A 111,059-nucleotide genomic window follows, 5' to 3' on the forward strand; every position below is an offset into this window, starting at 1 on the left:
CTTTCGTCAGAGTCGGCGGTTCTCCCGGACCAGGCCGCCCTCGCACCAGTCCCGGTAGGCGAAGAGGTCCGGCCGGGCGAGCAGCACCCGGCTGTTGTGCGCCCAGTTGCGCATCAGCTCGTCGCCGGCCCGTTCGGCGTGCTCGACGAGCTTGCGGAAGCGGCGCTTCGGGTGGGCGCGGAATTTCGTCTGGATGCCGTCGGCGGCGTAGATGTAGAGGCAGTGCAGGGCGAACCGGCGGGCCGGGCAGGCCGGATCCATGGCCAGCTCGAAGAGCGTCCCCACCAGGTGGCCACCGGAGACCAACAGGTCCCAGTCCGGGGGCATCGAGGCCAGCGGTACGGAATTCGGCTGGTACGCCCACGTTCGCAGCTCGGCCGGTGAGGGATCGACCGGGTTGGCGAAGCCGCGGAACGTCTCTTCCTGCACGCTCACCGGCCAACCTTCCGTTTCCGCTGGCGAAGCCACCGGCCACCCGCGGGCCTGGCGCTGGGGCGAAACGGTAACGCGGTTCGGCGTACCGGCGGTAGACCTTCCCAGAACCAATTCGCCAACCGTTGGCCGGGCCGGGGCGGCCGTTAGGCCGACCCGGCCCGACGTACTCATTCTGGGGCCGGCACCGGTGCGGGCGGCCGGGCGGCGACCCGCTGGCGCAACCAGCGCTTGAACCAGGGCATGTCGGGCAGCCGGGCCAGCAGCGGTCCGGTCACCACGGTGATCAGCACGTACGCCGTGGCGAGCCCCGCCAGCTTGGACTCCACCGGTTGCGCGGCGGCGACGGCGAGCCCCGCGATGACGATGGAGAACTCGCCGCGCGGGGTGAGCGCGAAACCGGCCCGCCATCGACCGGGCTCGGCGATCCCGGCTCGCCGGGCCGCCAGGTAACCGGTGAGCAGCTTCGTGCCCATGGTCACCACGGCCAGCGCCAGTGCCGGCAGCAGCACCGGAGGCATGTCCCTCGGGTCGGTGACCAGCCCGAAGAACACGAAGAAGACCGCGGCGAAGAGGTCCCGCAGCGGCGACAGCAACTCGGTGGCGTGGTGTGCCACCGGCCCGGAGAGGGCGATGCCGACCAGGAACGCCCCGACCGCCGCGGAGACCTGGAGCTTGGCCGCGGCGCCGGCGACCAGCAGGGTCAGCCCGAGCACCCCGAGCAGCAGTGCCTCCGGATCCTTCGCGGAGAGCGCCGAGGAGATCAGGTGGCCGTACCGGATGGCGACGAACAGCACGGCGATCACGGTGAACACCGCGACGGCGAGCGCCATGCCGCCCTTGATCAAGCCGATCCCGGCGAGCAGCGCGGTGAGCAGCGGCAGGTAGAGGGCCATCGCAAGGTCCTCGATCACCAGGACGGAGAGGATCACCGGGGTCTCCCGGTTACCGACCCGGCCGAGGTCGCCGAGGACCTTGGCGATCACCCCGGACGAGGAGACCCAGGTGACGCCGGCGAGCACCACGGCCGCGAGCCAGCCCCAGCCGAGCAGCAGCGCGAAGGCGAAGCCGGGCAGCGCGTTGAGCAGCGCGTCGATCAGGCCGGCCGGGGCCGCCGAACGGAGGTTGCCCACCAGTTCGCTGGCGCTGTATTCCAGGCCGAGCATGACCAGCAGCAGGATCACACCGATCTCCGCGCCGATGGCGAAGAATTCCTCGCTGGCGTTGAGCGGCAGTATGCCGCCCGTACCGAAGGCGAGGCCGGCGAGCAGATAGAGGGGGATGGGTGAGACGCCGAAGCGCCGGCTGAGCCGGCCGAGCAGGCCGAGCAGGAGCAGCAGCGCGCCGACCTCGACGAGCAGTGTTGTGGTTTCGTGCATCCGCGCCTCAGCCGTCCGGGTCTGCTTCGGCAAGGATCGCGCTCACCCCGTCGAGGCCCTGCCGGGTACCGACCACGACCACCACGTCACCGGCGGCGAAGCGGAAGGTGGGATCCGGTGAGACGATCACCTCGCCGTGGCGCAGCACCGCGACGATGGACGCGCCGGTGCGGGTCCGCGTCTGGGTGTCGCCCAGTTGCCGGTTGACGTACTTGGTGCCGGCGGGGATGGCGATCTGCTCGGTGAGCAGCCCGGCGGCCTGGTCGCGCAGCCCGGAGAGCTGGCTGAGCATCAGGGACGCGCCGAGGATGTCGGCGAGCGCCTCCGCCTCGTCGTCGGTGAGGGGTATGTCCGCCTGACAGGAGTCCGGATCGTCTGGATCGTAGAGAACCAGGTCACGACGGCCGTTGCGGTGGGAGACCACGCCGAGCCGGCGGCCGGATTCCGTCACCAGATCGTGACGTACTCCGATCCCCGGTAGGGCAGTCTGTTCAACACGTACTCGCACGCGGGCGAGGCTACCTTGCGTTGGAGGTGTCGTGAACCGGCGATCGGGCCGCATGGCGACACTCTTCCTGATGTTGCCGCTGCTGGTGGCCTGTTCGATCGGAGATGTCCGGCGTCCGCCGCCGAACCGGGCGTCCGTGTCGCCCGAGCCGGTCGCCACCACGCCGCCGGCCGCCGACGTTCACGAGGTACGCGTCGTCCGGGTCGCCGTACCCGACCGGTACGACCCGCCGGTCATCGAGTTCGTCGACGCCGATCGGGCGTACGCCCTCTTCGCCACCTGCGACGGCGGGCCGCCCGGCCGGGACTGTCCCGCGCTGCTCTTCGCCACCCGGGACGGCGGCCGGTCCTGGCAGGCGCTGTTGCATCCCCGGCCGGTCGCGGAGAACCAGCAGCTCTACGCCCCGCAGGGCCTGCTCGCGCTCAATGCCGAGCCGTTCGGCTGGTACGCCTCGACCGACGGCGGCGTGACCTTCATCCACTATCCGGAGGCCGCGGAGCCGCCCGCGCTGGTCGGGGCCAGCGGCCAGTTCCAGATGGCCGGGGACAGCGGCCGGGTGGCCCGCTGGGACGGTCGCCGGCTGCGCCCGTTGGCCGTCCAGCCCGGACTGCCGATGGTGAGTGCGGTGCGCGAGGCGGGGGACCTGCTGGTGGCGGCCGGTGCGGCCGACGGGCGGCCGTACGCCGCGGTCTCGACGGACCAGGGGCGGAGCTGGCAGCGGAGCCCGGTGCCGGCGCCCGACGGCGAGGTGGAGGTGGTGCGGGTGATGTCCGCGCCCGACGGCGAGGTCTGGCTGATCGGGGAGCGGCCGGACCGGATGGGCTTCCCGGCGCTCTGGATTTATCGGGGTAACTGGCAGCTGGTGCGGGCCGCCGGCCACCCCGACGACATGCGCTCGGTGGCGCCGGTCGGTGCCGGGCGGGTGGCGGTGACCGGGCCGGACGGCGTGGGCGTGGTGGTGGACGGCCGGTACGAGCGGGTCAGCTGGCCGGTCGGCCCCGAGCACTACCTCTACCTGCTCGATGACGGCACGCTGGTGGCCAAGGCCCCGGACGAGGTCATCCTCGCCGTCGGCCCGCCCGGCGCCCGCCAGTGGATCAGGGTGGCCCTGGTCGGCGACTGACGACCGGCCGTGCTGTGGTCCGGTGTGCTGCCGTGTGCTGTCGCGCTCCGGCGGCCGGCACCTGTGGTGGTCGCCCTTTGGAGCTGAGTCGTTTGTGCCATCACTCCGAACGTCCGCCAACCATGATCGTTGGCAGTCCAGCGAGCCGACACGCCGAGGGAAACCCAGCGTGCCTGTCACGGATCATGACCCAGCCCGCTGCCCGATCCGCCTACCCGCATTCGCCTACTTGGGCTCGGCGACGAATACGCCGACCCCTTCGAGAGTCTCGGTCAGACCGGTCGCACGCAGGATCATCATGGCCTTGCCGAAAACGGTGTCCGACACGCCGTATTCCTTGCACAGTTGTGATCGGCTCGGCAGCTTGGTGCCGGGCGGCCACTCTGCTGGCCTTCCTGGCCGCTGTCGACCTCGGCGGGATCACCGTCTCGACCGAGGACAACCAGTGCGTACGCCACTGGGTTTTCTGTGACCGCAAGCTCGACGGCGGCGGGCGTTGCGTCCTGCGCGCCGATCATGAAACGCCCTGTACGGCTCGCCTGCCCCGCTGACCGGCCTTCGCGGTGAAGTGAGCCAGCTCACACCGTTGGAGTTGAGCGGAATAGACTCAACTCTGGTTGTGTCGGTCCTAGCGGACACGCCGATCCGGGGGAGCCCATGAACACGGAACGCCTCACCACCAAGAGCCGCGAGACCATCACCGGTGCCGTCGCGCTGGCGAACCAACGCGGTCACGCCACCGTGGAGCCCTGGCACCTGCTGCTGTCGCTGCTGGGCACCGAGGGCTCGACCGCCGCCGGCCTGCTGCGCGCCGTCGGGGCCGACCCCGCCGAGCTGCGCCGGGTCGCCCAGCGCTCGGTCGACGCGCTGCCCGCCGCACGCGGCTCCAGCATCGCCGAGCCCACCCTGGCCCGCGAGTTCGTCAACGCCATCGGAGCCGCCGAGCAGATCGCCCGGCCGCTCGGCGACGAGTACACCTCGACCGAGCACCTGCTCGCCGGGCTGGCCCGGGTGGGCGGCGCGGTCTCCGTCGCGCTCAAGAGCTCCGGCGCCACCGAGGAGAACCTGGTCGCCGCCTTCCCGACCGTACGCGGCGGGGACCGGCGGGTCACCACCGCCGACCCGGAGCAGACCTACCAGGCCCTCGCCAAGTACGGCGTGGACCTGACCGCCAGCGCCCGCGACGGGAAGATCGATCCGGTCATCGGCCGGGATTCCGAGATCCGCCGGGTGATCCAGGTGCTGTCCAGGCGTACCAAGAACAACCCGGTGCTGATCGGCGAGCCGGGCGTCGGCAAGACCGCCATCGTCGAGGGCCTGGCCCAGCGGATCGTCGCCGGTGACGTGCCCGAGTCGCTGCGGGACAAGAAGCTGGTCTCGCTCGACCTCGGCGCGATGGTGGCCGGCGCGCAGTACCGCGGCCAGTTCGAGGAGCGCCTGAAGTCGGTGCTGGAGGAGATCAAGAACTCCGACGGTCAGGTCATCACCTTCCTCGACGAGCTGCACACCGTCGTCGGCGCCGGCAAGAGCGAGGGCTCGATGGACGCCGGCAACATGCTCAAGCCGATGCTGGCCCGCGGTGAGCTGCGGATGGTCGGCGCGACCACGCTGGACGAGTACCGCGAGCACATCGAGAAGGACCCGGCACTGGAGCGCCGCTTCCAGCCGGTACTGGTCGGCGAGCCGACCATCGAGGACACCATCGGCATCCTGCGCGGCCTCAAGGAGCGCTACGAGGTGCACCACGGCGTGCGCATCACCGACGCCGCGCTGGTCGCCGCCGCCGCCCTGTCCGACCGCTACATCACCGACCGGTTCCTGCCCGACAAGGCGATCGACCTGGTCGACGAGTCCGCGTCGCGGCTCCGCATGGAGATCGACTCCCGGCCGGTCGAGGTGGACGAGATCGAGCGGTCGGTGCGCCGGCTGGAGATCGAGGAGATGGCGCTGGCCAAGGAGCCGGACGCCGCCTCCGCCGAGCGGCTGGCGCGGCTACGCAGGGAGCTGGCCGACAAGCGCGAGCAGCTCACCGCGCTCTCCGAGCGCTGGCAGCTGGAGAAGAGCCACATCACCAAGCTCTCCACGGCCAAGGAGGAGCTGGAGCGGCTCGGCGGCGAGGCCGAGCGGGCCGAGCGCGACGGCGAGCTCGAACGCGCCGCCGAGCTGCGGTACGGCCAGATTCCCGCGCTCAAGGCCGAGCTGAAGCAGGCCGAGGAGGAGCTGTCCCGGCTCCAGGCCGACGGCGCGATGCTCAAGGAGGAGGTCGGCGCGGACGACATCGCCGCCGTGGTCGCCTCCTGGACCGGCATCCCCGCCGGCCGGCTGCTGGAAGGCGAGACCGCCAAGCTGCTGCGTATGGAGGAATCGCTGGGCGCCCGCGTGGTCGGCCAGTCCGAGGCGGTAGCAGCCGTTTCCGACGCGGTCCGCCGTGCCCGGGCCGGCGTCGCCGACCCGGACCGTCCGACGGGCAGCTTCCTCTTCCTCGGTCCGACCGGTGTCGGCAAGACCGAGCTGGCCAAGGCGCTCGCCGAGTTCCTCTTCGACGACGAGCGGGCCATGGTCCGCATCGACATGAGCGAGTACGGCGAGAAGCACTCCGTCGCCCGCCTGGTCGGCGCCCCGCCCGGGTACGTCGGCTACGAGGAGGGCGGGCAGCTCACCGAGGCGGTGCGCCGCCGGCCGTACTCGGTGATCCTGCTGGACGAGGTGGAGAAGGCCCACCCCGACGTCTTCGACGTGCTGCTCCAGGTGCTCGACGACGGCCGGCTCACCGACGGCCAGGGCCGTACGGTGGACTTCCGCAACGCGATCCTGATCCTCACCTCGAACCTGGGATCGTCGGTGATCAGCGACCTGACGCTGACCGAGGAGGAGCGCCGGGAGGGCGTCCTCGCGGTGGTCCGGTCGCACTTCAAGCCGGAGTTCCTCAACCGCCTCGACGACATCGTGGTGTTCGCCGCCCTCCAGGGCGAGGACCTGCGGACCATCGTCGACATCCGGCTCGACCGGATGCGGAAGCGTCTCGCCGACCGGCGGTTGGCGCTGGTCATCACCGATGCCGCCCGGGTGTGGCTCGCCGAGCACGGGTACGACCCGATCTACGGTGCCCGCCCGCTGCGCCGGCTGGTGCAGTCGGCGATCGGCGACCAGCTCGCCAAGGCGCTGCTCGCCGGCCAGATCCGCGACGGCGACACGGTCCGGGTCGACCTGGCCGACACCAAGGATGCCCTCGCCGTGACCGCCGCCTGACCGACACCGCCCAACCCGGCCGGATCCGCGACCGCGGATCCGGCCGGACCCGTTGACCGAGAGGTACGGGTCGCCGAGCGCGCCACCTGTGCCGCCGCAAACTCTTGATCGACTGCTGTCGGGGCGGGCCCGGTGGGGGAAGGATGGGGGGATGGTGGGAGACGGGGACTGGGAACGGGAACTGGGTGCGGCCGTCCGGGAGTTGGTGGCGGCGGACACGCTTGCCTTCGGCGGGGTGGGGATCGCCGGCACGCTGCTGCCGGCGACCGAGGCGTACCGGCAGGTGGAGCGAGCGCTGGAGGCGCATCCGGCGGAGGCCCGGCAGCAGCTCGACCAGCTGCTGGAGCATGGCTCGCCGGCCGGGAAGGCGTACGCCGCCGCGCTGCTGGACACCGTCGACCGGGCGGCCGGCCGCGCGGCCTGGACCCGGCTGCGCGACGACCCGGGTGAGCTCACCACGTTCACCGGCTGCCTGATGGACCAGACCACGCTCGGCGCGTACGCGGCGGAGCGGCTCACCGCGGAGTGAACCACTCGGCATGGAGGCCGACGCCGAGCGCCACCGGACAACCGACCGACCCGGGTGCCGGTACGCCAGATAGCTGACCGCTGACTCAGCAGACGAGCTGTTCGGCGAGGTGAGCGGGTTGTTACCGTCTCTGCTGGGCGCGTGGGGAGGCGGTCGTGAACGGTTCGACGGCGTACGTGGTGACGGGGTGTCTGGTCGGAGTGGCCGGTGTGGCGATCGGCGTGGTGGTGCTACGCAAGGCCCGGTCCGGGTCGCGTACGCCGGCCCCCGGTGACCAGGTCCGGGACGGCGACGCCCTGCGCGGCGACCCGCGCCGGCTCAAGCCCGGCGACATCGTGGAGATCCGCCAGGTGCCGTACACCGTCCGCGGCTCGGTGCACCTGGTCGAGGGCGGATGGAGCTGGGCCGAGCACCTGCTCGACGACGCGGTCGGGATCAGGCGCTGGCTTTCCGTCGAGGAGGACCCGGACCTGGAGTTGGTGCTCTGGACCAGCGAGCCGTCCGCCACCGTCACCCCGGGCGCGCCCACTCTGGATGTCGCCGGTCGGCGCTACAGCTGGGACGAGTCCGGCCAGGCGCGCTACACCGCCACCGAGGGCACCGGCCTCGCCCCGCGCGGCACCATGCGCTACCACGACTACCAGGCGCCCGGCGGGGCCCGGCTCGCCTTCGAGTCGTACGGGGAGGCCGGCTGGGCGGTGAACCTCGGCGAGAAGCTGCACCGTGCCGAGGTGATGATCTACCCGCAGGGCGGCTCCGAGCAGGCGGCCCGGCACGGCTGATGACCAGGCGCGGGCCTGTGCTCACCTGGCCCGGGCTCGTTACGGTAGGCGTGTGATCCAGGGAGGGAGAATCATGGCCGATACCTCGGGGTCGGCGCCCCGCGCCCGTCCGGGCGTGGTGACGGCGTCCAGTTGGCTACTCATCCTCGTCGCCGCCATCCAGGTGGTGAACCTGATCCTGACGCTGTTCACCATCGGCACGCTCCGCGACGTGTTGCGGGACGCCTACCGCGGCACCCCTGGCGAGCCGGCGGCCGATCTCACCTATGTGATCGGCATCGGGGCGGCCGTGATCTCGCTGCTGCTCGCGATCGGGCTTGTCGTCCTCGCCCTGTTGAACAACCGGGGCAAGAACGGCGCCCGGATCACCACCTGGGTGCTGGGCGGCATCCTGCTCTGCTGCACCGGCGGCGGCCTGGTGAGCAACGCGGCCGGCGGCCTGACCAACGGCGGTTCGACCAGCGGCAACATGCCGAGCAGCCAGGAGATCCAGCGCCGGTTGGAGGAGGCCTTGCCGTCCTGGTACAGCCCGCTCTCCACCGCGCTTGGCCTGCTCGACCTGCTCGCCCTGCTGGCCGCCCTGATCCTGCTGGCGCTGCCCAAGGCGAACGAGTACTTCCGCAAGCCGCAGCCGATCTGGGAGCCTCCGGTGCCGGGTGCGGCCTACCCGGGCTACCCGTCGACCCCCGGTTACCCCCAGGCCCCGGGCTATCCGCAGGCGCCGGGCTATCCGCAAGCCCCCGGTTACCCGCAGACACCGGGCTATCCGCCGGCTCAGGGCCAGCCGGGCCAGCCGCCGGTCCCGGGCCAGCCGGGTCAACCGCCGGCTCCGGGGCAGCCCGGCCCATCACCGGAGCCCGGCGAGCGCCGCGAGTGGGAGCCGCCCTCGGGAAGTTGACGTTCCGATAACAGCGACGCCGACGATCCCTCCGAGTAGGTTGCAAGCCGACGCCTACCGGAGGGATCTGTCGTGTCGTATCCCGTTCAGGCCCCGCCCCGCCGCCCGGGGCCGGTCGCCTCGGCGGCGGCGGTGCTGCTGCTGATGGTGGTCGGCGCGGTGGCGTACGCGGTCGCCAGCCTGCTCGTCACGGGCGGCACGGTGGACCGGTTCCGCGCGGCGGCGGCCGGGACCGGAGCCAGCGGCGGCGAGATCGACACGGTGGCGTCATTGGTACGCGCCTCCACCGTGCTGTCGGCCGTGATCAGCGTGCTCATAGCGCTGGTGCTCGTCGGGCTCGCCGTTGGCCTGCTCTCCGGCCGCCCCGGCGCCCGGGTGTTCACCTGGGTCGTTTCCGGGCTGGGCCTGTTTTTCGGCTGCTGTGGCCTGGCGGTGCTGATCGGCCAGCGAGCCGTCCCACTGCGCCTCGGCTCCGGCGAGCAGGTCACCGCCGACCTGCTCGCCCTCGTCGGCGATGCGTACCCGGCCTGGTGGATCCCGCTGAACGCGGCCGTGTCGGTGGCGCAGCTCCTCGGGTACCTGCTGGTCGCCGTACTGCTGGTCCTCCCCGCGGCCGGTGCCTTCTTCCGCCGCCCCATGCCCTCGGGCCCGACCGCCGGCCCGACGCCCCCGGCGGGCCCCATGCCCTCGGGCCCGACCATCGGTCCCACGCCGCCGGTGGGTCCCACGCCCCCGGCCGCGCCGACCGTCGGCGCCGGCCCGGCCTACGGCCCGTCGTCCGCGTCAGCTCCGCCGGCCTACGGTCCGTCGGCCCCGCCCGCCTCGGCCCCGCCCGCCTCGGCCCCGCCCGCGTCGGCCCCGCCGGCCTACGGATCCCCGTCGCCCTGGGCCCCGCCGCCCGGCCAGCCGACTGCCCCTCCGCCCGGGCCGACTCCACCCTCGCCGACTCCACCCCCGCCCGCCTCGACTCCACCCCCGTCGGCCCCGCCCGGGCCGATCCCATCCCCCGAGGACCGCCCGTGACCGATGAGGCCAACCACTCCCCGCGTCTCGCGTTGATCACCGGTGCCAGCCTGGGCATCGGCGAGGCGTTCGCCCGCCGGCTCGCCGCCGACGGGTGGGACCTGGTCCTGGTGGCCCGGGACGCCGACCGGCTCGACGCCACCGCCGCCGAGTTGACCCGCCGCTACGACCGCCGCGTCGAGACCATTTCCGCCGATCTGTCCACCGACGACGGCTGTACGGCGGTGGAGCGCCGGCTCCTCGCCGAGTCGCCGGTCGGGCTGCTGGTGAACAACGCCGGGACCAGTCTCAACACCCCGTTCGTCCGGTCGGCCGTCGAGGACGAGGCCCGACTGCTCCGGCTGAACGTGCTGGCGGTGCTGCGGCTGACCCACGCGGCCCTAGGCCCGATGACCGAGCGGGGCAACGGGGCAGTGATAAATATCTCTTCCGTTGCCGGTTTCGGCGTGCCGATGCCGGGCTCGACGTACTCGGCCAGCAAGGCGTGGGTCACGAATTTCAGTGAGTCGATCGGCCGGTCGGTGGCGCCGTTCGGGGTACGGGTGATGGCACTCTGCCCTGGCTACACCCGTACCGGCTACCACGAGCGCGCCGGCATCGACATGTCGCGTATCCCGGCCTGGATGTGGCTGCGAGCCGACGACGTGGTCGACGAAGGGCTGCGTGACCTGCGGAAAGGCAAGCTGGTGAGTGTGCCGGGCTGGAAGTACAAGTTGGTCGTGGCGGGCCTGCGGCACGCGCCCCGACGGCTGCTGCACGGCGTCTCCCGGGACACCCGCGGGCGGGTCGCACGTGGTGCCGACTGACCTCAGGCCGGTCCGGTGGGCGTCCCGGCGACGGGATCGGCGCCCGTCGGCCCGGATGGACGGTCGCGTAGCGTAGCCGGACATCGCCATCCGTCGGTCGCCCGCAGGGTTGATCCCGGAGGACCCGACACACGTTCCTCAGAACTGCGCAGTACTCTCTATCGCCATGGGGGACCACGACGACCTGCGTAAATTCATCACCGACCTGGCTGTGGTCCATGGGCGCGTGGTGCTCTCGTCCGGCCGCGAGGCAGACTGGTACGTCGATCTGCGTCGCGTCACGCTGCATCACCGAGCGGCGCCGTTGGTCGGTCGGGTGATGCGTGACCTCACCGCCGACTGGGAGTACGACGCGGTGGGTGGACTGACCCTCGGGGCCGATCCGGTTGCCGCGGCGATGCTGCACGCGGCGGCCGAGACCGACCGGCCGCTGGACGCGTTCGTGGTCCGCAAGGCGGGCAAGGCGCACGGCCTCCAGCGGCGCATCGAGGGGCCGGACGTCGTGGGCCGCCGGGTCCTGGCGGTCGAGGACACGTCGACCACCGGCGGCAGTGTGTTGGCCGCGGTCGAGGCGTTGCGTGAGGCCGGGGCCGAGGTGGTTGGGGTAGCGGTTATTGTTGATCGAGGCGCCGGCGACGCGGTGCGAGCCGCCGGACTGCCGTATCGAGCGGCCTATACGTTGGCTGACCTCGGCCTTGTGGCGTAAAAGTTTGCCGATTCGGACCTGTTGATATGCAGGCGGATCGATGCTGCTGGTGGAAGGATGGAATACGTGGGAACTGCGTTGGCTGAAATGACCATGCCTCAGATCTCGCCGCTCGCCGGCGAGCCGATCGAACGTGCCGATGCCGAGCGTCTCGCGGGGGTGCTGAAGGCCCTCGCCGACCCTGCCCGGTTGCGGCTGCTCAGCCTGATCCAGTCGGCGCCTGAGGGCGAGGCGTGCGTGTGTGACCTCACCGCGCCGCTCGGCCTCTCGCAGCCGACGGTCAGCCACCATCTGCGTATCCTCACCGAGGCCGGCTTGCTGGAGCGGGAGAAGCGTGGAGTCTGGGCGTACTACCGACTGGTGCCGACCGCGATCGCCACGATCGCGGACCTGCTCACCCCGCCGCGGAAGCGGGCCACCAAGAAGGCCCGCTGAAACCGGACGTATCCGAGGTCCGGGTGGGCTGTCCGGGGTCGCGGCGCGGCCTCAGACTGGCCTTCGTCCGGCCTGGGGTGCCGTCTAGCGGCGCCGAGGTCGGATGGCCGCCCGGCCTTCATTCGGTCCGGAGTGCCGTCTAGCGGCGCGGAGGCCGAATTATGGCCGCCAGCCGGGCCCGGATGGGCATACGCCGCCTCACTCGAGGCGGCGTCGGGTGGCGTGCCAGGGGTGGCGCCACCGGACGGTGACGGCTGCCCGTCATCCGTACCACCCGCAGGTCGACAGGCCGTTGCCGATTGGCCGGCCCCCGCAGGGGGACCGGCCAATCGGCGTACCCAGTATCAGCGGCCGTGCCGGCCGTGCTGCGAGTCGTCGTCGTCCCCGGCCTCTGGACGGAGCGCGTCGATGGCACCGGCCGTGCCGGACGCGGCGACCACGCTGACCGCCTCGCCGCGCTTGCGTGCCCGTCGGTCGCGGAGGAACTCGAAGAAGATCGGCAGCACCGAGATCACGATGATCAGCGCGACCACCGGCAGGATGTACCGGTCGATCTTGTCGCCGATCGCGTTGTAGATCTGGGCGGCCAGCAGGTAGCCGATCAGCAGGATGCCGTCCACCCAGAGGACCGCGCCGACGATGTTCCAGAGCAGGAACTGCCGGGCCGGCATGCCGAGTACCCCGGCCACCGGGTTGAGGAAGGTCCGCACGATCGGGATGAAGCGGGCCAGCACCACGGCCTTCGCCGGGCCGAACTTCTGGAAGTAGTACTCGGCCTTCTCCACGTACTCCCGCTTGAAGAGGCGGGAGTTGGGGCGTTCGAACATCCGCCGGCCGTACCGGCCGCCGAGCCAGTGCCCGAACTGGGCACCGGCGATCGCACAGATCGGCCCGCCGATCAGCAGCGCGACCAGGTTCAGGCGGGTGCCGGCGCCGAAGATCGCGTCCGCCACCGACGAGGAGGCCACCCCAGCCAGGAAGAGCAGCGAGTCGCCGGGGAAGAAGAAGCCGACCAGCAGGCCGGTCTCGGCGAAGAGGATCGCCCAGACGCCGATCAGGCCGAAGGTGTGAATCAGCTCCTTCGGGTCGAGCGGGTTCAGCGCGACGCTCTCGGAGAGCATCCGGGTCTTCTCTGCTGTGTCCACGGCCACAAAGGGTACCGAAGCCCGGTCCGGCGTCATGCCGGACCGGGCGTACCAGGTCAAAGGCGGGGGTCGACGGGCTCGGACTCGCAGGCGAGGATGGCGAAGACGAGTTCGTGGCGGCGCCAGAGCGGGGCATCCTCGGCGAGGGCGTCCAGGGCGGCCAGCCCGAGGGCGTGCTCGCGCAAAGCCAGGCCGCGCTTGCGTCCCAGCGAGCGTTTGCGCAGTGCGGCCAGCTGCCCCGGCTCGGTGTACCCGGGGCCGTAGATGATCCGCAGGTACTCCCGGCCCCGGCACTTGATCCCCGGCTGGAGCAGTGCGCCCTTCGGCGACCGGGCGGCGAGACCGGCGTACGGCTTGACCACCATGCCCTCACCGCCGGCCGCGGTGAGCGCCAGCCACCAGTCGGTCGCCGCCGCCACCGCCGCCGCGTCGGTCAGGTCGACCATCTGCCGCCGAGTCGGGGTGAAGAACTCCGGATCCGCCGTGCAGAGCCGGTCCGCCAGTGCCAGCTGCCAGTCGTGATCCCGGTCGGCGTAGCTGGCTCCGGCCCCGGCCAGCACGGCGAACGGCGCCAACGTCACCCCACGCAGCCCGTCAGTTGGCCCGACGTACGCCCGGTACGCCGCCGAGTACGCCCGCACCTCGGACTCCCGGTCGGCCATCCGGCCGCGTAGCTCCCCGACCGGCAGCCCCCGGCCGGCGGCGGCGTCCAGCGCGGCGAGCACCGCCGGCAGCGCGGCCCGGCCAGCCGCGCCGACCCCGGCGTACTGCTCGCGGATCAGCCCGCCCGCCTTCGCCGACCAGGGCAGCAGCTCGCAGTCGAGCAGCAACCAGTCGGTGCCCAGCTCGGCCCAGAGGCCGGCCGCGGTGACCGCCGCGCGGGCCCGGGCCAGCAGCTCGTCGTCGAGCGGCGGCCCGAAGAACGGCCGGCCGGTACGGGTGTACACCGCCCCGCCGGCGAACCGCCCCGGCTCCCGCTCCACCAGCACCACGGCCCGCGAGCCCATGTGCTTCTCCTCGCAGACCACCCGCTCCACACCGGCGGCGCGGTAGTCCGCGAAGGCCTGCTCCGGATGCTCCAGGAACCCCTCGACGGTCGACGTCGAACAGGGCGCCATGGTCGGCGGCAGCCAGACCAGCCGGCCCGGGTCGACCGCGTACCGGCTCATCACCTCCAGCGCGGCGGCGGCGTTCTCCGCCGGCACGGTCAGCGTCCCGTACGCGTGGGCGAGGTGCCGCCGCCCGGTGACGTCGGCCAGGTCCAGCACGGTGTCCGGGCGGCTCGGCGGGGGCGCGACCAGCGGGCGGGCCGGGGCGTACCACTCCTTCGCCGCCGGGACGGCGACCAGCTCCTTCTCCGGGTAGCGCAGCGCGGTGAGCGTGCCACCGAAGACGCAGCCGGTGTCGATGCAGATGGTGTTGTTCACCCACTCCGGCTCGGGGGTGGGAGTGTGGCCGTACACGACCATGGCCGAGCCCCGGTAGTCGCGTGCCCACGGGTAGCGGACCGGCAGGCCGTACTCGTCGGTCTCGCCGGTGGTCTCCCCGAACAGGGCGAACGACCGCACCCGGCCCGACGCCCGGCCCTGGTACGCCTCCTTCAGGCCGGCGTGCGCGACCACCAGCCGGCCGCCGTCCAGCACGTAGTGGCTGACCAGGCCGTCGATGAAGGTCGCCGTCTCGGCGACGAAGCTTTCCGGCTCCGACTCCAACTGGGCCATCGTCTCGGCCAGGCCGTGGGTGAGCCGCACGTCCCGCCCGCGCAGCTTGCGCAGCAGCTTCTGCTCGTGGTTGCCCGGCACGCAGATCGCGTGGCCGGCCGCCACCATGCCCATCACCAGCCGCAGCACGCCGGGCGAGTCCGGGCCGCGGTCCACCAGGTCACCCACGAAGACCGCGGTACGCCCGGCCGGGTGCACCGCGTCCACCGGGCGGCCCGCGTCGTCGCGGCGCAGGTCCCAGCCCAGCCGGAGCAGCAGCGCCTCCAGCTCCTCCCGGCAGCCGTGCACGTCGCCGACGATGTCGAACGGCCCGGTCAGCTCGCGCCGGTCGTTGAACAGCTTCTCGTAGCGGATCTCGGCGGCGTCGATCTCGTCGACCCCGCGCAGCACGTGCATCTTGCGGAAGCCCTCACGGGCCAGCCGCCCGTACGACTGCCGCAGGTCCCGCTGCATCCGGGCGAGCACCTGCCGGCCGTGCGTCCGGTCGGCCCGGCCCTGCGTACGCTCCCAGGCCAGCGCCTCCGGTACGTCCAGCACGATCGCCACCGGCAGCACGTCGTGCTCGCGGGCCACCTTGACCAGTGCGGCCCGGGCGTGCGGCTGGAGGTTGGTCGCGTCGACCACGGTGAGCCGGCCCCGGCGCAGCCGCAGCCCGGCGACGTGGTGCAGCGCGTCGAACGCGTCGGCGGAAGCGGACTGGTCGTTCTCGTCGTCGGCCACCATCCCCCGGAACGCGTCGGAGGAGAGCACCTGGCTGGGGAGGAAGTGCCGCCGGGCGAAGGCGGACTTGCCCGACCCGGAGACGCCGACCAGCGCCACCAGGGCGAGCTCGGGAATGTCCAGGATGGTCATGCGGTGGTCTCCTCCTTCCGGGTCGTTTGTTCCGTGCTGGTCAGCACCGCGATCTGTGTCGGGCTGCCCACGTCCGGGTCGTCGTCGCCGATGCCGCCGATCGTGGCGGTGTAGCCGTGGGCCGTCGCCACCCGGTCGACCCAGGCGGCGAACTCTGCCCGGGTCCACTCGAAGCGGTGGTCGGCGTGCCGGAACCGCCCGGCGCCCAACCCCTCGTAGCGGACGTTGTACTCGACGTTCGGGGTGGTCACCACGACCGTGCCGGGCCGGGCGTGCCCGAACACCGCGTCCTCCAGCGCCGGCAGGCGCGGCGGGTCGACGTGCTCGACGACCTCCATCAGCACCGCCGCGTCGTACCCGCGCAGCCGGTCGTCCCGATAGGTCAGCGCCGACTGCCACAGCTTGATCCGGTCCCGCTGCCGCTCCGGCAGCCGGTCCAGCCGCAGCCGCCGGGCGGCCAGGGCGAGCGCACGACTGGACACGTCGGTGCCGACGATCTCGGTGAACCGCCGGTCGGCGACCAGCGCGGCGAGCAGCGCCCCACCCCCACAGCCCAGGTCCAGCACCCGGCTGGCGCCGCTGGCCCGCAGCGCGGCCAGCACCGTCTCGCGCCGGCGTACGGCCAGTGAGGCGCGGGGTGCCTCGCGCGGCTGGTCGCTCTCGACGCTGTCGTCCGCGGGTGTCTCGTCGGCGAGGCGCAGCTCGGCCAGGCGGGCCAGCGCCTCGCCCGCGAGGGCCCGGCGGTGGGCCAGGTAGCGGCGGGTGATCAGGGACCGCTCCGGGTGGTCGGCCAGCCAGCCCGCGCCGGCCCGGAGCAGCTTGTCCACCTCGTCCGGCGCCACCCAGTAGTGCTTGGCGTCGTCCAGCACGGGCAGCAGCACGTACAGGTGGTTGAGCGCGTCGGCGACCCGCAGCGTGCCGGTGAGCGTCAGGTCGACGTAGCGGCTGTCGCCCCACTCCGGGTACGCCTCGTCCAGCGGGATCGGGGTGGCCGTCACCGCCCAGCCGAGCGGGGCGAAGACCCGTACGGCCAGTTCGGCACCGCCCCGACAGCGCAGCACCGGCGCCCGTACCGCCAGCGGGATCGGGGCGACGGCCAGCTCCGGCCGGGCGCGGGACTCGCCGCGCAGCGCCGACCGGAACACCTTGGCCAGCGCCGAGGAGAGCAGGCTGGACGCGGCGTACGGGCGGTCGTTGACGTACTGGCCGAGGGTGAACGTGCCCGGGGTGGCCGCCTGCCTGCGGCCCCGACCGCCGCCCAGCTTGAGCGGGTCGATCTCGACCAGCAGCGCCGCCGTGCACCGCTGCTCGTCCGCCTCCGGATAGAGCACGTGCGCGGTGCCCGTCGGCAGGTCGAAGCTCTGCACTCGGTCCGGGTGCTTGACGAGGAGGTGGCCGAGGTCGGTCGCGGGACGATGGGTCGTGGTCAGGGTCAGCAGCACTCGTCGATGGTGTCAGCTACGTCGATCGTGCGTCGTCCGGTTTTCCGCACTGACGACGCGGCGGAACGGCGACGCCCCGCCGACCGGTGCCGGTCGACGGAGCGTCGGGTGGTGTCGTGCCGATCAGGCGACGAACCGGGTCTTGCGACGGCGGGCCACCACGTAGCCGCCCATGCCGGCGACCAGGAGCAGGGCGCCGACGCTGGCGATCAGGCCGGTGGCGGAACCGGTGATCGGCAGGGTGTCGCCGTCACCGCCGCCCTGGCCACCGTCGGCCGTGCCCGGGGTGCCCTGGCCGCCGTCGCCGCCGGTGCTGCCTCCGCCCGTGCCGTTCACCACGATCTTCGCGGTGTCGTTGGCCGGCTTCAGGTCCTTGTAGAAGCCGCCATCGCACTTGCACGGCACGTTGATCTTCACGAGCCCGGTCGCGTTCGCGATCACCTTGTCGATGCGGAGCGTGAAGTCCAGGGTGGCGGTGTCGCCGGCCTTGAGGAAGGGATCCAGGTAGCAGAAGTAGTGGCGCGCCCCCGGCTTGCCCGGCTCGCCCCACTTGTCGCCGTTCGCCGGCATGCAGTTCTGCGGCACCTCGACCGCGGTCGTGCCCTCGGGCACGTCGAGCGCCATGTAGGTGACGGAGCTGTCGCCCCGGCTGTAGTCGAGCGTCGCCGGGCCGTTGTTGCGGACCCCGACGGTGGCCTTCACCGTGTCACCGGCCTTGCCGGTCAGCTTGGCGCCGAGCGCCTCGAGGTCGGTGCTGTTCTTGCCGGTGACCGTCACCTGGAGGCTGGACCAGTTGTTGTCCGGCTGGGTGTCCGCCTGGACAGCATTGGCGGTCATCTTGGCGCCGGCCTTGGCCAGGGTCAGTTCCCCGTCGGTGCCCGGCTCGCCGATCGTGATGCCGTGGTGGTCGAGGTACACCTGGAAGTCCTCGAACTCGGCCGGGGTCATCCACTGGATCTCGCCAGCCTTGAAGCCGGGGGCGAAGGAGTCTGCCCCGAGGACGTACGGCAGGGTGGCGCTGAGGGTGGTGCCCGCCGGGATCTCGTCCTTGAACTGGCAGGTACGCAGCTCGTCGCCGACGTAGGTGCAGTTGCTGTTGTGCTTGCCGGCGTTCAGGCCGTAGTCGTTGGAGAAGATGGCGGTAGCACCCTTGACGGTGGTCTCACCCGCGTTGGTGACCTTCAGCGGCGTGGTGAAACTCTTCCCGGGGCGCAGCGAGAGCTCGGTCCGCGGGCCGGCGGCCAGGTCGACGCCCTCGCCGATCCGGACGGTGGACTCGTCGGTGACGGCGTCGAAACCGTCGGCGCTCACCGTCGTCTTGAGCTTGCCGCTGTCGCCGTCCTTGGCCGAGTCGGTCGGGGCGACGGCCACCCTGAACAGGCCGCCGTAGGCCCACTCCTCGAGGCCGACCTCAAACCGATCCTGGCAGACCAGGACGTTCTGCTCCGGGCTGGTGCACTCGGTGTCGATCTCCGGCGTGAGCTTCACCTTGCCGGCGAGGCCCGTGTAGTCGTAACGGACGGTGAGACCGCGCACGATCACCGGCTTGCTGGCGTTCAGCCGGGGAGACGCGACCTTGCCCGCGGTGCCGGCCGCGATCGTGATGTCGTTCATGAACACACCCAGCTGGGTGGCCGGTTCGACGGCGGCGGCGGGGGTGGCGGAGGCGGCGACGAACGCGCCTGCGACGCCGATCCCGGCCAGCCAGCGCCGGGTGGAGTTGGTGAGCATGTGGGGGTCCTCCAGTGGGATTCAGGGGGAGCCCATTGAGCTTAAAGAATCCTTAAACGTCCCCGCTGTCCCCGGCGGCCCCAGGTGGCGGATATTGACCGAACGGCTGATCAACTTGATGCAATGTTTCGCCGACCGGGACCCGTCAACAGGGCGGGACACCGGGAGGTGCAGTGACGTACGAGGAGTTCGCCGACACGCGGCTGGGCGCCCTGCTGCGGTACGCGGTGATGCTGACCGGGGATCCGCACCAGGCGCAGGACCTCGTGCAGGACACCATGGTCAGGGTCCAGCTGAACTGGCGGCGGGTGGCCCGCAGCGACGTCCCGGAGCGGTACGTCCGCCGGATGCTCACCAACCAGTACGTCGACTGGCGCCGCGGCTCGTGGGCACGCCGGGTGCTGCTTCGCGGCGAACCGGACGAGGTGTCCGCACCGACTGACCACGCGCAGTCCGCAGTGGACCGGGACGAGGTCTGGTCCTGGCTGTCCCGGCTGCCCCGCCGGCAGCGCGCCGCGTTGGTGCTCCGCTACTACGAGGACCTGCCCGACGCCGAGATCGCGGAGATTCTCGGCTGCGCCGTCGGCACGGTCCGCTCGTGCATCTCCCGAGCGCTGGCCACCCTGCGAGCCGAGTACGTGGAGGTCTGCTGATGATCGAGGACGACCTGCGCGCGGCCTTCGCGCGGCTGGAGGCGCTGACCCCGCCGGCCGGCCCGGTCCGTGCCGCCATCGAGCGGGCCACGGTCCGCCGCCGGCGCCGCCGCTTCCGGCTTCGCCTCGGCGGTACGGCGTTGGCGCTGGTCGCCGCCGCGTTGGCCGGCTTCACGGCGATCGCGCCGGAGCCCCCGGAGACGGCGAACCTGCTGGGCGACTCTTCGCCGCCACCGCCCGCGGGCGCCCTGAACGTGCTGCTGATCGGCGTGGACGGGGACTCCGCCCGATCGGCGCGGTTCGCCGACTCGGTCCTGCTGGTGCACGTGCCGGCCGACCGCAGCCGGCTCTACCTGGTCTCGCTTCCCCGATACCTGGAGGTCATCGTCCCTGGCCGGGGCAAGCAACGGCTCAACGCGGCCTTTTCGCTCGGCGCCTCAGGGTCGCGGCCGGACCTGGACCGGGGCTACCGGGCCACCCGCGACGCGGTGGCAGACGCCCTTGGCGTACGGGTCGACGCCGGCGGGGTGCTCACCTACCCGATGGTACGGAAGTTCACCGACGCGGTCGGCGGCGTGCAGGTCTGCCTGCCGCAGCGGGTCCGCTCGACGCACACCGACCGGGTCTTCCCGGCCGGCTGCCAACGGTTGGACGGCACCGCCTCGGTAGACCTGCTCCGCCAACGGACCGGGCTGCCGGACGGCGTCCTGGACCGGGACCGCAACGCCGAGCGGTTCGCGGCCGGCCTGCTCCGCCGGATCGACGACCGGGGTGGGCTGACGAACCCGGTCGTGCTCGACACGCTGCTCCGGCAGCTCGGCTCCGAGCTGGTTGCCGACACCGGGGACCTCACCCTCACGGAACTGGTTTCGGTGGCCGGGAAGGCCGCCGACGCCGAGCCGGTCGGGGTCCTCCCGCCGGGCCTGCACATTGAGAAGAAGCAGGGGGACGTCCACTTCCGGCTCGATCCCGACCTCGGCCCGGGGTTCCTCTCCGCGCTGCGGGACGACCGGCTGGGCGAGTGGACGTCGGCTCACCCCGACCAGGTCACCCAGCTGGGTTGACCCGGGAGGGGCCGAACCGCCCCTCCCGCCACGTCAGCGGTAGTCGTCCTCGTCGGCGACGAACACCCGGGACTGTTCCATCGCGTCCCAGTCGTCGACCTCCAGGCCGCGGCGCGGCTCGGTCTCGCCGTCCTCAGGGTTGATCACCGCCGCCTGCTCGACCGCGTCGGCCGGCTCCGCCTCCAGGTCCCGCTCCTCCGGAGCGAGGTGGTCGCTCGGGGCGAAGTCCTCGTCGGGCTGACCCATCATCCCTCCCTGGATCTCGGTTCGGACGGTCACCACCACACCGTACGGGCTGGCTCCGGTCCCCGCTCGGTGCCGGGCCGAACGGCGCCGCTCGCGGCAACCGGGCCCGCCGGAGTCGGCGGATTGTCCCTCCCGTCGAGGTGCCCGGTGCCAGGATGGGGACGTGGGCTTTCTGGTCCGACTGGCGACCACCGCGATCGCGCTGTGGATCACCACCCTGATCGTGCCCGGAGTGGAGGTGACCGGCCGTAACGCCGCGGACACAGCGCTCACCCTGGTCGTGGTGGCGCTCATCTTCGGCGTCGTCAACGCGGTGCTCAAACCGATCATCAAGGTGCTCGGCTGCGTGTTCTACCTGCTCACCTTCGGGCTGTTCGCGTTCGTGGTCAACGCCCTGCTGTTCCTGTTCACCAACTGGATCGCCCAGGGGCTGCAGCTGCCGTTCCACGTCGAGGGCTTCGGGGCCGCCTTCTGGGGGGCCATCGTGGTGGCGGTGGTGAGCTGGCTGATCAGCACGGTGGTGCCGGAACGCCGGGAGGGCCGGTGAGCCGTTCGCGGGTCGGTTGTGTCCGTCGCCGCCGCCTACGGGATACTGCCCGCGATGGACAGCGCGGTCCGGCGCACCCAAGGAAGACAGCGGCCTGCACGGCCGAGAGCGGTAAGTAAGGAGCGTTCGACATGCCCATCGCTTCCCCCGAGGCTTACGCGGAGATGCTGGACCGGGCCAAGGCCGGTCGGTTCGCGTACCCCGCGATCAACGTGACCTCCTCGCAGACGCTGAACGCGGCGCTCAAGGGCTTCGCTGACGCGGAGAGCGACGGCATCATCCAGGTCTCCACCGGTGGCGCCGACTACCTCTCCGGCCCGTCCGTCAAGGACATGGTCACCGGCTCGGTGGCGTTCGCCAAGTACGCCCACGAGGTGGCGAAGAACTACCCGGTGAACATCGCGCTGCACACCGACCACTGCCCGAAGGACAAGCTGGACAAGTTCGTCCGGCCGCTGATGGGCATCTCCCAGGAGCGGGTGCAGCGCGGCGAGGAGCCGCTGTTCCAGTCGCACATGTGGGACGGCTCCGCCGTGCCGGTGGCGGAGAACCTGGAGATCGCCGAGCAGCTCCTCACCGAGGCCGCCAAGGGCAAGATCGTCCTCGAGATCGAGGTCGGCGTCGTCGGCGGCGAGGAGGACGGCGTCGAGAACGCCATCAACGAGAAGCTCTACACCACCGTCGAGGACGGCCTGGCCATGGTCGAGGCGCTCGGCCTCGGCGAGAAGGGCCGCTACATGGCGGCGCTGACCTTCGGCAACGTGCACGGCGTCTACAAGCCGGGCAACGTCAAGCTCCGCCCCCAGGTGCTCCACGACATCCAGGTGGCGGTCGGCGCCAAGTACGGCAAGGAGAAGCCGCTCAGCCTGGTCTTCCACGGCGGTTCCGGCTCGCTGCTGTCGGAGATCCGCGAGGCGCTGGACTACGGCGTGGTGAAGATGAACATCGACACCGACACCCAGTACTGCTTCACCCGGCCGGTGGCGGACCACATGTTCCGCAACTACGACGGCGTGCTCAAGGTCGACGGCGAGGTCGGCAACAAGAAGATGTACGACCCGCGCGTCTGGGGCAAGGCCGCCGAGGCCGGCATGGCCGCCCGAGTCGTCGAGGCCTGCGAGGCCCTGCGCTCGACCGGCACCAAGATGAAGTGACCTGAATGAAAGGAGGGGCCCCTTGTTAACACCCGTCTGTTAATAAGGGGCCCCTCCTTTCACTCGGTCAGTAGCCGGACCGCCTCGTGTATGTCGTCGGTGAGGTGCACTGTGGCCGACAGGTCGCCGAACGGGGACGCGGCCAGCAGCGGGCGCAGCAGCGACTCGACCGGCAGCTCGGCGGTCCAGTAGGCCCGGTCCAGGAAGACGTACGCCCCGCTCGCGCCATCGGTGCCGTAGTAGGTCTTGGTGGCGGCCTGGAACACCTCCTGCACCGTCCCGGCCCGGCCGGGCGCGAAGACGATCCCGCCCCGGGCCAGCCGCAGGATCGTGTCCTCCCGGATCGCGTTCGAGAAGTACTTGGCGATCCGCCCGGCGAACAGGTTCGCCGGCTCGTGCCCGTACAGCCAGGTGGGAATGGCCAGCCCGCCCGACCGGGCCCACTGGGTGCCGGCCGCCGCCGGGCGCGGCGTCGGCAGCGCCGGCCCGGCCGCGTATCGCTCGCGGACCCGGAGCGCCACCTCCGTGTAGCGGTCGTGGTCGGTGAAGTCGGGCGCGGTGGCGAGCAGGTCGATCGCCGCGGTCAGCTCCTCCGCCGGCCAGGCCGCGAGGAACGCGCCCAGGTTGGCCGCCTCCATCACGCCGGGACCGCCGCCGGTCACCACCAGCCGGTCGGCCCGCGCCAGCTCCCAGCCCAGCACCGCCGCCATCCGGTACGCGGAGCTGCCGCGCGGCACCGCGTGCCCGCCCATCACGCCCACCACGGACTGCGGGCCGTGCACCGCCAGCCAGGTACGGGTGTCGTCGGCCAGCGCGTTGTCCACCCCGTGGTCGTGCAGCCGCTGGCCGAGCGCCTCCCGGACGTCCGGCAGCGCGCCGCCGTGCGCCCGGAAGTGCGCGTACACCCGGGTGTCGTACATCCCCGCGAACCCCGCCTCCGCGAAGCCCGCGGCCAGGTCGTCAGCGCTGTAGAGATGGGCCGGCTGGGTCGGGTAGGGCAGCCCGGAGAACGGCGGGACCACGTTCGCGCCGCGCCGGACCAGGTCGGCGCCGACCTCCCGGCCGGCGAACCGGCAGCCCACGAAGAGGGTTCCGTGCACGTCGACGCCCCGCAGGTCGGGGACCGGATCGAGGTCGAGGCGCAGCCCCTGCACGATCAGACCGGCGAGAGTCCCCTCGGCCAGCCGTCGGTCGAACTCGGTTCGGGTCTCGATCTCGTCGATGGTGGTGTCGTGCGGCTCGATGACGTCCGCGGGAGGTGGGGTCGGCACGAGATCATCCTGCCCGGACCGGGCAAGTCGGCAAACATCGCTGCGTGGCATGGGCCGCCGGTACGTGCACCGGCACCGCAAGCGTGACGAACCCCTCAGCCGTTCAGCCGACCAGCTCGTCGGACCCCCTCGCGCAGCCGGGTGCGAAGCGGGTTGAATGGGGCGATGCAGAACCTGTTGCCTGAGCCACCGGCCACGCTACTGCCCGCACACGAGGAGGCCGACGCCGCGCTGGCCGCCGCCGCAGAGCAGGACACCGACGAGGCTTACGCCGAGGTCGCGGCCCGCTTCCCGAGCTACAACGCGGCCTGGGCGGCGCTCGGCGCCCGGGCGCTCGCGGCGGGCCAGGTCATTCCGGCGTACGCGTACTCGCGTACCGGCTACCACCGCGGGCTGGACCAGCTGCGCCGCAGCGGCTGGAAGGGACACGGCCCGGTGCCCTGGTCGCACGAGCCCAACCGGGGCTTCCTCCGCTGCCTCTACGTGCTCTCCCGCGCCGCCGGTGAGATCGGCGAGGCGGACGAGGCGGCCCGCTGCGCCCAGTTCCTCCGCGACTGCGATCCGGCCGCCGCGGACGCTCTGGCCAGCCACTGAGCCGCGTCGACGGCCGGTCCGAGCAGCAGATCGGGCCGGCCGTCGGCTGAGTTACAGCCCTTCGGCGACCGCGGCCGCGATCTTCAGCCAGGCGTCCCGGGTCGCCGACGAGAGCTGGCCGTACCGGATCGGCTCGCCGGTGTCGATGAGCCGCTCGTACGGCGCCAGCAGCACCGCCCGGGTCCGGGCGGCGAAGTGCGCCTGGATCGCCGGCAGGTCGAGTTCCTTGCGCGACGGCGGCATCGACACCACCGTCACCGTCTGGCGGACCAGCCGCTGCCGGCCGCTCTGCTCCAGGTGGTCGAGCATCCGAGCGGCGGTCTCCGCCGAGTCGTTCCGGGCCGACATGGTGACCACGAGCTGGTCGGTGGCGTCCATCGCGGCCTGCCAGTTCTGGGCTCGGACGTTGTTGCCGGTGTCCACGAAGATCAGCTTGTAGAAGCGGCTGACCACGTCACGGAGCTCGGCGAACGCGGCGGCGGTGAGCATCTCCCCACCGGTCGCCGACTCGTCCGAGGCGAGCACGTCGAACATCCCCTCGCCCTGCGAGCGGACGTACTGCGACAGGTCGCCGACCCGGCCGTGCGCACCCTGGAACTGCGCCAGGTCGCGCAGCAGGTCGCGGACCGTACGGGAGTGGAAGTCCTGCTGGGCCCGCATGCCCAGGGTGCCCTGGGTCTCGTTGTTGTCCCAGGCCAGCACGTATCCGCCGCGCTTCTGGCCGAAGGTCATCGCGAGCAGCAGGATGGCGACGGTCTTGCCGGCGCCGCCCTTCGGGTTGACCACGGTCACCTGGCGCAGCCCGCCGAAGTTGCGCCGGACCATCTCGACGTCCCGCTTCACCTCCTGCTCGTGCCGCCCGGGTGCGAGCCGGACCAGGCCGATCCGGTTCACCACCGCCCGGACTCCCATGGTGGCCACCGGGTCGACCGGCCGGGCCTGGCGGCGGCGGGCGAAGTCCTCGGCCGTCGGAGTGGCGCCGTTCTCCGGGGTCCAGCCCGCCTCCGGGTACGCGGCGGGCGCCGGCTGCTGCGACGCCGGCGGCCCGGGCTGTGGCGGCGCGGGGGCACCCTGCTGCGGCCAGGCCGGCGGGTACGGGCCCGGCGGCGCGGTTGGCCCGCCCGCCTGCGCGGGCGGCGGGTGCGCCGACGTCACCGGGTACCCCGGTTGTCCGTACCCGACCGGTCCCGGCGGGTACGCCGTGCCGTCACCGTACGGCCGCAGCGGTACGCCCGGCGCGGGCGGGAACGGCCCGAGCCGCGGCGCCGGGCTCTCCGGCGGCACCGGATCGGCGGCACTCGGCGGCGGCGCAGTTCGGGCGTCCGGCGGCGGTGGGCCGACATCCGTCGCTCCGCCTTCGGTCTGTGCCATGGCCGGACCGGTTCCCGTCGATTCCGACGGGGACGCCTCGGCGGGCGCTTCACTCGCGGAGCTGGTGAACCGCTGCGGCGGCTGCGCCCACGGCGACTCGTTCCGGCTGCCGGCCGTCGCCGCAGCCTCACCGGTCGGGCCGGAACCGTCCGCCGGCATGCCCCCCGACCCGCCGCCCGGCCTTGTCTCGCTGCCCGGGGGCGAGTTCGCCGCCTGGCCGTCGGGGCCGGGCACCGGGTGGTCGAGGGTGAATGGCAGGTCCAGGTCGACCGGGGGCTGCGCGGTGCGGGGCGCGGGCACCCTGTCGGCGGTGTCCGGGGGCATCTGGTCCGGGTCGGGTCCGGCGGCGGTCGGGTCGGTCAGATCCTGCGGCCAGAGCGGCTCGATGTCCCGCTCGGGCCCCTGTGGTTGGCCCGGAACGTGGGCCCGGTCGGCATTCTCGTGCACCACGGCATCCTCCCCATTCCTATCGCCGAGGATAGGTCGTCCGGTTTGCCGGGTGATCCGACCGGATCGACGGAGGTCAGGCCGTCCAGACCGCCCAGGCACCCGGCTCGGTCCACCAGGACCGCTTCCGGTTCAGCTCGCCCTCGACGCCGTCGTCGAGGAAGGGCACCTTCTCGTCGCGCGGTACCACCGCCACCGCCCGCCCGCGGGCCCGGCGCACTTCGAGTCGTACCCGCTTCCGGCCCAATGCGGACCGGGTGACCACGGGCACGGCCACCGCCACGTCGACCCGCCCGTCGGTCGGGTCCGGGTCGGTCAGCAGCGCCACGTCGTCCAGGCGCCCGTACCCGCCGGCGTTGCCGATCGCGCAGGCCATGATCGGGTCCTCGCCCTGGGAGAGCACGGCGCCGTCGACCTCGACCCGGGCCCGCCAGTGCAGCGGGCGGCCCGCGTCGTCGGCGGCGCCGAGCAGCGCGCCGTCCAGGGTCACCGAACCGCCGTCGTTGCGCAGGAGGTCGAGCCGGCGGGCCGTGCCGTCGAGCACCGCGGCGGCCACCGCCGCGGGGTCCCGCGGCAGCCCGAGCTGCGCGGCCAGGTCACGCGCCGTCCCGCTCCGGGCCGGGTCGAGCGGGAGTACGCCGACCGGTGGCAGGTCCGGGACCGTCCGGTTACCGGGCAGGTCGGTGGGGCGGCGGCTGGGTGGCGGAGCGTACCGCCGGACCAGCCGGCGTAGCACGGCGCGCAACTGTCCGTCACTGGCCGTGGCGACCACCAGGCGAATCTTGCCGTCCGGGTCGGGCCAGGTGAGCCCGCCCTCCCGCGGCGGTCCGTCGAGGCGGGCCAGCACCTCGTCGATCTCGGCGTCCGATCGGGCGGTGACCGTCTCCACCCGGGCGCCCCGGGCGGTCAGGGCGTCCGCGCAGGCCAGCACCGGTACGCGCGGCGCCTCGCAGCGCTCCTCCGAGTTGGCGTCGGTGGCCTCGTCGGCGCCACCGCAGCAGGCTCCGCCACTGCCGCAGCCCCCTCCGGACGCGTCCCGCCCAGAGCCGAGGGTGAGCAGCACCACGTCGTACACGAAGGAGCCTCCCGCTTCTCGACGAACCCCTGCCGGTTCCGCCGTCACTACTTGTTAGCCTGACACCCCGGGCTCGCTGACCGGTCGCCACCTGGCACCCGAGCCTTCTGGAGGCGGAAGAGATGCCAGCGATCGTGCTCCTCGGCGCCCAGTGGGGCGACGAGGGCAAGGGCAAGGTTACCGACCTGCTGGGTGGGCGGGTCGACTACGTGGTGCGCTACTCCGGCGGCAACAACGCCGGTCACACCGTCATCACCCCGGACGGGCAGAAGTACGCGCTGCACCTCATGCCGTCCGGCGCGCTGTCGCCGAACGCGATGATTGTCATCGGCAACGGCGTGGTGGTCGATCCGAAGGTGCTGCTGGAGGAGATCGACGGGCTCGCCGAGCGGGGCGTGGACGTCTCCCGGCTGCGGATCTCCGGCGACGCGCACCTGATCATGCCCCACCACCGGGCACTGGACCGGGTGGTCGAGCGCTACCTCGGCTCGTCCCGGATCGGCACCACCGGCCGGGGCATCGGCCCGGCGTACGGCGACAAGGTCGCCCGGATGGGCATCCGGCTCCAGGATCTGCTCGACCCCGGCATCCTGCGCAAGAAGCTGGAGCTGGCGCTCCGCGAGAAGAACCAGGTGCTGTTCAAGGTCTACAACCGCAAGGCGATCGACGTCGACGCGACGATCGAGGAGTACCTGGCGTACGCGGAGCGGCTCACGCCGTACATCGCGGAGACCCGGGTCATGCTCTGGGACGCGCTGGACCGCGGCGAGACGGTGCTGCTGGAGGGCGCCCAGGCCACCATGCTCGACATGGACCACGGCACGTACCCCTTCGTGACCTCGTCCAACCCGACAGCCGGTGGGGCGTGCGTGGGCGCGGGCATCCCGCCGACCGCGATCACCAAGGTCATCGCGGTGAGCAAGGCGTACACCACCCGGGTGGGTTCGGGTCCGTTCCCGACAGAGCTGTTCGACGACAACGGCCAGCACCTGCGCAAGATCGGCCACGAGTACGGCACCACCACCGGCCGGGAGCGCCGCTGCGGTTGGTTCGACGCCGTCGTGGCCCGGTACGCGTGCCGCCTCAACGGCGTCACCGACCTGGTCATCACCAAGCTGGACGTGCTCACCGGCCTGTCGAAGGTGCCGATCTGCGTCGGGTACGAGATCAACGGCGAGCGCTTCGACGACATGCCGATGACGCAGACCGACTTCCACCACGCCACGCCGATCTACGAAGAGCTGGACGGCTGGTGGGAGGACATCACCAAGGCAAGGACCGAGGACGAGCTCCCCGAGAACGCGAGACGCTACATCGCGCGGATCGAGGAACTCTGCGGCACCCGTGTCAGCGTGGTAGGCGTAGGCCCCGGCCGCGAGGAAAACGTCCTCCGGCACCCCCTCCTCCCGTAACAGTAGGATGCGGGGTCGTGCGGGTTCTTCTTGTGGGTGGTGGGGGGCGGGAGCATGCGCTCGCGCTCGGGTTGGTCGGCGATCCAGCCGTCACGGCGGTCGTCGCGGCGCCGGGGAATCCTGGGATCGGTGAGGTCGCCTCGCTGCGGGCGATCGACCCGAACGATCCGGCGTCCGTCGCCGGGCTCGCCGTCGAGGTGGGGGCCGACCTGGTGGTGATCGGGCCGGAGGCGCCGCTGGTGGCCGGGGTCGCCGACGCGGTACGCGCCAAGGGCATCCCGGCGTTCGGCCCGTCGGCGGAGGCGGCCCGGCTGGAGGGCTCCAAGGCGTTCGCCAAGGACGTGATGACCGCCGCCGGCGTGCCCACCGCCCGGGCGTACACCTGCACCGACGCGGAGAGCGTCGGCCGGGCGCTGGACGAGTTCGGCCCGCCGTACGTGGTGAAGAGCGACGGGCTGGCCGCCGGCAAGGGCGTCGTGGTGACCAGCGACCGGGCGGTCGCCGAAAAGCACGCACAGGACTGCGGCCGGGTCGTGATCGAGGAGTATCTGGCCGGGCCCGAGGTTTCCCTCTTCGTGGTCACCGACGGGGAGGCGGCCGTACCGCTGTTGCCCGCCCAGGACTTCAAGCGGGTCGGCGACGGCGACACCGGCCCGAACACGGGCGGCATGGGGGCGTACGCGCCGCTGCCCTGGGCGCCGTCCGGCCTGGTGGACGACGTCATGCGCGACGTCGTGCACCCGACGCTGGCCGAGCTGCGCCGCCGGGGCACACCCTTCGCCGGTCTGCTCTACGTGGGCCTGGCGATCACCGCCGCAGGCCCCCGGGTGATCGAGTTCAACGCCCGCTTCGGCGACCCGGAGACCCAGGTCGTCCTCGCCCTGCTGGAGACGCCGCTCGCCGGGCTGCTGCACGCCGCCGCCACCGGCACCCTCGCCGCGCACCCGCCGCTGCGTTGGCGGGACGGCGCGGCGGTCACCGTCGTGGTGGCGGCCGAGGGCTATCCGGCGGCGCCGCGTACCGGCGACGTGATCACCGGAGCGGACCGCCCCGGGATGATCCACGCCGGCACCCGCCTGGACGCCGAGGGCACCGTACGCTCCGCCGGGGGCCGGGTCCTCTGTGGTACGGCCACCGGCCCCGACCTGTCCGCCGCGCGGGACGCCGCCTACGCCCTGGTACGCGGCATCGAGCTGGCCGGCTCGCACCACCGCACCGACATCGCCGCCGCCGCGGTGGACGGCCGGATCAGTATTCCCGCCTGACCGGGCAACCTCGGGCACCGTCGCCTCCGTTTGAGCGGTGAGGCGAGGAGGTGGCCGGGTTGCCGGTGGATCTCGAGGGTTACCGCGAGTACGTCGCGGCGCGGTTGGAGCCGCTGCGGCGGACGGCGTACCTGCTCTGCGGCGACTGGCACACCGCGGACGACCTGGCGTCGTCGGCGCTGCCGGCCGAGCGGGCTGGCGGATCATCCGGTCGAGCTGCGGCACCGGGGGTGGGGCCCGTCAGCCCCCTGTGCTGCCCGACTCAGTCGTAGTAGCGGCGCAGTTCGCGGCCGAGCACCTTGCCGGTGGCGTTGCGGGGCAGGTACTTCACGAAGACCACGTCCCGGGGCACCGAGAAGCGGGCCAGGTAGTGCCGCACGTACTCGCGGATCGCCTCCGGGTCGAGCGTCTCGCCGGGGTGCAGGGCCAGGAACGCGGCGAGCCGCTGGCCGTACTCCGGGTCGGGTACGCCGATCACCGCGACCTCGCGGACCTGGGGCAGCCGGGCGACCAGGTCCTCCACCTCGGTGGGGAAGACGTTCTCGCCCCCGGAGACGATCATGTCGTCGGCCCGCCCGTCGACGAAGAGCAGGCCGTCGGCGGTGAGCCGGCCCAGGTCGCCGGTGTCCAGCAGGCCATCGCGGCGCTCCCGGCCAGCACCCGAGGTGTATCCCTCGAAGAGCATCTCGTTGCCCACGAAGATCCGCCCGACCTGGCCGTCCGGGACTGGCGCGCCGCGTTGGTCCAGGAGCGCCAGGCGGGTGCCCTGCGGCGGGCGGCCGGCGGTGTTGGGTGCTCGGCGCAGGTCGGCCGGGTCGGCGATGGACGCCCAGGAGGCCTCGGTCGAACCGTAGAGGTTGTAGAGGATGTCCCCGTAGCGGTCCATGAACGCGGTGGCCAGCCCGCCGGGGAGCGCGGACCCGCTGACCGCGACCACCTTCAGCGGCGGCCGGGGGTCCGGCGGTGGCAACTCCATCAGCCGTTGCAGCATCACCGGTACGGCGAACAGCGCGTCGCAGGGCTGCCCCGTCAGGGCGGCCAGCGTGGCGGCCGGGTCGAACCGGCGGTGCAGCACGACGGTGGCGCGCATCGCGAAGGCCACCTGGAGGGCCCCGTACCCCCAGGTGTGGAAGAGCGGCGCGGCGATCATCACGGTGTTCCGAGCGTGCAGCGGGATCCGGTCGATGATGGACACCAGCGGGCCGAAACCGGTCGGCGTGGGTCGGCGGGCGCCCTTGGGCGCCCCGGTGGTGCCGGAGGTGAGGACGATGGTCCGGCCGCCCCGCTCCGGCGGCTGGAGCTGCTCCCCGGGCACGGCGCCGGCGATCAGCTCCTCCCGGCCGCGCTCGTCGACCCGGTGCACGTCAGCAGGGAGGCCGAGGACCCGCTCGGCGAACTCGGCGTCATGCACCAGCACCCGCAGCGCCTGCTCCTCGGCCACGGTGGCGAGCTGCGCCGCGGCGAGCCCGGTATTGACCAGGACGGCGTCCGCGCCGAGCAGCATCGCCGCGACGACCGCCTCGATCAGCCCGTGGTGGTTGCGGCACAGCACGCCGACCCGGTCGCCGGCCCGGACGCCGAGCCCGGCCCGCATCGACCGGGCCAGCCGCTCCGCCCGGTCCAGCAGTTCCCGGTACGTCAGCGCGGCGCCATGCTCGTCGACCACCGCGGTACGCCCGGGGTCGCGGGCGGCGGCCTGGCGCAGCTCACCGGCGAGGCTCCAGCCCCACTTGCGCAGCGCGCCGAGCTGGGCGGCGACCCGGATCGGGTGGCCCGGGTTGAGCAGTCCGCGTCGGTTCAGGGTGGCGACGATGAACGGCAGGTCCAAGCCGCGAGCCTCCTTTTGATCAGCGGATCTGCATCCCGGAGATGGCCCGGGAGATTACCAGTCGCTGGATTTCGGAGGTGCCTTCGAAGATGGTGTAGATCTTGGCGTCCCGGTACCAGCGTTCCACCGGGTGGTCGCGCAGGAAGCCGGCGCCGCCGAGCAGCTGGACCGCCTTCTCGGTGACCGAGACGGCCACCTCGCCGGCCTTGAGCTTGGACATCGAGCCCTCGCCCGCGGTGAACGACCGGTTGTTGCGGCCCATCCAGGATGCCCGCCAGACCAGCAGCCGCGCCGCGTCGATCTCCATTTTCATGTCGGCGAGCGCGAACGCGACCGCCTGGTTCTCGATGATCGGGCGGCCGAACTGGACGCGGTCCCTGGCGTAGTCGAGGGCGTACTCGTACGCGGCGCGGGCCACGCCGAGCGCCTGTGCGCCGACGGTCGGGCGGGACAGCTCGAAGGTGCGCATGGCCGCCTGGCCGGAAGCGCGCTGCCCGGTGCGGGCCCGGGCCAGCCGCTCGTCCAGCGCCTCGTGGCCGCCGAGCAGGCAGCGCCCCGGCACCCGTACGTCGTCGAGGAAGATGTCGGCGGTGTGGGAGGCGCGCAGCCCGAGCTTGCGCAGTTTGCGGGTGGCGGTCAGTCCCGGCGTGCCGGGTGGTACGACGAACGCCGCCTGGCCCCGCGAGCCGAGTTCGGGGTCGACCGACGCGGTGACCACGTGCACCCCGGCGATCCCGCCGTTGGTGGCGTACGCCTTCTGCCCGTTCAGCACCCACTCGTCGGTGGCCTCGTCGTAGACCGCGCGACTACGCATGGCCCCGACGTCGGAGCCGGCCTCCGGCTCCGTGCTGCAGAAGGCGGCGACCGTCGGCTGGTCGACGCCGCCGAAGCACTGCGGCACCCATTCGACCAGCTGGTCGGGGGTGCCGGCGCCGTAGATGGCGGCGACGGCCAGCGAGGTGCCGAAGATGCTCAACCCGATGCCGGCGTCACCCCAGAACAGCTCCTCGCCGGCGATCGGCAGGGAGAGGCCGGTGGGGTCGGCCCAGCAGGTGGCGAGGAACTCGAAGCCGTACAGCCCGACCTTCGCCGCCTCCTGGATGATCGGCCAGGGGGTCTCCTCGCGGGCGTCCCACTCGGCTGCGGCCGGGCGCACGACGTCGGTGGCGAAGCCGTGCACCCAGTCGCGGAGATCCCGCTGTTCCTCGTTCAGGTCGAGCGAGAACTCGGCCATCTCAGGACTTGGGGATGTCGAACAGGTTGGCGATGTTGGCGGCGAGGCCCAGGTCGCCCTTGGCCTTGAGCTTGCCGGTCATGAACATCATCACCGGGTTGCCGCCACCGGAGACGATCTTCAGGAAGTCGACCGGGCTCATGGTGAGGCTGAGCTTCGGGTCCCGCGACGGGGTGTCCGAGACGGCGCAGGTGGCGTTCTCGATGACAACCTCGTAGGTGTCGGTGCCGCCGTCGGCGCGGCCGGTGATGTTCCAGTGGATACACGCGTTGGCGGAGCCGGCGCGGTCGGCCCGGAACAGCGACGGCATACGGTCGAAGACCGCGCCCAGGATCTTGCCGCGCAGGTCGCCGGACATGACCTCGGCGATCTTGGCGTCCGGGGTGGACTTGACCAGCTGCGCGAACTCCTTCGGGCTGACGTTCGCGAAGTTGGCCGGGTCGAAGTCCGTCATGGGATGCACCTCTCGGGGCGGGCAGACTTTGGTTACTCCAGCGTAACCCTACGCGGGAGTAGGTATGCTCGCAAGGTGCCCGGCACACCACCCACTTTCAAGCGCCTGCCCCGCGCCGTACGGGAGCAGCAGATGCTCGACGCGGCGGTCAAGGTCTTCTCCCGCCGAGGTTTCCACGCGGCCAGCATGGACGAGATCGCCGACGACGCCGGCATCTCCAAGCCGATGGTCTACGCGTACCTGGGCACGAAGGAGGAACTCTTCGTCGCCTGCCTGCACCGGGAGGGCACCCGGATGCTGGCGGCCATAGCCGGGGCGGCCGCCCCCGACCTGCCCGCCGACGAACTGCTCTGGCGCGGGCTGCGCGCCTTCTTCGGCTTCGTCGGCGCACACCGGGACGGCTGGGCGGTGCTCTACCGGCAGGCCCGCGGCGAGCGGCCGTTCGCCGCCGAGGTGGCCACCATGCGCGGCCGGGTGGTCGAGGTGGTCGCCGGCATGCTCGACCACGCGCTGCGCGTGAACGGGCGGGAGGTGAGCGCCACCGACCTGGAGGTGGCCGCGTACGCCCTGGTCGGGGCGAGCGAGTCGCTGGCCGACTGGCTCGCCGACCACCCCGAGGCGGACCCGGAGAAGACCGCCACCCGGATGATGAACGTCGCCTGGCTCGGTGCCGACCAGCTCCTACGCGGCATCACCTGGCACCCGCCCGAGGCGTGAGGAGGGGCCCTCTTTCCTCCTCAGCGGACGGTGCCCTCCAGCTGCGGCCCGCCGGACAGCGCGTCGTGCAGGGCGAAGTCCCAGGCCGCATCGGTGGCCGCGGCGCCGAATGCCACCGTGGACGGCAACGGCACCGGCAGCTTGAACGACACCTCCACCGTGTACGCCTCCGGCAGCCGGCCCTCCAGCGCGGCCAGGCAGCGTGCCTTGCTCCACATGCCGTGCGCGATCGGCCGGGGGAAACCGAACAGGCGTGCCCCCAGTACCGAGGTGTGGATCGGGTTGTGGTCCCCGGAGACCCGGGCGTAGTCGGCCCCGACCCGGGGGGTCACCCGCCACTGCGCCGAGGCGGCCGGCGGGGTCGGGCGGTCGCCCCGGTCGCGCCGCGGGCCGCCGCCCGCCTTCCGCTCCTTCCCCAGGTACGTCGAGACGCCGTGCCAGACCTCCTCGCCGCCGACCGAGCCGATCAGCACCACGTCGAGCTGCCGGCCCCGCTCGTGCGGGCGCAGGTGCTCCGCGTACGTGCGGAAGTCCAGGGTCTCGCCGGCCTCGACCGGCCGGTGCACGGTGATCCGGTTCGCCACGTGCACCATCCCGGTCAACGGAATGGGGAACTCCGCCACGGTCATCAGCCGCAGCGCCAGCGGAAAGCCCAGCACGTGCGGGTACGTGGCCGGCAGCCGGTCGGCGAGCCGGAACCCGCAGACCCGGTCGTACTCGGCCAGGTGCGCCCGGTCCACGGTCACCCCGCTGACGCCCAGCTCCACCTCGGGCAGGTCCGGCCCGCGCCGCCCACCCATCCCGGGCAGCGCCCCGATCAGGGCGCGCCGGTAGAGCGCGCCGGCCGCCGGCATCCGGGGCAGGTCGATCCGGACCCGTTCCCCGGTGGCCCCGGCCGCCGGTCGGGTGGCCGTCCCGGCGACCGCCGCCAGGTTCCGGGCCGCGGTGAGATCCTGGGTCGGGCCTTCGATCAGCTCGTGCACCGACAGCTCCTCGGCCGGCTCCTCCGCCCGCCGCTGCTTCCGTCGCGCCATCACGCCCCCGGGAGGCTCTGGCCGCAGACCCGGACGAGGTTGCCGCTGACCGCGCCGGTCGCCGGCCAGCCCAGCCAGCCGATCGTCTCGGCCACGTCGACCGGCAGGCCGCCCTGGGCCATGCTGTTCATCCGCCGGCCCGCCTCGCGCAGCACCAGCGGCATCCGGGCGGTCAGCCGGGTCTCGATGAACCCGGGCGCGACCGCGTTGAGGCTGATGCCGCGCTCGCGCAGCACCGGGGCGAGCGAGTCGACCAGGCCGATCACGCCGGCCTTGCTGGTCGCGTAGTTGGTCTGCCCCCGGTTGCCGGCGATGCCGGCGATCGAGGAGACCGAGACAATTCGCCCGCCGGCCGGGATCAGGTCGCGTGCCAGCAGCACGTCGTTGATTCGTTCCTGGCTGGAGAGGTTCACGTCGATGACCGAGTCCCACCGGTCGGCGTCCATCCGGCCGAGGGTCTTGTCCCGGGTGATGCCCGCGTTGTGCACCACCACGTCGACCCGGCCGTGCCGGCCGGCCAGATGCTCGGCCAGCCGGGTCGGGGCGTCCGGCGAGGTCAGGTCGAGCTGCACCGCGCTGCCGCCGATCTCGTTGACGACCGCGGCCAGCGCGTCCCCGGCGGCGGGTACGTCCAGCGCCACGACCCGGGCGCCGTCCCGGGCGAGCACCCGGGCCAGCGCCGCGCCGATGCCCCGCGCCGCCCCGGTCACCAGGACGACCTGCCCGTCCAGCGGACGGTCCCAGTCAGCCGGCGCGGTGGCGGTGCCGGCGCCGACCCGGATCACCTGCCCCGACACGTACGCGGACCGGCCGGACAGCAGGAAGCGCAGGGTGGCCTCCAGGCTGACCGGGGTGCCGGCGTCCCCGTCCGGCGTGACGTAGACCAACTGGGCGGTGACGCCCCGGCCGAACTCCTTGCCGATGCTGCGGGTCAGCCCCTCCAGGGCGCGCTGCGCGGTCGCCTCGCGCGGCGAGCCGCACTCGGCCGGCGGGGTGCCGAGCACGACCACCCGGCCGCTGCCCAGCAGCGCCCGGGCCTGCGGGTGGAAGAAGTCGTAGAGCTGGCGCAGCCCGGTGGAGTCGGTGATGCCGGTGGCGTCGTACACCAGGGCGGCGAAGCGCGAGGTGGCGGCGGTGACGGCGGCCGGGTCGGCCAGCTCGACCCCGGCGGCGGTGAGGATCTTGCCCACCGGCTCGGCGAGCCGGCCACCGGCCGCGGAGTCGAGCAGGACCGGCCCGGGAACGAGCGGGTCGCCCGGCGTGTGTCGGCGCAGTCGAGGCGGATCGGGCAGCCCGAGGCGCTTGACCAGCGCGCGACCGGCCCCCGTCTGGACGAAGCTCGCGTACCTGTCGGTCATAGGCGTAGCCTACTGGCGGGTAGGGTTCGGGCAACAGCTTCGAGGAGGCCGATCGTGCAGAGTGTCCGGCGGGTCGCGGTCATCGGCGGCAACCGCATCCCCTTCGCCCGGTCCAACTCGCGCTACGCGCAGGCGTCCAACGCGGACCTGCTCGGCGCGGCGCTCGACGGCCTGGTCGCCCGGTTCGGCCTGGCCGGGCAGCGGGTCGGCGAGGTGGTCGCCGGGGCGGTGCTCAAGCACTCCCGGGACTTCAACCTGACCCGCGAGGTCGTGCTCGGCTCGAAGCTCGACCCGCACACCCCGGCGTACGACGTCCAGCAGGCCTGCGGCACCGGGCTCGAAGCCGCCATCCTGGTCGCCAACAAGATCGCGCTCGGGCAGCTCGAGGTCGGCATCGCCGGCGGCGTGGACACCACTTCGGACGCGCCGCTGGCCCTCAACGAGGACCTGCGCCGCACGCTGCTCCAGCTCAACTCCGCCCGGACCCTCGGCGAGCGGCTGAAGGCCGCCGCGAGGCTGCGCCCGCACCAGCCGTTCAGGCCGGAGACCCCGCGCAACGCGGAGCCGCGTACCGGGCTGTCCATGGGGGAGCACGCCGCGCGGACGGCGCTGCGCTGGCACATCGACCGGCAGGCCCAGGACGAGCTGGCGCTCCGCTCGCACCAGCGGCTCGCCGCCGCGTATGAGAAGGGTTTCTTCGACGATCTGATGACCCCCTACCTGGGGCTGACGCGCGACCAGAACCTCCGCCCGGACACCAGCCTGGAGAAGCTCGGCTCGCTCAGGCCGGTCTTCGGCACGAAGGGGCCGGACGCCGAGCAGGCCACCATGACCGCCGGCAACTCCTCCCCGCTCACCGACGGCGCGTCGACCGTGCTGCTGGCCTCCGAGGAGTGGGCGCGGGAGCACCACCTGCCGGTGCTGGCCTGGTTCTCCTGGTCCGAGACGGCCGCGGTCGACTTCGTGCACGGCGACGAGGGGCTGCTGATGGCCCCCACGTACGCGGTGCCTCGGATGCTGGCCCGGGCCGGCCTCACCCTGCAGGACTTCGACTTCTACGAGATCCACGAGGCGTTCGCCGCGCAGGTGCTGGCCACCCTGGCCGCCTGGGAGTCGCCGGAGTTCTGCAAGGAGCGGCTGGGCCTGGACGCGCCGCTCGGGTCGATCGAGCGGGACCGGCTCAACGTCAACGGCTCGTCGCTGGCCGCCGGGCACCCGTTCGCGGCGACCGGTGGCCGGATCGTGGCCACCCTGGCCAAGCTGCTCGCCGAGAAGGGGAGCGGGCGCGGCCTGATCTCCATCTGCGCGGCCGGCGGGCAGGGCGTGACGGCGATCCTGGAGCGCTGACCGTTCGCACACCCCGCCCGGTGATTTCGGCGCCCCGCGCCGCTGGTGCCGGGGATCGCACCGACTGACTCGGTCACGCCCGCGGATCCCCGCCCTGTTCGCCTCGCAGCCAACCGAGGAACCGTGCGTGCAGGGCGTCGCCCGGCAGGTGCCTCAGGTCGGCCGCCGCGTCCGCCAGGTGCAGCGCCAGATAGATGCCGAGCGCCACGCGATTCCTCGCGTACTCCCTGAGCAGGCGGCTACGCCGGTCCGGGCAGGGCCAGTCGTGGCCGCACCCGGCGCATTCCCAGCCGGGCCGGATTGGCACGTGAGCCGCGCGAGCCACGGCCGATCGCACCCGTACGGCGTCGAGTCGGGCGAGCACCCGCCGCTGGCGGGGACCCGAGGGGTGGCCCAGTTCGACGCCCCGCAGGTTGATCCAGATCCCGTCGCTGTGCCGCTCACGCCGGCCCAGCTCGATCACCCGCAGGGTCAGCGTGCCGAGGCCGTAGCAGTAGTGCTGTTCGGCCACCTCCACGACGTCACCGATGCCGATCCGCCGTGCCCGGCCGGCCGTCACAGGATCACCCAGGCGTCCGAATCGGCTGGCGGTACCCCGAGCCGGAGCATCCAGGCGAAGGTCAGCAGCGGTGCCCGTCGGGGCATGGCCCGTCGCTGGTGCCCGAACCAGCCGCGCCAGCCGGCCCGCCGGGCCTTCGGGGGTTCGGGCGGGAGCACCGGTCGGCCCAGGTCGACCAGGCGGTTCGCCGCCGCGTTCGCCGGCCGGCACGGGCCGGGACCAGGCAGACCACGCAGAGGTTGCTCTCCAGATCGGGTACGTGACTGCTCAGGATCTCGCGCGCCGCCTCGGCCTCCGCCTCGTCGCGGCGCCACAACCGGCTGGTCGTCGACTGGTAGACACCCATTTCCCACTCCTGTCGGGCGCGGGGCGGGCGCACGGCGGGGCACCACCGGCCGCGGGGGAGTGCGGCCGGCGGTGGATCGCTGCCGTACGACGGGCCGTACGCCCGCCCCGTCACGGTCCGGCGCCACGCCGTCGGTCGACGCGACGTCGGTCTGGCCGGGAGCGGTCACGGCCGGACGCGCCACACCACCGCCCGGGTACGCGAAAGCGCGCACGGGTGGTAGACAGGAGGGGAGTCGTTCCCCGGGACGCGATCCGGCGTGGTTGCTCCCTTCGACTCGTGCCGGACCGGGAGTGGGAGAGGCCGCCAAACCAGCCCCACCCCGGTCCGTTTTCTTTCGGAGGTAACCTTACTGCCATTTGAATAAGGTGCCAAGGATGTTGAGGACCGCGACACGCCGCTAAAAGGGATCTACCCTTGCCGGACGGGTGGCGCGGACAGGAGGCGGGCCGTGAGTGACCGAGCGTGGCTCAGCGTGTCGATGCCGTATGTCGTTCCCGGATCCGCCGGGCAGGGCGACGTCTGGGCTGCTGACGCGGCACAACAAGGCGGCGTGGGTACGCAACGCCTGCTCGAAGTCGCGGAAATCGTGCCCGTGCCCGAGGTCGCCGAAGCGTTGCAGGTCGAGCCGGGCTCACCGGTTGTCGTACGCCGGCGACTGATGCTGTTGGACGATCGCCCGGTGGAGCTGACCGACTCGTACTATCCGGTTTCCATTGCTCGGGGCACCGCGCTCGCCGAGCCGCGCAAGATCCGCGGTGGCGCTGTCCGCCTGCTGGCTGAGGTGGGCTACGAACCCGGCTTGGTGCGGGAGGACGTCTACACACGAATGGCTGACGAGGCCGAGCGGCGCCTGCTCGGCCTGACCGGGCAGGAGTGGGTGCTCGGTCTCACGCGGCTGCTCAGCACCGGTCAGGGGGTGCCGATCGAGGTCAGCGTGATGACCATGGTGCCGCACGGGCGGCGCCTGCGATACGAGATGACGATCAACGACTCTGATGGGCGGAGCTGAGGTGGCCGACGGGCGCCCCCGGCACGAGCAGATCGCGGCGGACATTCGCGCTCGCATCATGTCCGGGGAGTTTCCGTCTGGCTCGCAACTGCCCTCAATTCCAAGCCTGGTGACCCGGTACGCCGCCGCGACGGCGACGGTCCAGCGAGCCCTCGGTGCGCTCAAGGCGGAAGGCTCGATCTACAGCGAGGTTGGTAGAGGCGTCTACGTCCGTCGCCGGCAGCCGCACGTCGTGGAGGCATCGGCCTACCTCGCTCCGATGCCTAACGGATATTCGTACCGCCTGCTGGACGTGTCGGAGGTCGTTCCACCACCCGAGGTCATTGACGGCCTGAGCCTCGGCGAGGGCGAGAAGGCGGTCCTGCGGCAGCGCCTCTTGCTGCACGGGGGCGAGCCCGTCGAGCTGTCCCGGTCCTACTACCCGAGTTCGATCGCGGCCGGCACCGAACTCGCCGAGCGCAAGAAGATCAACGGCGGGACGGGTCGCATCCTGGCGGAACTGGGCCTCCCGCAGCGGAACATGGTCGACCGGGTCTCGACACGGATGCCCACGTCCGACGAGGTCGAAATGCTGAACCTGCCTCCGTACGTCCCGGTGCTCCGCCAGCTTCGGGTGATCCACACCGACGGCGGACGACCGGTCGAGGTGTCCGTACTCGTCAAGGGCGGCCATCTGCACGAGCTGCGCTACGAACAGCAGCTCTCCGAGTGACCGCTGCCCCGGGTGGCCCCCACCGTTCGGGACATGTTGGGCCTCCAGCCTCGTATGTGGAGCGATCACGTGAGTCGTTTACGCCATCAGGTCGATAGCCACCGACACGCGGACAGCTCGGTCGCCGCACGGAGGTCAGGCAACCAAGCAAGGGTCAGACCTGCCACCCGTCAGGCGGTGGAGCCGCCGTCGATGGCGATCGACGCGCCGGTGATGTGCCGGCCGCCCTCGCCCACCAGGTGGCTGACCGTCGCCGCCACGTCGGCCGGCGTCCCGTAGCGGCCGAGGGCGATGTGCGACCGCTGCGTGTCCGCGCTGGCGCTGTCCGACGGGTTCATGTCGGTGTCGGTCGAACCGGGAAGGATCAGGTTGACGGTGATCCCACGCGGGCCGAGTTCGCGGGCGAGGGCCCGGGTCAGGCCGTTGACCGCGCTCTTGGTCATGGCGTAGACGCTGACCCCCGGGTCCGGGACGCGGCTGGCGAAGCTGCTGCCGATGTTGACGATTCGCCCGCCGTCGCCCATGTGGCCCACCGCCGCCTGGGTGGCCAGGAACGCCCCGCGTACGTGCACGGCGATGGCCAGGTCGAGGTAGTCGAGGCTGACCTTGCCGATCGGCCCGGCCGAGAAGACGCCGGCATTGTTGACCAGGATGTCCAGGCGCCCCAGTTCGGCGACGGTCCGCTCGACCGCGTCGACCACCGCCGTACCGTCGGCGCTGTCGGCGCGGATCGCCAGGCCGGTGCGGCCGTACGACTCGATGTCGGCGACCACGGCCTTCGCGCTGTCCTCCGCCGCCCGGTAGGTGAACGCGACGTGGGCGCCGTCTTCGGCCAGCCGGCGCGCGACGGCGGCACCGATCCCGCGGCTCCCGCCGGTGACAAGGGCAACCCTGCCGGTAAGTCTGGACACGCTTCCCCAATCCTGCCCATCGACTCGAAAGGTGATCACCTTATCTCCGGCATCGGGGCCGGTGATCGCTCCTCCCGGACCCATGCCACCAACAGCGGCGACCGGCGCGTACGGGAGAATGGGGGCGTGACGACGATCCCGAACGTGCTCGCCCACCGGTACGCCTCGCCCGAGCTGGTCGCCCTCTGGTCGCCCGAGGAAAAGGTACGGATGGAGCGGCGGCTCTGGCTCGCCGTACTCAAGGCCCAGCGGGACCTCGGCGTGCCGGTGCCGGACGGGGTGGTCGAGGCGTACGAGCGGGTGGTCGACGACGTCGACCTGGCCTCGATCGCGGAGCGGGAGCGGGTCACCCGGCACGACGTGAAGGCCCGGATCGAGGAGTTCAGCGCCCTCGCCGGGCACGAGCACGTGCACAAGGGGATGACCTCGCGCGATCTGACCGAGAACGTCGAGCAGCTCCAGGTTCGCGCCTCGTTGGAGCTGATCCGGGACCGGGTGGTCGCCACCTTGGCCCGGCTCGCCTGGCACGCACATGAGTACTCCGGCCTGGTGATGACCGGCCGGTCGCACAACGTCGCGGCGCAGGCCACCACGCTGGGCAAGCGCTTCGGCTCCGCCGCTGAGGAGCTGTTGATCGCGTACGAGCGGCTGGCGGACCTGATCGACCGTTACCCGCTACGCGGCATCAAGGGCCCGGTGGGCACCGCCGCCGACCAGCTCGACCTGTTCGACGGCGACGCCGACAAGGTGGCCGAGCTGGAGCGCCGGGTCGCCGAGCACCTGGGCTTCGCCCGGGTGCTGGACAGCGTCGGCCAGGTCTATCCGCGGTCGCTGGACTTCGACGTGCTCTCGTCGCTGACCCAGGTGGCCGCCGCGCCGTCGTCGCTGGCCACCACGATCCGGCTGATGGTCGGCCAGGAGCTGGTCACCGAGGGCTTCAAGCCCGGCCAGGTGGGCTCCAGCGCGATGCCGCACAAGATGAACACCCGCTCGTCGGAGCGGGTGAACGGCTTCGCCGTGATCATCCGCGGTTACCTGTCGATGGTCGGCGAGTTGGCTGGCGACCAGTGGAACGAGGGAGACGTCTCCTGCTCGGTGGTCCGCCGGGTTGCCCTGCCGGACGCGTTCTTCGCCGCCGACGGGCTGTTCCAGACCTTCCTCACCGTGCTGGACGAGTTCGGCCCGTACCCGGCGGTGATCAACCGGGAGCTGGAGCGTTTCCTGCCGTTCCTGGCCACCACCAAGATTCTGGTCGCGGCGGTGCGCCGGGGCGTCGGCCGGGAGGTCGCGCACGAGGTGATCAAGGAGCACGCGGTCGCGGTGGCGTTGGCCATGCGGGAGAAGGGCGCGGCCGAGAACGACCTCTTCGACCGCCTCGCGGCGGACGGCCGCCTGGGCCTGACCCGGGCCGAGATCGACGCCCTGGTCGCCGATCGCACCACCTTCGTCGGCGCCGCCGCCACCCAGGTTGACCGGGTAACGGCCCGCATCGCCAAGATCGTCGAATCCCACCCCCACGCCGCGGCCTACTCCCCACCCCCCATCCTCTGACCGAACCGTGGGCGGGTCAGGAGTCGCGGGTGGGGGTTTCCGCGGCGCTGCTGAGGTGGGGGGAGCTCGGCGGCGCCGCGACGCCGCCGGGGGCGGACGCGATCTCCGGGTCCCGGGCGGTTTCGGCCGCGACGATGGGCTGGTCGGAGGGCATGACCTCCGGCATCTTGGCTACCACGATCACCGCCGTGCCGTACGCGCAGATCTCCATCCACATCTCGCCGCAGTCCCGGCTGTCGAAGCGCATACCGATCACGGCGTTCGCGCCGAGCCGGCGGGCCTCCTCGCCCAGTCGCGCCACCGAGTCCGTACGCCAGCGGGTGAGGTTGTCCGGTGCCATCGGGTCGTACGCCCCACCGCGGAGGTTCTTGACCCCCTCGCGGTACGGGTTGCGTGTCCTCGCCAGCGAGGAGACCACTTCGCCGAGGATCTGGCGGATCTCGTAGCCGGGTAGTTGATCCGTCGTCACGACCAGCACGGTTCCGATGCTGTCAGTCGGGCGGCGACCCGAACGTCTGCCATGGTCACCTGATCGGATGCTGCGAAACGGGTCGGCGCGGACGGCCGGTGCTGAGCCGACCATCCGCGCCGCGGGCGGTGTCAACCGACCGAGACCACCCAGACGGGGTGTCGAGGGTGCGGACGGTCAGACACCGGCCACCGAGGTGATCCAGGACCGGCCGGACGCCACGCTGGCGTAGTTCTGGATGCTCTGGCCGTCGGCGGTCGAGGCGACACCGACCTGCACCCTGTTGTAGAACTGGGGGCCACCCGAGTCGCCCTTCCACGCGTTGCCGTTGATCCGGCTGCTGCGGATGGCCGGGCCGCCGTACGCGTCGGTGGCGGCGTTGCTGGTCACCTGGACGGTGGCGGTCTTCAGCTGGCTCGACGGCGAGCAGCCGCTGTAGCAGGTCATGCCCCAGCCGTAGATCGAGTTGGTCGAGCCGATCGGCGGGTTGCTGCTGGCGAGCGAGACGGTGGAGGTGCTGACCGGGCTGGAGAGCCGCATCAGCGCGAGGTCGTAGCGGGTGTAGGTGGTGCTGACGGTGCGCGTGGTGCCGCCCGAGGCGTAGTAGACGCTGCCGATCCGGACGGACATGCTGCCGCTGATGCAGTGCCGGGCGGTGAGCACCCACGACGAGGCGATCACGCTGCCGGAGCAGGTGAACGAGCCGTTGCTGAAGACGGCGGCGGCCCAGGGCGCCGACGAGACGGTGCCGCCGCCGATGATGTAGGGGCTCACGGGGGCGGCGACGGCGCCGCTGGCGGCGCCCAGCACGCCCACGAGGGCGGTGCCGAGCACGGCGAGCAGGGAACGGATGCGCATGGGGAAGCACTCCTTGCCTCACGGACCCGGGATCGCCGGGTCGGTCGAGCCGGTGGGGGCGCGGGTCACCCGACCGGTCTAGCATCGAACATTATCGATGCAGGGTAGAGGCCGTCGGTGGCCGTGGCAAGGATTTGATCGAGCTTAACGGATGTAACGATTTGGCGTCCCCGGCGCGGCGTAGTCCCTGCTCCGGCACGTTGCGCCCGCAGCCGGGGCATCCCGCGTTTCCGCACTCCGCAGGCAACGCCGATCACTGCCTGAACTCTCCCCGGCCGATTCGGCCGAGGCGGAATCTGCCAGGTAGGCTGGCTGCGCTCGCCCGTTGTGGGTCGGCACCCAACTGCGTACACAGTCAGGAGTGCCCCGTGCCTCGCGTCGTCGTCGACGTCATGCTCAAGCCCGAGATCCTCGATCCGCAGGGCCAGGCCGTCGCAAACGCGCTGCCCCGGCTCGGCGTCAGTGACGTCGCCTCGGTCCGGATCGGCAGGCGGATCGAGATCGAGTTCACCGGTGAACCGGACCTGGACCGGGCCCGGGAGATCGCCGACAAGCTGCTGGCCAACCCGGTCATCGAGGATTTCACCGTTCGCCTGGTCGAGACCGACGAGAACGTGGACGCGCACCGGTGACCGCCCGGGTCGGTGTGGTGACGTTCCCCGGCTCGCTCGACGACGGGGACGCGGCCCGGGCCGTACGCATCGCCGGCGCCGAGCCGGTCCGGCTGTGGCACGGCGACCCCGCGCTGCACGGGGTGGACGCGGTGGTCCTGCCCGGCGGCTTCTCCTACGGCGACTACCTGCGCTGCGGGGCCATCGCCCGGTTCGCGCCGGTGATGGAGACGATCGTGGACGCCGCCCGGGGCGGCCTCCCGGTGCTCGGCATCTGCAACGGCTTCCAGATCCTCTGCGAGGCCCACCTGCTGCCCGGTGCGCTCACCCGCAACCAGCACCTGCACTTCCGTAACCGGGACCAGGTCCTCCGCGTCGAAGCCGTCGGCACCGCCTGGACCAACGCGTTCCAGCCGGGCCAGGAGGTGCTGATCCCGGTCAAGAACGGCGAGGGCTGCTACGTCGCCGACCCGACGACGCTGGACCGGCTGGAGGCCGAGGGCCGGGTGGTCGCCCGCTACCTCGGCGCCAACCCCAACGGTTCGCAGCGCGACATCGCCGCGATCACCAACGAGGCCGGCAACGTGGTCGGCATCATGCCGCATCCCGAGCACGCGGTGGAGGCGCTCACCGGCCCCTCCCTGGACGGTCTCGGCTTCTTCACCTCGGTGCTCAAGCACCTGGTGGGGACGCCGGCGTGACCGTACGCCGCGGGATCATCGGTCGGCTCACCCGCCACTGGAGCGGCGAGCGCAGCGAGGAGAGGTCATGACCACTCATCCGGACCCGGCCCTGCGGGAGACGCCGGACGCCTTCCCGGCCGACCCGGCGGAGCCGCGTACGGCCGCCGTGCTGCCGCAGCCCGGCCCGGTCGACGGCGACTGGGCCGCGGACGTGGACACCGTGCCCCGGGCCGCCGGCACGACGGAGGAACTCCAGCCGTACGCGGAGCTGGGTCTCCGCGACGACGAGTACGACCGGATCCGGCACATCCTCGACCGCCGACCCACCCAGGCCGAGCTGGCCATGTACTCGATCATGTGGAGCGAGCACTGCTCCTACAAGTCGAGCAAGGTGCACCTGCGCCAGTTCGGCGAGAAGGCTCCGCCGAGCGACCGGCTGCTGGCCGGCATCGGCGAGAACGCCGGTGTGGTCAAGGTCTCCGACGAGCTGGCGGTGACCTTCAAGGTCGAGTCGCACAACCACCCGAGCTTCGTCGAGCCGTACCAGGGCGCGGCGACCGGCGTCGGCGGCATCGTGCGGGACATCCTCGCCATGGGCGCGCGTCCGGTCGCGGTGATGGACCCGCTGCGCTTCGGCGCGGCCGACCACCCGGACACCGCCCGGGTGCTGCCCGGCGTGGTCGCCGGCGTCGGCGGGTACGGCAACTGCCTCGGCCTGCCGAACATCGGCGGCGAGGTGGTCTTCGACCCCTGCTACCAGGGCAACCCGCTGGTCAACGCGCTCTGCCTCGGCGTGCTGCCGGTCGACCGGCTGCAGAAGAAGGAGGCCGCCGGCCCCGGCAACGTCGTGGTGCTGATGGGCGCCAAGACCGGCCGGGACGGCATCGGCGGCGTGTCGGTGCTGGCCAGCGCCACCTTCGACGACGAGAGCCAGCAGCGCCGTCCCTCTGTGCAGGTCGGCGACCCGTTCATGGAGAAGCTGCTGATCGAGGCGTGCCTGGAGCTGTACGACGCCGAACTGGTCGTCGGCATCCAGGATCTCGGCGGCGCCGGCCTGACCTGCGCACTCACCGAGACCGCCGCGGCGGCCGGCACCGGCATGCGGGTGTGGCTGGAGCGGGTGCCGCTGCGCGAGCCCTCGATGGAGCCGCACGAGATCCTGGCCAGCGAGTCCCAGGAGCGGATGCTGCTGGTCGTCGCCCCCGACAAGCTGGACGCGGTGCTCAAGACCGCCGAGAAGTGGGGCGTGCTCGCCACCGCGATCGGCGAGGTCACCCCGCCCGCGCCGGACGGTCAGCCGGGCCGCCTGCTGATCACCTGGCGCGACCACGAGGTGGTCGACGTGCCGCCGGGTTCCCTGGTCGACGACGGTCCGGTGTACGCCCGCCCGATGCGTGAGCCGGCCGACCTGATCCTGGTTCAGGCCGACCGGGCGGAGACGCTGCCCCGGCCGAACAACCCGGAGGCGCTCCGGGAGACCGTGCTGCGCATGATCGCCTCGCCGAACCTGGCCGACAAGACCTGGGTCACCGAGCAGTACGACCGGTACGTGCTGGGCAACACCGTGCTCGCCCAGCCGGAGGACTCCGGCGTGATCCGGATCGACGAGCGGACCGGCCTCGGCGTCGCCCTCTCCGTCGACGGCAACGGCCGGTACGCGCGCCTCGACCCGTACCACGGGACGAAGCTCGCCCTGGCCGAGGCGTACCGGAACGTGGCGGTGACCGGCGCGACGCCGATCGCCGTGACCAACTGCCTCAACTTCGGCTCACCCGAGGACCCGGGCGTGATGTGGCAGTTCGCCGAGGCCGTCCGCGGCCTGGCGGACGGCTGCCTGGAGCTGGGCATCCCGGTGACCGGCGGCAACGTCAGCTTCTACAACCAGACCGGCCCGGCCCCCATCCACCCGACCCCGGTGGTCGGCGTGCTGGGCGTACTGGACAACGTTGCGGACCGGGTGCCGATGGGCTTCGTGCCGCGACCGGCCGGCGACCACGACCAGCTCTTCCTGCTCGGCGAGACGCACGTCGAGCTCTCCGGCTCGGAGTGGGCCTGGGTGACCCACGAGCACCTGGGCGGCATCCCGCCGCAGGTCGACCTGGCCCGCGAGCGGCAGCTCGCCGAGCTGGTGGCCGCCGCCGCCCGGGTGGGGCACCTCAGCTCCGCGCACGACCTCTCCGACGGTGGCCTCGCCCAGAGCCTGGTCGAGTCCTGCCTGCGGCGTGGCGTCGGTGCCCGAGTAGCGGTGCCGGAGCACTTCGCCGGCGGGTCGATGCCGTTCGTCTTCCTGTTCAGCGAGTCCGCCGGCCGCATGCTGGTGTCGGTGCCGCGCGGGCACGAGAAGGCGTTCACCGCCCTCTGCGCCGATCACGGCGTGCCGTGGGAGTTCATCGGGGTCACCGACCCGGCCGGCCCTGCCCTGGAGGTGCACGGCCAGTTCCGGATCGGCCTCGACGAGCTGCGCGCCGCGCACACCGCGACCCTGCCGCGCCTCTTCGACGCGGAGGCGACAGCCGTTGCTTCGGCCACCGTCGAGCAGGCGGTGGGCGTCGCGGCCGAGGAAGAGGCCGCCCCGGCCGACGCCGACCCGGTCGCACAGGCCGACGGCGAGCCGACCGGAACCCTGGCAGAGGCCGTGGACGCTTCCGTGGCCGCGGCGGACGCCGCGGTGACGGCCGACGCGCCCGCGGCCGCCGCAGATCCTGCGGTGACGGCCGACGGGCCCGTGGCCGCGCCGGACGCCGAGCCGGAGGTTGCGGAGACCCCGGCGGAGGCCGTGGATGCTGCGGCCGCTGCCGCCGGAGACATCGCATCCGCCGGCGTCGCCGACGCTCCGCAGGCGGAGTCCGACCCGGCGGAGGCCGAGCAGCCGGAGTCCGACCCGGCGGAGGCTGGGCAGGCGGGTTCCGTGACGGCTCACGGCGACCCGGACGACCAGGCCCCCGCACCGGATCAGCGCTGAGGCCCTGGCCTTGGCCGTCTACGCCCAGCCCGGTTCCGGCGCCCGGTTCGACTGGGGGCTGACCGGGGCGGCGGAACTAGGCCGGATCTGTGCCGCCCTGGTGGTGGTGGACGTGCTCTCGTTCACCACCGCCGTCGAGGTGGCGGTCGGCCGGGGCATGCGGGTGCACCCGTTCCCCTGGGGGGAGCAGGCGGCCGAGTACGCCCGCCGGGTGGGCGCCGAGGCGGCGGTCGGCCGCCGGCAGATGACGCCGGAACATCCGTGGTCCCTGTCACCGGCGGCGTTGCGGGCCGCGCCGGTCGTCGCCGACCTGGTGCTGCCCTCCCCGAACGGCTCGGCCATCAGCGCCGCCGCGAGCGCCACCGGCGTTCCAGTGGTCGCGGCGTGCCTGCGTAACGCGCCCGCCGTCGGGCGATGGCTGCGCGCCGAGGGGTACGGCTCGACCGACGCCCCGGTGGGGGTGGTGGCTGCCGGGGAACGCTGGCCGGACGGCTCGCTGCGCCCCTGTGTGGAGGACCAGCTCGGGGCGGCCAGCGTGCTGGACGCCCTGTCCGGGGTGCCGGGCGGGCTCTCGGTGGAGGCGGCGATGGCGCTGGCTGCGTTGGCCAGCACCCCCGACGTGCCGGCGGCGATCCGGGGCTGCGTCTCGGGACGGGAACTCGTCGAGGGCGGCTTCGCCGACGACGTGGAGGTCGCCGTCCAGGTGGGCGTCTCCGACGTGCTGCCCGTGCTGCGCCAGGGCTATTTCACCGCCGGCTGACCCGGTTCTGCCGTCCGGTCCGGCTCTAGCGACTCCGGTTACCGGATGTGGCGGTATCGACGGGCGCCGGATACCGCCGTTTACGCGATTCGGAGTGGATCAGCAGGCCCACGTGGATCAGCAGACCAGGTGGATCAGCAGACCAGGTGGATCAGCAGACCAGGTGGATCAGCAGGCCGCGGCCGGGGACCTGGGCCGTCCATGTCGGGGTGCCGTGCCGACGATGCGAAGTGGCCGCCCGGATCATCCGGGCGGCCACTGCCGAATATCGGCCGGGTGGGGGCGCACAGCCCCCAGCGGTCAGTCGTCCAGCCAGTCGAGGCGGCGGCCGCGGTCGTTCGGGCCGTCCGGGCGGCCCCGGCCGGCCTGGGTCGGATCACCGTAGCCGCCCTGCTGGTCGTAGCCCTGGTTGTCGTAGCCGCCGCTGCGCTGCTGCGGCGGCTGCCCCTGGCCATAGCCGCCCTGCGGCTGGCCGTAGCCGTCGCCACCGCCGTAGCCGCCACGCTGGTCGTAACCGTCGTGGCCCGGCTGCTGGCCGCCGTAGCCGCCGGAAGGGCCGCTGTCGTAGCCGCCGGTGGAGGCGCCGTAGCCACCGCCCGAGCCGTAGGGCCCGTCCGGCTCCGGGCCGCGCCCGTACTGGCCCTGCCCCGGCTGGTTGTAGCCCCGGCCCTCGTCCGGCTGGTAGGTGCTGGTCGGGTACGGGTCGGCCGCCGGCGCGTACGGGGTGCTGTCACCGGTGTAGCGACCGGTCGGCTCGTCGTAGTGGTCGTTGCCGTAGCCGCCGCCCTGGGCTGGCGGGTAGCCACCGGCACCGGCGCCGTAATCCCGGCTGTCGTAGCCGCCGTCGGAGTACGCGGCGCCGCCGTAGCCGCCGCCCGAGGAGGGGGCACCGCCGTAGCCGCCACCGGAGGAGGGCGCGTTGCCGTAGCCGCCGCTGCCGTAGCCGCCCTGGCCGGGGGCCTCGTCGCCGTATCCGTAGCCGCCCTGCCCGCTGCCGTACGCGGGACCGGGCGGCGCGCCGTACGGGTCCGGCGGGACGTCGTCCACGACGGGGCGGTGCATCATGGTCGGCGCGTCGCTGAGCGAGGCACCCCCGACCATCGTCGGGTCGGACCCCGCGGCGCCCATGCCGCCCACCACCCGGGTCTGGTCGTCCACGCCCCGGTATGCGCCCCGCGCGGCCGGAACGGCACCTGGCGCGGCGGCTCCGCCCGGGCCACCCAGCCCGGCATAGTCGTCCCCGTCGACGTCGTCGCCCTCGTTCTTGCGCCGCATGTAGAGCAGCACGATGGTGCCCACACCCACGGCGACGAAGAGGCCGCCGAGCAGGATCAGCAGCCCGTTGCCGAAGCCGCCCGAGTCCTGGCTGGCGGCGGTCGGCTGGGGGGCCGCCTCGGTGGCCTCCTCGGTGGCGGGGTCCTCCTCGGTGGGCTCCTCGGTCGGCAGGGCCTCCTCGGTGGCCGACGGCGTGGCGCTGGGGCTCGCCGAGACCGGGATCCCCACCTTGATCCGCAGGCTGGTCACGGCCTCGCCGGCGTCAGCGTTGGTCGTCGCGGTGCCGGTCTTGCCGTCCTTGCCGGCGGCCAGGTCGATCCGGCCGGGTGCGATCGGGTCCGAGGCCGAGCCGGCGAACCGGAAGTTGCCGCTGCTGTCGGTGTTGGTCTGGCGCGTCTTGCCCTGGCTGTCCCGCAGCATGACGATCACGCCCGGCAGCGGATCACCGTTGGCCGTGATGACCACCTTGCCGGAGACCGACTTTACCGTCTGCGGCTTGTCCGGGGTCGGCGGCGCGGCCGCCTTGACGGTGACGCGGAGCGTGCGGGAATCGCCCCCCGAGACCGTGATATTCGCCTGGGTCCTGGCGTCGGGTGCGTTGGGCGCCGCCGACAGGGTCAAGGTCACCTGCTTCGGCATCATCGGTGACGTGAAATCGATCGGCCCGCAGCCCCGACAGCTGACTCCGTCAGGCAGACCGGTGATGTCGATGTCCGCGGAACTTTCCGCACCCTCTGGCCGCACGACCACGTTGATCGTGCTGCTCTCGCCGGCGTCGATCGCGACAGAATTGTCAGCCGTGCTGATCCTGGCGGCCGAGGCCGGTGTGGCGGGGACGGTGAGCAGCGCGCCGACAACCAGCGCTACGACCACACCGGCCCGCTGCTTCCAGGCACGTCGGTGTGTTGACACGTCCACCGCCTTCCGGGTCTGAGCTCCCCGCCAGCGGGTGCCGGCCGAGGAACGATCACTCACGGTACGAATACGCCGTCGGCAACTATGCCTTGTCGGACCGGAACATCTCTACCCAGGGCCGGCGTAGACTGAATTGCTGCCGGATCGTATCGTCCCTTTGTGTCCTCTCCGCACACTAAGTCCCCCTCCGTGGCGGCGGCGCTGACGGCGCTGGATGAGGGGCGTACGCCCGAACGGCCGGTGTTCCGGGAGGCGGTCCGTACCCTTTTGGCCGTCCTCGCGGAGCGCGCCCCCGGCCGATCGGTCGAAGTGCGGGTACCACCCTACGGTGCCGTGCAGTGCGCACCTGGGCCGCGACACACCCGGGGAACGCCCCCGAACGTGGTGGAAACGGACCCGGCGACCTGGCTCGCGCTGGCCACCGGCCGCCTCGGCTGGGCGGAGGCGGTCACCGAGGGTCGCGTACGGGTCAGCGGGATCCGCGCCGATCTCTCCGCGTTTCTCCCGCTCTAGCGGGGGTGGTCGTGACGATCGGCACGCAAATCGTGACTGTCGGTATCGACTCGGATTCGCGTACACTGGCAGCCGACGACGGTCCCGGCTGTACGTGCGGAGCTGCCCCGGACTCCGCCAGGCCGGTCCAGACCAGCGAGGGAGCAGCAGGTGCCCCGAGGCGATGGCCGGCTGAGCCACGACCTTGACCCCCAACGACCCGGCCCCCAGGACGCGTGCGGCGTCTTCGGCGTCTGGGCGCCGGGGGAGGAGGTCGCCAACCTGACCTACTTCGGGCTCTACGCGCTCCAGCATCGTGGCCAGGAGGCGGCCGGCATCGCGGTGAGCGACGGCTCGGGCGTGGTGGTCTTCAAGGATCTCGGCCTGGTCGCCCAGGTCTTCGACGAGCCGACGCTGGCCAGCCTGCGCGGGCACGTCGCGATCGGCCACGCCCGCTACTCGACCACGGGCGGCTCGACCTGGGAGAACGCCCAGCCGACGATCCGGGCGACCAGCGCCGGCACCACGATCGCGCTGGCCCACAACGGCAACCTGGTCAACACCGCCGAGCTCCAGCGCGAGGTGGCCGAGCGGCGGCTCGACTCCGACGGCGCGACCAACGACACCTCGTTGGTCACCACGCTGCTGGCCAGCCGGCCCGACCTCTCCGTCGAGGCGGCCGCGCTGGAGGTGCTGCCCCGGCTGCGCGGCGCGTTCAGCTTCGTCTTCATGGACGAGTCGACCCTCTACGCGGCCCGTGACCCGCACGGCGTACGCCCGCTGGTGCTCGGCCGGCTGGAGCGCGGCTGGGTGGTGGCCAGCGAGACCGCCGCGCTGGACATCGTCGGCGCGAGTGTGGTCCGCGAGGTCGAGCCCGGCGAGCTGATCGCCATCGACGAGGACGGGCTGCGCTCCACCCGGTTCGCCTCCCCGGAGCCGAAGGGCTGCCTCTTCGAGTACGTGTACATCGCGCGCCCGGACGCGACCATCGCCGGGCGCAACGTGCACGCCGCCCGGGTCCAGATCGGCCGCCAGCTCGCCCGGGAGCACCCGGTCGAGGCCGACCTGGTGATCCCGGTGCCGGAGTCGGGCACCCCGGCCGCGATCGGCTACGCCGAGGAGTCCGGCATCACCTACGGCCAGGGCCTGATGAAGAACCCGTACGTCGGGCGCACCTTCATCCAGCCGTCGCAGACCCTGCGCCAACTCGGCATCCGGCTCAAGCTGAACCCGCTGCGGGAGAACGTCCGGGGCAAGCGCCTGGTCGTGGTGGACGACTCGATCGTGCGCGGCAACACCCAGCGGGCCATTGTGCGGATGCTGCGCGAGGCGGGCGCGCTGGAGGTCCACGTGCGGATCTCCTCCCCGCCGGTCAGCTGGCCCTGTTTCTACGGCATCGACTTCGCCACCCGCGCCGAGTTGCTGGCCAACGGGCTGGACAACGAGGGCATCCGGCGGTCGATCGGGGCCGACACGCTGGGTTACGTATCGCTTTCCGGCCTCATCGCCGCGACCGAGCAGCCGAAGACCCGGCTCTGCCGGGCGTGCTTCGATGGGGAGTACCCGATCGAGCTGCCGGCCGGACACCTGATCGGCAAGCACGTGCTCGAAGGGGTGGGTCGCCGGGTCGCCGCCGAGGCCACCGCCGACAACAACACCACCGCCACACTCACCTCGGCCGCTACCCACCGCCCATAGCACCTCCGACGCGGGCCCGCCGTCACCAGCGAGGGACCCGCGAGAACCACAAAGGGGAGAACCGTGACGCACGTGTCCGAGCGCAGCGGCGCAGGAACCAGCCCGATGAGCGCCGGCGGCGACCACCAGCCCTGGACGGCCGGCACCAGCCGTACGATGCGCAAACGTTCGGTCTCATACGCCGACGCGGGGGTGTCGATCGAGGCGGGCGACCGCGCGGTCGAGCTGCTGAAGTCCAAGGTCAAGCAGACCCGACGCCCTGAGGTCCTGGGTGACCTGGGCGGCTTCGCCGGCCTGTTCCGGCTGGACACGCAGAAATACAAGAACCCGATCCTCGCCTCGTCCACCGACGGCGTGGGCACCAAGCTGGTGATCGCCCAGCAGCTCGACATCCACGACACGGTCGGCATCGACCTGGTCGCGATGGTGGTCGACGACCTGGTCGCCTGCGGCGCCGAGCCGCTCTTCCTGCTCGACTACATCGCCACCGGCGAGGTCGTGCCGGACAAGGTCGCCGAGATCGGCGCGGGCATCGCCGACGGCTGCCGGTACGCGGGCTGTGCGCTGCTCGGTGGCGAGACCGCGGAGCACCCCGGCGTGTTGCGCCCGGACGAGTACGACATCTCCGCCACCGGCGTCGGCGTGGTGGAGGAGAGCGAGATCCTCAGCTCCGAGCGGGTCGAGGTGGGCGACGTCGTGATCGCGATGCGCTCCTCCGGCCTGCACTCCAACGGCTACTCGCTGGTCCGGCACGTGCTGCTCGGCGCCGGCCGGATGCGGCTGGACGTGGTGATCGAGGACTTCGGCCGGCAGCGGACCCTCGGCGAGGAGCTGCTCACGCCGACCAAGATCTACGCGCAGGACTGCCTCAAGCTGATCGCCGAGGCCGAGGTGCGGACGCTGGCCCACGTCACCGGCGGCGGCATCCCGGGCAACCTGGTCCGGATCCTGCCGGAGCACGTCGACGCGGTGGTCAACCGCTCCACCTGGAAGCCGCAGCCGATCTTCGACCTGATCCAGTCCAAGGGCCGGATCGAGGACCAGGAGATGGAGGCGACCTTCAACATGGGCGTCGGCATGTTCGCCATCGTCTCTGCCGAGGACGCCGATCGCGCGCTGGCCACCCTGACCGGCCGTGGGGTCGACGCCTGGCAGGCCGGCGAGATCATCGAGGGCTCCGGCAACGTGCAGATGGTCGGTCACCACACCCGGGGATGATCACACTCCGTTGATCATCCGGGCACCTGATCGGGGGTTCACCCGAGTGGCCACCGCCGCCTAGCCTGAAGGGCGCTTCGGGCTGACGGGGGAGGGTTGATGGCTACTCGTACGCACGCCGGGATGCGGGGTATCGCCGCCGTCCCCTCGTACGTGGTGATGCAGCCGACCACGCTGTGCAACCTCGACTGCGCCTACTGCTACCTGCCTATGCGGGCGGCGGACCGGCGGATGCCGGTCGCGGTCGCGGAGGCTGTGGCGGCCTCGGTGAACCCGTGGGCGGCGGCTGGGCGCTTCTCCGTCGTCTGGCACGGCGGAGAGCCCCTCGCGGCCGGCAGGGACCATCTGGCCGCCCTGCTGGCCCCGTTCGCGCCTGAGGTGGAGCACCACGTCCAGACCAACGCCACGCTGATCGACGACGCCTGGTGCGCGTTCTTCGCAGAGCACGGCGTCCGGGTCAGCGTGAGCGTGGACGGGCCGCGGGAACGCAACGCGGAGCGGGTCACCCGGGGCGGCCGGCCTGCGTACGACCGGATCATGGCCGGGGTGGGGGCGCTGCGTCGGCACGGGCTGCCGTTCTCGGCCCTCGCCGTGGTGTCCCGGCCCGGTCCCGGCCTCGCCGCCGAGCTGTACGACTACTTCCTCGACCTCGGCTGCGACGTGCTCGGCGTCAACATCGAGGAGACCGAGGGGATCAACACCCGCAGCAACGCGCGGGACGCCGCCGCGGTGACCGCGTTCTGGGCGGAGCTGGTCGGCGCGTGGCGCCGGAATCCCCGGATCCACCTGCGCGAGGTGGAGTGGTCGCTGCGGTACGCCGGGGCGGTCCTGGCCGGCACGGCGGACGAGCTGCTGCCCCGCCAGCTCGACCCGATCCCCACCGTCGCCCACGACGGCTCGGTGGTGGTGCTCTCGCCGGAGCTGGCCGGCTTCACCGATCCGGGGTACGGCGACTTCGGCAGCGGCAACGTGCTGACCACCCCGCTGGCCGAGATCCTGGCCGGAGTGGGGCGGACGCCCTGGGTCGCGGAGTTCCTCGCCGGGGTCGAGGGGTGCCGGTCGTCCTGCCCGTACTTCGGCTTCTGCGGTGGTGGCCACGCCGCCAACCGCTACTTCGAACAGGGCCGCTTCGACGGTACGGAGACCGAGCACTGCCGCAACAGCAAGATCCGCCTACTGGAGGGAGTGTTGGAGCATGCCCGAGGACACCAGTCACCGGCAGCCTGAGCGCGTCAGGGGAGCTGATCCGGACCCGGTCGTCGAGCGGGTGCGGGAAGCCGCCGTGGGGTTGACCGCACTGCTCCACGAGGCCGAGGCCGCGCGGCTGCTGCGGGCGGAGGTGTCGGGCAGCGACGGGGCCAGCGCGGTGTGCGCGTGGAACCACTTCGAGAACATCCCGACGTTCTACAACTGGAACAACCGGCCCCGCTGAGGGTGCGACTCCGCGATCAAGGACCTGCCGCAGCATAGGGTGTCCCGTCGGTGCGGCAGGGCCCTTGATCGTCGGTCGTACGCCGGCTTCCGCAGAGCACATGCGTGAGCACGCGGGGCTTACCGCGTGCTCAGATGTGACCGGAGGTCAGCGGGCCGGACGGGCCCAGGTGTCCGGGTCCTCGTCCGCGTGGTCCTCGTCATCGTCGTCGACATACTCTTTGTAGTCGTCGTCGAAGTCGTGGTCCGACTTTCCGCTGCCGCCGAGTTCTCGCTGCAAGGCGGCGAGGTCGGTGTTCGGGGAGTGATACTTCAACTCCCGCGCCACCTTTGTCTGCTTGGCCTTAGCACGGCCGCGCCCCATGGCTCGACCCCCTCGCACAGAATGCGGGGCAGCCCGAAGGCGGGCCCCGATGACGTCAGGCATCTCTCGTGGCTCTTACGGTACATGGGGATGCCACCGTTCGGCACCTCGGGTTACCGTCAGCCGCCCCTGCGCGTCGCAGTGATCCGGCCGTCACAAAGTGTACCCGGTAAGGAGCGGGTGCCGTGACCGGCCGTGACAGCGGTCAAATCGGTCTCAACTCCCCCATTTTCCAGCGTAACGCCGGCCGGGCCGTCGTATCGCGCCGGGGGCGGAGCCGCGCCCCGCCCCCGACGTGATGTTCACCGCACCCGGATCGTGCGGAGCCGGCCGACCTCGGCCATCCGCCGCTCGGCGAGCCGGTCCGCGGCCACCGCGGGCGGCACGCCCTCGTCGTCGGCGAGCCGAAGGATCTCGCGGGTGGTGTCGTAGATCCGGGTGGCCCGCAGCTTGGCCCGCTCGAAGTTGAAGCCCTCGATCTCGTCGGCGACCTGGATCACACCGCCGGCGTTGACCACGTAGTCGGGGGTGTAGAGGATGCCCTGGTCGGCGAGGATCTTCTCGATGCCCGGGTGGGCGAGCTGGTTGTTCGCCGCGCCGGTGACCACCTTGGCCCGTAGCATCGGCACGGTGTCGTCGTTCAGCGCGCCGCCCAGCGCGCACGGGGCGTACACGTCGATGTCGGAGGCGACCAGCGCGGCGGTGTCGTCGACCAGCTCGACCTGCGGGTGGTTGGCGCGCACCCACTCCAGGGCCTTCGGGTTGACGTCGGTCGCCACGACCTCGGCCCCGTCGCCCAGCAGGTGGCCGGTCAGGTACTTGCCGACCTTGCCCAGGCCGGCCACGCCGACCCGCCGGCCGGCCAGCGTCGGGTCGCCCCAGACGTGCTCGGCGGCGGCCCGCATGCCCTGGAAGACGCCCCAGGCGGTCAGGATCGAGGAGTCACCGGCACCGCCGTGCTCCACGCTACGGCCGGTGACGTACCGCGTCTCGCGGGCGATCACGTCCATGTCGGCGACGTAGGTGCCGACGTCGCAGGCGGTGTAGTAGCGCCCGCCCAGGGACTCCACGAAACGGCCGTACGCGCGCAGCAGCGGCTCGCTCTTGATCTGCTCCGGATCGCCCCAGATGACCGCCTTGCCGCCACCGAGATCGAGACCGGCCAGGGCGTTCTTGTACGCCATGCCGCGGGAGAGGTCGAGCACGTCGGCGAGGGCCTCCTCCTCGCTGGCGTAAGGGTAGAACCGGGTGCCGCCGAGCGCGGGGCCCAGCGCGGTGGAGTAGATCCCGATGATCGCCTTGAGGCCGGACTGCTTGTCCTGGCAGAACACGACCTGTTCGTGTCCCGTGGATCCCGGGTCGTCGGTGGTGGCGAATACGCCCATGGCTGACTCCTGTGTCGGTGTGCGCCCTTGTGGGGTGCGGACCTGGTGGCGCGCCGGCGGGATGCTGCCGGTGCTGCTGAGCCTAATATCGGCCGAGGCCGTACTGTCGCGCACGTCGCGTCGCCAGGCCACGCCGGCAACTTACGGGTACCGAATCGTGGGAGGATCGCGCCGTGCCGTCGCTCTTCGCTTCTTACCTGCGTGTGTACGAGCCGCTGACCGCCTTCGACCGAGATCGCCAGTCGTTCTGGCGCCGCTATGTCAACGAGGGCCGGGCCGTCGCGCCGCTGGAGGGGCCGGTCCGCCAGCGGACCGCGGTGATCGAGGCGCTCGGCGCGGGCTGGACCCGGCTGCCGGACCTGCCGGACGAGGCGTACGTGCTGGAGACCGACGACTCGCTCCTGGTCTGCCCGTGGAACCTGCGGATCCGGGTGGCCGAGGCGGCGCTGAGCGCCCGGGACGGCGTGCCCCCGGTGCTCGCCGACGCGTTCGTCCCGCCGGTCCTGGCCGGCCAGGCCAAGGCGGTGGTGGAGGACTGGCGCAGCGGGGCGCGGGTGCTGGAGCACGGGGTGCCGCGGGTGCACGAGCAGATCGCCACCTGGGGCGTGCCGCTGCGCTGGTTCGTGCTCTTCGACGCGCAGGAGCGGCACCTGGTGACCGAGTCGGACCGGCGGGCGCTGCGCTACCGGACCGAGATCTCGAAGGCGCGCCGGCGGTCGTCCCGGGCGCTGTCCGTGCTGCGCAAGTCGGTGGGGGAGGCCCCGATCACCGAGGCGGTCGAGGAGGCCGCCCGGTGGCTGGAGGAGTTCCACCCGCGCTCGGTCGTCGAGCTGGACTACGGCGGCCTGGTGCAGCTGCTGCCGGACGAGATGCTGGCGGCCGACGACTCGACCGAGCTGGTCGCCTCCGGGCTGGCCGGGCTCTCCCGAGGCGAGGCCGAGGAGGCTTCGGCGGCGTACGACAGGCTGGTCGCCCGGTGGCGGGCGGTGCAGTTGCTGGAGCGCTGCAACTAGCTCGAATTATCCGATCGAACTAGCCCGAATTATCCGATCGATACACCCGATGCGAGACTGTCTCGTAGTTGACGCATTGCGAACCGTGATCATGAGTCCGAATAAGGTAGTTTCTGCCGTGTAAAAGTAGTAAAAATCGGTCATGGTTCATCCGTCCGTCTAGGGACCTTCAGCCGTTCGGCCCATGTCGGACATCGGGGACTAGCCGGACCATGGGAGACGCGTCGGCCGGCGGGACCCCGGCCGATGTCTATACCTGTGGAGGAGTGACCCCGATGGCATCGCGAACGCATGAACCAGAGCCGCTACTCACACCGGCCGAGGTGGCGTCGATGTTCCGTGTCGACCCGAAGACGGTGACCCGGTGGGCCAAGGCTGGCAAGCTCAGCGCGATCCGGACCTTGGGCGGCCACCGCCGTTACCGCGAGTCTGAAGTTCGGGCCCTGCTGCAGGGGCAGATCCCCCAGCAGCGCCAGGGAGACTGACGAACCGGACGTTTTCTCAGGCGTTCCGATCAGGGGCGGCCGGACGTACGCGACAGCGACGATCCGCCGCCCTTAGTCGTGTGCGGGGCTCACCTGGCCCGTCCGGTCCTCCAGTACGATCCGGAGCCCCACCGTACCGCTCTCCCCCCGGCGCAGCCGGCTGCCCAGCAGGCTCAGCCGGCCGATCAGCCGGTACTTCTGCTTCAGCAGCCCCCGGATCCGCCGGGTCCCGCCCAGATCGCAGAGCGCCGCGTGCGCCGGCAGCGCCGTGCCGTGCGGGCGCCCGCGGACGTCGCACGGGGCCACCGTCACCCGGCCGTTCCGCCGGATCCGCTTGACCTTGCCGGTGTCCGACGCGGTCCACACCGCCAGCGCGTCGCCGTCCCGCACCGCCCAGACCGGCGTCGGCACCGCCCGCCCGTCCCTGCGGAACGTCGTGAGCAGGACGTACTTCTCCGCTGCCAGGCGGTCCAGGTTGGTCACGCCGCCCAGAATAAGGCCGCGACAGGCCGGCCGAGCCCGGTTAGCGTGATCGCCGTGACCGGGGAACCCACGATCGGCGACGTGTTCGGCGAGATGATCCGTGACGCGTACGCCGTCGCCACCGGAGTCGGACCCCGGCCGCTGGCCGGCGGGCGGCTGCCCCGGCCGGTCATCGAAATCGTCGAGCGGGACGACGGCCTGGTCAACGGCGTGTCCGCCGCGCACTACCTGGACCCACCGGAGGCGTGGCAGCCGCACGACCACCGGGCCGTGGACCGGGTACGCGGGCGCGTGCTGGACGTCGGCGTCGGCGGCGGCCGGATCGCGCTGCACCTCCAGCAGGGCGGGGTGCCGGTCACCGGCCTGGACACCTCGGCCGGTGCGCTGCGGGTCTGCCGCCACCGGGGCGTACGCGACCTGGTGCACGGCACCGTCGACCAGCACGTTGCCGACAGCCGGCGGTACGACACGTTCCTGCTGCTCGGCAACAACCTCGGGCTGCTGGAGGGGCGGGAGCGGGCACCGGGTTTCCTGGCCGCCCTCGCCGCGCTGGCCGGTCCCGACGCGCAGGTGATCGCGCAGGGCACCGACCCGTACGGCACCACGGATCCGGTGCACACCGGCTACCACGAGCGCAACCGGCGGCGGGGCCGGCTCGGCGGCCAGCTCCGAATGCGGCTGCGCTACCGGCTGCTCGGCACCGAATGGTTCGACTATCTGGTCTGCTCGGTCGACGAGCTGGCCGGGCTGGTCCACGGCTCGCCGTGGCGGCTGGTCGACGTGGACGACCGGGACCACCCGTTCTACCTGGCCACCCTCAAGCTGGCCTGAGCGCCGGCCTCCATTCGGTCCGAAGCGCCGCCTGGCGGCGCGGAGGCCGAATTATGGCCGCCAGGCTCCCGGGGCCGGCCCGGGAGCCCGCGCCCGTACGTCAGACCCGTACGGTCGGGTTGTGCTGCTCCGGCGGCAGGCCGCCGTCGCCGTCGACCACCTCGTCCGGCGTGCCATCCTCGTCGATGTCGACCATGGTGACGTCCACCTTGCCGTCACCGTCGGTGTCGAACTGGAACAGGTCGGCTTTCCCGTCGCCGTCGGTGTCCGCCACCCACACGTCGGTCTGCCCGTCCTGGTTGGTGTCCGCGCGCAGCAGGTCCACCCGCTCGTCGCCGCGGGTCTGTACGGTCTCGCTGCTCTCCGGTGCCTGGCTCATCTCGATCCTTCCCTCGGCTTGGCCGTGTCTGTACCCGGTGCGGCGCGCCCCCACGCACGCCGCCCGGGCCGGCCCTGCATAGGGTCGCATCCAGGAACGAGCGGAGCGGGCGGCCGGGCGTGGCGGAGACCCCGTGCGCCACCGCACGCGGCGAGGGGACGACATGAGTGGTCGTTTTGTGGTCGTCGGGGCCGGCACCATGGGCCTCGGCATCGCGTACGTGGCGGCCGGCGCCGGCTACGCGGTCGAGCTGGTCGAGGTGGACCCGGCGCGCGGCCACGCCGCCGTACGGCGTCTCGGCGAGCTGTGGGAGCGCGGGCTGCAGCGCGGCAAGGTGACCGCCGAGGAGGCGGCGGCGAACCGGGAACGGGTCACCCTGCGGGCCGGGCTCGCCGAGGTCGCCGAGAGGCCGGACGTGATCGTGGAGGCGGTCCCCGAGCGGCTCGACCTCAAGCGGTCGGTGCTCCGGGCAGCCGAGGGGCGGCGTCCCGCCCTGCTCGGCAGCAACACCTCCAGCATCCCGATCGCCGAGCTGGCCGAGGGGCTGGACCGCCCGGCCGACTTCCTCGGGCTGCACTTTTTCAACCCGGTCTGGGCGATGGCGCTGCTGGAGATCGTGGTCGGCCCGGCCACCGCGACGGGGACCACCGAGGCGGCCGTCGCGCTCGCCGGCCGGCTGGGCAAGGACCCCGTCGTCGTACGCGACATGCCCGGCTTCGCCACCTCCCGGCTCGGGGTGACCCTCGGGCTGGAGGCGATCCGGATGGTCGCCGACGGGGTGGCCAGCCCGGCCGACATCGACAAGGCGATGGTGCTCGGCTACCGGCACCCGGTCGGCCCGCTGGAGCTGACCGACCTGGTCGGGCTGGACGTCCGGCTCGACATCGCCCGCACCCTCCAGACCGCGTACGGGGACCGGTTCGCGCCGCCGCCGCTGCTGCTGGAGATGGTGGCCGCCGGGAAGCTGGGCAAGAAGTCCGGCCAGGGCTTCTACACCTGGAAAGGCGGGGTGAAGCAGTGAGCGAGCGTAGCGAGCGAACCATCAAGCTCAGCGCCATGAAGCCTCACGCCGGCGCCGACCGTAGGGAGGCGGTGGCGTGAGCGGGCTGCGGATCGAGGAGCTGCCGGACCGGCTGGTCGTCACGCTGGACCGGCCGGAGAAGCGCAACGCGATCGACGCGGACCTGGTCGCCGAGCTGCACGCCGTCTGCGCCGAGCTGGAGGCACGGCCCCGGCTGCTGCTGCTCACCGGCGGGACGGAGGGCATCTTCGCCGGCGGGGCGGACATCGGCCAGCTCCGCGAGCGCGGCCGGCTGGACGCCCTGGCCGCCATCAACCAGGCCGCCTTCGCGCGGATCCGGGCACTGCCGATGCCGACCGTGGCCGCCTTGGACGGCCCGGCGCTGGGCGGCGGCGCCGAGCTGGCGTACGCCTGTGACCTGCGGGTGTGTACGGCGCGTACGGTGTTCGGCCAGCCCGAGGTGCGGTTGGGCATCCTGGCCGGCGCGGGCGCGACCTACCGGCTGCCGGCGCTGGTCGGCGAGGCCCGGGCCAAGGAGCTGCTCTTCACCGGCCGGCGGGTGGACGCCGACGAGGCGCTGCGGATCGGCCTGGTCAACCGGGTGGTGGCGGAGCCGGCGGAACTGCTGCCCGCCGCGCACGGTCTGCTCGACGAGATCGCCAAGGGCTCGGCGCTGGCGCTGCGGCTGACCAAGCTGGCCGTCGACGCCCCGCCCGCCGCCCACCCGCAGCTCGACCTGGTCAGCCAGGCGGTGCTCTTCGAGGACGAGGAGAAGCAGCGCCGGATGACCGAGTTCCTGCAGCGGCGCCGGTCCCGCTGACCGGGCCGGAAACGACGAGGGCCGCACCGGTTCGCCCGGTGCGGCCCTCGCCGACGGTTCAGTGCCGGATCTTCACCCCGGCATCGGCCAGCGCGGTGATCACGTGCGCGGACTCGGCGAAACCAATGATGAGTACGGCATTCGCCCCGTAGTCCTTTATCTCCTTGGCACCGGCGGAAAAGTCCACCGGCGGCGCCTCCGCGTCGGCCGGCGGCTCGTACGTGAGCAGCTTGACCTGGTCGCTGCCGAAGCCCACCCGCTCCAGCTCGGCGCGGACGTTCTCCTGGAGGCCCTCGCCGTAGGAGTCCTTACGGGCCACGATGGCGATCTTGTGCGGCCCGTCCCGCAGGATCACGTCGGCCAGCGCCCGGCCCTGGAGGGTGTCCGGGGGCGCGGTGCGGAAGTAGAGCCCGTTGTCGTCCACCTTGCTGAGCCCGGCGTCGGTGTTGGACGGGGAGAAGAGCACCCGGCCGGCGGCGACCACGTCCGGCAGGACCGCACGGGTGATGCCCGAGCCGCCCGCGCCGATGATGACGTGCACGCCCCTCCGCACGTGCGAGGCGACCGTGGCCTTGGCGACCTCCGGGTTGGTGCCGTCGTCGCCTTCGATCCAGACGGCCGGCTTGCCGAGCACCCCGCCGGCCGCGTTGATCTCCCTGGTCGCGAGCGTCGCGGCGGCCCCCATCGACGCGTAGAGCAGCGACAGGTCACCGGTCTTCGGCAGCAGCCCGCCGAAGACCAGCGGGCCGTCCTTGGCCTTCTCACCGGCACGTTGCTTCTTCGCCGTGGGTGGCGTTTTGCTGCTCGCCGCCGACTCGCTACCGGCGCCGACGAACTCGGTCTTACCGTCGTCGAGCTCTTCATGGTTGAAGTGCACGGTGGCATAACTGGCGGTGGACGGCTCTCCGGCGTCGGTGAACCCGGACCGGATCACCGACACCCCGCGGTACTCGATGTCCTGGCCGGCGCGGGCGAGCCGCAGGCATTCCACCGGATCCTCGCAGCGCTGGCCGCCGTTGGTCACCCCGACGATCTGCTTCGCGATCTGGGTCGGCTCGGTGGTGCCGGCGAGCTGGGCGGCCAGGGCGCTGATCACCATCGCGTCGTACGTCTCGGCGGCGTAGGTGTAGTCATTCAGCTTTGGATCTACCTTGCGGAGCCGCTCCTTGAAGCTTTCCTGCAACGGCGTCATCGGCATCGTGCCCTTCATGCCGTTGACCAGGCTGGCGCGATCCTCCAGTTTCTCGGCGAACGAGTTCGCCATGTTGCCGTCGGTGCCGTAGAGGCGCACCTGGGTGTCGGTGGTCGCCTCCTCGGGCCGGCCGCTCCCGCAGGCGCTCGTGGCGAGCAGGAGCGCCGCGCTGGCCACAACGATGGCCGCGCGCGGCGCGCGTGATACGAGCATTGTCGTCCTTCCTCGGGCGAAGCTCCGCTGCGCACATTAGCGTGCTGGTGCGGGTAGCGGGACGATGGAGGGCGGTCCGTCAGCAGCTTGACTGCGGATGTCACGCAGCGTGACGGGCAGGCTGTTTCGGGGTCACCGCTTGACCCCCCGTCCTACTGTTCGGCAGGTGACCGACGAGGCACAGCAGACGCTGGACGACGCCACCGCCGTGCTCCGCTCGGCGCTGACCGGCGACGGGGATGCGGTGGTGGGCACCTTCGACGCCGTGGTGGACCGCTCCGGCCTGGCCGGGGCGTACGGGGTGGCGTGGTGCCTCGCCGCTACCATGGTCGGCGACGGCACCCCGCTCGGCGGCTGCGCGCTGGACTTCCCCGGCATCGATCAGGCCGACTACGACACCCGCTGGGTGGCCCGCTTTGTCAGCGCGTACGCCAATGACGACGCCGACACCGGGGAGGCGCTCTTCGGAGCCGCGGTGGCCGACGGGCTGCTGCCGTCCTGCCTGCTCACCCTGGCCGGATCGACGGTGGCGACGCTGCGCAGCCGGGCCGGGTGACCATCCGTGTTGTGGTAGCTCTGGTGCATGTCCGAGCCGATGCTGAGCGAGGTCCGCAAGCTGCTCGCCCAGGCCGAGGACCCGGCCTGCACGCCCGCCGAGTCGGCGGCCTTCATGGCCAAGGCGACCGAGCTGATCGCCCGCTACGGCGTCGACCGGGCGTTGCTGGCCGCCCGGGAACCGGCCACCGACCCGGTCGGCGACCGGGTGGTCGAGGTGGTCGCCCCGTACGCCCGGGACAAGGCAGGTCTGCTCGCGGCGGTCGCTGATCCGCTGCGCTGCCGCTGCGTACGCCGCCGGCAGGGCAGCGGCTTCGCGATGCACCTGTTCGGCTTCGCCAGTGACCTGGAGCGGGTCGAGCTGCTTTTCACCTCGCTGCTCGTGCAGGCCGCGCACGGGCTGGCCGGCACCTCAGTACCCGCCGGTGAGCATCCGGCCGCGTTCCGTCGTACCTGGCTGGCCGGCTTCGCCCACACCGTGGCGGAACGGCTGCGCGTGGCCGAGGCCGACGCGGTCGCCGGATCCGCCGCGCACTCGACGGCGCTGGTGCTGGCCGACCGCTCCGACCGGGTTCAGCGCCGGCTCGCCGAGGTGTATCCGCGCCTGCGGACCGCGCCTGCGCGGCGGCTCGCCGGCACCGGCTTCGGCTCCGGAGCGGAGGCGGGTCGCCGGGCCCACCTGGGCGGTACCGGGGTGACCGGGCGCGGCGCCGCGGCGCGGGGCATCGGACGGTGACTCTTCCATCCCTGCTGAGGCCCGGCCAGGTCGCGTCGGCTGCCGGGCACGCGAGGGACCCGGTGACGTGGTGGGCGAAGCGGGCCGCGCCTCACCGGCATTCCGCCGGTCAGCAGCCGTTGCGGGCGACCGTGGCGAGATAGCGGCAGAGGAGTTCGTGCCAGCCGGCGGTGAGCGCTTCGCGGTAGCCCTCGGCGGCCGCGCCGTGCCGGTCGAAGTGCCGATGCTCGACCTCGACCCGGGTCCGCTCCGGCCCTTCGGGCAGGAAGAGCACCTCCACCTCGCTGGCCCGCGCCGGATCCGGCACCGGCACCCGGTCCGGCCCGATCTGCCAGCTGAAGACGAGCCGGCGCGGCGGATCCCAGGTCAGCACCCGGCCCCAGTCGTTCCGGAAGCCGTACGGGCCGATCTCGTAGAGCATCCCCCCGTCCCGGGGCTCGATCCCCAGCTCGGCCAGCGCCTCCGGCCCGGACCAGGTGTATTCGCGTACCCACCAGTCGGTCAGCGACCCGGTGAAGACCGCGTACGCCTGCTCGGCGGGGGCTGGGGTAAGAAGTTTGCTACGGAGGGAGAAACGGTCGAATTCCTGGCGGACCTCATCCGGATCGGCCATCCCCTGTCCCATAGGCCCGGACCATACCGGCTGCTGCCCCACTGCGCAGCTTGGCGAGCGTCCGGTTCCCGACGCTGGAAAAGGGTTTCCCGACTAGAGGGCCATCGGGCCCAGACGCCGAACGGCCCCCACCGTGAGGCGAGGGCCGTTGTAGCCCGGCGAAAGGCTATGTGGCCAGGGGCGGGGTCGAACCGCCGACCTTCCGATTTTCAGTCGGACGCTCGTACCAACTGAGCTACCTGGCCGTGGTGCTCGGCTCATGCTACAGCACGGGCCGATACGCAGAACGCCGCGCATGGTTAGCGCGGCGTCAGCGCTTGCGGTCCTGACGGGACTTGAACCCGCGACCTCCGCCTTGACAGGGCGGCGAGCACTCCGACTGCTCCACAGGACCTGGCTGGTGTTGCATCCGGCCTGAGCCGGACCGTGCCCCCAACGGGATTCGAACCCGTGCTACCGCCTTGAAAGGGCGGCGTCCTGGGCCGCTAGACGATGAGGGCGGCCCCGCCATCATTGCACATCGCAACTTCAGACGGACTTGCTCCCATCCGGCCCCGCCGGAGGCATGAGAAGCATATGTCATGCCCCGTCGGTCGACCAAACCGGTATCCCCCTGCCCGCATCGGCGAGTGGAACCGCAGGTCAGGGCGGGGTCAGTGGAGCCGGGCGATCCCGTACCGCCGCTTCAGGTCGGGAATCAGCTTCCGGCAGGCGGCCACGGTCTGGCTCCGGTCGCCGCCCCCGTCATGCATCAGCACGATCGAGCCGGGACGGGTCGCCGCCTCCACCCGCTGGATGATCGTCTTCGCGGTGGGATGGTTCCAGTCCTGCGGGTCGACGTGCCAGTGCAGCGGGCGCATGCCGAGCTTGCGCGCCACCTCGACATCCTCGGTTGTCCACCGGCCACCAGGCTGGCGGAACCAGGTGATCTCGGCATCCGGCACGGCGGCGCGAATGGCCCGGTTTGTCCGCACCAGGTCGGCCTTGATCTCCGCGGCGGATCGCCGGCCGAGGTCCATGTCGTGCCGCCAGCTGTGGTTGCAGATCTGGTGACCCTCCCGGACGATCCGCGCCACCAGTTCCGGGTAGCGCTTTGCCTGCTTCCCGATCAGGCAGAACGTCGCGGTGACGTGGGCCGCCCGGAGCTGGTCGAGGATCTGCGGCGTCCACCGCGGATCCGGCCCGTCGTCGAAGGTCAGCGCCACCGCCTTGTCGCCGCTGCGGCGGTGCAGCCCGGCGGGCAGCGTCTTCGGCAGCGGCCGCAGCTTCGGCTTCGGCTTCGGCTTCGGCTTGGTGGTACGGGTGGGCGTCGGGTCCGGCGCCGAGGTCGGTGAGGCAGCGGCAGGTGGAGCGCCCGCCTGGTGTGGGGTCTTGCCGGGGCTGCCGCAGCTGGTGAGGAAAAACACCAAGCCGAGAGCGAGCGCCAGCACGGCGCGTGAACGCATCGTCGCTCCCGAGAGGGGTCGGAGTATGCGGACCTACGACCGTACTGGACGCGGCGCGGGAGTGGGAGAGGCGGTCAGGCCGTCGTAGGTCGGTCCTGCGTATCGCGTATGGCCGTCGCCAGCGAGACCGCCTCGGCCAGGTCCATCGGCCGGACCACGCCGGCCGGCAGGCGGTCGGCCTGCCAGCCCGGCCCGGCGGCGAGCACCAGCACCGGCCGGCGGTGAGCGGCGAGCAGCGCGGAGAGCTGGTGCGGACCGGCGGTCGCCCGGGTGTGCGACCAGAGCACGACGGCCGCCGGCCCGGTCCGGGTGACCGCCTCGACCAGGGCCGGCACGGGCACCCGTGCGCCCAGCATGCGATAGCTCACACCCACCTCGGCGAGGGCGGCGCCCAGCGCCTCCAGCGGCAACGTGTGCTGCTCCTCGTCGGCACAGGCGAGCAAGATGGGGGCCGGGCCGGCGGCTGGGTGCGTCCTGGTCACTGTGGCGAACGCCTCAGACACGCAGCGGGACATCAGGTGCTCCACCTCGATCAGCCCGGCGGTGGCGGCGTGCCGTTTGCCGATGCCGGCGAGCACCGGCCGGAGCAACCCGTCCCAGGTCGCCACCACACCGTCGGTGGCGAGGGCATGCGCGATCGCCTCGCCGATGGCCGCCGAGTCCAGCCGCATCGCGGCGCGGGCCAGCCCGCGGGCGGCCGGTCCGGCCCGGCCGACCGGGATGGTCGTCCCGCCGCCGGCCCGGGTGACGCTCGTCCGGTCCGGCCGCCCGAGGCGCTCGGGTGGGGCCAGCACCGGCGCCTGCCGGGCCCAGCGGGCCGCCTCGGCCGGACTCACCCCGTCCACGGTGAGCCGCCGCATGATCTCCAGGCGCGCGAGGTCGGCCGGGGTGTAGCGCCGGTGTTGCCCCGGTACGTGCCGGCTGGGACCGAGACCGTAGCGCTGGTGCCAGGTGCGCAGCGTGGTGACCGCGACACCCAGTCGGCGCGCGACGGTACCCGCGCTCAGCGCCTCATCGGCCACCCGACCGCTCCGCTGCCTCATCGGCGGGCGTACCGGACGGTATCGGGCCGGTCCCGTCGGCGGCGGGCTGTGCCGGACGCAGCAGCCGGTTCACCACCCCGCCCAGCCACGGCGCGTACGTGTGCGGGTCGACGGCGAGATCCGCCTCCAGCTCGTACGGGTCGACCCAGCGTAGGGTGGCCACCTCGGCCGGGTCGGGCCGGGTGGGCAGGTCGGCCGGCACGTCCGCGCGCAGCACGTGGTCGTACTCGAATTCGACGCGGCCGGTTGCCGGGTCTTCGGCGTGGTAGAGGTGCACCCCGACCTCGGTCAGGTCGACGGGGGCGACGCCGAGCTCCTCGGCCAGCCGGCGGTTGGCGGCCTCGGCCAGCGGCTGGCCAGGCAGCGGATGGCCGCAGCAGGAGTTGGCCCAGCGCAGCGGGAAGCGGGTCTTGACGGCGGCCCGCTGCTGGAGCAGGATCCGCCCCTCCGGGTCGACCAGCAGCACCGAGAACGCGCGGTGCAGCCGGCCTGGCCTCTGGTGGGCGGCGGCCACGGTGTCCTCGCCGAGCCCGTGCCCGGCGTCGTCGACCAACTCCACCAGGTGTCCTTCGCGGGAAGTCACTGCACCGGCCCTTTCTTCGGGATCGTGTTGTTCCGCCGCGCTCACCGGGTGGCTCCGGTGATCCGCGAGGCGGCGAGCTTGCCGCTGATCAGCACCATCGGCACGCCCACCCCGGGCTGCGTGCCGGAGCCGACGAAGACCACGTTGCCGAGCCCCCGGTGCAGGTTCGACGGCCGGAACGGCCCGGTCTGGAAGAAGCTGTGCGCGGCGGCGAACGGGGTGCCGGCGGCCATGCCCTGCTCCGCCCACTCGGCCGGGGTGATCGTGCGCAGCACCTCGACGCCGGCGCCGAAGCCGACGTAGCCGCGCTGCTCCAGGGTCCCGATCAGCTGGTCGGTGTAGCGGCGGGTCAGGTCGCCCCGCCAGTGCCACGGCGCCCGGTCGAGGTTCGGCACCGGGGCGAGCACGTAGTATGTGTGCCGCCCGGCCGGGGCCACCGACGGGTCGGTCCGGCTCGGGTTCGTCACCAGCAGCGACGGGTCGGTCATTAGCTCGCCTCGCCGGATCACCTCGTCGAACGTGCCTCGCCACGACCGCCCGAAGTGGATGTTGTGGTGGGCGATCTTCGTATAGGCCTGTGTCGATCCGACGTGCAGCACCACGCAGGAGGGCGAGTAGGTGAGCCGGCGCCGCCGGCCGGCGGGCAGCAGGTCCCGGTAGGCCACCGGCAGGTCCGGGTTGAGCACCACGACGTCCGTGGGGACGAACTCGCCGTCGGCGGTCACCACTCCGGTGGCCCGGCCGTTGGCCGTCTCCACCCGGGTCACGCTGGTGCCGTACCGAATCCGCACGCCGTGCTTCTCCGCCGCGCCGGCCATCGCCTGGGAGACCGCGTGGAGGCCGCCGCGCGGGAAGCACACCCCGGCCACCGAATCGAGGTACGCGATGACCGCGTAGATGGCCAGCGCGTCGTGCGGCGCGAGGCCGGCGTACATGGCCTGGAAGGAGAAGACCCGCTGGGTACGCGGGTCGCGGAAGAACTGGTTGATCTTCGTTTGGAGTCGCCGGAATGCCCCGTTGGCCAGCAACTTCACCAGGTTGGCGGTGAGCAGATCGGTCGGGGTGTCCAGGTTCCGTTCGATGAAGTCGGCCCGCTCCCACCGCCACAGGTCGCGGGCGTAGTCGACGAACCGCAGGTAGCCCTCGGCCTCGCGGGAGCCGCAGACCCGGGCGATCTCGACGGCCATTCGGGTGGTGTCCGTGATGACGTCCAGCGTCGACCCGTCCGGGTAGTACGCCCGGTACGCCGGGTCCAGCGGGGTCAGGTCGAGCCAGTCGGCCAGCTCCTCGCCGACCGCGCCGAGCGCCTCGGCGATCAGGTCGGGCATGGTGAGCACCGTGGGGCCCGTGTCGAACTCGTACCCGTCGACGCTGAGCCGGCCGGCGCGCCCGCCGGGCACCGCCTCCCGCTCCAGGACGGTCACCTGCCGGCCGCTGCCGGCCAGGTGCAGCGCGCAGGCCAGCCCGCCCAGGCCGGCGCCGACGACCACCACCCGGTCCGTGCGTCCGGTTACGATCCGCACGCGGCAACCTCCCTTACGTAACTGCCCATCATGCCCGCCGCTGGGCGGCGGCATGGGCGAGACTCGCCAGCGCGGTGCGCGCGGCCCCGTCGATCGGGGCGGTGTCGAGCGCGGTCAGCGCCTCGGCCACCCGCTCGGTGATCATCCGCTCGACCCGGGCCACCGCTCCGGTGTCGGCGACCAGCTCGGCCAACCCGGTCACCTCGCGTACGCCGGTGACCGTGCCGGCCCGGTCCAGAGCGCGGCGCTGGAACGGGGTGGCGAGCTGCCGGGCCAGCATCAGCAGCGTGGTCGGCTTGCCGGTACGCAGGTCGTCCCCGGCCGGCTTGCCGGTGGTGGCCGGGTCCCCGTAGATGCCGAGCAGGTCGTCGCGGAGCTGGAACGCCTCGCCCACGGCCAGCCCGTAGCGGGTGTACGCGGCGATCAGCGGCGCGTCCGCCTCGGCCCCGGCCAGACTGGCGCCGAAGAGCAGTGGGTGCTGGACCGTGTAGCTGGCAGTCTTGTAGCGGGCCACCCGCAGCGCGCGCTCCACCGACCAGCTCGCCGCGTCGTGCTCCCCGAGCACGTCGAGGTATTGCCCGGCGACGGTCTCGATCCGCATCTGGTCGTAACAGCGCCGCACGTCGAGCAGCCGGGCCGGTGGCACGGTGGCCTGCGCCATCAGCCGGTCGGCCCAGACCAGGCAGAGGTCCCCGACGAGCACGGCGACCGCTTCGCCGAACTGTTCCGGGTCACCGGCGTGCCCGGCCGCCCGGTGCCCGGCGGCGGCGGCGCGGTGCGCGGTGGGTCGACCGCGTCGGGTGTCGGAGGCATCCATCACGTCGTCGTGCACCACCGCGAAGGCGTGCAGCAGCTCCAGCGCGGCGAGCGCCGGCAGCACCGAAGGCAGCGGCCCGTCGGCGCCGATCACCCCGCGCCACCCCCAGTACGCGAAGATCGGGCGGACCCGCTTGCCGCCGGCCAGCACGCAGTCGCGGGCCGCCACGGCGAAGCCGCGCAGCGCGGTGTCGATTTCGGTGAGTGCGGCGACCTCGGCGGCCAGGAAGGCTGCCAGGGTGTCGTCGATCCGCGTGACCAGGTCGTCGGGGAACGCGGGCAGGACGCCGCGGGTTGGACCGTCCGCCGCTCCGGCCTGCGTCGGCACACGTAGCGCATGAGCCGTAACGGCGTCGTTGGCCATGGGGGCGAGAGTACCCTATTGTTACGAGTTGCGTCGATTGCTGCGTCGAATCTGAGGGAGGGTGGGTGGACGCCGATCTCACGGCTGCCTATGACCGCTGCCGCGAGCTGCACAGGCGCCACGGTCGGACCTACTATCTCGCCACCCGGCTGCTGCCCGCGTGGAAACGGCGGCATGTCCACGCCCTGTACGGATTCACCCGGCACGCCGACGAGATCGTCGACCGGACCGAGGAACTCCCGCCGGCCGCTCGTGCCGCCCGGCTGCAGGACTGGTCCGACCACTTCGCCGCCGGGCTGCGCGGAGAGCCGGTCGACGACCCACTGCTCCCGGCGGTGCTGCACACCATCGCCGTCTTCGAGCTGGATCGCGCCGACTTCGCGGCGTTCCTGGACAGCATGGCGATGGACCTGACCGTCACGTCCTACCCGAGCTACACCGACCTGCTCGACTACATGGAGGGCTCGGCCGCCGTCATCGGCACCATGATGCTGCCGATCCTGGGCAGCTCCGACCCGGCCGCCGCCCGGGAGCCGGCCCGCCAGCTCGGCTTCGCGTTCCAGCTCACCAACTTCATCCGGGATGTGGCCGAGGACCTGGACCGGGGGCGCACCTACCTGCCCGACGAGGACCTGGCCAGGTTCGACGTCACCCGCGACGACCTGCTCGCGGCCCGGGCGGTCGGGCACAGCACGCCGGCGATCCGCGAGCTGATCCGGTATGAGGTGGCCCGCGCCCAAGCCCACTACGCGGCCGCCGCGCCGGGCATCCCCCTGCTGACCGACGCCTCGCAGACCTGCATGCGCACCGCGTACGCGCTATACGGCGGGATCCTCGACGAGGTGGCCGCCCAGGATTACGACGTGTTCGCGCGGCGGGCCCGCGTAGCCGGGGGACGGCGGATGGCGGTGGCCGCGCGAGCCCTGCTCACCCCGCCCGGCACCCCCGTCGCGGTCCCCGGCCCGGTTGAAAGGAGGGGCCCCCTGTTAACGCCTGGCGTTGTATAGGGGCCCCCTACTAACACATATCGGCGGCGGATGCTGGCTGCTGGCCCGCCGGTGCGGAATGCTGGCGGGATGGCGGAGCCGGAACTGGTGGACGTGGTCGTGGTCGGGCTCGGCGTCGGCGGCGAGGAGGTGGCGGGGCGGCTCGCCGAGGCCGGCCTCACCGTCGTCGGGATCGAGCGGGACCTGGTCGGCGGCGAGTGCCCATACTGGGGCTGCGTGCCGAGCAAGATGATGATCCGGGCCGCGAACGCGCTGGCGGAGGCGCACCGGGTCAACGAGCTGGCGGGTTCCGCGCAGGTCCGGCCCGACTGGGCACCGGTGGCCCGGCGGATCCGCGAGGAGGCCACCGACACCTGGGACGACAAGGTGGCGGTCGAGCGGTTCACCGGCAAGGGCGGCCGATTCGTCCGGGGCAGCGGCCGGCTCGACGGCCCCGGTCGGGTACGCGTCGGCGACCAGGTCTTCCAGGCGCGGTACGGGATCGTGCTGGCCACCGGCACCCGCCCCTCGATCCCCCCGATCGATGGCCTGACCGGCACCCCGTACTGGACCAACCATCAGGCGATCGAGGTAGAGGAACTGCCCGAGTCGCTGCTGGTGCTGGGCGGCGGCGCGATCGGGCTGGAGCTGGCCCAGGTCTTCGCCCGGTTCGGCGTACGGGTGACTGTGATCGAGGCGGCCGACCGGGTGCTCGCCATCGAGGAGCCGGAGGCGTCCGAGCTGGCCGCGGCGGCTCTGCGCGCCGACGGGGTGGATCTCCACATCGGAGTCCGGGCCGGGCGGGTCGACCACGACGGGAGGCGGTTCACCGTGCGCGCCGACGATGCCGAGTTCACCGGCGAGAAGCTACTGGTGGTGACCGGCCGCAGAGCGCACCTGGAGGAGTTGGGGCTCGACACGGTCGACGTGGACACCTCCCAGCGCTACCTGCCCGTGAACTCGCGGATGCACGTCACCGAGGGGATCTGGGCGGTCGGCGACCTCACCGGCGAGGGCCCGTTCACCCACATCGCGATGTACCAGGCGGCGATCGTGGTGGCCGACGTGCTCGACCACATGCGACGGACCAGGGGCGGCCCGGACGCCAGCGGCACCGCCAGCGTGATCGGCGGCGCGGCCGGGGTGGCCAGCGCGGTCGGCGGGGCGATGAGCGCCGGCGGGTCGACCGGCGCGCCGGGCAGCGTCCCGTACGCCGACTACCGGGCGTTGCCCCGGGTCACCTTCACCGATCCCGAGGTGGGCGCGGTCGGCCTGACCGAGCAACAGGCCCGCGAGCGCGGCGTCAACGTCCAGATCGGGTACGCGGACCTGGCCTCCTCAGCGCGGGGCTGGATCCACAAGGCCGGCAACGCGGGCTTCATCAAGCTGGTCGCCGACGCCGACCAGGGCGTGCTGATCGGTGCCACCTCGGTCGGCCCGGCCGGCGGGGAGGTGCTGTCCGCCCTGGTGGTGGCGGTGCACGCGGCGGTCCCGCTCAGCCAGCTCCGGCACATGATCTACGCGTACCCGACCTTCCACCGGGCCATCGAGGACGCGCTGCGGTCGTTGAGGTGAGGCCTCGTCCGGCCTGGGCAACCATTGTCCTGGCCCCCGCCTAGCAGGGACGTGACGGACCGGAAGAAGCAGCCGGACCGCCGCCCGCGATCGCCGCGGCCTGCTTCGTCCGCCGCAGCGCCGCCCGGTCGTTGCGCAGGCAGGTCTGCGGGTGCCGGGCGATCTCGGCGGCCAGCCGCTCGGCCTCCGCCCGGGCCTCACCCGGCGCGACCAGCCGGTTGACCAGGCCCATCGCGTACGCCTCGGCGGCGGGGACCGGGCGGCCGGTGAGGATCAGGTCCATGGCCCGGCTCTCGCCTCTCAGCCGGGCCAGGGCGCTGTTGAAGTGGGGTCTACCCTGCCGGCTCGCCGTGGCGGCAGGCGCCGGCGGTGAAGCGGGCCGCCCCCTTCATCGGCCTGGCGTTGTAGGGGCGCGCGAGGGCTGCCGGTGCGCCCCGGGACCGCTACGCTCCCCGGATGTCACCGTTGCTGATCGGTACGTGCGCGACCGTGTGCGGCGTGGCTGGCCTGCTACTGCCGCGGGTCGCCTATCGCTTCGCCGTACCGTTCGGTGAACCGCTTCGAGGTGCCTGTGTCAACTGCGGCACCCCGCTTCGGCTGGGCCTGCGTGGCTGGCTGTCGGTGCAGTCGACCTGTCCCCCCTGCAGGGTCCGGTTGGGACCCCCGGCGTGGATGACCGGCGTGGCAGCTGGGCTCGCCGGCGGGCTGGTCGGCGCCGCGCTGGGCCCGGTAGCCGTGTTGCCGCTCTTTCTCGCCGTCGCGGTGTTCGGCGTGCTGCTCGCCGCGATCGACATCGCCTGTCGTCGTCTACCCGACACCTTGGTGCTGCCGGCCTTGGCGGTGACACCGGTCCTGTTCGCGGTTGTCGCCGCCGTGACCGGACAGTGGGGCGATTGGCTCCGCGCGCTGCTGGCTTGCCTCGCCTCCGGTGTGGTCTTCATCGGGATGGCGCTGCTGTCCGGTAGCGGCTACGGCATGGGTGACGCGAAGGTCGCGACCCTGCTCAGCTGGTATTTCGGCTGGCTCGGCTGGCATGCCGTGTTGCTCGGCGCGCTGCTGCCGTGGCTGCTGAACGCGCCCCTGCTGCTGGCCCTGGTCGCCTCCGGTCGGGTGGGCTGGAAGAGCCACCTGCCGTTCGGCCCCGCCCTGTTGGCCGGGGGACTGCTGGCCGTTTGCGCGGTGGCTTGGTAGCCGGCCGGTGGCCGGTCTGATCTGACCGGTCGGCGTCCCATCCGGCCGTCGCTGGGAATGCAGCTAATCGATACTTAGGCGAGCATATCCCCGCCGTGTTAACTGTCGTTTATCGATTGGCGCGGGCAGTCCGTGCCCGAGCACAGCTTTAACGCCCGGCAACGAATTTCGTTCGACGTGGACGGACGCGGAGGGGACACATTCATGGTCAAGCTTCTGAGCAAACTGCGGCAACGCGACGAGGGTGCCTCCGCCGTCGAGTACGGCCTGCTGGTGGCGCTCATCGCCGTCGTCATCGCAGTCGCCGTCGCCGCTCTCGGTGACAACCTGTCGGCCATGTTCGACGGCATTGCTAACACTATCAGTGGTGCCGGCGGCGGCGACGGTGGCGGCGGCGGCGCCTGACGGTAGCGAGCGCTTGATGCCGAAGCTCTCGGCCCGGTGCGGGGATGGGCACGTGAGTGCCCGTCCCCGCGGCTATGGCGGCCGCAGTGCGCCACGCGACAGTCCCGACCGGGGGGCGATCTCGACCGAGTACGCGCTTTTGGCTGCTTTCATCGCCGTGATGGCGGCCGCCTCGATAGCGATATTCGGCCAGAGGGTGCTCGACCTGTTCACAAGCGCGACGGCGGACATCTCTTGGGGAGGGTGACGTGCTCGTTGGTGAGGGCGGCGGTGGGCAAGGCTAGGCGGTCGCTGGACCGAGGCGCGGCGGCGGTGGAGTTCGCTCTGCTGCTGCCCGTGGTGCTGCTCATCATCTTCGGCATCATCGATTTTGGTCGGATGCTCAATGCCCAGATCACGATCCGCCAGGCCGCTCGCGAAGGCGCCCGGGCTTACGCTCTCTTCGATGAAACGCAGGCCCGGGCACGGGTTGCCGAGGCCAGCAGACAACTGGGCGCAGTCACCCCGTTGCCTGGCCCCCCTTGTCCGGCCAATCCTAAGCCGACTGACGACGCGGCCGTAGAGGTCAAGTACCAGTTCCAGTTCCTCACTCCGCTGGGATTCTTCATGGGTAGCGGCGGCACGAAAACCCTTAGGGCAACGAGTCTGATGCCATGTCTACATTGAGTGATTCGTCTAGTTCGGCCGGCTCGGCGACGTGCCGTCGGGGGCGAGGTGTGCTTCGTCGGTTGCGGGGCGACGACCGCGGCGGTGTCGCCACCGTCTTCGGTGTCCTGTTCGCCGGTGGTGTCCTGCTCGGCATGCTCGCGCTCGTCGTGGACGTCGGCCAGCTGTACGTCGAGCGCGAGGAGTTGCAGAGCGGCGCGGATGCGGCGGCTATCGCCGTCGCCAGGTCCTGTGCCGCCGATATGAGCAGGTGCACCGATGTGAACCGTAGGGACATCGCTACCCAGTACGCCAACAAAAATGCAGGGAAGGACCAGGTAGCGAACGTTTTCACGGTCTGCGGATCCGCCGCCGGTGTCAGGGATCTGTTTCCGTGTCCCGCTGCGGCAGGCAACCTGACCAGATGCATCGGGAGCGTCCCTTCCGCCCCGAAGCGCTACCTGGAGGTGCGCACCACCACCGCCACGCGGAACGGGTCGCGGCTGCTACCGCCGTCCTTCGCGCAGACGCTGCTGGGTAAACGCGGCTACGACGGCACCACCGTCGGGGCCTGCGCCCGGGTGAGTTGGGGCGCGCCGAAGGCCGGCCTGGCGGTGGCCTTCTCCAAATGCGAATGGGATGCCGCCACGAAAAACGGCGAGCGTTTCCCGGCGCCGCCGCCCTATCCGCCAAACGCGCTCCCCAGTCCCGCCGATGAAATCGTGCTGAGGACCCATGACGCGAAGGATCAAAACAGTCTCTGCCCTGGTGCGAGCGGACCTGCCGGGTGGGACGCGCCCGGCGGATTCGGGTGGCTGAAAGAAGACGGTGGCGCCAGCTGCATCACGGAGTCGTTCACTGCGGCTCCGACGGGCCGTACCGAACAGAACTGCACCGCGATTCTCAGTCCGATCACCACCGGCGCCGCGGTCGCGAAAGCTCTCTATATCCCGATTTACGACCGCGTCGCCGGCACCGGCAACAATGCCAAGTACAACATCATTGGAATGGCTGCATTCGTGCCCACCGGCTACTTTTTCGGTAATCCCGCCGCGAAACGAAGGGCATCCTGGCTGACCGGCAAAAGGTACTGCACCGGCGAAGCCCGCTGCATTTACGGCTACTTCGTGAACGTCCTGCAGCCGGGGCCGGTGGAAACCGGACCGTTGGACTCACTCGGTGCCACCGTCATCTCCATTATCGGCTAACTCGCCTGCCAGATCGAACGATCAGGAAGCACCCTCATGACACGTCGGGTCATCACCATCATGCTCGCCATCGTGATTGCCGCGATCGGCACCACCGGAGTGCTCTTTTATGGTTTGAGCGCGGACGCCCGGGCCAGGGCGCAGATCACCGACGCGGTGACCGTGGTGGTCGCCGAGGCCCGAATCCAGTCCGGCACGACCGGCGCACGGATTCAGGCCGACCAGTTGGTCCGGACGGAGCGGATGCCGAAGTCGTCAGTGCCCAGCGACGCGCTGCCGGCGATGAGTTCCGAGTTCGACAAGCTCGTCGTCACCTCGAACATCGCCGAGGGCCAGATCCTGCTGAAGGCGAACTTCGGCCAGCCGAGCCAGGTGACCAGCGGGCTGGAGTTGCCGGACGGCAAGATGGCGGTGACGGTGCAGACCGGTGCGCCAGAGCAGGTCGCCGGATACGTGCGTCCCGGCTCCGAGGTCGCGATCTTCCTCACGTACAAGCTCCTCGACAAGGCGGGCCAGGAGAGCAAGATCCAACGAACCCGGCTGCTGCTGGAGAAGGTCCAGGTCATGGCCGTCGGCACCTACACCTCGCCACGCGACACGAGGGACACCGCGACCAGCGAGACCGCATCGTCCGGGAACGGGACCCTTCTGCTCACCCTCGCGGTGGACCAGAAGGAAGCGGAGAGGCTGATCCTCGGTCTCAACACCGGCAGCCTCTATCTGGGTCTACTCACGGACGCCGTCGAGGTCAAGCCGGGCGGCGGCGTGGAGAACACCGACAAGGACTCCAACGTGCACTCCATTTTCGGGTAGAGCGGACGGAGTGAACGCATGACCATCCTGTACGAGCCGCAGCCCCGCGACATCCAGCAGGTAGCGGTGCTGCTCGGCGGCGACGTACACCCGGCGACGACGCGCCCGGACCTGTCCCGGCTGCTCGCCGAACGCCCCGCGGAGCAGTTGGTGGTCCTCGGGCCGGGCGTCGAACTGCGCGAGGCACTGGCCATCGCGGCCGAGTACCGGGTCAGCCGCCCTGCCCTTGGGGTGGTGCTGATCCGGGCGCTGGTGGACATCGCGCTGCTGGGTGAGGCGCTGCGTGCGGGCGTCCGCGAGGTGGTGCCGGTCGATGACCGGGTCTCGCTGCTCGCCGCATGCGCCCGCTCGATCGAGATCTCCCGGCAGATGGCACCGGTCAGCCCGGTGGTCCCGGAACAGGCCGGCCTCCAGAGGGAGGCCAAAGTGATTACGGTATTCGCCGCCAAGGGTGGCTGCGGCAAGACCACCATCGCCACCAACCTGGCGATCGCGCTGGCCGCCGACGGTGCCCGCCGGGTTGGCCTGATCGACCTGGATCTCGCCTTCGGCGACGTGGCGATCATGCTGCAGCTGGCACCGCAGCGCGGTATCGCCAACGCGTCCGAATTCGGTGCCGAACTTGATGAGCAGGCGCTGCGTACCATCTTCACCGCCTACAGCCCGGGCGTGCACGCTCTGCTCGCCCCGCCCGGCCCCACCGAGGCGGAGCAGGTCTCCCAGCAGCTCGTCGCCAAAGTGCTGGGGCTGGCCGGTGGCATGTTCGACTATCTCGTGATCGACACGCCACCGCAGTTCAACGAACACGTACTGGTCGCGCTGGAGCGGTCACATCTGCACGTTCTGCTCACCACGCCGGACATCCCGGCCCTGAAGAACCTGCGCATCACGCTGGACACCTTCGATCTGCTGCGGCTGCCGAAGGAACAGCGACTGGTGGTGCTCAATCGGTCGGACGCCAAGGTCGGGTTGACGGCCGCCGACATCGAGCGTGTCATCCGGGTCCCGATCTCGGCGCACGTGCCGTCCAGCCGGGACGTTCCAGTCTCGATCAACAAAGGGATACCGATCGTGGCTGACAACCCGTCGCACCCGGTCAGCAAGGCTGTCCGGGACTTTGCCACCGGCCAGCTGGGCGACACCGAAGCGAGCAAGCCCACCTCGCCGGGTTTGCGCGGCCTGTTCGGCCGGGGTGGTAAGCGATGAGCCTGACCGAGCGGATCGGCCGCCAGCCGGGCGACCCCGGCGAATGGCGCCCGGCCACACGACCCCTGCTGACGGAGTTGCGCCGGCGGGTCCACCAGGAACTCCAGGAAATCCTCGGGCCGACGCTCTACAGCGAGCGCTCGGCGGAGGTGATGGAGCGACGGGTACGCGAGACGCTGCAAGCGGTGCTCTCCCGTGAGGAGACGGCGCTGACCGGCGCGGAACGGAGTCGGATCACCGCCGAGATCTGCGACGATGTCCTCGGCCACGGCCCGATCGAACCGCTGCTGCGCGACCCGGACATCAACGAGATCATGGTCAACGGGCCGGACCGCATCTACGTGGAGCGCGGCGGGCGCATCTCGCCGGTGGAAGCGGCTTTCCTCGACGAGGAACACCTGAGGCGGATCATCGACAAGATCGTGGCGCGGGTGGGGCGGCGGGTCGACGAGAGCAGCCCGATGGTGGACGCCCGGCTGCCGGATGGCAGCCGGGTCAACGCCGTGCTGCCTCCGGTCGCCCTCGACGGGGCGAAGCTGACCATCCGGAAGTTCGCCGCCGACCCCTACGGCATCGGGGACCTGATCGGGTTCGGCACGCTGAGCCGGCCAGTGGCCGATCTGCTCGCCGCGTGCGTACGTGGGCGCCTGGACATCTTGATCAGCGGCGGTACCGGTACCGGCAAGACCACCACCCTCAACGTGCTGTCGCACTTCCTGCCACCCGACGAGCGGATCATCACGATCGAGGACGCCGCCGAACTGCATCTGCACCAACAGCACGTGTTGCGGCTCGAGGCCCGTCCCCCGAACATCGAGGGCCGTGGCGAAGTGACAATCCGGGACCTGGTCCGCAACGCGCTGCGGATGCGCCCGGACCGGATCGTGGTGGGTGAGGTCCGCGACGGCGCGGCGCTCGACATGTTGCAGGCGATGAATACCGGTCACGACGGTTCGCTGACGACGGTGCACGCCAACTCCCCGCGGGATTCGCTGTCCCGGCTGGAAACCATGGTCCTGATGGCCGGTATGGACCTGCCGATCCGTGCCGTCCGCGAGCAGATCTCCTCCGCTGTCGACCTGATCGTGCACCAGAGCCGGCTCAGCGACGGCACCAGAAGGATCACGCACATCACCGAGGTCGTGGGGATGGAAGGGGATGTGATCAGCCTGCAGGACATCTTCCTTTACGACCACCGGGCGGGGGTGGACGCACACGGACGGTTCACGGGCATGCTTCGTCCGACCGGCCTGCGCCCGCGCTTCGTCGAGAAGTTGGCGGATGCGGGCGTCGTGCTCGATCCCGCCATCTTCGGCCTCACCGCGCCCCTTCGATGACGGGACCGATGATCATTGTGAACTGTGCGATCCGGTGGCGCGCTCGCACCGCCGGCCTTGTCGGCGTACTTGCGGTCCTGGCGATGGTTCTGGCGCCGTCACCCGTGTCCGCCGCCCCGGCCGGTAGCCTCGCCGTGTCCGGGCTGACGGCGTCGCCGGGCAAGGTGCGGTTCTTGTTGGCGGCGCGCGACCTGCCACTCAACTCGGTGCTGGATCCGGCCACGGTACAGGTCGCCGTGGGTGATACACAGCTGCCCTCCGACGTGGACCGGGTCGGCCGCGCGGCCGGCTCCTCGGCGGACCTGCCGCCGCGCGCGTTGGTGGTCGTTCTCGACGTGAGCGGGTCGGTGGCCGGTGCCCGGCTGGAGGCCGCCCGTACCGCCGCCCGCGCGCTGGCCGCCAAGGTGCCGGACGACGTACGACTGGGTTTGATCGCGGTCACGGACAGTCCACGCGTCCTGCTCCGCCCGACCGACGACCGGGCCGCTTTCACCCGGACGCTCGACAAGCTGAACGCGAAGGGCCGGACCGCCCTCTACGACGGCGTCCTTCTTGGCCGCGACACGCTGGAGAAGGCCGGATTTGGTCCGGACTCGGATCGGCGGATGCTGGTGCTCTCCGATGGCGCGGACACCAGTTCGACCGCCACCCGATCGCAGGTGGCCGAGGCCCTTGCCGCCGGCCGCATACCCACCGACGTCGTGGCTGCCGAAGCCACCGATGCCGGGATGAATAACCTGAAGGCGATCGCTCAGGCCGGGGGTGGAAACCTGCTCACCGCAGCCGATAACGCATCGCTGACGCAGAAGTTCCGCGTTGCCGCATCGACCTTCTCCGTGCTGCTCGCTGTGGAAGCGCAGGTTCCGAACAGCCTGGCGCAGCAGAGCGCCGAACTCGCCGTGACGGTGGCGGTCGCCGGTCAGCCGCTGGCCATCTCGGTGCCGGTGACGTTCGCGGATCCCGTGCCGGATCCGGCCGTGGCCGGACCGCATCTGGCGCGGACCGGGTTGCCGGACTGGGCGATCTGGGTGGTTGCCGGGGCCTTCTTTGCCGGCCTGTTGGTGCTGGTATTGCTGCTGGCTTGGCCGCGTCCAGGGGCGAGGGAGGACCGAATCCGGCAGATCAGCCAGTTCGGTCCGGCCCGAGTCGAGCCGCCGCCGGTCATGCCCGAAGCCTCCCCCACCTTCGTTACCAGCACCGTGCTGGCGGCGAGCGCTTCGGTGCTCCGATCCCGCGGGCTCGACGCGCGCATCGGCCTGCGGTTGGAGCAGGCAGGGATGCGTCTGCGCCCGCACGAGTGGGTGCTGACCCAGGCCAGTGCGGTGGTGACCGGCGGCGCGCTCGGCGTGGCTGTACTCGGTTGGCTCGGGTTGTTGCTCGGGTTGCTGCTCGGCTGGCTCGGCCCGCGGATCTACCAATCGTTCCGGGCCGATCGCCGGACCCGTCAGTTCGCCGAGCAACTGCCGGACGCCTTGCAGCTGGTGACCGGATCGCTGCGGTCGGGTTTCTCGCTCGGCCAGTCACTCGACACGGTGGTCCGCGAGGCACCGAACCCGATCGCTGAGGAGTTCGGCCGGGCGCTGGCGGAGCATCGGCTGGGCGCTGATCTGGCCGACGCCCTCCTGCGGGTGGCGGAGCGGGTCAGGAGCGAGGATCTGAAGTGGGTCGTCATGGCCATTCGGATCCAGCACGAGGTCGGCGGCAATCTCGCCGAGGTGCTGGAGACAACGGTGGACACGATGCGCGAACGCAGCCGCCTGCAGCGCCACGTCCGTGCGCTGAGTGCCGAGGGACGGCTCTCGGCGTGGGTACTGATCGGACTACCCATCGTGCTCGGCCTGTTCATGTTCACCCTCCGTGGTGACTACATGCGCCCCCTGATCACCCAGCCGCTGGGTATCGCGCTGCTGCTGGCGGGCGTGTTCCTGATGGTCGTCGGGATCTTCTGGATGGTTCGGGTCGTCAAGGTGGAGGTCTGAAATGAGCGGCATGGCCATCCTCATCGGGGCGGGCGCGGCCGTTTTCGTCGGAGTCACGCTCGTCGTGATCACGGTCGCCTCAGCCAGCTTCGACCGGGTTGGCGTGGCCAAAGGCCTGAGCGTCATCGACCAGGTCTACTCCCCAGGGCAGGCCGGACCGGGCGATGAGGCGTTCAGCGAACGGGTGATCACGCCGCTGACCGCCCGGATGATCCGGCTCGGCCGTGCGCTGACGCCCACGAGCGGGATCGACCGGCTGCGGAGATGGCTCGATTTCGCCGGGAACCCGGCGCACTGGACGATCGACCGCGTCTATGAGGTCAGGGTGCTGGGGCTGGTCGGGCTCGCGCTCGGCGGGGGCGGTCTGGGTGCAGTCCTGCGTGGCCTACCGGCTGTGATCCTGGGTGGCGTGCTCGGTGCGGTGCTCGGGGCCTACCTTCCGGACTTGATCATCTACGAGCTCGGCTATCGCCGGCAGGAGGAGGTCCAGCGGTCGTTGCCGGACATCCTCGACACGCTCACGGTGAGCGTGGAGGCGGGACTCGGCTTCGACGCGGCGCTGGCCCAGGTGACGCGTTACGGGCGAGGCCCGATGGCCAGCGAGTTCGCCCGTACCCTCCAGGAGATCCAACTCGGCATGACCCGGGTGGAAGCCCTGCGGCAGCTGGCCCAGCGTACGAAGGTCGTTGAGCTGAAGACGTTCTGCGCGCTCATGGTCCAAGCCAGTGAACTGGGCATTCCCATCGCCAAGGTGTTGCGCGAGCAAGCCAAAGAAATGCGCGTACGACGGCGACAGCGGGCCGAAGAGTTGGCCCAGAAGGTCACGGTGAAGATTCTCTTCCCGCTGGTGTTCTGCCTCTTTCCGTCGTTGTTCATCGTCGTGCTCGGGCCCGGGGTGATCAACATTCTGCAGAGTGGCTTGTTCAAATGATCCGAACCACGGCGACGACTGGTCGGTTCCTGGTCGGTGCGCTGCGGCCGCTGAAGTGAGGTCTACCCTGCCGGCTCGCCGTGGCGGCCGGCGCCGGCGGTGAAGCGGGCCGCCCCCTTCATCGCATCGGCGATCAGGGACTCGATGCCGAAGGCCAGTTCGGTGGCCATCGCCTCCGGTTCGGGCAGGCCGGCGCCCGCGAGCAGCGCCGCCCGGTCGTTGCGCAGGCAGGTCTGCGGGTGCCGGGCGATCTCGGCGGCCAGCCGCTCGGCCTCCGCCCGGGCCTCGCCCGGCGCGACCAGCCGGTTGACCAGGCCCATCGCGTACGCCTCGTCGGCGGGGACCGGGCGGCCGGTGAGGATCAGGTCCATGGCCCGGCTCTCGCCGATCAGCCGGGGCAGCCGGACCGTCCCGCCGTCGATCAGTGGTACGCCCCAGCGTCGGCAGAACACCCCGAGCGTCGCGTCCGACTCGGCGATCCGCAGGTCACACCAGAGCGCCAGCTCCAGGCCGCCGGCAACGGCGTACCCGGAGATGGCGGCGAGCACCGGCTTGGACAGGCGCATCCGGGTCGGGCCCATCGGGCCGTCGCCCTCCGGCTCGACCCGGTTGCCGCGCGGCGTACCGATGGCCTTCAGGTCGGCGCCCGAGCAGAACGTGCCCCCGGCGCCCCAGAACACGGCGACCGCCGCGTTCGGGTCGGCCTCGAAGGCGCGGAAGGCGTCCGCGAGCGCGCGGGCGGTCGGGCCGTCGACGGCGTTGCGGGCCTCCGGCCGGTCCAGGATCACCGTGGTCACCGGCCCGGCGTGCTCGACGCGTACCCCCATCGGGTCAGCATGCCCGCGACGGCGGCCGGCGCGCCAGGAATCGGTGCCGTGTCGTGCGGGTGGCGGGGCCCGTGCGGTGCGGCGGGGTGCGGCACGGCGAGGGCGGTTTTTGGCCTGCGCGCTTTGGAACTGATGGCGTAAACGAATCGCGCTCGGCGCGGCTGAAGGCCGCCTCCAGATCTTGGACAGTTACCGTCCGCCTGGAACGGAAACTATCCAAGATCCGAAACAGGGACGGATCGGATCAGGCGCGGGTGGGTGGTTCGGTGAGGAAGGTGCGCCAGGCGGTGGGGGTGAAGGTGAGGGTGGGGCCGGTCGGGTCCTTGGAGTCGCGGACGGCGACCAGGCCGGGGAGGTTGTCGGCGACCTCGACGCAGTTGCCGCCGTTGCCGCTGCTGCGGCTGCTCTTGCGCCATCGGGCGCCCGTCAGCTCCATGATTTCGCCACTTCCCTGATCAGATCGACCGACTGCCAGTGGGAGAGCGCCTCGCCGCGCACGTTTTCCCATGCGGCCATTATTGCCGCGAGGTCATCGACGTCGCTAACCACTTGTCCCTCGAGCTGGTTGTCGAGGTAGCCGGCGAGCCGGTGGTCCGGGCAGGTGGCGAGCACGAACGGGCCGTTCAGCCCGGCGTAGGCACCGACCGTGGACGGCACGACGTGGACCCGTATGTGGGGCTCCGCGCAGGCCTCTACCAGGGTACTTAGCTGCTCCCGCATGGTCCCCCGTCCGCCGACCGGCCGGCGCAGGACCGCTTCGTCGATCACCGCCGTGAACTGGGGCGGGTCGTCCCGGCGCAGCACGCCCTGACGGGCGAGGCGCATGGTAAGGAGCCGGTCGATGTCGCCACGGGGGATCAGACCACCTCCGGTGAGCACGGCGCGGGCATACGCCTCGGTCTGCAGCAGGCCGGGCAGCACGAGGGATTCGAACGAGCGCAGCGACACGGCGTCGCGCTCGATTTCCTGCCAGGGACGGAACCAGACCGGGTCACGACGTCTCGAAGTGTCCGGCCAAATGTCCCCCACGTCCCGGCCGAGCGCCTCCGCCGCTGCCACCCGATGCCGCGCATGCGGGATCCGGCCCTCGCTCAGCCAGCGGCCCACGGTCTTCGGGTCAACCCCTACGCGCTCGGCCAGAGATTCGGTGGTGTACCCGGTCTCGCTCAGCGCCACCCGTAGCGCATCGTTCACGGTCCCTCCCCATTGGACGTCTCGAATATCTGCCGACCATACCGCTACGCGGTGTTTCTGTCTGAACACCCTCGGCAGTGTGTTGCGCAGGACGGCGCGGCCGGTGGAGGTGAAGCAGCCCGGCGGTCAGCGTCAGCGCGGGCCGCCCCGCCAACGGTGTCGGGGCGGCCCATCCATCCGTGAGGCGAAGGGAGATGCGTATCCGGTTCTGGCGACACGGGCCCGAAGAACGGGCACGGCGCGCGGGCAACCTCACGCCGGCGCAGCGGGGGCGGGCCGGCGGGTGGCGGCGGAACGGCGGCGCGCGATGAGCCGCGCCGCTCGCCCCCATTTGCCGATGCGTCCGCTGTGGCGCTGCCGGCGCTGCGGCGCGGAGTGGCCCTGCCAGCCGGCACGGCTCGCGCTGCTCGTCGAGTACCGGCAGGACCGGACGGCGCTGCTGGTCTACCTGAGCACGCTGATGGCCGAGGCCGGCACGCAGTTGTCACAGCTCAACGGCAGCGTCGCCCCGGCCGATCTGACCGAGCGCTTCCTCGCCTGGGCGCGGGCCCGCTGACCGGCTTGCGAGCGTTGCACTGCGGTGAGGCGTCAGCCGTGGCCGGCGAGCCATTGCACGAGGCCCGTACAGTGACCGACGATGTTTCATCGACATCTGTCGGGGTCGGGCCTTGATCGGCTCACCTGGTGCGGGTGTTGGACCGGCCCCTGACACCAGGGCGCAAACCTCTCATGAAGGCGCGTGTGTGATGGCGAAACCACAGGGCGATCGCAGAGTGTCTGTCGTGGTGGCGGCGACCGCCGTGGAAAATCTTGTACCCCCAAACCTGGCGATCGACGACCCGCAGCGCCCGCCGTGCAGGGCCACGGTGGTCTGCCCGGTGTCCAGGCTGAGCACGAGACCGTTGGAGATCTCGGTGTCGGAGCAGGCTGTTGCCCGGTACCGGATCACGTCAGTCATGGCAGGGTCTATTTGGTGGGTCTACCTCGCGGTCATGCTCTTGTACGTGGAGTACGCCGTGGAGGGGTTCATTCGAATCGTATCGGATTTGCCTCGTACCCCGTTTTACGCGAGCTGGCAGCTCTGGGTGAGCGTCGGCGCGGGGCTGGCGTGGGGGGTTGTTGGTGTGCTGGTGACGCCACGTTCGTATCCCCGACTCAAGGGCGGCAGGGTGGTGATGCGTGACGTGGCCGAACAGTCGGCGCACGACTGGGTGCAGCGAAATCCCGCCGGCAGCATCGTCATCCAGTCCAGCACAACCGGCGCCGCCACGCCGGAACCGCGCTGAATCCCGCTGTTGATCCACTCCAAATCCGGTTGCCGGGCGGCAGGGCGCGGCGGCGAGGTCCCCGCACCCCCGTCGATGATTGATCCGACGGGGGTGCGTTGGCAGGAACATGGCAGCACAGACCCCACAAGACTTCAGGGGCGCCAGCGTGTCCAGCGGCGGCGACGCCACGGTGTCGCCGCGTACGCGATCAGGCCGGCGGCAAGCAGTGTGGTGCTCAGGATGAGGCTGGGTAGATCGTCGTATGGCCGGGCGCTGAACTCCCACCACCGGTATTGCTGGCTTCCGGTGTATCCCCAGTAGAACAGCACGATGGCCACTATCGACGGCAGTGCCCAGGCGAGCCGCCATCCCAAGGTTGCTCCTGCGACCAGGGCCAGCCCGAACCAGGCGATCCACGACCGCGCGATGATCCCGACTATCGCCGGCTGCATTGCGAACGTACAGATGCCCAGGAAGATCACCACAGAGCCGATACCCAGGCCGGCGAGGTAGAGCCGCTGCATGGAACGAAGCCGTCGGGTGGCTACCAGCTCCAGGCTGGCAAGCGGGCTGTGTAACGCAAGGACCGGCATTATGGCGACGCCCATGGTGAGCATGCGCCACAGGGGGATGGTCGCCTTGCCCTGTTCGACTGCTGCGGGTATCGGCGTTTCGACCAGACCGAACCAGGCGGTGAGCGCGCCCAGGAGAACGGTGACGGCCAGTACGGTCCGGGCTGGCCGGACCGCGAGGAACAAGCGGACCGGGGTCGTTTCTGCTGATACCTCAGCGTCCCGGCTGACAGTAACGGCCACGAAGATAGTTCACCTCTCCTTCAGCCCACCGGAACTGATCGGCGCGAGACGGGTTGCCGGCGACCTCCCGTCCCTTCGCCCACGCCTGCTGCATCTCTGCGGGAGCATTGGTGTGGTAGTCCGGACTGCCCCCGCCGGCCAGATACGTTTCCGACCAGGCCCGGACAGCGGAGAGCCGGGCCTGGTCCGATGAGGTGATCTTCTGCCAGTCGCAGGCCTGAAAGTCCTGGAACCCGAAGGTTGATGCGTTGATCGCGATGCCTATGTCACCGGCATAGGACCACGGACTCCCCTCGAGGATGTTGAAGATCGGCGGCCCCGCCTCATAACCGAGGTATTCCTTCCCGTCCGGCCCGATGTATCGGGTCTTCTGGAGGCCGACCTCGTTGATGCGCGGCGGCCGGACGAATACGTCGGGCAGCAGGTCGATGCGCGCACTGACTTCGCGAAGCTGCGGCAGATACTTCTCATGTTCCGGCCAGATACACAGGGTCGTCGACCCTTCGACGCAGGTCACCTTGTTACCTGGTGGTTTCCGGTCGGCCACCACGTTGGTGGTCAGCATGACTGCAACGAGCGGCAGAACCGCAGGGACCAGCGTCCACGCCCTCCGTCTAACCCGTCCCGCGGCACCTGCGGCGGACAGCCACAGCAGGACCAGCAACAGTGCCACGACCGACCCCAGCCGCAGCGCCAGCGGCAACGGATCGACCGCCACCTCAGGGTAACCGGAGATCACGACGAACCCCACCCGGTCCAGCAAGGCAGTCAGGAACAGGAAGCCCAACGTCGCCACGAGAGCGGCGAACACGGGCCCGAACAGTTGGCCGCATGCCCAGCCAAGCGCGACCGCCAACAGGATCACGAACAGGCCAAGTAGGAGGTAGCCCAGCCAGAGGTGCACGCCCGGCGGGAACGCCCGGGCGGTGATGGCGAAGGCCACCGCCTGACCGATCAGATACGGGATCAATAGCACGATGATGGTCGCGCCGAGACGGTGGGCCTCCGAAACCACGGGGTGGACCCGCGCGGACCTCAGTTGTTCCTCAAGCCCGTGCCGCTGCGGCGCGCCCGCCGACCAGGCCACCGCCCCCGCTCCGACAATGCCCAACAGATACGCGGGCACCTGCGCTGCGGCGCCGGTCTCCGGCCAGACGCCGATCCAGTGCCGGTTCCGTAGGAACAGCACCGCCAGGTCGACGACGACGAGCACCGGCAGTGCCCAGCGGATCGGGGAGTTACGCACGTGTAGCCACACCGTACTCACAGTTCCTGCTCCCCCTCGGGCAGCAGGTGCATGTACGCCCGTTCCAGCGGAGAGTGGCCGGGGAGATCGTCATGGTCCAGGGCTTCCAGTTCGGCGACCGTGCCGTCGAACCTGGCCGCTCCGCCGTGCATCACGATCACCCGGTCGCAGACCGCCCCGACATCGTCGATGAGGTGGGTGCTGAGCACCACGACCGTGTCACCGAGCCCTGAGATGATCTTCCGGAATTGCAGCCGCTGGCGCGGGTCCAGACCGACCGTGGGCTCGTCCAGTAGCACCAGTCGCGGTCGCCCCACGATCGCCCAGGCGATACCGGCGCGCCTGCGCATGCCGCCGGAGAGGCTGCGCATCTTTGACTTCCGCCGATCGGTGAGGTCCACCATTTCCAACGCTTCATCGACCGCTCGTCGCCACTGATTGGGCGGCACTCCCCGCATCCATGCCGCATACGTCACGAAGTCGGCAACCTTCATCTGCGGGTCGAAGCCAAAGTCCTGCGGCAGATAGCCGATCCGGTCGCGAACCCGGCGAGCCGACCGCTCGCTGTCTATCTCGATTTCGTCGATCCGGATTGCGCCGTTCCGCGGCGGCATGACGGTTGCCAGCGTACGGAGCAACGTCGTCTTACCCGCCCCGTTGGGACCCAGTAACGCGGTTATTCCCGGCCGCAACGTCACACTGAGATTGTCGATGACGGTGGACATTCCATAGCCCTGGGACAGCGCGTCGAGCACGACACTCATAGAGAGACTCTCATTTCACGAACATGAGGTGAAGGAGTGCGGGCCCCTGGCCCACACTCCTTCACCTCAGTGCTGGTATTGATCAGTTGTAGTCGTAGCTGATCCAACCGTTGCTGGCACCGAACGTGCAGTCAGGGCCGGAGTAGGTGGTGGTGCTGCCCGCGCCCCGGACCTTCCTCATGCTCGGGTCCGTCTCGTACGAGCACGCGACGCCCGCCGTATTGGCGCACGCTCATGCTAGTGATCGATGATCGCCACCGCAACTGGCAGTCATAGCCCTGTGATGCTGGGTGTCTGTCCAGAATGGATAAGAGGTCTGAGTTGGGGTCGGACAGGCTGGCTCTGCTTGCCGTGAGTCATTCCTGGCCAACCTGCTCGGCATCCCGCCCGGCGTTTGGCCGATTGCCTGGCTTGGTCTCGGCCGCGTTACCTACCGCCAGCCGGTCTCCGACCTGGTCCGCCACGGCTGCCGTACGCCCCAGCTGCTCGCCGCCGCCGGGCACCGCGACCGGTGGCAGGGTTGAGGCACCCGATGGGGTGATTCGTGGGGGCCGCCCGGTTTGGGGCCCCAACTGCCGGGAAGTCGGACCACGTGCGCGGACTTCTGATGAAACTCGAACAGGCCTCCCGGCTCGACCGGATCGGCGACCGGCTCCAGCGGGCCGTCCAGGGCACGCTGCGTGGGCAGCGGATTCGGGACTTTCTGCACGGTGTCTGGCTGGGGCATCCGCTGCACCCGGCGATGGTGCAGGTGCCCGTCGGGGCCTGGATCAGTGCCGCGGTGCTCGACCTGATGCCCGGGCAGCGCCGGGCGGCGACCACGCTGATCGGGGTCGGCACGGTAAGCGCCCTGCCGGCCGCCGTCGCCGGGCTCAACGACTGGGCCGCCCTGTCCCGCGACCAGCGTCGGGTCGGCATGGTGCACGCCGCCGCGAACAACGTCGCCCTGGCGTGCTACGTCGGATCGCTGGTCGCCCGACGCAACGGCCGGCACGGGATGGGCAAGGCGCTGGCGTACGCGGGGCTGACCGCGGCGAGCGGTGGGGCGTACCTGGGTGGGCACCTCGCGTACAAGCAGGGGGCGCAGGTCAGCCAGAGTATCTCGGAGATGCACCTGATGAGCGAGGGGTGGCACCCGCTGGGCGACATGGCCGGCCTGCCGCAGCGGCAGCTCGTCACCCGGGAGATCGACGACGTGTCGGTGATCCTCTACCGGCACGGCGACGACGTCACCGTGATGCTGGAGCGCTGCCCGCACCAGAGCGGCCCGCTCGGCCAGGGCCAGGTGCAGGAGATCGACGGCCATGACTGCGTGGTGTGCCCGTGGCACGGCAGCACATTCCGGCTCAACGGTGGCGAGGTGGTGCACGGGCCGGCCGCCAACGACCAGGTGCTCCTGCCGACCCGGGTGGTCAACGGCCGGCTCGAGGCCCGCCTGCCCTGACCGGGGCCGCACCGGACCGTCGGCCACGGCGACCGGTCAGCGCGCCGGGGTGACGTATACCTTGCGCAGCGTCGCCCGCCTGCGGCAACTCACCCGTCGGCGAACACCAGGCGGACCAACGGGAGGCGCTGCGCCACGTCGGCGGGGAGCGGGCCGGTGCCGCGCAGCTCCGGGATGTCCAGCGCGCGACCCAGCGCCGCCGCGGCCCGGCGGCTGCGCTGCCGGTAGCGCTCCAGGCGCTGCCGGGTCTCCTCCCCGGGCAGCACCGTCGCCCGCGCCGGAATGCCGCGATCCGGGCCGTTCCACACCCGCACCCGGGGATCGGCCTGCAGGTTGCGGAACCAGTGGGAGCGGGGACCGTGCCCAGAAACCAGGAAGAGCACGCCGGGCTCCCGGTCGACCACCTCCAGCACCACGTACCGGGGCAGCCCGGAGCGTCGGCCCCGGTGCTCGAGCATCATCAGCCGGCGGGTGAGCAGCCGGCCGATGCCGTGCCGATAGAGCGGGATGGGTGCGCGGGCGAGCCAGCGCGGGATCCGGCGGGCCATGACCCCACGCTACGCGCCCCGCTCACCCATATCGACACCCAGTTTCGAGCTGACGGTGAAGCGGGTCGGTCAGCCTGCCGGGGTGACGTACACCTTGCGCAGCGTCTCGTGCACCGTCCAGGTGGTCCGGGCACCGGCCTCCAGCACGCACAGGTCGCCCGGGGCCAGCTCCAGCACCGGGCCGCCCTCCACGGCGACGCTCGCCCGGCCGGAGAGCACCACGAAGACCTCGTCGGCCTCCACGTCGGTGCTCACCCCGGGGCTGTGCTCCCACACCCCGACGTCCAGCCCGGCCACGGCGGGCACCGCAACGGTGCCCGTGGTCGGGGTGCCCTCCCGTATCTGCTCGGCGGGGAGCGGCTCGTGCGGGACGTCCAGGCTGGTGGCGCGGACCACGTGCATCGGCATGGCGACGACGGTAGCCGACGCGCTGGTCAGCCCTTCCGGTGGCGGCGGGGCGTCAGCTCCCGTCCGGCGGGTCGGGGGGCCGGACGTCGTCGCAGGCCGAGCACCGTGCCGAACTGCGCGCCGACCATGCTCGCCACCGCCAGCACCGCCGAGATCGCCAGCGGTCGGTTGATCCCGTCCTCGGCGGTGGCCCGGGACGCGTCGGCCGCCATCGCCGGTGGCGGTCCCGCCGGTTCCAACACTGTGGGCGACCCCGGCGTGCCGGTCACCTGCGGCGCCGGCTTCGGCATAGGAGCCTGCGGCGCCGGCTTCGGCGTAAGAGCCTGCGGCGCCGGCTTCGGCGTAGGGGTCTGCGGGGACGGCTTCGCCGTGGGAGCCGGCCCGATCGCTTCCACCGCGTCGCCCGGAGCCGTCGTGACCGCTGTACCGCCGGCAGGGCGGGCAGCCGGCCTACCCGGGGCGGGTGCCGGACGGGACGCCGGCGGAATCACCGGCCGCCCGTTGGCGTGCCGGCGGGCTCCCTCGTCCACCGCTCCCTCGGGTAGTTCGAGCAGTTGGCCGGGGCGGATCAGGTCCGGGTCGGCGAGCCGGTTCAGCCGGGCCAGCTCCCGGTAGCGCTCGAAGTCGTCCAGGTAGCGCTCGGCCACCCTGCCCAGGTAGTCGCCCTTCGCCACCCGGTACACGGTCGGCTCGGCCGACACCGACCCGGCTCGGTCCGACAACGCCTCGGCTTGGACCGGCACCGAGCCAGCCTGGACCGGCGGCGCGGCCACCGAGGCCGCCGGAGCGCCGACAGCCGGAGCGGCGGCGACCGCGGGCGCGGCGGCCGGGTGCGGGGCGGCCAGGGCGGCGGTGCTCGCCGCGGCCGGGCTCGCCGCCAGGATCAGCGCCACCGAGCTGACCAGCGCGGCCGCCGCCCGCTGTTGCCGGCGCATCCCAGGCAGCCGGGGCGCCGGCCGGCGCAGCGCCGCCGCCAGCAGCTCCACCAGTACGGAGAACGCGAACGTCGCCCAGCCAAACCAGCCCACCACGGCGAGCGCCCGCAGGAAGAGCTGCCCGTCGTCGCGACTGGTCAGCGCCGTACCCATCTCGGCGAGGGTGGGCAGATGGTCGGGGAGGGGGTTGCCGGCGAAGGCGAAGAGCGCGAGCGGGCCGCCGGCCAGCACCGCACAGAGCACCACGAGGGCGCCGAGCCCGGTGAGGACCTGGCCGGTTCGCCGTACGGCGGAACGTCGGGGTGCGGCCATGGCTGCGCTCCCTTCCTACGGTGCCCCGGTGAGCGCCCGTGCGGTGGCCTCACCCGTGACGGTGACGGAGTTGTTGAAGCCGAGGAGGCCGAGCAGGTTTCGGCGGTAGGTGACGCGGACGCGTACCCGGATCTGCTTTTCGCCGTCGATCACCGGGAAACTGACCTGGTGGCCGCTGACCCCGCCGGCCGCGCGCAGGTAGCCCGCGACGGCGTCCCGGGCGGCCACCTCGTCGATCTCCTTCGGGCCACCCTCGATGGCGCGGGCCCGGTCGATCATCTGGCCGCCGCTGCGGGCCGCCTCGGCCGCGAGGTTGTCCGCGCGCTGCAACGAGCGCAACTGCCCGGCGCCGTCGTACGCCAGGCTGATGATCACGAGTACGCCGGTCATCGCCACGGCGAGGAAGAGACTCACCCGGCCGCTCTCCGGCGCGCGCCAGCCGGTCATCGGCGGCTCCGGTAGGTGTCCAGCGGGGAGGTGAAGCTCGCGGAGACGGTCTTGTTGCCCGGCACCCCGGGCAGCCCCGGCGCCCTCAGATCGGCGAAGGAGACCGTGCAGGTCACCGTGACCGTGACGGTCGCCGGCACCCCGGGCGCGCTGCGGTACGCGGCGGCGAAGCTGGTCGTAGTCCCGCGTACCGAGCCGCCGAAGGTCAGGGCCGGCGAGGCGGTGCAGTGCAGCCCCGACCAGTCGAGCTGGCGGCGGGCCGCGTCGGTGGCCGCGGTCCGCCCGGTACGCGCGTCCCGAGCGATCGAGGCGGCCCGGGCGGCATCGTGCGCGGCCGACTCCACCGCCTCGGCGGCCACGGCTGTCCGCCCGGCCACCCCGGCCAGCACCATCAGCCCGATGAAGGCCGGGGCGAGCACCGCCACCTCGATCGAGACCGAACCCCGTTCGCGCACCGCTCTCACCCCGTCGTCCAGCGTTCGACCGGCCCGTGGGCGGTCTGCCGGACCGGGAAGTGGACCCCGGGGATCACCGACAGGGAGCGCCCGCTGACCGTGCAGGTGACCTCGGTGGCGGTCGTCGTGCAGGTGGGAGCCGGCCAGTCGACAAGCCAGTCACCGGCGGCGTGCAGGAAGGCGGTGGCCCGGTCCCGGCCCGCGCCAGGCGGGGCCTGGAGCGCGCGCTGGGCGTTGACGCCGGTCTGCGCCGCGTTGAGGGCGGTGGACCGCGCGACGAACCAGACGCCGAGCTGGATCGAGGCGAAGAGCAGCACGAGGATCGCCGGCATCACCACCGCCAGCTCGACCGGATTGGCTCCCCGCTCCGCCCCGCCCTCGGCGAGCCGCCCTCGGACGACCGCGATGATCCGCCCCGGGCCGTGCCGACCGGTGGGCCGGTCGACGGACGCCGGCCGGCTCCGGCACGTACGGGCGGGGCGGGGCATCACGGCGCCTTCGGGTGGTCCGGGATGGCGTTCATCCAGTTGTTGGCCTTGGCCAGGGCGAGCCCGGTGACCGCCATGGCGACCGCGACCAGGCCGAAGATGATCACCGCGGTCGGTACGGGGCTGTCGCCCCGCTCGGTGTCCCGCCGCAGCTCCGCCAGGCGGCTGGTCACCGCCGCGTACAGGTAGGTGTAGAGGCGCATCGAGGTTCTCCTTCTCACAGGCGGGCCAGGAACGGATAGACGGCGAAGCCGAGCAGCACGAAGACCAGCAACGAACCCGGAATGTCCAACCGGCTGGTCACCCCCTCGGCCCGGGCCAGGTTGTCGGTACGGATCTGGTCGCGCAGCGAGTCGGCGCGGCTGCGCAACGTCTCGTGCACCTGCGCGCCCTCGCTGCCGGAGGTGCGCATGATCGCGCCCACGTCGCCCAACTCCGGGATGCCGATCCGGTCGGCCAACTCCTGGAGTTCGTCCCACGGCGAGTGCATCTGAAGCTGGGCGATCCGCAGCGCCTCCCGGATCCGGTCGAAGACCCAGCCGTCGCAGACCGCCGCCGCGCGCTCCAGCGACTGCACCGGGCCGTGCGCCGCGGAGAGCTGCAACGCGACCAGGTCCAGATAGGTGCAGACCGCCTGACGGAACTCGTCCCGGGCGACGCTCGCCCTGACCAGCACGTCGCGGTGCGCGACCAGGCCGGCGACCAGCGCCAACCCCAGGCTCCCGAGCACCGGTACGACCAGCGGCAGCGACACCCCGCCCAGGAAGAGCACGGCCGACGTCAGGGCCGGCAGGGCGAACCCGAGCAGCGCGGAGAGCAGCACCGACAGGGCGTACTGCTCCGGGGTCCGGTCGAGCAGGGCGAGCTGCCGGTGCGGCGGGCGTAGCCAGCGGGAGAAGCCGCCCAGCCAGTCCGGCCCGCCCCGGGCCGCCACCGCCTGGCCGGGTGGCTGGTGCAGCCGGCGCAGCGCCGGGCCGAGCGCGGGGGTGGCCGGCAGCGCCTCGCGTACCACCAGGAAGAGGCCGAGGCCGACGACCGCCCCACCCAGCACGGCAACGGCGAACTCCCAGTTGAAGATCAGGTTCACGCAATCACCTCGTCCGGGTCGGGGGCGGGTAGGAAGCGCGCCGGCCGGGGCGGCTGGCTCATCGAGCGCACCCAGACCAGCAGCCCGACGAACGCGGCGCCGAGCACCGCCATCACCAGCTGCCCGAACGGCGTCCGGTACGGCCGGATGTACTCGGTGTTGACCAGCCCGTACGCGAGGGCGGCCAGGGTCATCCCGGTGAGGAAGCGGACCGCGAACCGGGGCTGCGTACGCTTCGCCTCGATCTCCCGGCGGGTGGCCACCTCGGCCGACGCGGCCGAGGCGATCGAGCCGAGCACGTCGCCGAGCCGCTCGCCCCGGTCGGTCAGGTGCAGGATCAGCGCGGCCACCACCTGGTCGCAGACCGGGTCGCCGATCTCGTCGGCGAAGGCGAGCAGCGCGGACTTCGCCAGCCAGCCGGCCTGGAGCCGGGCGGCCAGGGTGCGTACCTCCTCCTGGATCTCCTCCGGGGCGGTGGCGATGGTGCCGGTGATCGCCTGCTGGAGGCCCTGGCCGGTGCCGCAGATGTCCTTCAGCCGGCGGGTCCACTCGCCGACCGCCTCGACCCGGTCGATGGCCCGCTGCTCGGCACGGCCGACCGCGAACAGCCACGGCACCCCGGGCACGGCCAGCGCCACCAGCAGCCCGACCACCGGCAGCCCGGTCAGCAGGAAGGCCAGCGCCCCGGCCACCACCGTCGCGCCGAGTAGCACCCGGTACCGCCGCTGCTCCCGCCGGCCCGCCCCGGAGCGGATCCAGAGCCGGCGTAGACCGGGGCGCGTGCCCGGCGCCGGCCCGGCGGGCCGGCGGGTGCCGACCAGCGCGACCACGGCGAGCACCAGCCCGGCCACGAACACCGCGCCGGAGACGAGGGCGACCAGCTCGATCATCGACATGGTGTGCCCGCCTTCGTTCGCGACTGCGGGGCTCGCAAGACCGGCTCACTCCTCGCGCTCACGGTCGCCGTCCGAGCCGGGTGTGCCGGGGGCGGCGCCAGGCGCCGGTGCCGGCCTCGATGAACCGGGTCAGCAGCCGGGCGTCGTAGCCGACCCGCAGCAGCTGGTCGCGGATCCGCTCGGGCAGGTGCCGGGGGACGGCCCGACCGTCCGGCCCTGGCCCGAAGACCGCAGTGGTGACGATCCGGTTACTCTCACCGACCCCGATCACCTCCTCGACGTGCGAGACGAAGCGGTGCTTGCGGCCACCGATCGCGGTCTCGTCCTCGACGGTGACGTAGACGATCAGGTCGAGCGCGTTGCCCGCCATCCGGCGGGCCTGGTCGACCGTCATCTCCCGGCCGTGCGCGAGCGCCAGCTCGATGATCCGTTCGCTCACCCCCGCCGGGGTACGCGCGTGGATGGTGCACATCGAGCCGCGGCTGGTGGTCATCGCCTGGAGCATCGGCACGATCTCCCGGGACCGGACCTCGCCGACGATGATCCGCAGCACGCCCATCCGCAGCGAGACCGGGATCAGGTCGGCGATGCTCACCTCGCCGGCCGGGCGGCCGTCCAGCCCGCGTTCGCCGTGTCCCTCCCGGGACTCGAAGCTCATCACCGCCCGGTGCTTGTGCCCCCGGCGGGCCGGGAGCAGCTCGCGGCTCTCCTCCAGCAGCACGTACGCCTCGTCCGCCGGGATCTCGTCCATCAGCGCCCGGATGACCGTGGTCTTGCCCGCCCCGGCCAGCCCGGCGACCATGATGTTCAGCCCGGCTTGCATGGACGCGCGGAGGAAGTCGCGCAGCAGCGGGTCGATCATCTCGTCCAGGTCGGGCCGACCACCCGCGATGTCCTCCAGGCTCACCGCCAGGGTGTTGTGCTTGCGGATCACCGCGTACGGGCGGTGGCTGACCAGGAAGACCGCGGCGAGCCGGCTGCCGTCGGGCAGTTGCAGGTCGAGGGTCGGCTTCGAGGTGGACAGCGACCGCTCGGTGGCCCCCGCGCGGCGGGCCGCCGCCTGGAGGATCTCCACCAGCTCGTCGTCGCTGTCGGCGATCGGCTCGGCCCAGTCCACCCCGCCGCCGTGCCGGGTGACGCGTACCTGGTCGCAGCCGAGGATGTGCACCTCCTCGATGGTCTCGTCGACCAGCAGCGTCTGGAGCCGGCCCAGGCCCACCAGCTCGGCGGTGACCTGGTCGAGCAGCAGCCGTTCCTCGTCGGCGGGCATCGGCGTGCCGGCCCGGCGCACCGAGTCCGCGTACGCGGAGATCACCGCGACGGCCAGCCGCGCCCGCTCCACCTCCTCGGCGTCCGCGTCGAACTCCCGGCCGCGCTGCCAGAGGGTGAGCCGTTCGCTCAGCTCCCGGCGCAGCTCGCGGACCACGGCGAAGTCCACCCGGGGGCGGGGCGGCGGGGGCGCCGGCGCCACGGCTGGAGCCGGGTGCCGCCCGTTCGGCGGGGCCAGCGGTGGCACCGTAGAGGTGGCGCCGGGCTGCTGCCCGCGCGGGTCGTGGGAGACCGGCTCAAACCGCACCGGACACCTCCGGCGCGGTCGGCGCGGTCGCCGCGCGGGGCTGCGCCGCTCCCGGCCAGGCCAGCCGGGCGCGCCGCCGGTCCAGCAGCGCCCCGACCGGCACCTCCAGGGCGTCGGCCGCGCGCATCAGCGGCCGGCCGGCGCGTACGGTGCCGCCGAGGCTGAGCACCGCCGCGGTACGCGGGTCGTGCGGCAACCGGGCGATCACCGGCAGCCGCAGTGCCTTGCTGATCTCGCTGGTGCCGTGCCCGTCGCCGACCACCAGCAGGCGCAGGGCGCCCGGGGGCACCCGGTGCTCGGTGAAGTCCCGTTCGATGGCCCGGATCGTGGACCGGGTGGCCGACAGGTCGGGCAGGTGCGCGCGGGTGACCAGCAGCACGATCGCGGCGGCGCGCAGCACCGGCCACGGTGGACCGCCCACCTGGAGCCGCCCACAGTCGACCAGTACGTCGTACGGGGGGACACCCCGCTCCAGGCTGGTGAAGAAGTCGGCGAACCGCTGCCAGAGCGGTGTCACGCTGCCGGCCTGGGCCGGGTCGACCACGCCCGGCAGCAGCAGCCGCTCCCGCTTCGGCGCGTCCAGGTCGACCAGCTGCGACCAGAAGGCGCTGTCCAGGTTGCCGTCCCGCAGCTCCCCGACGGCCAGCTCGCCGATGCCCCGAGGGCCGTCGAGTGCCCCGCCCAGGTAGCCGGCGAGGATCGAGCCGCCGGCCGGATCGCACTCGGCCAGCACCAGCCGCCGGTGCCAGCTCAGCGCGGCGGCCAGCGCGGAGGTGGTGACGCCCGGCGAGCCCTTCGCCGAGACCAGGGCGATGATCGCCATCAGGCCGCCTCGGTGAGTACGAGCGCGACCCGGTCGTCCGCGGCCAGCACCACCACCGCCGGCACGTCGCGTACGGCCAGGGCCAGGTAGACCACCACGTCGTCGTTCTCCGGGCTGGCGGTGTCGACTACCACGGCCTCGAACCGGGTGCCGCCGCCGCGCGCCGCGCCGTCGGTGTTGGCGTTGTTGTCCGGGGTGCTGATCAGCAGGACCTTGTCGCCAGGGTGGAGCGTACGGGCCGGCACCCGGCTCGGCTTGAGCCCGAGCGCGATCTGCTGCTGCCCGGGCCCGAGCAGCGGGGCGTCGGTGAGCTGGGACGCGGTCAGCAGGGTGCCCGGGGTCAGCCGGACCGCCGCGCGTAGGTCCAGCACCTCCTTCAGCCGGCTGGTGGGCACCGGCCGCAGCCCCTGCCCGCCAGACACTCGTACCGCGACCAGGTCGCCGGCACTGAGCTGCTGGCCCACCTCGACCGGCCGGGCCACCGCCAGGTAGCTGCCGGTCGAGCGGACCGAGGTGACCGCGAAGGCCGCGCCCAGCCCGCCGAGGGCGATCAGCAGCACCGCCAGTCCGAGCAGGCCGGGGCGTACCCGTCGCTGCCGGACCACCCGGGGCGGTGCCACCGGAGTGTCCGCCGAGATCCCGTTCCGGGTCGCCACACTCACTGCGCCATCTCCGTTCGCGACTGCGGGGCTCGCAGATCCGGCTCACTCCTCGCGCTCACCGGGCTGCCTTTCGTTCGCGACTGCGGGGCTCGCAGACCCGGCTCACTCCTCGCGCTCACCGGGCTGCCTTTCGTTCGCGACTGCGGGGCTCGCAGATCCGGCTCACTCCTCGCGCTCACCGTGTCACCACCTGAAGTTCGTTGATCTGCACCGGCACTGTGCCGCTCACCCGGCTCTGCGCGATCTCGCCGCTCTGGCCCCCGCCGGTCCAGCGCACGGTCCAGTACGTGGTGGCGCTGACCTGGTAGGTGCCGGCCCGGGCGTAGCCGCGGTCGTGGCCACAGTCGGGAGACGTCCGCCCGGCCCGCCGCCCCTTCGCGTCGTACGGGGTGCCGGGCCCGGTGCAGGTGATCTGGGTGCCGTCGCCCATGTTCCAGACGACGCGGGTCACCTCGGCCTCGATCCGGACCGTCAGCCCCCGGTCGGCGGCGGAGGCCCGCAGCGGCCCGAAGTAGGAGGCTCGCCGAGGCTTAGGCGTCGGGTCTCTGCTGGCCCACATCCAGACCGGCAGGCCGACCAGGCCCGGTCCCTTACTCCGTCGCGGCGCGACCGCGATCCGGGGCGGCAGCAGTGTGATCGACGCGAGGGCGCGGCGGGCCAGTTCCTCCGGGTCGGGCGGCGCGCCGTAACCGGGCGGCGGACCGTCCCGCAGCACGACCGTCTGGGCGCCCAGGTCACCGCCGTTGCACGTGCGCACGTACCACTGCTTGCCCTCCGGCGCGTCCGGCTGCGGCTCGGCCAGCTTGTAGTAGCAGCCGTCGCCGTTGTTGAACCAGCCGAGCAGTTCGTCGTAGCAGGGGATCACCCGACCGTTCCACTGACACTTCGGCGTGGCGCCGCCGTTGTTCCCGCCCCCGCCGGGGTTGCCGCCGCCGCCCGGCCCACCCGGTACGCCCGGGTCGTCGTCCCAGACGTTGCAGTCGTTCTGCCCAGGCGGGCAGCCTCCGCCCGGACCCGCCGCCCGGGCCGGTACGCCGGTCAGCGCGAGCAGCAGCGCCAGGCCGGTGGCGAGCAGCAGCCGGCGGGGCGCCGCGGCCCGGTTCGGGCGGGCCGGGACACCCCGTCCTCCCCAGGTCAGCACGGCTGGTCCTGGTGTGCGGCACCGACGTTGATCAGCCACCGGCCGTCCGGGTAGCGGGTGGCGGTGGCGGTGGCCAGGTACCGCCCGCCGCCCGTGCCGGGTACCACCCGGTGGTCCTTGGCGTAGACGAGGCGGTAGCCGGTGGCGTCCAGGCAGTCCTGGATCTCCACGGTGGGTGGGTCGGCGGCCAGGTCGACCGATACGACGGTGGGTTCGGAGACGAGTGTTCCGGTACGCATCGCGCCGTGCTCCTTCGCCGTACGAATTGCCACCCGTACCCGGGTCAGAAGTGGATCAGCCAGGAATCGGGCCAGCTCCGGATGGCCGGGATCGCTCCGTGCGCTCGCCGTCTGGGACGCCGCCAGATACCCGGAATAGGCGGCGAGCGCCGCTTTCGTGGCCGCCTGTTCGTCGGCCGTGGAACGGGCAGCCGGTGTGCCACCGGGTCCGGTGAGTGGGTGGGCGGCGGCTTCCGGCTCGGCGCCGCAGCCGGCGCTCGCGCCAACCAAGGCCAGGCTGAGCAGGCAGATTGGCCATCGGCGGGAATGCCATGTAAGCAACACCGCGCCCTCCTCGGTGGGGCCCGGAGCGGCTGCGCGTACGGGCTCCGGGCATGCGGAAGCGCGCCCGGATGTGTTCACCCGGGACCCAGGTGGCTACCGCAGAATTTACCTATGCTGATCTTCAACTAATTCGAACGCGATGTGTCCGGTCGGCCTCCGGCGCCAATTGATCGGGGGTTGCGTCGTACCCAATGGGCGAGCATAGGCTGACGCCTGCCGATGCAACAGAGGTAATTCGCTTGATTGCGTTGAGTGATATCAGGTGGTGGTGGCCGGTGGGTGTCCGAATGGCGACGTATGGCGGGGGGCTGGTTGGATCGGTGGCAGGAGTGCCCGCGCCTTGTCAAGAGGTCCGGGGCGTCGGTCGGCATCCGTGCTGCGGAGGAATGGGTGGCAAGGATGCCTCTGGTCCGATCCGTCCCATCAGTGCCGGCACCGGTCGGTGCCGGTCGCGCGCCGGACGCCGTCCCGTCGGTCGAGGTGGCCGGAACGCCGTTTTCTGCGCCATCCGCCATGCGTCGGGCCAGCCAACTTCACTCTCCGTGTTCCAGAGTGGAACGGTCCGCAACCGCGTCGGAGTGTCGGCGTGATCGCCGAACGGCTCCCGGCCACCCCCGAGGAGGCCGGTGCCCGGCGTCCGGTGGTACGCCTGCTGGCCACTCTGGCGGTCGTACCGCCGATGCGGCTGGCCGTCGCCCGGTACGCCGTACCCCCGGGCTCGGCGGACCGGGCCGGGTGCGATGGCTGCGGCGCGCCGATCGGCCTGGACCGCCCGCTGCCCGCGCTCGGGCCGGCGGCCCGGTGCCCGGTGTGCCGGGCCCGGGTCGGCGCGGCACCCGGCTTGGTCGAGCTGGCGCTGGTGGCGGCGGTGGCGGCGCTCGCGCTGGCCGGCGGCGCGGCCGGCGCGCGGCTGGCGGTGGCCTGGTGGCTCGCCTGGGCGGTGCCGCTGGCCCTGGTCGACGCCGCCGTGCACCGGCTCCCGGACCGGCTGACCTATCCGGCGGCGGCCGGCGTCTGGGTGCTGCTCGGGGCGGCCGCGCTGGCCGCGGCCGACGCGGCGCCCTGGCTACGCGCCACCGCGGCCGGGCTTACCCTCGGCGCGGGCTTCGCGGGGACCACCCTGCTGCTCGGCCGGCGCGGGTTCGGGCTCGGCGACGCCAAGCTGGCGTTGGGCGTCGGCGCGCTGCTCGGCTGGTACGGCTGGCCGGTGCTGGTGGTCGGGCTGGTGCTGGCCGTCACCCTCGCCGCGCTGGTCGGCCTGGCGCTGCTGGCGGCCCGCCGGGCCCGCTGGTCCAGCCACCTTCCCTTCGGCCCGTTCCTCGTCGCCGCCGCCGCGCTGACCCTCATCCTCACCACCTGACAGTGCGGGATCAGCCGGGGGGTGTTCCTGTTGACCTCAACCCCGGGTGAGGTGCTTCACTGTCGGATGTGGATCTTGAAGGGCTGCGCGTCGCTATCACCGGCGCCGCACGTGACACGGGACGACTACTCGCCGAAGCCTTCGCCGAACGAGGTGCACACATCTTCCTCTCGGCTCGCGACCTGGCGGCGGCCGAGCATGTCGCAGGTGTGATCAACCAGCGAGGGTCGGGCCAAGCTAAGGCGTTTCACTGTGACCTTGCCGTAGCGGATTCGGTGCGCGCGTTTGCCGCGGCGTTGGCCAGCCGGACGAAGTTCCTGGATGTGTTGATCAACAATGGTTCCCCCTACATCGAAGGTGACGACCTGGGGGACGCCTCGGACGACCAGCTTGAAAGCATGATGGCTGCGGGCGGGACCGGCACAGCGCTGTTGACCAAACACCTGTTGCCGCTGCTGCGCGGCTCGACGCGGCCCGACATCGTCAACATGATCTCCGCTTGCGGTGAGATCGGGCACCGGCGTTCTGGCGCGCATCCAGCGTTCTACGCAGCCAAGCACGCCCATGCCGGGCTCGCCGAGGTCCTGTCGCACCGGCTTCGCCCTGAAGGGATCAGAGTGATTTCGCTCTTCCCACCGGACTTCGTCCAGAGCGGGCCACGACAGGCGAACAGTGACCTCACTGCCCGGTCAGTCGTCGACTGCGTGCTGTTCGCGGTCGGCCAACCACGAGACTGCTTCATCCGCGAGATCCACTTCGAGCAGGTCCAGCGGCCACACCCCTGAGCGCCCATGCGCCGGAGGTAACACCGTGCGAACCAACCGGCAATGATCGCCGGTAACCCATTGCCGCTGCGTTTTTGCTGAGCGGGTGGGGCGTCTCTGCTCCCCACCCGCTTCACATCAGCCCCTGCTGCCCGGCCGGCGACCACCAGTACAGCCGGGCCACGCACGGTCCGCCAGGCTGGCGAGTCGATCCAGCCGGACTCCTGGGCGCGGCTACTGCCCGCAGGAACCGCTGTCGAGGTGGAAGTACTTCGTGTTGGCCCAGCGGCAGAGTCGGATGCCGACGACAACGCCGCCAATCGTGATCAAGGCGGGGAGGTACCCGCTGGCGACCTGCACGATCGGGATCGACGGACAGCCACCCGAGATCGCCCAGCCGGTGCCGAACAGCACCGAGCCGGGGATCACGCCGGCATGGATGCGCCCCGGGACGCGACGGACGCGCAACACGGCGAACACCACGATGATGATCGCTACGGCGCCGGCGAAGGCCAGGAGCATCCGAAGATCCTGGAAGGTGAACATGCGGTTCAGCTCGCCGAAGTCACCGAACCCGATGTTCGCGACGCTGTAGCCGAGGGCCAGCCCAGCGATGATGTTGGCGACGAGTATCCCGCCCCGAGTACGCATCAGATCACCTTCCACAGCAGGAACGACACGAGGATGCCGGTGCCGAAGAAGACGGCAGTCGCGACCATGCTGACCGGCTGTAGCCGGCCACAGCCATTGAGTCCGTGACCGCTGCTGCACCCTCCGGCGAGACGGGTGCCGAAGCCGACGAGTACACCGCCGACGAACAGCGTGCCGACCATGGCGGCCGGTTTGTCGGTCACGATCTGGCGGAAGGCGTCGCCCATGTCGAGGCGGAGCTGGAATCGGCCGGAGGCAACCGCCGCCACCCACGCGCCGACGAAGATCGACAGGAGCAGGGCGGCCTGAGTGACCAAGGGTGCCGGGAGCAGGCTCGTCATCGAGGAACTCGTCGGCGCTGGCGGTCGTACGTCCGGTCCCGGTGTCCGCGTGTCGCCGTGCGGGGTGGGACGTGCGGGTGCAGCGGAACCGGCTCCGAACTGGTCGGCGGTGGCCGCGGCGAGCGCCTCGGCGAGGACGCCTGCGTCAGCGAACTGGGCGTTCACCCGTTCGACACGGCGTTCGGCGCGCCAGTTCAGTACACGGTCCCACGCACCGGACACCCCGAAGGATCGATCCGTCGTGACGGCGTAGTTGATGGTGGTGAGGGCGAGTCCGGCAGCCCCCGCCCACCAGGGCCAGTATTCAGTCATGTGGGACCTGCAATCCAATCTGCGAGTCGGGTCCACCACCGGCCCCGCCGAGGCGCAGGTGGGGCCGGTGGGGTGCTGGAGGGGTACGGCTGTGCGGGTGACCCGGGGTTGAAGCCTTGAGCGGGTGGCGGCGCCGGGTTGGGCTCGCGGGCCGGTTCCGGTGGCGGCTCGAACCGCGCCGAGGGCCCCCGACCGAGCCGTGACGGGGGCGTCTGTGGTGGCCTGGTCGCGCCCGAGCCGTCAGCGGCGGGAATGCCTCTCAGGTGTAGCGCGTCGGCGCCGTTCGGGAGGAGCGTGATCGGCACGATCTGGCCCGTCCTGGACATCTGGAACCGAGCACATGTCAGCCAACCCTCCGCACTGTCGCAGTAGTAGTTACGCCAGTCGCGCAAGCTTGCGTTGAGCAGCGGGAAGAGCGGGCAGTTCTGAGCGTGTGAGCAGCCCATGTCGCTCCGATCTGCCCATCATCCGGGGCGGATGGGCGGGATGGCAGGAGTTGGAGGGGTAGGTCTCGGTCAGCGAGCATACATACCGAATGGACGACTAGCGATCGGCAGGTGATCATGTGGAACATCACTTGATTAATGACCTGGTCACGCTCTACGCCAGACCGGCGCGGTCGGACGCCCGTTGACCGTGGCCGATGGCACGTCCGCGCCGGCAAGGCGTCCGGGTCGGCCGTCTACGACCCGCTGGATCCCGACCGCAGTGACCTGGACGCGTACGCGGCCGTGGTCGACGAGTTCGATGCGCGAAGCATTCTGGACATCGGCTGCGGCACCGGCACCTTCGCCTGCCTGCTCGCCGGTCGCGGCTTGAGGTGCGGCAGGGCCGCCCGCCGGGAGAGGGAGGGCAGGAAAGCCCGAAGCCCGGCGATACCGAAGGGAAGGGATCCGACCGCACCACGTCGGACGCCGACAGCCCGGAAGCGTTCGTCAACAACGTCGTCAGCGACCCGAAGTCGGTCGCGGGCGGTCCGCCGAAGAGATCGCGCAGCAGTTCAACGATGCGGGATATCCAGCCGCGGTGCAGCAGAGCACCAAGAAGGGAACCCGATGGGCCGACTTGGTGTACGTGGTGCGCGTGGTCGAGGGGCGCGGACGAGTTGAAGACGCACTCGGGCCTGACCGCCAAGCTGCGGACCGAGTTGCGGGAGAAGTGGCAGCTGGAAGTGTTCGCCGACGGCAGCGCGCTGACGCCGTACCAGGCCGCCGCACTGGCGGCCGCGCAGGTGGTCTCGACCGCCTGATGTCCGGTGCCGGTGAGCAGACCAGCGGATGAAGAGGGCAGCCGCATGGCGGGTGATCGGCCCGCGGGTCAGGTGGGGGTCACCGCAACCCTTGCCTTGGTGGCGACGGTATCGCGTCAGCGATTGCGCGGGCAGTGGCTGCGGTTGCTGTCGATATTCATTTCAGCAGCCAGCTGGCCGTCGCCAGGGTGAGCATCGACAGCCCGGTACTGGCGATCACCGTCCCACGCGCCACCGAATCCGCCTGGCCGTATTCGCGGGCGAAGACGTATGCGTTCTGTGCGGTAGGCAGGGCCGCGCAGACCACCAGCGCGAGCAGCTCGGCCGGGCGCAGTTGCGCCAGAAGCCCGAACAGGTACGCCAGTACCGGCTGCGCCAGCAGTTTCAGGCTTGACAGCGTCAGAACCTCGGCCCGTTCAGCTGCCAGACCCGAGCCGCGCACAGTCAGCGAGAGGCCGAGGGCGACCAGGGCGGCGGGCACGGCGGCGCTGCCGAGCATGGCGAGCGGCCCGGCAACCACCGGTGGTGGCTGCCAGTCGAGCGCCGAGCAAAGTGCCCCGGCGGCCAGGCCGAGGATGATCGGATTTCGCAGCGGCAGGCTTGCCAGCCGGGCCGGCCGGAGCCGGCGATCGGCGTCCCGATCCAGGAGGGCGAGCACCAAGGGGGTGATCACCAGGGCCTGGAACAGCATTACCCCGGTCAGGAAGGTGGCGTCACCAAGCACCTGCATTGCGACAGGAATGCCGAGGTTCGCGGAGTTGACGTAGCCGGCCGCCATCGCGCCGATCGTGGCCTCGCCGGGCTTCCGGCCGAAGATCTGGCGACTTAGGACGAAGCCCGCGGCCATGGTCACGACGGTACTGGCGGCGAATGCGCCCAGCGCGGGCCCGCTGAACGACAGACGGGTCCGCGTGAGAGCGGTGAACAGCGCGGCTGGCATCGCTAGGTGAAAGACGAAGCCACCCAGCGTACGATCGGCCCCTTCGCCGAGTAGCCGGAAACGCCCGGCCACGAAGCCAAGCAGCGTCAGCGCCCAGATCGGAACGAAGGCAGCGATCAACGGGGGACCAACTCAGCTCCTCGCGCTGGCAGGACCCGAGCATACTTTGCGCGCTCTTGACTGCCGCGACGCCGGTCTTGTCGAGCCCTGCGCGATGAGGCGCCGGAGCGGTCGGCGGTGCAGGCTGTGATCGGGCCGGGCCGGGCGGTGGCAGGATCGGTGGCATGGAGTTCGCAGAGGTGATCCGTCGTCGTCGGATGGTGCGGCACTACGCCGACCGGCCGCTCAGCCCCGACGTCGTCGAGAGGATACTGACCAGCGCGCTGCGCGCACCCTCGGCCGGCTTCTCTCAGGGCTGGGCCTTCCTCGCCCTCACCGAGCCGGAGGACCGGGCCAGATTCTGGCCGTACGTCCCCACCCGTGTCGCGCAGACACCGACCATGCAGCACGCACCGCTCGTGGTCGTGCCGCTCGCGCACAAGGCCGTCTACCTCGCCCGGTACGCCGAAGCCGACAAGGGCTGGACTGACCGGTCCGAAGCCCGATGGCCGGCACCCTACTGGTACATCGACACCGGCATGGCCGCGCTGATGATGCTGCTCACGGCCGTCGACGAGGGCCTCGGCGCCTGCTTCTTCGGCATCATGCCGGTCGCCGGCGAGGACCTCGACCCCGAGGTCGACATCCCGGCCCACACCGCCGCGTTCAAGGCCGAGTTCGCCATCCCCGATGAGTACGCGCCGATCGGCGGCATCTGCATCGGCTACCGCGCCGACGACCTGCCACCGCAGAACCCGGCCATCGCCGCACGCCGTCGCGACGCCGCCGCAGTCATCCATCACGGGCAGTGGAATGCCACCTGACCGGCGGCGGCTGCCGGCTGCCGGGGTGCCGGCCACACCCGAGTCTCGTTCAAGACTCCGGCACAGGCCAGGCATGGCCTGGCACCACCGAGAGGTGCGGCACGAACTCTTCGCTGACCTGCACTGGACGGGCAGGCCGCCGCCGTGGTGGTGTCTCGACGGCGAACTCGCGCTGTTCGCCGTTCGACGGCTACGCCACCGGGTAGTGACCCGGACTCGCCCTCAACCAGACAAAAAAACCTAGCGCTGCTACTCAAAGTAATCAGGCGCTGCGCATGTTCGCGTAGACAAGTTGTGGGCCGCCGGGGACTCGAACCCCGAACCTATGGATTAAAAGTCCACAGCTCTGCCATTGAGCTAGCGGCCCGCCCGCTCAGGCTACCGGAACCCGTTTGCCCGGGGCTTCCGGCTTCCCGCCGCCCGTCGAGGTACGCCAGCCGGGGCGGCCGGCGCGCCAGCCACGACCGGCGGCCGCTGTACTCAGAAGTCGGCGAAGAGGTAGGGGAGGGCGCGGGGGAAGAGGCGGCGTAGCTCGGTGGCGGCATCCGTAGGCACTTCGCCGAGGCCCCGGATGACGACCTCGGCCGGGTCGAGCACCCCGTACGCCAGGGCGGAGAGCCCGGCGGCGGTGAGCGTGGCGGTCGGGACGGTGCCCGCGCCGGCGGAGTCGCCGGGCAGCACGTCCAGTCGGCCGGTGGTGCCGTCGAGCAGGTGGGTCCCGCCGAGCCACCGGTCACCGACCAGTTCGACGGTGACCCGGCCGGCCCCGGTCGGCAGGCCGGCGAGCGCGCCCAGGCTCAGCAGCCGGGCCATCGGGGCGGACGACCCGGGCCGGGACACCCGCGCCTCGACGTGCACCGCGAGGTCGGTGAGCCACAGCTCGGGCAGCTCGTTGGCGGGCAGGTGGAGGCGGATCCGTTCCACCTGGTCGACGTGGCGGGCGAAGAACTGGAGCAGCGACGCCCGGGCGTACGGGTCGTCGGCGAGCAGGTCGTCGGCGATCAGCTCGCCGCCGTGGTCGTCGATGCGGTAGGTGACGGCGCCGACGGTCTCGCCGTCGCGTACGGCGGTGAGCAGCCAGCGGTCGTCCCGGTCGCGCAGGCCGACCGTCCGGAAGTCGGGGAAGACCGCGAACCCGTGCCGCTCGTGCAGGCAGCGCTCGATGTACGCGCGCCACGTCTGGTAGCCCGCGCCGACCCGCTCCCACCCCACCTCGCCGGGCAGCTCCGCCTGGAGCAGCGGGGCCAGGTCCGCCGGGGAGAAGACCGCGGTACGCCGGGCGGGTAGCCCGACGTACCCGAAGCGCTCGTAGAACGAGGCGCGGAACGGGTAGAGCGCGGTGAGCGAGTGCCCCTCGGCGCGCATCTCGTCGAGAAGTTGGTGCAGCAGCGCCCGGACGTGACCACGCCGGCGGGCCAGCGGGTGGGTCGCCACCCCGGCCACGCCAGCCATCGGCAGGACGTGACCGTGCAGGTTCTGCCGCATCGGGATCGCCGAGACGGCGGCCGTCGTGATCCCGTCCTCCTCGACGACCAGCGTCCGGTTGCCCGCGTTGTACGGCAGGTACGCGCGGTACTCGTCGACCCGCGACGCGACCATCGGCGACGGCTCGAAGGCGTACGCCTGGAGCGGGAAGCTGTGGGTGAGGCGTTCCTCGGCGGCCAACCGGCGGATGATCATCTGATCATCCCAACCCGGTCCGGCGACCGGCGCAACCCGATTGGCGGTCAGGTCACCGGCAAATGCCGGACGTGCCGGCGCCGGCGCAGCCGGGCGGTGGACACGCCTCAGACTGCGGTGACGTCGGAGACCACGACGGTGACGTTGTCCGGCGCGCCGGCCTGGTGGGCGAGCTTGACCAACTGCTCGCCGCACTGCTGGCGGTCGGAGTGCGTGGCGAGCGCCGAGGCGATGGCCAAGTCCTCCACGTAGTCGGAGAGGCCGTCGCTGCACAGCAGCAGCCGGTCGCCGGGGACGACCGTGAGCATCCCGATGTTCGGCGGCGCGTCCGAGCCCTGCACGGCGCGGGTGACCAGCGAGCGCTGCGGGTGGTGCCGGGCCTGGTCGTGGGAGATCGCGCCCTGGTCGACCAGCGCCTGCACGAAGGTGTCGTCCCGGGTGAGCTGGGCCAGCTCGCCGTTGCGCAGCAGGTAGCAGCGGGAGTCGCCGACCTGGGCGAGGACCA

Annotated in this window: 113 protein-coding genes, 4 tRNA genes and 3 pseudogenes (1 of these 120 running past the window's edge); 56 read left to right on the forward strand and 64 right to left on the reverse strand. The window is 71.7% G+C overall.

What is annotated here, in order from left to right; genetic code table 11:
- Positions 1–6 precede the first annotated feature (6 nt).
- From ACNAW0_RS07805 to ACNAW0_RS07815, 3 genes are all read right to left on the reverse strand, one after another.
- Positions 7–435 carry a hypothetical protein gene (locus ACNAW0_RS07805; RefSeq protein WP_416287061.1) on the reverse strand — a complete coding sequence of 143 codons (429 nt, stop codon included), beginning with the start codon at positions 433–435 and terminating at the stop codon, positions 7–9.
- A 167-nt stretch (positions 436–602) separates the two neighbouring features.
- Positions 603–1,811 (reverse strand): cation:proton antiporter, encoded by a 1,209-nt coding sequence (locus ACNAW0_RS07810; RefSeq protein ID WP_416287062.1) that lies wholly within the window; start codon positions 1,809–1,811, stop codon positions 603–605.
- A gap of 7 nt (positions 1,812–1,818) precedes the next feature.
- The gene (locus tag ACNAW0_RS07815; protein WP_416287063.1) at positions 1,819–2,319 is read right to left on the reverse strand and encodes a cation:proton antiporter regulatory subunit; all 501 of its coding nucleotides are present in this window, start codon (positions 2,317–2,319) and stop codon (positions 1,819–1,821) included.
- Positions 2,320–2,371: 52 nt separating this feature from the next.
- Here ACNAW0_RS07815 and ACNAW0_RS07820 point away from each other — a divergent pair, with 52 nt between their 5' ends.
- Entirely contained in the window at positions 2,372–3,442 is a 1,071-nt protein-coding gene (locus ACNAW0_RS07820) for a hypothetical protein (protein WP_416287064.1), read from the forward strand.
- 225 nt (positions 3,443–3,667) lie between these two features.
- Here the strand turns inward: ACNAW0_RS07820 and ACNAW0_RS07825 are convergent.
- A pseudogene (locus ACNAW0_RS07825) lies at positions 3,668–3,826 on the reverse strand (GntR family transcriptional regulator); the annotation flags it as partial.
- 273 nt (positions 3,827–4,099) lie between these two features.
- Here ACNAW0_RS07825 and clpB point away from each other — a divergent pair.
- The 8 genes from clpB to ACNAW0_RS07865 all read left to right on the forward strand — a co-directional run bounded on the left by clpB (position 4,100) and on the right by ACNAW0_RS07865 (position 11,870).
- A complete protein-coding gene (gene clpB / locus ACNAW0_RS07830; RefSeq protein WP_416287065.1) occupies positions 4,100–6,691 on the forward strand; it encodes an ATP-dependent chaperone ClpB in 2,592 nt (863 codons plus the stop codon).
- Between the two features lie 151 nt (positions 6,692–6,842).
- Positions 6,843–7,220, forward strand: coding sequence for a hypothetical protein (locus ACNAW0_RS07835; protein WP_416287066.1), 378 nt, complete (start codon positions 6,843–6,845; stop codon positions 7,218–7,220).
- A 155-nt stretch (positions 7,221–7,375) separates the two neighbouring features.
- Positions 7,376–8,002, forward strand: a complete 627-nt coding sequence (locus tag ACNAW0_RS07840) for a DUF4178 domain-containing protein (protein ID WP_416287067.1) — start codon at positions 7,376–7,378, stop codon at positions 8,000–8,002.
- Positions 8,003–8,075: 73 nt separating this feature from the next.
- The gene (locus ACNAW0_RS07845; RefSeq protein ID WP_416287068.1) at positions 8,076–8,900 is read left to right on the forward strand and encodes a hypothetical protein; all 825 of its coding nucleotides are present in this window, start codon (positions 8,076–8,078) and stop codon (positions 8,898–8,900) included.
- Between the two features lie 72 nt (positions 8,901–8,972).
- Complete coding sequence (locus ACNAW0_RS07850; protein WP_416287069.1) at positions 8,973–9,923, forward strand: hypothetical protein; 951 nt, start codon at positions 8,973–8,975, stop codon at positions 9,921–9,923.
- Positions 9,920–10,729 carry an SDR family NAD(P)-dependent oxidoreductase gene (locus ACNAW0_RS07855; RefSeq protein WP_416287070.1) on the forward strand — a complete coding sequence of 270 codons (810 nt, stop codon included), beginning with the start codon at positions 9,920–9,922 and terminating at the stop codon, positions 10,727–10,729. Before ACNAW0_RS07850 ends, ACNAW0_RS07855 begins: the two co-directional genes overlap by 4 nt.
- A 166-nt stretch (positions 10,730–10,895) precedes the next feature.
- Positions 10,896–11,435, forward strand: coding sequence for an orotate phosphoribosyltransferase (gene pyrE / locus ACNAW0_RS07860; RefSeq protein ID WP_416287179.1), 540 nt, complete (start codon positions 10,896–10,898; stop codon positions 11,433–11,435).
- A 57-nt stretch (positions 11,436–11,492) separates the two neighbouring features.
- Positions 11,493–11,870: an ArsR/SmtB family transcription factor gene (locus ACNAW0_RS07865; RefSeq protein WP_007073957.1), complete on the forward strand. Its 378-nt coding sequence runs from the start codon at positions 11,493–11,495 to the stop codon at positions 11,868–11,870.
- A gap of 344 nt (positions 11,871–12,214) precedes the next feature.
- Here the strand turns inward: ACNAW0_RS07865 and ACNAW0_RS07870 are convergent, their stop codons facing one another.
- From ACNAW0_RS07870 to ACNAW0_RS07885, 4 genes are all read right to left on the reverse strand, one after another.
- Positions 12,215–12,991, reverse strand: coding sequence for a DedA family protein (locus tag ACNAW0_RS07870; protein WP_416287180.1), 777 nt, complete (start codon positions 12,989–12,991; stop codon positions 12,215–12,217).
- An 80-nt stretch (positions 12,992–13,071) separates the two neighbouring features.
- Positions 13,072–15,588 carry a polynucleotide kinase-phosphatase gene (locus ACNAW0_RS07875; RefSeq protein WP_416287071.1) on the reverse strand — a complete coding sequence of 839 codons (2,517 nt, stop codon included), beginning with the start codon at positions 15,586–15,588 and terminating at the stop codon, positions 13,072–13,074.
- Entirely contained in the window at positions 15,585–17,030 is a 1,446-nt protein-coding gene (locus ACNAW0_RS07880) for a 3' terminal RNA ribose 2'-O-methyltransferase Hen1 (RefSeq protein WP_416287072.1), read from the reverse strand. The genes ACNAW0_RS07875 and ACNAW0_RS07880 overlap by 4 nt, the downstream gene beginning before the upstream one ends.
- Positions 17,031–17,153: 123 nt before the next feature.
- On the reverse strand, positions 17,154–18,761 hold the full coding sequence (locus tag ACNAW0_RS07885; RefSeq protein WP_416287073.1) for an LPXTG cell wall anchor domain-containing protein: 1,608 nt from the start codon (positions 18,759–18,761) through the stop codon (positions 17,154–17,156).
- Between the two features lie 173 nt (positions 18,762–18,934).
- On the opposite strand from ACNAW0_RS07885, the gene ACNAW0_RS07890 reads away from it, so the two are divergent.
- Together ACNAW0_RS07890 and ACNAW0_RS07895 are read left to right on the forward strand one after the other, a co-directional pair.
- Positions 18,935–19,414, forward strand: a complete 480-nt coding sequence (locus ACNAW0_RS07890; protein WP_416287074.1) for a SigE family RNA polymerase sigma factor — start codon at positions 18,935–18,937, stop codon at positions 19,412–19,414.
- Positions 19,414–20,478 carry an LCP family protein gene (locus ACNAW0_RS07895; RefSeq protein ID WP_416287075.1) on the forward strand — a complete coding sequence of 355 codons (1,065 nt, stop codon included), beginning with the start codon at positions 19,414–19,416 and terminating at the stop codon, positions 20,476–20,478. Before ACNAW0_RS07890 ends, ACNAW0_RS07895 begins: the two co-directional genes overlap by 1 nt.
- A 33-nt stretch (positions 20,479–20,511) precedes the next feature.
- Here ACNAW0_RS07895 and ACNAW0_RS07900 read toward each other — a convergent pair whose 3' ends face one another.
- Positions 20,512–20,724 carry a hypothetical protein gene (locus tag ACNAW0_RS07900; protein ID WP_416287181.1) on the reverse strand — a complete coding sequence of 71 codons (213 nt, stop codon included), beginning with the start codon at positions 20,722–20,724 and terminating at the stop codon, positions 20,512–20,514.
- A 163-nt stretch (positions 20,725–20,887) separates the two neighbouring features.
- On the opposite strand from ACNAW0_RS07900, the gene ACNAW0_RS07905 reads away from it, so the two are divergent.
- Both ACNAW0_RS07905 and fbaA read left to right on the forward strand, forming a co-directional pair.
- Positions 20,888–21,271, forward strand: a complete 384-nt coding sequence (locus ACNAW0_RS07905; protein WP_416287076.1) for a phage holin family protein — start codon at positions 20,888–20,890, stop codon at positions 21,269–21,271.
- 131 nt (positions 21,272–21,402) lie between these two features.
- Positions 21,403–22,425, forward strand: coding sequence for a class II fructose-bisphosphate aldolase (gene fbaA, locus ACNAW0_RS07910; protein WP_416287077.1), 1,023 nt, complete (start codon positions 21,403–21,405; stop codon positions 22,423–22,425).
- A 59-nt stretch (positions 22,426–22,484) separates the two neighbouring features.
- Here fbaA and ACNAW0_RS07915 read toward each other — a convergent pair whose 3' ends face one another.
- Complete coding sequence (locus tag ACNAW0_RS07915; RefSeq protein ID WP_416287078.1) at positions 22,485–23,696, reverse strand: LOG family protein; 1,212 nt, start codon at positions 23,694–23,696, stop codon at positions 22,485–22,487.
- Positions 23,697–23,861: 165 nt separating this feature from the next.
- On the opposite strand from ACNAW0_RS07915, the gene ACNAW0_RS07920 reads away from it, so the two are divergent.
- Entirely contained in the window at positions 23,862–24,290 is a 429-nt protein-coding gene (locus ACNAW0_RS07920) for a DUF3151 domain-containing protein (protein WP_416287079.1), read from the forward strand.
- A 51-nt stretch (positions 24,291–24,341) separates the two neighbouring features.
- Here ACNAW0_RS07920 and ACNAW0_RS07925 read toward each other — a convergent pair whose 3' ends face one another.
- On the reverse strand, positions 24,342–26,111 hold the full coding sequence (locus ACNAW0_RS07925; protein WP_416287080.1) for a chromosome partitioning protein: 1,770 nt from the start codon (positions 26,109–26,111) through the stop codon (positions 24,342–24,344).
- Positions 26,112–26,184: 73 nt separating this feature from the next.
- Positions 26,185–27,183, reverse strand: a complete 999-nt coding sequence (locus ACNAW0_RS07930; RefSeq protein ID WP_416287081.1) for a diacylglycerol kinase family protein — start codon at positions 27,181–27,183, stop codon at positions 26,185–26,187.
- A 122-nt stretch (positions 27,184–27,305) separates the two neighbouring features.
- Here ACNAW0_RS07930 and ACNAW0_RS07935 point away from each other — a divergent pair, with 122 nt between their 5' ends.
- The 3 genes and pseudogenes from ACNAW0_RS07935 to ACNAW0_RS07945 all read left to right on the forward strand — a co-directional run.
- On the forward strand, positions 27,306–28,595 hold the full coding sequence (locus ACNAW0_RS07935; protein ID WP_416287082.1) for an adenylosuccinate synthase: 1,290 nt from the start codon (positions 27,306–27,308) through the stop codon (positions 28,593–28,595).
- Positions 28,596–28,612: 17 nt separating this feature from the next.
- A complete protein-coding gene (purD, locus tag ACNAW0_RS07940; protein ID WP_416287083.1) occupies positions 28,613–29,860 on the forward strand; it encodes a phosphoribosylamine--glycine ligase in 1,248 nt (415 codons plus the stop codon).
- A gap of 59 nt (positions 29,861–29,919) precedes the next feature.
- Positions 29,920–30,048, forward strand: a pseudogene (locus ACNAW0_RS07945) (SigE family RNA polymerase sigma factor); the annotation flags it as partial.
- 74 nt (positions 30,049–30,122) lie between these two features.
- On the opposite strand, the gene ACNAW0_RS07950 reads toward ACNAW0_RS07945, so the two are convergent.
- From ACNAW0_RS07950 to ACNAW0_RS07960, 3 genes are read right to left on the reverse strand one after another with little or no spacing between them, the layout of a single operon-like run.
- On the reverse strand, positions 30,123–31,688 hold the full coding sequence (locus ACNAW0_RS07950; RefSeq protein ID WP_416287084.1) for an AMP-binding protein: 1,566 nt from the start codon (positions 31,686–31,688) through the stop codon (positions 30,123–30,125).
- 19 nt (positions 31,689–31,707) lie between these two features.
- Complete coding sequence (locus ACNAW0_RS07955; RefSeq protein WP_416287085.1) at positions 31,708–32,922, reverse strand: acyl-CoA dehydrogenase family protein; 1,215 nt, start codon at positions 32,920–32,922, stop codon at positions 31,708–31,710.
- A gap of 1 nt (position 32,923) precedes the next feature.
- Complete coding sequence (locus ACNAW0_RS07960; RefSeq protein ID WP_416287086.1) at positions 32,924–33,376, reverse strand: SCP2 sterol-binding domain-containing protein; 453 nt, start codon at positions 33,374–33,376, stop codon at positions 32,924–32,926.
- Positions 33,377–33,508: 132 nt separating this feature from the next.
- Between ACNAW0_RS07960 and ACNAW0_RS07965 the strand changes: the two genes are divergently transcribed.
- On the forward strand, positions 33,509–34,093 hold the full coding sequence (locus ACNAW0_RS07965) for a TetR/AcrR family transcriptional regulator (protein ID WP_416287182.1): 585 nt from the start codon (positions 33,509–33,511) through the stop codon (positions 34,091–34,093).
- 20 nt (positions 34,094–34,113) lie between these two features.
- Here the strand turns inward: ACNAW0_RS07965 and ACNAW0_RS07970 are convergent, their stop codons facing one another.
- Both ACNAW0_RS07970 and ACNAW0_RS07975 read right to left on the reverse strand, forming a co-directional pair.
- Positions 34,114–35,127, reverse strand: a complete 1,014-nt coding sequence (locus tag ACNAW0_RS07970) for a MaoC/PaaZ C-terminal domain-containing protein (protein ID WP_416287183.1) — start codon at positions 35,125–35,127, stop codon at positions 34,114–34,116.
- Positions 35,127–36,485: a 3-oxoacyl-ACP reductase gene (locus ACNAW0_RS07975; protein WP_416287087.1), complete on the reverse strand. Its 1,359-nt coding sequence runs from the start codon at positions 36,483–36,485 to the stop codon at positions 35,127–35,129. The genes ACNAW0_RS07970 and ACNAW0_RS07975 overlap by 1 nt, the downstream gene beginning before the upstream one ends.
- Before the next feature lie 54 nt (positions 36,486–36,539).
- On the opposite strand from ACNAW0_RS07975, the gene ACNAW0_RS07980 reads away from it, so the two are divergent.
- Positions 36,540–37,832: an acetyl-CoA C-acetyltransferase gene (locus tag ACNAW0_RS07980; RefSeq protein ID WP_416287088.1), complete on the forward strand. Its 1,293-nt coding sequence runs from the start codon at positions 36,540–36,542 to the stop codon at positions 37,830–37,832.
- A 73-nt stretch (positions 37,833–37,905) separates the two neighbouring features.
- On the opposite strand, the gene ACNAW0_RS07985 is transcribed toward ACNAW0_RS07980, so the two are convergent.
- Both ACNAW0_RS07985 and ACNAW0_RS07990 read right to left on the reverse strand, forming a co-directional pair.
- The gene (locus ACNAW0_RS07985) at positions 37,906–38,391 is read right to left on the reverse strand and encodes a hypothetical protein (protein ID WP_416287089.1); all 486 of its coding nucleotides are present in this window, start codon (positions 38,389–38,391) and stop codon (positions 37,906–37,908) included.
- Between the two features lie 61 nt (positions 38,392–38,452).
- Positions 38,453–38,737 carry a hypothetical protein gene (locus ACNAW0_RS07990; protein WP_416287090.1) on the reverse strand — a complete coding sequence of 95 codons (285 nt, stop codon included), beginning with the start codon at positions 38,735–38,737 and terminating at the stop codon, positions 38,453–38,455.
- Positions 38,738–39,218: 481 nt separating this feature from the next.
- On the opposite strand from ACNAW0_RS07990, the gene ACNAW0_RS07995 reads away from it, so the two are divergent.
- Together ACNAW0_RS07995 and ACNAW0_RS08000 are read left to right on the forward strand one after the other, a co-directional pair.
- Positions 39,219–39,749 (forward strand): GntR family transcriptional regulator, encoded by a 531-nt coding sequence (locus tag ACNAW0_RS07995; protein ID WP_416287184.1) that lies wholly within the window; start codon positions 39,219–39,221, stop codon positions 39,747–39,749.
- Positions 39,736–40,461: a GntR family transcriptional regulator gene (locus ACNAW0_RS08000; RefSeq protein ID WP_416287091.1), complete on the forward strand. Its 726-nt coding sequence runs from the start codon at positions 39,736–39,738 to the stop codon at positions 40,459–40,461. Before ACNAW0_RS07995 ends, ACNAW0_RS08000 begins: the two co-directional genes overlap by 14 nt.
- Before the next feature lie 170 nt (positions 40,462–40,631).
- On the opposite strand, the gene ACNAW0_RS08005 is transcribed toward ACNAW0_RS08000, so the two are convergent.
- On the reverse strand, positions 40,632–41,372 hold the full coding sequence (locus tag ACNAW0_RS08005) for an SDR family NAD(P)-dependent oxidoreductase (protein WP_416287092.1): 741 nt from the start codon (positions 41,370–41,372) through the stop codon (positions 40,632–40,634).
- Between the two features lie 126 nt (positions 41,373–41,498).
- Here ACNAW0_RS08005 and purB point away from each other — a divergent pair, with 126 nt between their 5' ends.
- Positions 41,499–42,923: an adenylosuccinate lyase gene (gene purB / locus ACNAW0_RS08010; protein WP_416287093.1), complete on the forward strand. Its 1,425-nt coding sequence runs from the start codon at positions 41,499–41,501 to the stop codon at positions 42,921–42,923.
- Between the two features lie 16 nt (positions 42,924–42,939).
- Here purB and ACNAW0_RS08015 read toward each other — a convergent pair whose 3' ends face one another.
- Complete coding sequence (locus ACNAW0_RS08015; RefSeq protein WP_416287185.1) at positions 42,940–43,506, reverse strand: YbjQ family protein; 567 nt, start codon at positions 43,504–43,506, stop codon at positions 42,940–42,942.
- A 63-nt stretch (positions 43,507–43,569) separates the two neighbouring features.
- Positions 43,570–44,250, reverse strand: coding sequence for a S1 family peptidase (locus tag ACNAW0_RS08020; protein ID WP_416287094.1), 681 nt, complete (start codon positions 44,248–44,250; stop codon positions 43,570–43,572).
- Positions 44,251–44,618: 368 nt separating this feature from the next.
- Here ACNAW0_RS08020 and purS point away from each other — a divergent pair, with 368 nt between their 5' ends.
- The 4 genes from purS to ACNAW0_RS08040 all read left to right on the forward strand — a co-directional run bounded on the left by purS (position 44,619) and on the right by ACNAW0_RS08040 (position 49,266).
- Complete coding sequence (purS, locus tag ACNAW0_RS08025; RefSeq protein ID WP_416287095.1) at positions 44,619–44,882, forward strand: phosphoribosylformylglycinamidine synthase subunit PurS; 264 nt, start codon at positions 44,619–44,621, stop codon at positions 44,880–44,882.
- Positions 44,879–45,562 carry a phosphoribosylformylglycinamidine synthase subunit PurQ gene (gene purQ, locus ACNAW0_RS08030; protein ID WP_416287096.1) on the forward strand — a complete coding sequence of 228 codons (684 nt, stop codon included), beginning with the start codon at positions 44,879–44,881 and terminating at the stop codon, positions 45,560–45,562. Before purS ends, purQ begins: the two co-directional genes overlap by 4 nt.
- A 67-nt stretch (positions 45,563–45,629) precedes the next feature.
- Positions 45,630–48,506: a phosphoribosylformylglycinamidine synthase subunit PurL gene (purL, locus tag ACNAW0_RS08035; RefSeq protein WP_416287097.1), complete on the forward strand. Its 2,877-nt coding sequence runs from the start codon at positions 45,630–45,632 to the stop codon at positions 48,504–48,506.
- Positions 48,507–48,516: 10 nt separating this feature from the next.
- On the forward strand, positions 48,517–49,266 hold the full coding sequence (locus tag ACNAW0_RS08040) for a 2-phosphosulfolactate phosphatase (RefSeq protein ID WP_416287098.1): 750 nt from the start codon (positions 48,517–48,519) through the stop codon (positions 49,264–49,266).
- Positions 49,267–49,566: 300 nt separating this feature from the next.
- Here the strand turns inward: ACNAW0_RS08040 and ACNAW0_RS08045 are convergent, their stop codons facing one another.
- Positions 49,567–51,453 (reverse strand): carboxypeptidase regulatory-like domain-containing protein, encoded by a 1,887-nt coding sequence (locus ACNAW0_RS08045; RefSeq protein ID WP_416287099.1) that lies wholly within the window; start codon positions 51,451–51,453, stop codon positions 49,567–49,569.
- A 192-nt stretch (positions 51,454–51,645) separates the two neighbouring features.
- Between ACNAW0_RS08045 and ACNAW0_RS08050 the strand changes: the two genes are divergently transcribed.
- From ACNAW0_RS08050 to amcA, 5 genes are all read left to right on the forward strand, one after another.
- Positions 51,646–51,969 (forward strand): sterol carrier family protein, encoded by a 324-nt coding sequence (locus ACNAW0_RS08050; protein ID WP_416287186.1) that lies wholly within the window; start codon positions 51,646–51,648, stop codon positions 51,967–51,969.
- Positions 51,970–52,119: 150 nt separating this feature from the next.
- Positions 52,120–53,646, forward strand: coding sequence for an amidophosphoribosyltransferase (purF, locus tag ACNAW0_RS08055; protein ID WP_416287100.1), 1,527 nt, complete (start codon positions 52,120–52,122; stop codon positions 53,644–53,646).
- A 63-nt stretch (positions 53,647–53,709) separates the two neighbouring features.
- The gene (gene purM / locus ACNAW0_RS08060; RefSeq protein WP_416287101.1) at positions 53,710–54,864 is read left to right on the forward strand and encodes a phosphoribosylformylglycinamidine cyclo-ligase; all 1,155 of its coding nucleotides are present in this window, start codon (positions 53,710–53,712) and stop codon (positions 54,862–54,864) included.
- 123 nt (positions 54,865–54,987) lie between these two features.
- A complete protein-coding gene (gene amcB / locus ACNAW0_RS08065) occupies positions 54,988–56,091 on the forward strand; it encodes a cyclophane-forming radical SAM peptide maturase AmcB (protein WP_416287187.1) in 1,104 nt (367 codons plus the stop codon).
- The gene (gene amcA / locus ACNAW0_RS08070; RefSeq protein ID WP_416287102.1) at positions 56,060–56,296 is read left to right on the forward strand and encodes a multiple cyclophane-containing RiPP AmcA; all 237 of its coding nucleotides are present in this window, start codon (positions 56,060–56,062) and stop codon (positions 56,294–56,296) included. Before amcB ends, amcA begins: the two co-directional genes overlap by 32 nt.
- A 147-nt stretch (positions 56,297–56,443) precedes the next feature.
- Here the strand turns inward: amcA and ACNAW0_RS08075 are convergent, their stop codons facing one another.
- Positions 56,444–56,659: a DUF3073 domain-containing protein gene (locus ACNAW0_RS08075; RefSeq protein ID WP_416287103.1), complete on the reverse strand. Its 216-nt coding sequence runs from the start codon at positions 56,657–56,659 to the stop codon at positions 56,444–56,446.
- A 302-nt stretch (positions 56,660–56,961) separates the two neighbouring features.
- Positions 56,962–58,044 (reverse strand): Glu/Leu/Phe/Val family dehydrogenase, encoded by a 1,083-nt coding sequence (locus tag ACNAW0_RS08080; protein ID WP_416287104.1) that lies wholly within the window; start codon positions 58,042–58,044, stop codon positions 56,962–56,964.
- A 173-nt stretch (positions 58,045–58,217) separates the two neighbouring features.
- Between ACNAW0_RS08080 and ACNAW0_RS08085 the strand changes: the two genes are divergently transcribed.
- Both ACNAW0_RS08085 and ACNAW0_RS08090 read left to right on the forward strand, forming a co-directional pair.
- On the forward strand, positions 58,218–59,057 hold the full coding sequence (locus tag ACNAW0_RS08085) for a hypothetical protein (protein ID WP_416287105.1): 840 nt from the start codon (positions 58,218–58,220) through the stop codon (positions 59,055–59,057).
- 275 nt (positions 59,058–59,332) lie between these two features.
- Complete coding sequence (locus ACNAW0_RS08090; protein WP_007073996.1) at positions 59,333–59,542, forward strand: BldC family transcriptional regulator; 210 nt, start codon at positions 59,333–59,335, stop codon at positions 59,540–59,542.
- A gap of 72 nt (positions 59,543–59,614) precedes the next feature.
- Here the strand turns inward: ACNAW0_RS08090 and ACNAW0_RS08095 are convergent, their stop codons facing one another.
- Complete coding sequence (locus ACNAW0_RS08095; RefSeq protein WP_416287106.1) at positions 59,615–60,025, reverse strand: PPOX class F420-dependent oxidoreductase; 411 nt, start codon at positions 60,023–60,025, stop codon at positions 59,615–59,617.
- A gap of 54 nt (positions 60,026–60,079) precedes the next feature.
- Here ACNAW0_RS08095 and ACNAW0_RS08100 point away from each other — a divergent pair, with 54 nt between their 5' ends.
- On the forward strand, positions 60,080–60,856 hold the full coding sequence (locus ACNAW0_RS08100; RefSeq protein ID WP_416287107.1) for a class I SAM-dependent methyltransferase: 777 nt from the start codon (positions 60,080–60,082) through the stop codon (positions 60,854–60,856).
- A 100-nt stretch (positions 60,857–60,956) separates the two neighbouring features.
- On the opposite strand, the gene ACNAW0_RS08105 is transcribed toward ACNAW0_RS08100, so the two are convergent.
- Positions 60,957–61,235 carry a hypothetical protein gene (locus ACNAW0_RS08105; RefSeq protein WP_416287108.1) on the reverse strand — a complete coding sequence of 93 codons (279 nt, stop codon included), beginning with the start codon at positions 61,233–61,235 and terminating at the stop codon, positions 60,957–60,959.
- 163 nt (positions 61,236–61,398) lie between these two features.
- On the opposite strand from ACNAW0_RS08105, the gene ACNAW0_RS08110 reads away from it, so the two are divergent.
- Both ACNAW0_RS08110 and ACNAW0_RS08115 read left to right on the forward strand, forming a co-directional pair.
- Positions 61,399–62,256 carry a 3-hydroxyacyl-CoA dehydrogenase family protein gene (locus ACNAW0_RS08110; protein WP_416287109.1) on the forward strand — a complete coding sequence of 286 codons (858 nt, stop codon included), beginning with the start codon at positions 61,399–61,401 and terminating at the stop codon, positions 62,254–62,256.
- A gap of 76 nt (positions 62,257–62,332) precedes the next feature.
- Complete coding sequence (locus ACNAW0_RS08115) at positions 62,333–63,076, forward strand: enoyl-CoA hydratase/isomerase family protein (RefSeq protein WP_416287110.1); 744 nt, start codon at positions 62,333–62,335, stop codon at positions 63,074–63,076.
- Between the two features lie 58 nt (positions 63,077–63,134).
- Here ACNAW0_RS08115 and ACNAW0_RS08120 read toward each other — a convergent pair whose 3' ends face one another.
- Entirely contained in the window at positions 63,135–64,481 is a 1,347-nt protein-coding gene (locus ACNAW0_RS08120) for an ABC transporter substrate-binding protein (RefSeq protein ID WP_416287111.1), read from the reverse strand.
- 166 nt (positions 64,482–64,647) lie between these two features.
- Between ACNAW0_RS08120 and ACNAW0_RS08125 the strand changes: the two genes are divergently transcribed.
- On the forward strand, positions 64,648–65,037 hold the full coding sequence (locus ACNAW0_RS08125) for a hypothetical protein (protein ID WP_416287112.1): 390 nt from the start codon (positions 64,648–64,650) through the stop codon (positions 65,035–65,037).
- 27 nt (positions 65,038–65,064) lie between these two features.
- Positions 65,065–65,772 carry a DUF2786 domain-containing protein gene (locus tag ACNAW0_RS08130; RefSeq protein WP_416287113.1) on the forward strand — a complete coding sequence of 236 codons (708 nt, stop codon included), beginning with the start codon at positions 65,065–65,067 and terminating at the stop codon, positions 65,770–65,772.
- A 109-nt stretch (positions 65,773–65,881) separates the two neighbouring features.
- Here the strand turns inward: ACNAW0_RS08130 and ACNAW0_RS08135 are convergent, their stop codons facing one another.
- From ACNAW0_RS08135 to ACNAW0_RS08175, 9 genes are all read right to left on the reverse strand, one after another.
- Positions 65,882–66,397, reverse strand: coding sequence for an SRPBCC family protein (locus tag ACNAW0_RS08135; RefSeq protein WP_416287114.1), 516 nt, complete (start codon positions 66,395–66,397; stop codon positions 65,882–65,884).
- A gap of 159 nt (positions 66,398–66,556) precedes the next feature.
- Positions 66,557–66,630 (reverse strand) — tRNA-Phe (locus ACNAW0_RS08140).
- Between the two features lie 75 nt (positions 66,631–66,705).
- A tRNA-Asp gene (locus ACNAW0_RS08145) sits at positions 66,706–66,779 on the reverse strand.
- Between the two features lie 33 nt (positions 66,780–66,812).
- Positions 66,813–66,885, reverse strand: a tRNA-Glu gene (locus tag ACNAW0_RS08150).
- 153 nt (positions 66,886–67,038) lie between these two features.
- On the reverse strand, positions 67,039–67,830 hold the full coding sequence (locus ACNAW0_RS08155; RefSeq protein WP_416287115.1) for a polysaccharide deacetylase family protein: 792 nt from the start codon (positions 67,828–67,830) through the stop codon (positions 67,039–67,041).
- 74 nt (positions 67,831–67,904) lie between these two features.
- Positions 67,905–68,852: a MerR family transcriptional regulator gene (locus ACNAW0_RS08160; protein ID WP_416287116.1), complete on the reverse strand. Its 948-nt coding sequence runs from the start codon at positions 68,850–68,852 to the stop codon at positions 67,905–67,907.
- Positions 68,842–69,456 carry an isopentenyl-diphosphate Delta-isomerase gene (idi, locus tag ACNAW0_RS08165; RefSeq protein ID WP_416287117.1) on the reverse strand — a complete coding sequence of 205 codons (615 nt, stop codon included), beginning with the start codon at positions 69,454–69,456 and terminating at the stop codon, positions 68,842–68,844. Before idi ends, ACNAW0_RS08160 begins: the two co-directional genes overlap by 11 nt.
- A gap of 41 nt (positions 69,457–69,497) precedes the next feature.
- Complete coding sequence (crtI, locus tag ACNAW0_RS08170) at positions 69,498–70,979, reverse strand: phytoene desaturase family protein (protein ID WP_416287118.1); 1,482 nt, start codon at positions 70,977–70,979, stop codon at positions 69,498–69,500.
- Positions 70,980–71,007: 28 nt separating this feature from the next.
- Complete coding sequence (locus ACNAW0_RS08175) at positions 71,008–72,159, reverse strand: polyprenyl synthetase family protein (protein ID WP_416287119.1); 1,152 nt, start codon at positions 72,157–72,159, stop codon at positions 71,008–71,010.
- Positions 72,160–72,224: 65 nt separating this feature from the next.
- Between ACNAW0_RS08175 and ACNAW0_RS08180 the strand changes: the two genes are divergently transcribed.
- Together ACNAW0_RS08180 and ACNAW0_RS08185 are read left to right on the forward strand one after the other, a co-directional pair.
- Positions 72,225–73,166: a phytoene/squalene synthase family protein gene (locus ACNAW0_RS08180; RefSeq protein ID WP_416287120.1), complete on the forward strand. Its 942-nt coding sequence runs from the start codon at positions 72,225–72,227 to the stop codon at positions 73,164–73,166.
- 69 nt (positions 73,167–73,235) lie between these two features.
- A complete protein-coding gene (locus ACNAW0_RS08185) occupies positions 73,236–74,720 on the forward strand; it encodes a dihydrolipoyl dehydrogenase family protein (RefSeq protein WP_416287121.1) in 1,485 nt (494 codons plus the stop codon).
- Positions 74,721–74,826: 106 nt separating this feature from the next.
- Here the strand turns inward: ACNAW0_RS08185 and ACNAW0_RS08190 are convergent.
- A pseudogene (locus tag ACNAW0_RS08190) lies at positions 74,827–75,033 on the reverse strand (enoyl-CoA hydratase-related protein); the annotation flags it as partial.
- 368 nt (positions 75,034–75,401) lie between these two features.
- Here ACNAW0_RS08190 and ACNAW0_RS08195 point away from each other — a divergent pair.
- From ACNAW0_RS08195 to ACNAW0_RS08235, 9 genes are all read left to right on the forward strand, one after another.
- On the forward strand, positions 75,402–75,911 hold the full coding sequence (locus ACNAW0_RS08195) for a prepilin peptidase (RefSeq protein ID WP_416287122.1): 510 nt from the start codon (positions 75,402–75,404) through the stop codon (positions 75,909–75,911).
- Positions 75,912–76,115: 204 nt separating this feature from the next.
- Positions 76,116–76,316: a Flp family type IVb pilin gene (locus ACNAW0_RS08200; RefSeq protein WP_416287123.1), complete on the forward strand. Its 201-nt coding sequence runs from the start codon at positions 76,116–76,118 to the stop codon at positions 76,314–76,316.
- 312 nt (positions 76,317–76,628) lie between these two features.
- Positions 76,629–76,982 (forward strand): TadE/TadG family type IV pilus assembly protein, encoded by a 354-nt coding sequence (locus ACNAW0_RS08205; protein ID WP_416287124.1) that lies wholly within the window; start codon positions 76,629–76,631, stop codon positions 76,980–76,982.
- Positions 76,983–77,044: 62 nt separating this feature from the next.
- Entirely contained in the window at positions 77,045–78,169 is a 1,125-nt protein-coding gene (locus ACNAW0_RS08210) for a pilus assembly protein TadG-related protein (RefSeq protein ID WP_416287125.1), read from the forward strand.
- Positions 78,170–78,205: 36 nt separating this feature from the next.
- Complete coding sequence (cpaB, locus tag ACNAW0_RS08215; protein WP_416287126.1) at positions 78,206–78,982, forward strand: Flp pilus assembly protein CpaB; 777 nt, start codon at positions 78,206–78,208, stop codon at positions 78,980–78,982.
- A gap of 18 nt (positions 78,983–79,000) precedes the next feature.
- The gene (locus ACNAW0_RS08220) at positions 79,001–80,188 is read left to right on the forward strand and encodes an AAA family ATPase (protein ID WP_416287127.1); all 1,188 of its coding nucleotides are present in this window, start codon (positions 79,001–79,003) and stop codon (positions 80,186–80,188) included.
- Positions 80,185–81,525, forward strand: a complete 1,341-nt coding sequence (locus tag ACNAW0_RS08225; protein ID WP_416287128.1) for a CpaF family protein — start codon at positions 80,185–80,187, stop codon at positions 81,523–81,525. The genes ACNAW0_RS08220 and ACNAW0_RS08225 overlap by 4 nt, the downstream gene beginning before the upstream one ends.
- A gap of 8 nt (positions 81,526–81,533) precedes the next feature.
- Positions 81,534–83,504 (forward strand): type II secretion system F family protein, encoded by a 1,971-nt coding sequence (locus tag ACNAW0_RS08230; RefSeq protein WP_416287129.1) that lies wholly within the window; start codon positions 81,534–81,536, stop codon positions 83,502–83,504.
- Position 83,505: 1 nt separating this feature from the next.
- Positions 83,506–84,435: a type II secretion system F family protein gene (locus ACNAW0_RS08235; RefSeq protein ID WP_416287130.1), complete on the forward strand. Its 930-nt coding sequence runs from the start codon at positions 83,506–83,508 to the stop codon at positions 84,433–84,435.
- A gap of 62 nt (positions 84,436–84,497) precedes the next feature.
- On the opposite strand, the gene ACNAW0_RS08240 is transcribed toward ACNAW0_RS08235, so the two are convergent.
- From ACNAW0_RS08240 to ACNAW0_RS08250, 3 genes are all read right to left on the reverse strand, one after another.
- A complete protein-coding gene (locus ACNAW0_RS08240) occupies positions 84,498–85,262 on the reverse strand; it encodes a crotonase/enoyl-CoA hydratase family protein (RefSeq protein WP_416287131.1) in 765 nt (254 codons plus the stop codon).
- 244 nt (positions 85,263–85,506) lie between these two features.
- Entirely contained in the window at positions 85,507–85,698 is a 192-nt protein-coding gene (locus ACNAW0_RS08245) for a DUF397 domain-containing protein (RefSeq protein WP_416287132.1), read from the reverse strand.
- Positions 85,689–86,456, reverse strand: a complete 768-nt coding sequence (locus ACNAW0_RS08250; RefSeq protein ID WP_416287133.1) for a helix-turn-helix domain-containing protein — start codon at positions 86,454–86,456, stop codon at positions 85,689–85,691. The genes ACNAW0_RS08245 and ACNAW0_RS08250 overlap by 10 nt, the downstream gene beginning before the upstream one ends.
- Positions 86,457–86,793: 337 nt before the next feature.
- Between ACNAW0_RS08250 and ACNAW0_RS08255 the strand changes: the two genes are divergently transcribed.
- Both ACNAW0_RS08255 and ACNAW0_RS08260 read left to right on the forward strand, forming a co-directional pair.
- On the forward strand, positions 86,794–87,012 hold the full coding sequence (locus ACNAW0_RS08255; RefSeq protein ID WP_416287134.1) for a flavin reductase: 219 nt from the start codon (positions 86,794–86,796) through the stop codon (positions 87,010–87,012).
- A gap of 226 nt (positions 87,013–87,238) precedes the next feature.
- Entirely contained in the window at positions 87,239–87,742 is a 504-nt protein-coding gene (locus ACNAW0_RS08260) for a hypothetical protein (protein ID WP_416287135.1), read from the forward strand.
- 134 nt (positions 87,743–87,876) lie between these two features.
- Here ACNAW0_RS08260 and ACNAW0_RS08265 read toward each other — a convergent pair whose 3' ends face one another.
- From ACNAW0_RS08265 to ACNAW0_RS08275, 3 genes are read right to left on the reverse strand one after another with little or no spacing between them, the layout of a single operon-like run.
- On the reverse strand, positions 87,877–88,539 hold the full coding sequence (locus ACNAW0_RS08265; RefSeq protein WP_416287136.1) for a hypothetical protein: 663 nt from the start codon (positions 88,537–88,539) through the stop codon (positions 87,877–87,879).
- A complete protein-coding gene (locus ACNAW0_RS08270) occupies positions 88,511–89,785 on the reverse strand; it encodes a hypothetical protein (RefSeq protein ID WP_416287137.1) in 1,275 nt (424 codons plus the stop codon). Before ACNAW0_RS08270 ends, ACNAW0_RS08265 begins: the two co-directional genes overlap by 29 nt.
- 17 nt (positions 89,786–89,802) lie before the next feature.
- The gene (locus tag ACNAW0_RS08275) at positions 89,803–90,549 is read right to left on the reverse strand and encodes an ATP-binding cassette domain-containing protein (RefSeq protein WP_416287138.1); all 747 of its coding nucleotides are present in this window, start codon (positions 90,547–90,549) and stop codon (positions 89,803–89,805) included.
- 592 nt (positions 90,550–91,141) lie between these two features.
- Between ACNAW0_RS08275 and ACNAW0_RS08280 the strand changes: the two genes are divergently transcribed.
- Complete coding sequence (locus tag ACNAW0_RS08280; RefSeq protein WP_416287139.1) at positions 91,142–91,993, forward strand: Rieske 2Fe-2S domain-containing protein; 852 nt, start codon at positions 91,142–91,144, stop codon at positions 91,991–91,993.
- 89 nt (positions 91,994–92,082) lie between these two features.
- On the opposite strand, the gene ACNAW0_RS08285 is transcribed toward ACNAW0_RS08280, so the two are convergent.
- The 14 genes from ACNAW0_RS08285 to ACNAW0_RS08350 form a co-directional block, all read right to left on the reverse strand.
- On the reverse strand, positions 92,083–92,541 hold the full coding sequence (locus ACNAW0_RS08285; protein WP_416287140.1) for a nitroreductase family deazaflavin-dependent oxidoreductase: 459 nt from the start codon (positions 92,539–92,541) through the stop codon (positions 92,083–92,085).
- Positions 92,542–92,610: 69 nt separating this feature from the next.
- On the reverse strand, positions 92,611–92,949 hold the full coding sequence (locus ACNAW0_RS08290; protein WP_416287141.1) for a cupin domain-containing protein: 339 nt from the start codon (positions 92,947–92,949) through the stop codon (positions 92,611–92,613).
- Between the two features lie 26 nt (positions 92,950–92,975).
- Positions 92,976–94,196 (reverse strand): LysM peptidoglycan-binding domain-containing protein, encoded by a 1,221-nt coding sequence (locus tag ACNAW0_RS08295; protein ID WP_416287142.1) that lies wholly within the window; start codon positions 94,194–94,196, stop codon positions 92,976–92,978.
- Between the two features lie 15 nt (positions 94,197–94,211).
- Complete coding sequence (locus tag ACNAW0_RS08300; protein WP_416287143.1) at positions 94,212–94,643, reverse strand: hypothetical protein; 432 nt, start codon at positions 94,641–94,643, stop codon at positions 94,212–94,214.
- Positions 94,640–95,107 carry a TadE/TadG family type IV pilus assembly protein gene (locus ACNAW0_RS08305; protein ID WP_416287144.1) on the reverse strand — a complete coding sequence of 156 codons (468 nt, stop codon included), beginning with the start codon at positions 95,105–95,107 and terminating at the stop codon, positions 94,640–94,642. Before ACNAW0_RS08305 ends, ACNAW0_RS08300 begins: the two co-directional genes overlap by 4 nt.
- Positions 95,104–95,586 carry a TadE family protein gene (locus ACNAW0_RS08310; RefSeq protein WP_416287145.1) on the reverse strand — a complete coding sequence of 161 codons (483 nt, stop codon included), beginning with the start codon at positions 95,584–95,586 and terminating at the stop codon, positions 95,104–95,106. Before ACNAW0_RS08310 ends, ACNAW0_RS08305 begins: the two co-directional genes overlap by 4 nt.
- Entirely contained in the window at positions 95,586–95,789 is a 204-nt protein-coding gene (locus tag ACNAW0_RS08315; protein WP_416287146.1) for a hypothetical protein, read from the reverse strand. Before ACNAW0_RS08315 ends, ACNAW0_RS08310 begins: the two co-directional genes overlap by 1 nt.
- 14 nt (positions 95,790–95,803) lie before the next feature.
- Positions 95,804–96,667, reverse strand: a complete 864-nt coding sequence (locus ACNAW0_RS08320; protein ID WP_416287188.1) for a type II secretion system F family protein — start codon at positions 96,665–96,667, stop codon at positions 95,804–95,806.
- 2 nt (positions 96,668–96,669) lie between these two features.
- Positions 96,670–97,569, reverse strand: a complete 900-nt coding sequence (locus ACNAW0_RS08325) for a type II secretion system F family protein (protein ID WP_416287147.1) — start codon at positions 97,567–97,569, stop codon at positions 96,670–96,672.
- Positions 97,570–97,627: 58 nt separating this feature from the next.
- Entirely contained in the window at positions 97,628–99,145 is a 1,518-nt protein-coding gene (locus ACNAW0_RS08330; protein WP_416287148.1) for a CpaF family protein, read from the reverse strand.
- On the reverse strand, positions 99,135–99,968 hold the full coding sequence (locus tag ACNAW0_RS08335; protein ID WP_416287149.1) for a ParA family protein: 834 nt from the start codon (positions 99,966–99,968) through the stop codon (positions 99,135–99,137). The genes ACNAW0_RS08330 and ACNAW0_RS08335 overlap by 11 nt, the downstream gene beginning before the upstream one ends.
- A complete protein-coding gene (locus ACNAW0_RS08340) occupies positions 99,968–100,630 on the reverse strand; it encodes an SAF domain-containing protein (protein WP_416287150.1) in 663 nt (220 codons plus the stop codon). Before ACNAW0_RS08340 ends, ACNAW0_RS08335 begins: the two co-directional genes overlap by 1 nt.
- Before the next feature lie 175 nt (positions 100,631–100,805).
- Positions 100,806–101,771 (reverse strand): hypothetical protein, encoded by a 966-nt coding sequence (locus tag ACNAW0_RS08345; RefSeq protein ID WP_416287151.1) that lies wholly within the window; start codon positions 101,769–101,771, stop codon positions 100,806–100,808.
- Positions 101,765–102,331, reverse strand: coding sequence for a hypothetical protein (locus tag ACNAW0_RS08350; RefSeq protein WP_416287189.1), 567 nt, complete (start codon positions 102,329–102,331; stop codon positions 101,765–101,767). The genes ACNAW0_RS08345 and ACNAW0_RS08350 overlap by 7 nt, the downstream gene beginning before the upstream one ends.
- A 682-nt stretch (positions 102,332–103,013) precedes the next feature.
- Here ACNAW0_RS08350 and ACNAW0_RS08355 point away from each other — a divergent pair.
- On the forward strand, positions 103,014–103,694 hold the full coding sequence (locus ACNAW0_RS08355) for a prepilin peptidase (RefSeq protein ID WP_416287190.1): 681 nt from the start codon (positions 103,014–103,016) through the stop codon (positions 103,692–103,694).
- A gap of 68 nt (positions 103,695–103,762) precedes the next feature.
- The gene (locus tag ACNAW0_RS08360) at positions 103,763–104,479 is read left to right on the forward strand and encodes an SDR family NAD(P)-dependent oxidoreductase (RefSeq protein WP_416287152.1); all 717 of its coding nucleotides are present in this window, start codon (positions 103,763–103,765) and stop codon (positions 104,477–104,479) included.
- A gap of 213 nt (positions 104,480–104,692) precedes the next feature.
- Here the strand turns inward: ACNAW0_RS08360 and ACNAW0_RS08365 are convergent, their stop codons facing one another.
- Together ACNAW0_RS08365 and ACNAW0_RS08370 are read right to left on the reverse strand one after the other, a co-directional pair.
- Positions 104,693–105,109 carry a YeeE/YedE thiosulfate transporter family protein gene (locus ACNAW0_RS08365; RefSeq protein WP_416287153.1) on the reverse strand — a complete coding sequence of 139 codons (417 nt, stop codon included), beginning with the start codon at positions 105,107–105,109 and terminating at the stop codon, positions 104,693–104,695.
- Positions 105,109–105,762, reverse strand: coding sequence for a YeeE/YedE family protein (locus ACNAW0_RS08370; RefSeq protein WP_416287154.1), 654 nt, complete (start codon positions 105,760–105,762; stop codon positions 105,109–105,111). Before ACNAW0_RS08370 ends, ACNAW0_RS08365 begins: the two co-directional genes overlap by 1 nt.
- Before the next feature lie 1,105 nt (positions 105,763–106,867).
- Between ACNAW0_RS08370 and ACNAW0_RS08375 the strand changes: the two genes are divergently transcribed.
- Positions 106,868–107,011 (forward strand): hypothetical protein, encoded by a 144-nt coding sequence (locus ACNAW0_RS08375; protein WP_416287155.1) that lies wholly within the window; start codon positions 106,868–106,870, stop codon positions 107,009–107,011.
- A gap of 157 nt (positions 107,012–107,168) precedes the next feature.
- Here the strand turns inward: ACNAW0_RS08375 and ACNAW0_RS08380 are convergent, their stop codons facing one another.
- Positions 107,169–108,071 (reverse strand): AEC family transporter, encoded by a 903-nt coding sequence (locus ACNAW0_RS08380; protein ID WP_416287156.1) that lies wholly within the window; start codon positions 108,069–108,071, stop codon positions 107,169–107,171.
- A gap of 164 nt (positions 108,072–108,235) precedes the next feature.
- On the opposite strand from ACNAW0_RS08380, the gene ACNAW0_RS08385 reads away from it, so the two are divergent.
- Positions 108,236–108,874 carry a nitroreductase family protein gene (locus ACNAW0_RS08385; RefSeq protein ID WP_416287157.1) on the forward strand — a complete coding sequence of 213 codons (639 nt, stop codon included), beginning with the start codon at positions 108,236–108,238 and terminating at the stop codon, positions 108,872–108,874.
- 295 nt (positions 108,875–109,169) lie between these two features.
- Here the strand turns inward: ACNAW0_RS08385 and ACNAW0_RS08390 are convergent.
- The 3 genes from ACNAW0_RS08390 to ACNAW0_RS08400 all read right to left on the reverse strand — a co-directional run.
- A tRNA-Lys gene (locus ACNAW0_RS08390) sits at positions 109,170–109,241 on the reverse strand.
- 113 nt (positions 109,242–109,354) lie between these two features.
- On the reverse strand, positions 109,355–110,554 hold the full coding sequence (eis, locus tag ACNAW0_RS08395; RefSeq protein WP_416287158.1) for an enhanced intracellular survival protein Eis: 1,200 nt from the start codon (positions 110,552–110,554) through the stop codon (positions 109,355–109,357).
- Positions 110,555–110,661: 107 nt separating this feature from the next.
- A protein-coding gene (locus ACNAW0_RS08400; protein ID WP_416287159.1) for a PP2C family protein-serine/threonine phosphatase crosses the window boundary here: on the reverse strand, positions 110,662–111,059 show its 3' portion. 322 nt of this gene lie beyond the right edge of the window; 398 of the gene's 720 nt are visible here — the last part of the coding sequence; its start codon lies beyond the right edge, outside the window; it ends in the stop codon at positions 110,662–110,664.

This window comes from Micromonospora sp. SL1-18 (genome assembly GCF_047921505.1).
In the GTDB taxonomy this organism is placed as follows: domain Bacteria; phylum Actinomycetota; class Actinomycetes; order Mycobacteriales; family Micromonosporaceae; genus Micromonospora.

Coding starts and splice junctions, on each gene's coding strand:
- ACNAW0_RS07810 (WP_416287062.1), bottom strand. CDS start 1,811: ATGCACGAAACCACAACACTGCTCGTCGAGGTCGGCGCGCTGCTGCTC.
- ACNAW0_RS07820 (WP_416287064.1), top strand. CDS start 2,372: ATGGCGACACTCTTCCTGATGTTGCCGCTGCTGGTGGCCTGTTCGATC.
- clpB (WP_416287065.1), top strand. CDS start 4,100: ATGAACACGGAACGCCTCACCACCAAGAGCCGCGAGACCATCACCGGT.
- ACNAW0_RS07835 (WP_416287066.1), top strand. CDS start 6,843: ATGGTGGGAGACGGGGACTGGGAACGGGAACTGGGTGCGGCCGTCCGG.
- ACNAW0_RS07845 (WP_416287068.1), top strand. CDS start 8,076: ATGGCCGATACCTCGGGGTCGGCGCCCCGCGCCCGTCCGGGCGTGGTG.
- pyrE (WP_416287179.1), top strand. CDS start 10,896: ATGGGGGACCACGACGACCTGCGTAAATTCATCACCGACCTGGCTGTG.
- ACNAW0_RS07865 (WP_007073957.1), top strand. CDS start 11,493: ATGGAATACGTGGGAACTGCGTTGGCTGAAATGACCATGCCTCAGATC.
- ACNAW0_RS07870 (WP_416287180.1), bottom strand. CDS start 12,991: ATGCTCTCCGAGAGCGTCGCGCTGAACCCGCTCGACCCGAAGGAGCTG.
- ACNAW0_RS07875 (WP_416287071.1), bottom strand. CDS start 15,588: ATGACCATCCTGGACATTCCCGAGCTCGCCCTGGTGGCGCTGGTCGGC.
- ACNAW0_RS07885 (WP_416287073.1), bottom strand. CDS start 18,761: ATGCTCACCAACTCCACCCGGCGCTGGCTGGCCGGGATCGGCGTCGCA.
- ACNAW0_RS07895 (WP_416287075.1), top strand. CDS start 19,414: ATGATCGAGGACGACCTGCGCGCGGCCTTCGCGCGGCTGGAGGCGCTG.
- ACNAW0_RS07900 (WP_416287181.1), bottom strand. CDS start 20,724: ATGGGTCAGCCCGACGAGGACTTCGCCCCGAGCGACCACCTCGCTCCG.
- fbaA (WP_416287077.1), top strand. CDS start 21,403: ATGCCCATCGCTTCCCCCGAGGCTTACGCGGAGATGCTGGACCGGGCC.
- ACNAW0_RS07920 (WP_416287079.1), top strand. CDS start 23,862: ATGCAGAACCTGTTGCCTGAGCCACCGGCCACGCTACTGCCCGCACAC.
- ACNAW0_RS07935 (WP_416287082.1), top strand. CDS start 27,306: ATGCCAGCGATCGTGCTCCTCGGCGCCCAGTGGGGCGACGAGGGCAAG.
- ACNAW0_RS07955 (WP_416287085.1), bottom strand. CDS start 32,922: ATGGCCGAGTTCTCGCTCGACCTGAACGAGGAACAGCGGGATCTCCGC.
- ACNAW0_RS07960 (WP_416287086.1), bottom strand. CDS start 33,376: ATGACGGACTTCGACCCGGCCAACTTCGCGAACGTCAGCCCGAAGGAG.
- ACNAW0_RS07965 (WP_416287182.1), top strand. CDS start 33,509: ATGCTCGACGCGGCGGTCAAGGTCTTCTCCCGCCGAGGTTTCCACGCG.
- ACNAW0_RS07970 (WP_416287183.1), bottom strand. CDS start 35,127: ATGGCGCGACGGAAGCAGCGGCGGGCGGAGGAGCCGGCCGAGGAGCTG.
- ACNAW0_RS07975 (WP_416287087.1), bottom strand. CDS start 36,485: ATGACCGACAGGTACGCGAGCTTCGTCCAGACGGGGGCCGGTCGCGCG.
- ACNAW0_RS07990 (WP_416287090.1), bottom strand. CDS start 38,737: ATGGGTGTCTACCAGTCGACGACCAGCCGGTTGTGGCGCCGCGACGAG.
- ACNAW0_RS07995 (WP_416287184.1), top strand. CDS start 39,219: ATGCCGTATGTCGTTCCCGGATCCGCCGGGCAGGGCGACGTCTGGGCT.
- ACNAW0_RS08000 (WP_416287091.1), top strand. CDS start 39,736: ATGGGCGGAGCTGAGGTGGCCGACGGGCGCCCCCGGCACGAGCAGATC.
- ACNAW0_RS08015 (WP_416287185.1), bottom strand. CDS start 43,506: ATGGTCGGCTCAGCACCGGCCGTCCGCGCCGACCCGTTTCGCAGCATC.
- ACNAW0_RS08020 (WP_416287094.1), bottom strand. CDS start 44,250: ATGCGCATCCGTTCCCTGCTCGCCGTGCTCGGCACCGCCCTCGTGGGC.
- purL (WP_416287097.1), top strand. CDS start 45,630: ATGACCACTCATCCGGACCCGGCCCTGCGGGAGACGCCGGACGCCTTC.
- amcB (WP_416287187.1), top strand. CDS start 54,988: ATGCGGGGTATCGCCGCCGTCCCCTCGTACGTGGTGATGCAGCCGACC.
- amcA (WP_416287102.1), top strand. CDS start 56,060: ATGCCCGAGGACACCAGTCACCGGCAGCCTGAGCGCGTCAGGGGAGCT.
- ACNAW0_RS08075 (WP_416287103.1), bottom strand. CDS start 56,659: ATGGGGCGCGGCCGTGCTAAGGCCAAGCAGACAAAGGTGGCGCGGGAG.
- ACNAW0_RS08080 (WP_416287104.1), bottom strand. CDS start 58,044: ATGGGCGTATTCGCCACCACCGACGACCCGGGATCCACGGGACACGAA.
- ACNAW0_RS08090 (WP_007073996.1), top strand. CDS start 59,333: ATGGCATCGCGAACGCATGAACCAGAGCCGCTACTCACACCGGCCGAG.
- ACNAW0_RS08105 (WP_416287108.1), bottom strand. CDS start 61,235: ATGAGCCAGGCACCGGAGAGCAGCGAGACCGTACAGACCCGCGGCGAC.
- ACNAW0_RS08110 (WP_416287109.1), top strand. CDS start 61,399: ATGAGTGGTCGTTTTGTGGTCGTCGGGGCCGGCACCATGGGCCTCGGC.
- ACNAW0_RS08120 (WP_416287111.1), bottom strand. CDS start 64,481: ATGCTCGTATCACGCGCGCCGCGCGCGGCCATCGTTGTGGCCAGCGCG.
- ACNAW0_RS08130 (WP_416287113.1), top strand. CDS start 65,065: ATGTCCGAGCCGATGCTGAGCGAGGTCCGCAAGCTGCTCGCCCAGGCC.
- ACNAW0_RS08135 (WP_416287114.1), bottom strand. CDS start 66,397: ATGGGACAGGGGATGGCCGATCCGGATGAGGTCCGCCAGGAATTCGAC.
- ACNAW0_RS08155 (WP_416287115.1), bottom strand. CDS start 67,830: ATGCGTTCACGCGCCGTGCTGGCGCTCGCTCTCGGCTTGGTGTTTTTC.
- ACNAW0_RS08175 (WP_416287119.1), bottom strand. CDS start 72,159: ATGGCCAACGACGCCGTTACGGCTCATGCGCTACGTGTGCCGACGCAG.
- ACNAW0_RS08185 (WP_416287121.1), top strand. CDS start 73,236: ATGGCGGAGCCGGAACTGGTGGACGTGGTCGTGGTCGGGCTCGGCGTC.
- ACNAW0_RS08200 (WP_416287123.1), top strand. CDS start 76,116: ATGGTCAAGCTTCTGAGCAAACTGCGGCAACGCGACGAGGGTGCCTCC.
- cpaB (WP_416287126.1), top strand. CDS start 78,206: ATGACACGTCGGGTCATCACCATCATGCTCGCCATCGTGATTGCCGCG.
- ACNAW0_RS08220 (WP_416287127.1), top strand. CDS start 79,001: ATGACCATCCTGTACGAGCCGCAGCCCCGCGACATCCAGCAGGTAGCG.
- ACNAW0_RS08225 (WP_416287128.1), top strand. CDS start 80,185: ATGAGCCTGACCGAGCGGATCGGCCGCCAGCCGGGCGACCCCGGCGAA.
- ACNAW0_RS08230 (WP_416287129.1), top strand. CDS start 81,534: ATGATCATTGTGAACTGTGCGATCCGGTGGCGCGCTCGCACCGCCGGC.
- ACNAW0_RS08235 (WP_416287130.1), top strand. CDS start 83,506: ATGAGCGGCATGGCCATCCTCATCGGGGCGGGCGCGGCCGTTTTCGTC.
- ACNAW0_RS08240 (WP_416287131.1), bottom strand. CDS start 85,262: ATGGGGGTACGCGTCGAGCACGCCGGGCCGGTGACCACGGTGATCCTG.
- ACNAW0_RS08245 (WP_416287132.1), bottom strand. CDS start 85,698: ATGGAGCTGACGGGCGCCCGATGGCGCAAGAGCAGCCGCAGCAGCGGC.
- ACNAW0_RS08255 (WP_416287134.1), top strand. CDS start 86,794: ATGCGTCCGCTGTGGCGCTGCCGGCGCTGCGGCGCGGAGTGGCCCTGC.
- ACNAW0_RS08275 (WP_416287138.1), bottom strand. CDS start 90,549: ATGAGTGTCGTGCTCGACGCGCTGTCCCAGGGCTATGGAATGTCCACC.
- ACNAW0_RS08285 (WP_416287140.1), bottom strand. CDS start 92,541: ATGGCCCGCCGGATCCCGCGCTGGCTCGCCCGCGCACCCATCCCGCTC.
- ACNAW0_RS08290 (WP_416287141.1), bottom strand. CDS start 92,949: ATGCCGATGCACGTGGTCCGCGCCACCAGCCTGGACGTCCCGCACGAG.
- ACNAW0_RS08295 (WP_416287142.1), bottom strand. CDS start 94,196: ATGGCCGCACCCCGACGTTCCGCCGTACGGCGAACCGGCCAGGTCCTC.
- ACNAW0_RS08300 (WP_416287143.1), bottom strand. CDS start 94,643: ATGACCGGCTGGCGCGCGCCGGAGAGCGGCCGGGTGAGTCTCTTCCTC.
- ACNAW0_RS08310 (WP_416287145.1), bottom strand. CDS start 95,586: ATGCCCCGCCCCGCCCGTACGTGCCGGAGCCGGCCGGCGTCCGTCGAC.
- ACNAW0_RS08315 (WP_416287146.1), bottom strand. CDS start 95,789: ATGCGCCTCTACACCTACCTGTACGCGGCGGTGACCAGCCGCCTGGCG.
- ACNAW0_RS08325 (WP_416287147.1), bottom strand. CDS start 97,569: ATGTCGATGATCGAGCTGGTCGCCCTCGTCTCCGGCGCGGTGTTCGTG.
- ACNAW0_RS08335 (WP_416287149.1), bottom strand. CDS start 99,968: ATGGCGATCATCGCCCTGGTCTCGGCGAAGGGCTCGCCGGGCGTCACC.
- ACNAW0_RS08355 (WP_416287190.1), top strand. CDS start 103,014: ATGCGGCTGGCCGTCGCCCGGTACGCCGTACCCCCGGGCTCGGCGGAC.
- ACNAW0_RS08365 (WP_416287153.1), bottom strand. CDS start 105,109: ATGCGTACTCGGGGCGGGATACTCGTCGCCAACATCATCGCTGGGCTG.
- ACNAW0_RS08370 (WP_416287154.1), bottom strand. CDS start 105,762: ATGACTGAATACTGGCCCTGGTGGGCGGGGGCTGCCGGACTCGCCCTC.
- ACNAW0_RS08385 (WP_416287157.1), top strand. CDS start 108,236: ATGGAGTTCGCAGAGGTGATCCGTCGTCGTCGGATGGTGCGGCACTAC.
- eis (WP_416287158.1), bottom strand. CDS start 110,554: ATGATCATCCGCCGGTTGGCCGCCGAGGAACGCCTCACCCACAGCTTC.